The following is a 115,343-nucleotide window of genomic DNA, read 5'->3' as shown; positions in this document are numbered from 1 at the left end:
ATGGTCAAAAACCTATCACGCTCAAGTAGATGGGAAGATAACTCAATCCGTAATAGAACAATTAAAACATGGCGTAGTTATTACCGTAAACGGTAAACCTTATACCACAAATCCATGTGAAGCTGCTTTAAGCCAAGAACCAGATTACAATTTAACTCATACCTATATTAGAGACGAAAAACACGGTCCTACAAGTTGGATTTCTATCACATTAAACGAAGGAAAGTTTAGACAGGTAAGAAAAATGTGTAGCAAGGTAGGTTTTCCTGTTTTAAGACTTGTACGCACACAAATAGGCCCATTTCAATTAAATGATGTTAAAAATCAAAAGGTAATTGATGTAACTGATCGTCTGGAAACTATTCTTTTAGAACAACAAGCAAAGCTTTAACACCAGAAGCAAGATTCCATTCATTTTTTTGAATAACCTCACCTTTATCGTTCATCACTACAAACTCTGCCGTATTAGGACCTGACTCACCTTGATTAAGAGCTTCTATCTCTATTTTATTAAATCCTTGCTTAAGCGGAATTCGTACACCTTGGTAAGCATATTTTAAATAAATCTTCTCAATTACCACCTTATCATCTACCCATATACGTACTAGATCGCCATCTTGATAACCATGATCTCTACACATCAATTTTATAATGGTTTCCCCAGTTCTTATTTCCCCTAGAAAGGTATCACTTACAAAACCAGGTCCCATGGGTGCATCCTGTTTAAGCTTTGTCTTCTCTTTAAATTTAATACCTGGATTAGTAAGGTCTGTTTCCTGTCTCAGATTAATTTTGGGTTCCTTTTTAGGTCTTTTCAATACAGTAGACTCCTCATTTTCTGGAAATAACAAACTTCCTCCTGATTCCGTTTCTGGAACAGGTTTAATTTTTTTATTAGTCGACTCCGGTAATTCCTGTGCATTTAGAACATAAGGAACCGTGACTAATAACAATAAAAATAGGAATCTTCTCATAACAATTAAATACCAAAAACCTTGCCTTTTTTTAAAGGTAAGGTTTTTAGTCTTTTAATCACCAACACTTTACGTTAATAAAGTTAATTAGTTTTAAAATTGAGAACCAACGCGTTCAATTTTAGCTCCAATAGCTTTAAGTCTAGAGTCAATATTTTGATATCCACGATCAATCTGTTCAATGTTATGGATAGTACTAGTTCCTTTGGCACTTAGTGCGGCGATTAATAAAGATATCCCAGCCCTAATATCTGGACTTGTCATTGTTGTCGCTTTTAAAGATGACTTAAAATCATGACCTATCACACTCGCTCTATGAGGATCGCAAAGAATTATTTTTGCTCCCATGTCGATTAATTTGTCTGTAAAGAAAAGTCTACTTTCAAACATTTTTTGATGAATAAGAACACTACCGCGAGCTTGCGTGGCTACTACAAGAACAATACTCAATAAATCTGGGGTAAAACCTGGCCATGGAGCATCAGAAATAGTTAAGATACTACCATCTATATAGTTTTGAATTTCATAACCATTTTCATGAGCAGGAATATGAATATCATCTCCTACTCTATTTATCGTTATACCTAATTTTCTAAAAGTATCTGGAATTATTCCCAGCTCATCATAAGCTACATTTTTGATAGTAATTTCACTTTTTGTCATGGCAGCAAGACCTATCCAACTGCCAATTTCTATCATATCAGGTAGGATTCGATGTTTAGTTCCTCCTAATTTTTCAACTCCCGTAATTTTTAATAGATTGGATCCTATCCCATCTATTTTGGCGCCCATGCGCACAAGCATGTTACATAATTGCTGTAAGTAAGGCTCGCAAGCCGCGTTGTAAATAGTTGTGACACCTTTAGCTAGTACGGCTGCCATGACAATGTTTGCAGTTCCAGTCACCGATGCCTCATCTAATAACATATACGTCCCATGCAACTCTTCGGCCTCAACCCCATAAAAGTATTCTTCTTTATTGTATCTAAAAGTAGCTCCCAGTTTTATAAAACCCTCAAAATGAGTATCTAATCTACGTCTACCTATCTTATCACCACCTGGTCTAGGAATGTATCCTTTACCAAATCTAGCCAGCAATGGACCTACTAGCATAATGGAACCTCTTAATCCTCTTCCTTGAATTTTATAATCTTCAGATTGAAGAAAATCTAAATTGATTTCATCGGCTTGAAAGGTATAGGAGTCTGAACTGTTTTTTGTGACTTTTACACCTAGATTATTTAATAGAGCTATTAATTTATTTACATCAATAATATCAGGAACATTATCAATACGTACAGGTTCATCAGTAAGCAATACAGCACATAAAATTTGAAGTGCTTCATTTTTGGCTCCTTGCGGTTGTATGTCTCCTTTTAATTGGTGTCCTCCTTCTATTATAAATGTTCCCATATTTTAATTCTTCTATTTCAGTAAAAATAAGTCGATAGAATTACATAACTAATCTATTTTTAATCAAGTTTACACTTTTAGTTAACAGTAAAAGGTGAATCATTTTTACGCTTTCGCGAAAGCGAATCAATAAAAACAGTCTTTTAATCGTATTTTTACACCTTTAATCTACTAATTTATTTAACAATTAATATTTTTGAATTCCTATCACCATAAATCATAATTTTAAAAATAAATCAAATTAATAAACAATGGCTTCAATTTTAGATCTTTTACAATCTGACCTAGGTCAGACTTTGATACAAGGCGCATCTCAAAAAACAGGACAACCAGCAGATAAAACTGCCAATGTACTTTCACAGGCTATGCCTTTAATACTGGGCGCGATGCAACGTAATGCAAGTACTCCTGAAGGGGCAGCTGCTTTAAATAATGCGCTAGAAAATCCTAAACATAGCTCTGGCGGTGTTCTCGATATGCTAGGAGGAATTTTTGGTGATGGTCCAGGTTCTCCAGACGAGTTAGAGAATGACGGTGCTGGAATATTGGGACATGTTCTAGGTGCTAAACAACCTAGAATTGAATCTGCATTATCACAATCTAGTGGGATGGACATGCAGTCGGTAAGTAAAATTATAAAAATTGCAGCTCCTATTTTAATGGGTATGCTAGGTAAGCAAAAACAGACTTCTCAAACGCAATCGAATGGTATAGGTGATTTACTGGGATCTGTTTTGGGACAATCTGGATCACATGATCAATCATTTATTGAAACTTTATTAGACAGTGATGGCGATGGAAGCATTGTTGACGATGTGGCCGGAATGGTGCTAGGTGGCAATAAGAAAAAAGGTGGTCTAGGTGGACTTCTAGGTGGACTATTTGGAAAATAAATCCCTAACTATTTCTCATAATTAAGCCCTACTTTTATAAGTAGGGCTTTTTTACTCAATAAAATGCAGTCTTTACTAAATGGTACTTTAATAGCTATATAGTTTCTATCATTTTTGTTTAAAATTATTACCATGAAAAATATTATTACAACACTAGGGCTAATAGCAATTCTTATATCTTGTAGTGCTTTAAAAGAATCAAATCACGTAAAGAATAATAAAAATGTAATTACTAACGATACTATACGTATTGCCAATGATAGCCTGGACTATGAAATAATAATTATTGAACCAGGATTTTATGGATGGCTGGGTACACAACCACAAAGAGGATATTACACCCAATCCTCAATGGAAATTACTAATCAATTTAAAGTAAGGGAATATAATTTAAGAGTTCTTAATCCGACAAGATTTGATCCTAACCTGTACGTATGGAGAATCGACTATGAAAGTAAAATTGATTATGGGTATGAAGTAAATTGGTTGCTATATAACTACTTCCTATTCTTTGAAAAAAAGTATAATCAAAAATTGATGTAAGCCTTAACTTTGCTCCCATGAATAGAATAAAAAGCAATTGGGATATAGAGAAAAATTGGCAACTTATTTATATCGTATTAGGTGTAGTTGGATTATTATTTAGTGGATACTTTGTAGCTATAAATTTGATACCAAATATATTTGAAGATGCTATTTATGAATTTGTATTTGTCTGTTGTGTTACCTTAATACTTGCCTATTTGTTTTACAGATTGTGCTTGTACTTTTTTGGAAAATTGTATGACAAATGGGGTATAACAAAAAAATACCGCATGGTAGCGATATTTATTGTTTTTGCAATTACAGGATCCTTGTCTGCGAGACTTTCAAGTCCATTATTGCATTATATTGGACTAGATCAATTATCCAAATGGATATACTGGCCTGCCAGACTGCTCATCATTTTTCCTATCTACCAAATATTATTAGTAGCCATGGGATGGCTTTTTGGTCAATTTGAATTTTTCTGGTGGTTTGAAAAGAAAATGCTTAGCAGGTTCGGTATAAAACTTTAATTACCTAATTCAACGAGATTTTCAAAGTACTGATATAATTGTCCTTTGGTTATTACTGCTCCAGATTCAATAATTTTAAATTTATCCTCATTTGGAAATTCTCCGTAAGCTTTTGTAGCAGTGAATAGTTTAACTGATTCATCCAGTAAATTATCTTGCAACCATTTATATCCTTCGGTAGTGGTAATGTCAATTTCTTTATTACCTATAATGATAGATATAAGACTCATTTCCTTTTCGCCTGTGTGAAAAAGATTCATTGATTGGGCCGATATGTGTTCTAGGTATTCTGCTTTATTTAATACACCTTCCCAAACTAGATCAGAAAACACATCAATCTCTTGTTCTGCAACATGAAGCTGGGTATTTTTTATATCATCCCATTCTTTTTTATCAATGGACTGAGCAGCAAGAAATTTAATAAATTCCTCGTGCATTTCTTCCAACTGTTCTTTTGTGAGTCTACGGTATTTCATAAAAAGACTTATTAAAAAAGCCGTTTCAATAAATTGAAACGGCTTTTATGTTATTAATTTGAAAGATTACTTTGCTTCAACTACGTTAAAACTAAAGTTAGACTGTACTTCTCTGTGGAAACGTACAGTTGCCTCGTATGGGCCTAATCTTTTGATACTACCACCTGCAATAGAGATGAATTTCTTATCGATTTCTATACCTTCTTTAGCAAGATAGTCTGAAACATCTGCAGTAGTTACAGAACCGAATAATTTATCACCATCACCAGTTTTAGCCGGGATACTCAATTCAAGAGCGTTTAATTTATCAGCTTGTGATTGTGCGTTCTTGATATTGTTTGCTTCTTTGTGAGCTCTTTGTTTAAGAGTTTCTGCTAATTGCTTCTTTGCACTAGCTGTAGCCATTACCGCAAGTCCATTTGGGATAAGGTAATTGCGACCATAACCAGGCTTAACAGTCACTACGTCATCTGTAAAACCTAAATGTTCTACGTCTTTCTTTAATATAAGTTCCATATTGTTAAACTGATTAATTATTTAAGTAAATCTCCTACGTAAGGCATTAATGCAAGGTGACGAGCTCTTTTTACTGCAACTGCCACTTTACGCTGATACTTTAAAGAAGTTCCTGTAAGACGTCTAGGTAATAACTTACCTTGTTCGTTTACAAATGAAAGTAAAAAATCAGCATCTTTGTAATCTATGTATTTAATACCGCTACGCTTAAAACGACAGTATTTTTTTCTAGATTGAGTTTCTATATTAAGAGGAGACAAGTAACGGATGTCACCATCTTTTTTACCTTTAGCTTGTTGTTGTAATGTTGCCATGATTAAGCTTTTTGTTTTTTAGACATTCTACTTCTTCTTTTCTCTGCCCACTCGATAGCATACTTATCAAGTTTCACAGTTAGATAACGCATAACGCGCTCATCACGACGGAATTCAACTTCAAAATCGTTGATTACCTCACCTTCAACTTGGAATTCAAAAAGAGAATAAAATCCACTTTTCTTGTTTTGGATTGGGTAAGCTAATTTTTTTAGTCCCCAATCTTCTTTTGATACCATTTTTGCTCCACGGCTAGTAAGGAAATCTTCGTATTTCTTTACTGCTTCCTTTACCTGATCTTCAGATAAAACGGGATTCAAAATGAAAACAGTTTCGTATTGATTCATATTAATTGTATTTAAACGGCTGCAAAAGTACACCTTTAATAATATTTATACAACTTGTTTTTATTCCTGCTTTAAAAAGTTAACAATTGATTATAATTATGTAAATGCTTAAAAATAAAAGTTTAAACAAAATTTTATTAACAATGTCATCATTAACAACTGATTAACAATGATTTAGAAGTCAAGTTTTTAAGAAGCAATTCGTTTAAACATCAAATTTATTCGATAAAATGTACTTTTTTTTTGCATTTCATCAGAAAAGTGTGTAGAATTGTCCAAGAAATCAAAAGTAATAAGTATGAGTAACGCAGTGCTTAATTGTTTTGTTGTGGATGATTCAAGTATCCAACGACTTTCAATCGTCAAATTAATAGAAGGTCACCCTAACCTTAGATTAGTAGGTGAGTTTAGTAATGCAGTCGAGACTAAATCTGCTCTAGAGAATCAATCCGTTGATCTCATATTTTTAGACATCGAAATGCCCATACTTACAGGATTTGATTTATTAGATGATATCGCAGAAAAACCGGGAATTATTTTTGTAACTGGTCAAACTAAGTATGCCTTTAAAGCATTTGATTATGCTGCAATCGATTACTTACAGAAACCAATAAAAAAGGATAGGTTTTTATATGCTGTAGAACGTGCACTACTAGCACACAAGGTGAAAAACGAAATGATTGAAGATCGTGGAGAATTCATCTTTGTTAAAAGCAATCTTAAAAAACGTAAAGTGTACCTTAAAGAGCTACGATACATACAAGCTCTTGGAGATTACGTAAAGTTGATTACCGAGGAAGATAATCTTGTGGTACTCTCGACAATGAAGTCTTTTGAAAACCTTCTTCCAGAAGAAGATTTTATGAGAATTCACAAGTCTTATATTATAAATCTTAGAAAAGTAGAAAAGTTCAATTCCAAAGCGGTTGAATTAGGAACCGATGTGTTACCTCTTTCCCGCAACCGGAAATCAGAATTAGTTGAGGCGTTGTCTCAATTTTAAATAGTAGGTTCAATTAGGATAAAGAAGCATCTCATTTGAGGTGCTTTTTTAGTTTACGCTTTCGCGAAAGCGTAATAGAACTCCATTTTTTAATAAGGGTCTACATCTATCACACACCTCACTGATCTATATGGAGCTATGGATTCAAAACTGGATTTGACTTTATTGATATGATTTTTAATAGAAGTAATACTGTGTTTTTTATCGGCCTTGAGAAAAATATTCATCAAATATTGATTTCTTATCCTGGCAACAGCAGGAAATTCTGGACCTAACAATTGACCTACACTTTCTAAAGGTTGCAGACCTTTGTAAAACCAATTGGCAGCCTCTTGCACTCTAGTAATATCTTTGGCTTTAAAAGTTATTTTTATCATACGATAGTACGGCGGATATTTAAACTGATACCTATCCTCTACTTGTTGTTTGTACATTGTATGATAGTCATAAACACTTACCTGTTGTAAAATTTGATGATCTGGTGAATAGCTTTGAATTAATACTTTACCTCGCTTATTAGTACGACCACTGCGTCCTGCTACTTGAGTGAGTAATTGAAAACAACGCTCATGCGATCTAAAGTCAGGGAAATTAAGCATACTATCTGCATTAAGAACACCAACTAGCGCTACATTTCTAAAATCCAATCCCTTAGTGAGCATTTGTGTTCCTACTAGACAGTCAACCTCTTGATTTTCTACTTGATTTATTATGGTTTGATAACTGTTTTTTCCTCGAGTAGTATCTAGATCCATTCTTAAGATACTATGATTAGGAAACAATTCTTTAAATTCTTGTTCAACTTGTTCTGTCCCTAATCCTTTTGTTGATAAATCATTACTAGTACATGAGGCACATTGAGTAGGTGCTGCAGTATGAAATCCACAGTAATGACACCTTAACTGTCCTTTATATTTATGATAAGTAAGAGAAACATCACACCTAGGGCATTGAGGAGAATGCCCACATGTATTGCATTCCATAAAGGGTGAATATCCTCTCCTATTTTGAAATAAAATTACTTGTTCTTGATTTTCAAAGCACTCTTGAATGGCCGTTATCAAAGTGTCTGAAAAATGTCCTTTCATTTTCTTTTTACGGTGTTTCTGTTTGAGATCCACCATATTGATTTCTGGCATTAAAACATTATTAAACCTTCTTTTTAACTGGGCTAAATGATATTTTGAGCTTTTTACATTATAATAACTTTCTAATGATGGTGTAGCGCTTCCTAATAGGATTCTAGAATTAAAAATTTGACCCAGAACGATTGCAGTATCTCGCGCATTATATCTAGGTGCAGGATCAAATTGTTTAAAACTTGATTCATGCTCTTCATCCACTATGATCAGGCCTAATTTAGAAAATGGTAACAATACTGCACTACGTGCACCAATTATCACGTAGGGTTCTTTGGAAGCTAGAATATGATTCCAGGTTTCTAGTCTCTCGTTAGTAGTATACCTAGAATGATAAACGAGTACTTTGTGTTTAAAGTAATTTTGTAATCTAGAAATTAATTGAGTGGTTAAAGCGATTTCAGGTAGCAAATAAAGCACTTGATTTCCTTTTTCTAATTCTTCAAGTATTAGGCGTACATAAACTTCAGTCTTACCACTTGAAGTTACACCGTGTAATAAAACGGTTTTAGAATTCTCAAATCCTAACTTAATATTATCTATAGCTTTTTGTTGATCTGTGTTTAAAGTTTTTAGTTCACTACCCTTTTCTTTATTTGACTTAACCCTATCAATTCTAAATGCTTCTTGTACAAGAATTTCTTTATCCAATAAGGCTTTGATGGTATTACTAGATGATTGTGAGCGTTCTATTAAAACACTTCTTTTTATAAAGTCACCATATTTAGCCCTAAGCGTAAACAAGGCTAGTATAACATCTTTTTGCTTTGGAGCTCTTTCTAGAGTATTTAAAAGGGTTCTTAAATCATTATCATTAGCATAATTTTCGTGAAGTCGTACAAAATTTTCGGTCTTAGGCTTATATCTTTCTCTTACTTCCTCCTTTAAGGTTAGAATATCCTTTGCGATCAAATTATTGATGATAGGCATCACAGTTTTACGTTCTGTAATGCTCATAATATCTTCTATTTTAAGAACTGCCTTGTTCTCCAGGGCCTCAACGATTAAAAACTCATTATCAGTAAGATCTTCTTGAGAATAGATAGAATCCTCCTTTAAGACCAAGGTGGTTTCAGATTCAAGCAGAAAGGATTTGGGTAATGCTGCTTTCATTACTTGCCCCATGCTACACATGTAATACTGGGAAATCCACTTCCATAATTTTAATTGTTCAATCGTAATGATAGGTTCTTCATCTAAGAAAAACTCAATAGATTTCACCTCATATTCCGTTGGGACATCATCAGTATAACCAACAACGATACCGGTTTGTATTTTATTCTTCCCAAAAGGTACTGCCACTCGTATTCCAATTTGCGCTAAATGAAAGGCATCAGAGCTCACCTCATAGGTAAAAATGCGACTTAATGGAAGAGGCAATAGAACCAGTATATATTGTTTCATACAAGATGTAAAGATAAAATTCTTACAGTTAACCTGAGTAAAAAAGAAGCTGTTGACAAACAATGGAAAACAACCTTAAAACTTTTAAGTATTCATTTAGATTATCGTCTAATTTTAAACAAAACTACACTTATGAAAACAAGAGACGCATATTTGGTTGCTTTAAGACCAGAAATACCCAATGCAAAAATTACGGAAGGAATGAGTGCAGATGAGTATTTTCAAAACAAAACATTACGACCAATTTCTAAACTACAACATGACTTATTGATACTTGTTTTTAAAAATTATGTCAAAAAACATAAAAACGTATTCTATGGGCTTGATGTACCTAAACGTATTGATTATATTGAAAATGCGGTAAATAAAGATCAAAAATTTAGAAACTCATTAAAAGGTATCATTATAGGTCAATTTACAACTGAAGAATATAAAACCTACATCACAAATAGTAGTGCCTTAAATAAAAGAATGATGAATATAGTTAGAGAACGATTGATCAATAGTCTTCAGGAGTTCTCAAATTCTGAGGTCTCGCTGTAAAATATATACCATAAAAAAAGCTGACTATGATAGTCAGCTTTTTTTATTGCTAAAAGATGGGTAGCCATTATTCTATAACTAACTTTTGAGAAGTAATAGATGAACCATTACTTACTCTAACGATATAAATACCGCTATTTAAATTAGATATATCGATGGTTTCATCTAATGAACCATTTACGTTGTAGTTTTTACTAAAAACTCTCTGCCCTAGCATATCATACATATCTACAACAGCTTTCTTACTGTCATTAAATGAAGAGGCTAAGATTGTTATAGATGATGTCGCCGGATTTGGATAGATTTGGAATTCTGTTCCTGCTACTTGAGATGAAGATAAAGTACCTGTATCGGCTCCAGTAATAACCATTGAAAAATCTAACCCATTAGTAGGTAAGTTATTTTTATGATTAACAGTTATCGTATAAGTCCCGTTAGGTACATCTATTTCAACTATTTCAACATTATCTACATTGTTTATTCCTTTAGTGGCTGCAGCAAAAGGAATAGAAGGATCTAATTTCCAAGGAAAGAAATCATTACCGTTACTATCAGTCAACTTTAAATCTAAATCGTAAACAAGAGCTGGCGTCGAGTCATCTTCTGGACCGTTATTTTCAGTACCTGCTGCGTCTGTCCATGATATAGCTACTTTTAAAGGACCATTGTTTGAAGTTACGGAAGAGGTATAAGTTCCTCCATTCGCTAAATTCAATTCTTTGATATCAGAATCTCCATTAGCATTAAGAATAGCATTCGCCGCATTTTCAACACTCATATGTCCCCAACCGAATCTATAATCTGGACCAGGATCATTACCCGCCTCTAAAGCGGTATTCAGAACTAAAGCCTTAACAGTTGCCGACTTCATAAAAGAAGTGTTTTGCTGATTGTACAATTGCTGTAATAGAAGAATACCACCAGTTACCATAGGCGCAGACATTGAGGTACCTTGTCTAACTCCGTAGCTCGTGTCGCTGTTAGCCGTTGTGCTATTTACACTAACCCCTTTGGCTACGATATCTGGTTTAATTCGACCATCATCAGCAGGACCCCACGTGCTAAAATTACTCATTTGGACAGAACTAGGACCGTTATATGTTACAATTGTATTGACAGCTCCTACCGTCAAAACGTTTTTAGCTAGTGATCTATCTGTCAACAAATCATAACCGTTGTCATTAAAATTTAGTCCACTATTCCTATCATTACCAGCGCTTACTACCGGTAAATAATATTCATTGAGAAAACATAACAAATCAAAGGATCTAGCAAAATTGTCATATTTACCATAAACCGAGATTGGTGTAGAAGATGAAGAATCTAAACCATAGCTATGATTAGAAACTAGCATTCCAGATAAAGCTTGTTGTAACATTTCATTTGTATCAGAATCAAATCGATAGGATACAATACTACCTTGCGGAGCAACTCCTCTCCTGGCTATACTATTATCACCAGAACTAATTATCGTTCCACCTACGTGTGTAGCATGATCGCTTAAAGATTTGTTAGGCTCCCCATATGTTACTCTGTTAATAAGATCTACGTGTGTTTGGCGTGTATATCCACCATCCCACACACCAGCTAACATTCCTTGACCTTCAATATTAAGCCCCAATGAACCTCCATTATACAGCTTTTCAGCACCCATCGCTCGAGCTCCAGTGAAATTCTCGGTAATCGTGTAAACCGGAATTCCCTCAACAACATCAGTTATCATTCTAACATTACCGTCTTCAGTAGTTTCTATTTGCTTTACATTATGCTCAACAAGGTATTGCTCAACACGTTGTTGCGCTTGCTGCTCTTTTTGTAAAAGTTCTGTATACAATTGATTAATAGCTTGTTTATCATAATCTTTAGTAATTTGAGCACGCTGTTCTGGTGTTTGTGCTATCATTACTTGTGATATGCAAGCTACTAAAAGTAAAAAGGAGATTTTTTTCATTTGATTTTTGATATTTGTTGATAATTTAAGAAAACATAATTGGGTTATTAATTGTAACTTAGTTGCTTCTTATATTAAGTTCGCAATTTAATGTATAAATTACATTATTTTAAATAGTCCTTAATATTTATATAACAAAATAAGAGTAATCTTATCACGATTTAATCACAAATAAATATGAAATTCATTGTTTCTAGTTCCTATTTGCAAAAAAACCTTCAATTAATAGGCGGTGTTATAAACAATAATAATACACTACCCATATTAGATAATTTCCTGTTTGAGCTTTCTGGTAACACCCTAAAAGTATCAGCTAGTGATATGGAAACTACTATAATAACCAATTTAGAAGTAGAAAGTGGAGAAGATGGTAATACAGCACTTCCAGCTAAGCTTGTTTTAGACACTCTTAAAACCTTTCCTGAACAACCCTTAACCTTTCATGCTGAGGATCAAAAAATGACTATTAGTCATGACAAAGGTAAGTCTGAAATAGCCTGTGCTAGTGCCGATGAATTCCCTAAAGCTGTTTCATTAGAAGACCCTTCTAAAACAGTCGTTATGGGCGATACACTAGCCACTGCAATAAACAAAACATTATTTGCAACTGGAAACGACGATTTGAGACCTGTTATGAGTGGTGTTTTCTTTCAATTCAACAATGAAAGCTTGACATTTGTAGCTACTGATGCTCACAAACTTGTACGTTATAGAAGAGAAGATCTAAAAGCTGATCAAACAGCAGAATTTATAATGCCTAAGAAACCATTGAATCTTTTAAAGTCAATGTTAATGGGTAATGAATCTGAAGTGGATATTGAATACAATGACAGTAACGCACAGTTTAGCTTTGAAAATACTACAGTCATTTGTCGATTAATAGATGGTAAATACCCAAATTACGAAGCTGTTATCCCTAAAGAAAATCCTAATCGTTTAACTATATCAAGAACTCAATTCTTGAACTCTGTAAGACGTGTAAGTATATTTTCCAACAAAACAACGCACCAAATTAGACTTAAAATGGCTGGTGCCGAACTTAATATAAGTGCCGAAGATCTCGATTTCTCAAATAAAGCCGATGAGCGCCTTACTTGTGATTACCAAGGCGATGATATGCAAATAGGATTCAACAGTAGATTTTTAATAGAAATGCTTAATAATCTAAACTGTGATGAAGTATCTCTCGAAATGAGCTTACCTAATCGAGCAGGTATTTTAACACCATTAGACGGACTGGATGACGGTGAACAAGTAACCATGCTGGTTATGCCAGTAATGCTTAATCAATAGTAATCAAACATAAAAAAAATCCCGCAGTTGCGGGATTTTTTATTTCAATAAGGTAAAGTGATTAGGCATGTTGCTCTTCATGCTTACCTTCCATTACCTCTTCGACTAATTTGTCATTAAAAGCGTCAAGATCATCTGGAGTTCTACTGGTCGTAAATCCTTCATCTACTACAACCTCTTCATCTACCCAGTTTGCCCCTGCATTTTCTAAATCTTTGCGCAATGATGGATAGCTTGTCAATTTTCTTCCATTTACCACTCCTGCATCGATTAACGGTTGTACACCGTGACAAATTGCACTTACTGGTTTCTTTTGTTCAAAAAATGTTTGAATAAATTTTATAACGTCTTCATTCATTCTTAACTGATCTGGATTTATAACACCACCAGGTAACATGAGTGAATGATAATCACTCGCATTTACTTCTGATAGAGTTTTGTCAACCTTATAACTCTCAGACCAATTACCATCTGCCCATGCTTTAATCTCTCCTGATTTAGGACTTACAATGTCTACTTGTACACCTGCATTTTCAAGAGCTTGTTTAGGACTAGTTAATTCTACTTCTTCAAAGCCATCTGTGGCCAAAATTGCAACTTTCTTCATTTTTTTTGTTTTTTTAGTTGTTACAAAGTTGACAATACCACATGGTTATTTACACTAAGAGCCTGCTAAAATTGCTTTAGCAGACTCTTAAAATATATTGATTTACATTAATTTATGTTAATTACGCTTTCGCGAAAGCATTATAAGTAAAAATCTAATTATAAATCTTGAAAAACTTTGTGTAGTAAACGCTTTTTATCATTAATACTTTCCTCTAGACTAATCATAGTTTCAGTGCGACTCACCCCATCTATGTCATCTAGTTGAAATATGATACGTTTTGCATGGGTAGTATCTTTGGCTCTTATTTTACAGAAAATATTAAATTTTCCTGTAGTAATATGTGCTACGGTAACAAAAGGAATCTCCTTTATCCTACTCAACACAAATTGTGTAAGGCTCGTTTTTTCCAAATAAACTCCTATATAAGCGATAAAGGTGTAACCTAGCTGATGATAATCAACAGTTAAAGAAGAACCCTTTATAATACCCGATTCTTCCATTTTCTTTACTCTTACATGTACGGTTCCAGCTGATATGTTTAATCTTTTTGCTATATCCGTAAATGGAGTTCTAGTGTTTTCAATTAAAACATCAAGGATTTGCTTGTCTATTTCGTCTATTTTAGCCATTTTATTAGTCTAACGTTATTCTTTTTAGGCAAAATTAATAGAAACAATACAAATATTCTTTCAAAATGGAGTATTTGTTAAATAATTATCAAATTTTTAATACCTAAAACTTCAGATTTAACAATATTATTCTCGTCAATCTTCAAATCTTCAGGAAGTTGACCATCCACATCCATTATCCTATGTGCATTGCGCACCGTTTCTGGATTGATATCATTAACTCGCGGCGAGAGAATTAGTTGACCTTCTTCCAAAACCTCTTTATACATTAAGGATGTAAATACTGTTTTATCGTCTTGTTCATAGCGTAATATAATATCACAAAAGGTTTTAGAAATTTGAGGGATAGACAAATATGATTCAACTAGTTGATTATCTGATGTATTTTCTTTTTCATATAGTGATTGTAAAGCTGTAAGTATGGCTTTCTTAATAATACTGGATATTTCATCTCTATGATAATCTAATCCGGCATGTCCGGCCTCAAAAAGCACGGTAGGAATATTTCTTGACGTTAAATAATCGCCAAAACAATTCTCATTAAAATCATCAGAATATCTGCAGATGGCGGTATTTAAATCTGGTTGTAGTTGAGAATAAATAGAATTAATAACTTTTACAGCTTTTAGCCTAGCTGGATTAAACGACTTTTCATGATTCGAGGCAGGTGCCAAAAAAGATAATTGACATGGTTTACTGCCATCTTCAGTACCAAATATGGTGCGCTGCCCGTGTAAATTAAAGCACATATCGGGTTTTATAAGCTCCAGTTGTTCAAAGAAAACCATGGTTTCTGGTTGATCCTTTAAAACAGCATTTCTATTTAAATCAACTTTATTGGCATTTTCTCTTGTCCAATTTTCAGCACCATCCGGATTCAAAATAGGAATTATATACAATTCTATTTTATCCAACAATGGTTTAAAACCATCCTGATCTATCAAATCCAACAAGGCTCTTGTGGTTGTAGATTCATTACCATGCATTTGAGACCACATAAAAACCTTAATGGAACCTGACCCAGCTTGAAGTAAATAAATAGGTTTTTTAAGTACAGAATATCCAATGGTTTTTAAAGAAAAGGGAGAAGATTCTTTACGCACAATACGATCCAGTTCTTGTTGAAACAATTCATATTTATAATATCTAGTTAACAATGTATACAGCTTTTAAAGATTATATCAAAAGTACGCATCAAACAGTTTACATAAGTAAAAACAGATCTCTTTACATTTGTAAACAATGCAATTACACAACTGTAAACAAGCGTAATCTGATTATCTTTTACATTTGTAAACTAATAGACATTTTTTGATGTGTAAATGCTTCTATTTTTCGTTAACATGATTTCGAATATCTTTATATTATTGTTTACTAGTTGTTTATATATTTTTATATAAAGTTTTAATTCAATATTTGACTTATGATTTTAATAGGATGTGATAATTAATTTCTTTTGTTTACATTTGTATAATATAAATCTTACATAAGATTGTTTACAATTGTAACAAATGAGTAACACGACAAGTATTGCTGAAAGAATTAAAGAGATTATTGAAAAAAATGATCTTACAGCTTCAACTTTTGCAGAGAAAATCAATGTAGGTCGTAGCAGTATCTCGCATATATTATCTGGAAGAAACAAACCTAGTTTGGATTTCATTCTAAACGTTATGAAAGAATTTCCCGATGTGGATTTATACTGGTTGATGAATGGACAAAAAGCCAAAGCTTCCAAAGAGATCAAATCAACCACTGCTCCTATTATTAATAATTCTCTTTTTGATCAGGACGTAGTAAAAGAACAATCTGTTCCAAAGGATGAAGAAAAGAATGAAATAAGTCCTTTACCATCTCAAGTCAATTCACAAAAATTAGGGAAAAATATACAAAAGGTAATTTTGCTTTTTTCTGATGGAAGTTTTGAGAGTTACGAGCCCTAAGATTTTTTTAAGATAACTGGGTAGTATTTTTGAATTATGAAAAAACTCATTTATTACATTCCTCTTCTCTTACTTTTTTCAGCTTGTTATCAAAATCAAGTAGACTGTGAATCATTTAAAGAAGGTACCTTCATTTGGGAACAAGAATCTGGTGGAAAAAAATTTAAAACTGAATTCACCAGAATCGGAAATTTGCAAATTGAAAAATTTGAAAATGAAATAGACAGTTCTCGCGTTGAATGGATAAATGATTGTGAATGGCGTATAATTCCTATTAATCCAGATTCAAACGCCGATTCTCGAGCTTATCTTTTTAAAATATTGAACACATCAAAAGATTCTTATACCTTTGAATTTAAACAATCTGGTCGTGAACAAGTATATTCAGGAACAGCAACTAAAATCAAATAAAACACATCATGTTTGAGATCTTCCAATCTGCCGATGCCTGGATGGCATTATTAACCTTAACCTTTCTTGAAATAGTTCTAGGAATTGATAATATCATTTTCATCTCACTAGCTTCTGAAAAACTACCAGACGACAAACGTAAAAAGGCAACCAATATTGGATTAATCCTTGCCATGGCTTTACGTATCGTATTACTTTTTGGAATAAGTATTCTTATTTCATTACAAAGTAGCTGGTTTACCTTTGATTATGGCTGGATATCAGGGTCCGTTACTGGACAGTCTCTAATTTTATTTGCTGGTGGTGTTTTCCTTTTATACAAAGCCACACAAGAAATTTATGAAAAAGTAGAAGACATAGGACACGATCAACGTGAGCTTAAAAAGAAAAGAACTGATACTTTAAGTAAAGTAATCTTTGAGATTACAATGATTAATATCGTTTTCTCATTTGATAGTATTCTGACCGCAGTAGGAATGACTAGTGGATTAAGTGACGATCCAGATGGAGCTTTAATTCTTATGATAATTGCCGTTGTGCTTTCAGTAATTATAATGCTTCTGTTTGCACATCCAGTAGGTAAATTTGTAAACAAGCATCCATCGGTTCAAGTGCTAGGTCTGGCATTTTTATTACTGATAGGATTTATGCTTATTGCAGAAGGTGCTCATATGGCCGATCTTGTCGTGTTTGGTAATGAGAGTGGAGTAATTCCTAAAGGATATTTATACTTTGCCATTTTCTTTTCCATGTTTGTTGAGTTTCTTAATTTCAAATTGCGCAGTAAATCAATTAAGAAAAAGAAAACAACTGATCTTCTGGAAGACGATGAAGTAATTAAATAAGTAGTAAGAAATAAAAAAACGGGCTCTAGGCCCGTTTTTTTATTATTTATTCTTTAGCAAATCGTTTTGCTCCTTCATCAAAAGTTTAAGATCATTTAGAAGTTCAATATTTTTAGGAGTTGATACTTGTTTTTCTTCAGGGTTGTGCGACTTGTTTCTCAGTTTATTCAACATTTTAATTACAAAAAACACAGTAACACCAATTACCAAAAAATCAATACACACTTCAAATAATTCGCCGTAGTAGATAGCTATTTCACTAGTTTCCTTGCCAGCTCCGTTAGTAGCTGCAGCTTTTAACACATATTTTTTATCCTCGAAATTCAACCCATCAGTCAAATAAGCTAGTGGTGGCAATGCAACCTTTTTAACTAGGGTTTGAACTACATTATTAAAGGCAGTTCCTATTATAATTCCCACGGCCATATCGACCATGTTGCCTTTAATGGCAAACTCTTTAAATTCATCAATTATTTTCATCGGCTAGTAGGGTGCTATATTGGTTTTTTAATTTTCTTATTTTGGGATCTATTATGACTTGACAGTAACCTTGTTCCCTATTGTTTTTATAATAATCCTGGTGATAATCCTCGGCTGGATAAAAATCGGTTGCCGGTTCAACTTTTGTCACTATGGGATCTGGGTAAGTTCCATCATTATTCAATTGTTCTATATAGTTTTCGGCGATTTGTTTTTGATTTTCATCCAGGTAAAATACAGCGCTCCTGTAATGTTCACCTACATCATAACCTTGTCTGTTTAATGTTGTAGGATCATGAGTTGCCATGTGTATTTTCAATAACGTTAAGTAATCAATTGTTTCTGGGTCATAGCTTACAAGTATAGATTCTGCATGGCCTGTGCGACCTTGAACTACTTCCCTATACGGTGGATTTTTTATATGACCGCCACAAAATCCAGATACCACCTTCTCTACTCCTTTTAATTTTTGGAATACCGCTTCAGTACACCAAAAACAACCACCTGCAAAAATCGCTTCCTCCATTTTTTTTTACAGCAAGTTACTCACAATCCTTATATATGGCTGCATATTAACAAGTCTTTAAAATAATTAATGGATTCTGCGACTAGTTTTGCGATTAGACATGAAAAAACACCTCTTTTTTACTATTATAATAGTTTTTGTAAGTTCCGCTTTCGCGAAAGCGTACTCACAAGAAACCCTAGATACATTAGAAATTCCTCGTAAAAAGTACCGAGCAACACGTATATATGATGCTCCTAAAATTGACGGTAAACCGTTTGAAAAACAATGGGAAGGCGTGACTACCGGAGCTAATTTTGTTATGGTGGAACCTGTAAATCTACAGCCTGAAAGACAAAATTATCGTACCGAATTTAAAATTGCCTATGACGATGAAGCGGTTTATGTGGCTGGTTTTATGTATGACGAGAATCCTGAGGAAATATTGAGACAATTTTCCCAGAGAGATCAAATAAATGTTCAGGCAGACTTATTTTCTATTTGGATAAATACTTACAATAACGGTATTGATCAAACTAGATTTTATGCTACCAGTGCCAATGCGCTAGGTGATGCTAGATCAACAAATGGTGGAGAAGATTTTAGCTTTAATGTTGTTTTCTTAAGTGAAACCAGTATTGATGATAATGGCTGGTATGTTGAAATGAAAATACCTTACCGCACCTTAAGGTTTCCTGAAGTAAATGTTCAAGATTGGAGTTTCAATATTTTTAGAAGAATTAGGCATTTGAATGAGGACTACAGTTACAATCCTATTAATATTACTGAAGGAAACGTAAATCAATACGACGCGTTACTTACTGGTATTGAAGACATTGATCCACCATTACGATTAAACCTATACCCTTTTGTAAGTACCCAAAGCGATTGGAACAAGCTTCAGTCAGAAACTGTCTTCAACGCTGGTATGGATATAAAGTATGGAATTAATGATGCTTTTACCCTAGATGCTACATTAATACCAGACTTTGGTCAGGCTGCATTTGATAGAGTAGTATTGAATTTAGGACCGTTTGAACAAGTTTTTGGAGAAAACAGACAATTTTTTATTGAAGGAACAGAACTTTTTAGAAAAGGAGATATTTTCTTTTCACGTCGTATAGGACAACGTCCTACGCAAAGAGGTAATTTGGGACTTGAACAAGGTGAAACAGTAATAGAAAATCCAAGATCTGCCGATCTATTAAATGCAATAAAAGTTTCTGGTCGAACTTCAAAAGGACTAGGTATAGGTGTACTTAATGCTGTTACTGGACCAACTGATGCTATCATTGAAGATTCTAATACAGGTGATATAAGAGAAGTAAGAACTGAAACACTGGTGAACTACAATGTACTGGTTCTTGATCAAACCTATGGAAATAATAGCGCAGTTTCACTTACTAATGCATCTACATTGCGAGATGGTAGTTTTACTGATGCTAATGCCACAGCTATTGAAGTAACTCATAACAATAATCAAAATACCGTACGTTATTTTGGTCGTGCACGCATGACCAATCGTTTTTTAAGCGACGATACTTCTACTGGATTTTCAACCAGCGCTGTTGTTCAAAAAATTACAGGAAATTGGAGACCTAGAATTGAACATTATTTTGCTGATACTACATTTGATCCAAATGACCTCGGACAACAATTTAGAAACAACTATAATAATTTCTCATTTGAGTTAGAATATAATAGATTCTTACCTCAAGGTATTTTTAATAATTGGAATATTGAACTAGACATAGATCACAATAGAGCCTATAACCCAGGAATTCATACAGGTAGTAGATTTAATATCAATCCATTTTTCTTTACTAAAGAGCGTTTTGCATTTGGAGCAAATTTCACCTACGCTACAGAAAGTAAGGATCTTTTTGAAAGTAGAATTGATGGATTGTTTACCAACTATCCAGCTCGTTTTTTTATGGGTGGTTTTATTTCTAGCGATTATCGTAAAAAGCTGGCAATTGATGCCAATGCAGGAATTAATGAGCGTTTGAATGACGAGCAGCTTAGTTACGATTTTTCTATTTCTCCTCGTTATAGATTTTCTGATAAATTTTTACTGGTTTATAGGATAAATTGGTTTAAAAATGATGGCCGTTTAAGTTATGTTACACTTTTAAATGATGGTAACAGTACACGCAGTATTTTTAGTAGACGATATGACCACAGCGTAGAAAATACGCTTACCGGTAATTTGAATCTGAGCAATCGATTGGCATTAAATCTAACATTCAGAAACTTTTGGCAACGATCAGATTTTGCCGAAGACTTACAAGAACTGCAGGCAAGTGGCGATACCGCACCTTCAACCTTTAGACTAGACGAGGAAGACAATCCAGATAGAGATTTTAACGTTTGGAATTTAGACTTAAGTTTTAGATACAGGTTTGCTCCAGGTAGTGAAGTAAGTGTTTTATACCGTAATAGGCTTAATAATGTTGAACAACAAGCACAATTAGGGTTCAATGAGAGCTTTGACAATTTATTAAAAGAAGATTTTAATCACACCATATCAGTTAGGCTATCTTATTTCCTTGACTTTAATAAAGCGCTACAAGTGATCAACAAAAATGCTTAAAGCGTTACATTTGTTGTACTATGATTGAAGCAAGAAATATTCAAAAAACTTTTGGAGACCTAAAAGTACTCAAGGGTGTTGATCTTACTATAGAAAAAGGTGAAATTGTTAGTGTTGTAGGTAGTTCTGGAGCTGGTAAAACTACTTTATTACATATTTTAGGAACGCTAGAGCAACCAGATAAAAATAAGAACACCTCTTTACATATAAATGGCACCGATATTCTAAAACTATCTAGCAATCAATTGAGTAAATTTAGAAATGAGCAATTAGGTTTTATATTTCAATTTCACCAATTGTTACCCGAATTTACTGCTATTGAAAATGTATGTATTCCAGCATTTATCAAAAAAACAAATAAAAAAACAGCCGAGAAAAGAGCTCAAGAATTATTGGAATATTTACAATTAAGTGATCGACTACATCATAAACCTGGTGAATTATCTGGTGGAGAACAGCAACGTGTAGCAGTTGCTCGTGCATTGATGAATAGTCCCGAAGTTATTTTTGCCGATGAGCCCACAGGAAATTTAGATACATCAACTGCTGATAATCTACATCAATTAATTTTAAGTTTACGAGAAGAATTTCAACAAACCTTTGTAATCGTAACGCATAATCAGGAGCTCGCAGATCTGGCTGACAGAAAGTTAACCATGAGCGATGGACGTTTTTTAAATGAATAAAAAAGAGCTTAAAGAATTCTTAGATAAAAAAGTAGAACAATATAATGTTCCTAACTTTATACCACTTGATCCTATAAAAATACCCCATCAATTCTCTGATAAAAAAGACATTGAGATCGCAGGATTTTTAACTGCTACTATTGCCTGGGGAAATCGCAAGTCTATTTTAAACAACGCAAATAAAATGATGCAACTGCTCGATAATTCTCCGGCAGATTTCATTAAAAACTTTGAAGAAGCAGATTTAAAATCGATTACAAACTTTGTACATAGAACCTTTAATAGTGAAGATTTGAAGACTTTCTTGAGAGCCTTACAACGTTTTGAAAATGAATACGGTGGTTTAGAGTTCGCTTTCGCGAAAGCGTTAAAATCTTCCACCAACCTTCTAGAAGCTATTTCTTTGTTTAAACATGATTTTTTTCAAATTGAACATTTAAATCGAACACAAAAACACGTGAGCGACCCTATGAAAGGCAGTGCAGCCAAAAGAATTTTAATGTTTTTACGCTGGATGGTAAGAAAAGATAAGGCTGGTGTGGATTTAGGCATTTGGAACGAAATACAAGCGAGAGACTTATACTTACCATTAGACGTTCATACCGGGAATATAAGTAGGCAGCTTAACTTGTTGACTCGTAAACAAAACGATGCTAAATCAGTGATTGAAATCACAAATGCGTTGAGAAAATTTGACCCAACAGATCCTATTAAATATGATTTTGCGTTATTTGGATTAGGAGTGTTTAAAGAATTGTAATTTTATTACAATCGGAATAAACAAAATATTTAGTTATCTTTTCTTGTTAATAGAAAACTAATGAAACTTATTGTTGTACCTTTACTTAGTTTTTTTAAACAAACAACTTAATGGCATTAGCACCACTACATACCGACGAGAAAGCAAGAATAGAGGTGCTTAAATCGTATCACATCGATCCTAGCAAGCAAAAGGATCTTGATGAACTTACAGAATTAGCTTGTAAACTGACCGATGTTCCTAAAAGTTTGATAAGCATTGTTGACAAAGACGAAGTTTGGTTTAAATCACAACATGGCCTACAACTTAATTCTTCTCCTAGAGAGCTGAGCTTTTGTTCTCATGCAATCAATTCGAATCAAGAAGTATTTCTTATAGAAGACACGCGAAAGGAGCCAGAATTTGCAGATCATCCATTTGTAAAAGCGGCAGATCCTCTCATTTTTTATGCTGGAGTACCGTTAAGAGATGAAAACGGTTTGCCTTTTGGAACTATTTGTGTTTTAGATAATGTTCCTCATAAATTTAGCGATGAGCAACGTAAAAACTTACTAATGGTTGCTGATCTTGCTCAAAGACAATTTGAATTAAAACGAGCTAATTTAAAATTAAAAGAAAAAGCAAGACAATTACAGGAAAATAATAAAATGCTTGAAAATTTTGCACACACTGTATCGCATGATTTAAAAATGCCTTTGGCTAATATAATCATGACTAGTGATATGCTTAAAGCTTCATTGAATGGCAAGTTGAACGATAAGGATTCTCAATACCTTTCTGGAATGAAGGAGGCTGCTTTTTCAATGAGTGATTACATTGAAAATATATTAAATCACTATGAAAGTGAGCAGTTGATTATCAATACTCAAGACGAGATTGATATTTATAGCTTGCTTGAGGATATAGAGGATATGATCGGGCAACGAGAGGATTTTAACTTTAAAATGCCTGAGAATAATTTGCAGTTAAAGTGTGATAGTTCGGCCCTACGACAAATTCTACTCAATTTGATAGGAAATAGTATCAAGTACAATGATAAGGACCTTATTGAAGTTAGAGTTGAAACTAAAGAGACTCCGAAATTTTATTGGATAAGTATAGAAGATAATGGCGTGGGAATACCTGACGACAAAAAAGATAAAATATTTGAGTTGTTTACCACACTAAACACTGCCGATAGAGCAGGTAAAAAAGGTCATGGTATAGGACTTTCTACTGTAAAAATTTTAGTAGATAAAATGGGTGGTGTTATTAAATGTAGATCAAAAGTCAATGAAGGAACTACATTTACCTTTTCGATAAAAAAATAAAGTAATATAGAACAAGATATTTATTTTGGTTTGAGGTAAAGAATTATCTTTGAACCAAGGTTATAATGAATGGTATTTAAGAATCCTACACTTCTTTGGGCACTTTTATTTTTAGCAATACCTATTCTTGTTCATTTATTTCAGTTAAGAAGGTTTAAAAAAGTAGCTTTTACAAATGTCGCTTTTCTCAAACCGTTAATTTCTCAGACCCGAAAAAGTCGCACCATTAAAAAATGGCTTACCTTATTAACGAGGCTATGCGCTGTTGCTTGTATTGTCCTTGCTTTTGCACAACCATTTATACCTGGAAGCAAAACGGCTATTAAAGAAAAAGAAACTTCTATATACTTAGACAACTCGTTTTCTATGCAACGAGAGGCAGCTAATGGTAGTTTATTACAACAAAGTGTTCAACAGCTTATAGAAACTATTCCTAGCTCAAAATCTTTTAATTTAATTACAAATGACAGTGAGTTTAAGAATGTTACTTTAAAAGAAGTAAAAAATAATTTACTAGACCTTAATTACTCCAAAAAATCATTTGATATAAATCAAGCTTTGCTCAAAGCTAATAGCCTTTTTAGTGATAAAAAGAATGTAAAGGAGATCATATTAATCTCTGACTTTCAAAAATTAAATGAAGAACCTTTACACACGTCAAAATTATCATCTGTAAGGATTATTCAGGTAAATGCCCCAGATAAAATTAATATTGCAATTGATAGCGCGTTTATTTTTAAGGAAACTGGTATAAATAAAGAACTAAAGGTTCTATTATCTTCAAGTTCAGCTATTGAGAACGCTATTTCCATAGCTCTAAATCATAAAGGAAAACTTATTGCAAAAACATCCGTTGAGTTTGAAAACAAAAAGGCGATAGCTCAATTCAATTATACTCTTGGTGAACCTTTAACAGGTCAACTTAATATAGAGTCAAACGATTTAGAATTTGATAATACGTTGTATATAAGTGAACAAGAAAAGCAACGTGTCAATATTCTTGCAATTAATAATGAAAAGGATGATTTTCTTAAAAAACTATACAAGGGTGATGAGTTCAATCTAACAAGTGTTAATTTAAATCAACTTAATTATAATCTTATACCCGATCAAAATCTTATAATATTAAATGAACTAGACGACTTTTCTAGTGAATTAGAATCTGCATTGAGACGTTTTAAATCAAATGGAGGAAAACTGGTATTAATTCCTAGTTCAGAAATGACAACTACTTTTTTAGGAATTACTCCTTTAAGCCAGCAGGTAAATGCAGACAAGAAAATTACAAATATCAATTTTGAGCATCCTTTATTTAAAGGAGTTTTTAATAAAAGAGTTTCAAATTTTCAATACCCAACGGTTTCAAAAGTTATTTTACCCTCAAAACCTGTTCCTTCCATTTTAACCTATGAGGATAATTCTTCCTTTTTGTACGAGGACAACGGTACCTATATTTTTACTTCTAGCTTAAATGAGTCCATTTCAAATTTTAAAAGCTCACCTCTTATTGTTCCCATATTTTACAATTTTGCAATAAGTAGTTTGTCACCTGGACGACTGTATTACAAAACAAATCAATCGGATAAAATCACTATTCCTGTAAATGTAAAACAGGATGAGATTGTTACTATAAGTAATCAAGAAATCGAAGTAATTCCTCTACAAAAGGCTTTTAATAATAAAGTAGAAATTCAAACTGATGGAATTGACTTATCAGCAGGAAATTATACCTTAAGTTACTCAGGTGTTGCTGTTGGAAATATTAGTTTTAATGATGATAGATTAGAAAATAAACAAAGTTTTTACGAATTACAATCTTTAGATACCTACAGCTCTGTCAAAGATTTAATGAGTCAATTAAGCAGCGAGGAAAATATAACATCATTATGGCAATGGTTCGTATGCGGTGCATTACTTTTCTTTTTACTTGAAACCTTGATATTAAAATATTTGAAATGATACTGATAAAGCAAGCAAAAATTCTTGATGAATATTCTGATCATCATGACACAATTCAAGATATTCTTATTGAAGATGGAATTATAAAAAAAATAGCTTCTAATATTAGTGAATATCAACAAATTGAACATATCATAAACGTTGAAGGGTTACACATTTCTATAGGCTGGATAGATAGTAGTGTATGTTCTGGTGAACCTGGTTTTGAAGAAAGACAAACGCTTAAAAACCTTATAAATGCAGCATCAATTGGTGGTTTCACAACAGTATTACTTAACCCTAATAATCAACCTAATCCAGAAGAAGGATCGCAAATTAAATCCTTGAAAAACTATTTGAATGATCAGCCAGTAGATCTTATACCTATTGGATCTTTGACCTTATCTCAAAAAGGTGAACATCTAGCAGAACTCTATGATATGATAGAAGCTGGTGCAGCAGGGTTTTATGACTTTAAAAAATCAATAACCAATGCCAACTTGATGAAAGTTGCTCTTCAATACAGTACAGGGTTTAATGCTGTGATACAATCATATCCTGAAAATTCAGACCTAGCAGGAAAAGGTATGGTAAATGAAGATTCTACAACAGCCTTATTAGGTTTAAAGTCTAAACCAGCCATGGCCGAAACCGTTCAAGTGGCTCGAGATCTTCAAATTCTATCTTATACGGGTGGATTGCTCCACTTTCCAACGGTCAGTCTATCAGAGAGTGTAAATTTGATTGATGAAGCACGCAGTCAGGGATTATCTGCTTCTTGTAGTGTAAGTATTAATAATCTTCTTCTAGACAGTCAAAGTTTATTAGGCTTTGAAGCCAATTTCAAATTAGATCCACCACTGCGTAATGAAGAAGAAAAACTAGCACTAGTACAAGATGTAAAATCAGGTAAGGTACAAATGGTTACATCTGATCATATACCACTAGATATTGAGCATAAAAAACTAGAATTTGATCGAGCTAAATCGGGTGCTACGGCTATAGAAGTAACATTTAAAGCATTAAACGCTGTTGTTGATACCTATACTAGTGTTAAGCTCCTCACAGGAGCTTATGATGTTTTTCCAATTGAGCGACCTCGAATACAAGCGAATCAAAAAGCTGTAATAACAATGTTCACAGATTCAGAAAACGATACAATAACTAGCACCGACCTAGTTTCAACATCAAAGAATTGTGCTTTATTAGGATGTAAAACGCGTGGTCGCGTTTTAGGAATAATTAATGGTAAAAAAATAAAAATATATGAGTAATCCTCCTGGAAAAGGCCTTGCTATACTAGGCTATTGTAGTGTGTTTGGCCTATTTATACATATCTTCTTGTTCATAGCAATTTTAGGAACTGCCATATTACTGAACAATGGTAAAGGTCAACAATTTGCTGCCTTTCATTTACGACAAATGTTTGGTATAGGGATAGTTGCAATTTTAATTAATGCTTTTACACCTATAATAGAACAGGGCTGGCTTGCACTGCTTATCATTTCGCTTATTGTACTTGTAGCGGTTTTAGGCTTATTGAGCGCATTGCGCAATCAAATGATAACCTTGCCTTTTATTGGTGATTACTTTCAAAAATGGTTCAGTTTTATAAAATAATATGACAAATACTTCTCTTTCCATCAAACATATAATACGTCCAGCAGTTCAAGAAAATGCTCCTTTACTCCTATTACTTCATGGATACGGTAGTAATGAGGAAGATTTATTTTCCTTTTCTTCCGAAATAGATCCTAACATCTTTGTGGTGAGTGCCAGAGCTCCTTATGAAATCCCACCTTATGGTGCAGCATGGTACGCCATTAATTTTGATGCAGCAGGAGGAAAATTTAGTGATCTCGATCAAGCAAAATCAAGCATGGAACTGTTAGATACATTTATAGAAGAGCTTAAGAATTCCTATTCTATAGATCCTAATAACATTAATTTACTTGGGTTTAGTCAAGGTGCTATTTTATCTTATGCGTTAAGTTTTAAACATTTGGGAATGTTTAATAATGTGGTTGCAATGAGTGGCTACTTAAATAAAGAGCTTATTGAAAATGAGGATGATGTGGTGGCACGCTTTCGCGAAAGCGTAAAAAAGACCAATTATTTTATCTCTCACGGAACTATGGATCAAGTAATACCACTGGATTGGGCCAGTGAAGCTCCTAAATTCATGAGTGAATTAAAAGCTGATTATCTTTATAAAAATTATCCAATAGGACATGGAGTTTCTAGAGATAATTTTTACGATATGAAGGAATGGTTAGAAAAACGCATCTTTTAGCTACGGTTTTTGGTATATAAAACTGTCTCAATGGTTTCAAACGTCACTTTCTGATCTTGATCAATGTCATATTTAAGCAAAACATCACCCCATTGATCACCATCAGTAAAGTTAGCTGCTATCCATTTATGGTTTAGGGTTTGTATTTGGTCAATAGCAAATCCTCGATTGGCTCCAATGTAAGGGATCAAAGGGTTACCACCATCTTTAATATTGAGTTCTAGTAATTTATCATAAAGTAATGCTTCAACTTGTGAACTTGTAAGATTGTATTTAAGAAAATAATTTTCGGCTTCAGGATTGCCTTTTATCGTGATAAAGTCGGCTATGGCAATTTGGGCCTGAACTGTTTCTAGCTTTTCTTCTTGTTTATCAGCTTCCTTTTTTAGTTCCACTATTTTTTGTTCTAGCTGGGTTTGATATTTTCTACCGTTTACATAAAAAATAAGAGCTATAAGTGAAGCAAAAATGAATAAATAGAGATAGAGATTCTTTTTCATAGATCAGGTCGTAATTTCTAAATTATCGTAAGCAAGGTACACATTATCTGGTAATGTGGGCTCTACTTCGGCATGAAAACCAAGATGATGACTTATGTGAGTAAAATAGGTTCTTTGTGGTGATATTTTATTAATTAACTCCAAAGCTTCATCCAAATTAAGATGCGTATTATGAGGTTCGTGACGAAGCATATTAATTACAAGAATATCTAAGTTTTCCAATTTTTTTAATTCTTTATCGGTAATGGTTTTTACATCTGTCATGTAGGCAACATCATTAATTCTAAAGCCATGAACTGGAATGTAACCATGATCTGCAAGAACAGGAGTTACCCTAATCCCTTTAACTTCAAACTCGTCTTTATCAAATTCATGAACATCTAGTGTAGCTACACCAGGATATTTATTGACGGTTTCAAACATGTAGGAGAATCGTTGTTGTAAGGCCAGGTGTACACGATGAGTCATATAACAATCAAGGTCACCTTGCCTGAAGTAAAATGGCCTTAGGTCATCTAGACCTGCTGTATGATCTGCGTGCTCGTGAGTAAAAAGCACAGCATCAATTTCAGTCACTTTATTGGTTAGCATTTGTTGTCTGAAGTCTGGACCTACATCAATGATAAATCTTTTTCCTTCTGTCTCGATCATAGCGCTCACGCGCAATCTTTTGTCTCTAGGGTCATCACTTAAACATACTGGATGTGTACTTCCTATTACGGGAATTCCTTGTGATGTACCTGAGCCTAATATGGTAATTTTCGTTTTCATAATTTGGCTTAAAATTAGAGATAATTTTTTTGAGTACTACTGTGGTTTCATACCTTTGTACTAACAGATTTGTAACCGTACTAATATGCCTAGCAGTTTACCTGGAGATCAGGATTTTGAATCCATCCCATCGTTAAAGAATAAAGCCTTAAGAATAAATCTTAACAAAAACATCTACGGAACTTTTGCCGAAATAGGTGCTGGTCAAGAAACAGTTCGCCATTTTTTTAGATCTGGTGGCGCTAGTGGAACTATCGCAAAAGCTATGAGTGCTTATGATAAAGACTTCTCTGATGCTGTTTATGGTATTCAGGATGATGGTCGTTATGTAACCGAGGCTAGATTGCAACGTATGTTGGAATACGAAACAGAGCTTATTGAGGATCGATTATCTAGAGAGAAGCATCCTGAGAAAATGTTTTTCACCTATGCTAATACAGTTGCAACCATAGACTTTGCAAAAAAATATCTAGGTCATGGTTGGGTTGGTATTAAATTTCAAGCTTCGCCTGGTGAGGAATATTCAAAGATTATTCTGCACGTAAGGTTTAAGGAACGTGATGCTAGACTACAACAAATTACTTTAGGTATATTAGGAACTAATCTTATTTATGGTGCCTTCTATAAATATGATCAGCCTAAAAAATTATTGAAATACCTATACGATCACATTGATATGGATAAAATTGAAATTGATATGATCAATTTCTCTGGTCCTAGATTTGAAAATGTAGACAACCGTTTGATGAGTTTACAACTTATCAAAAACGGAATGACGGAGGCTGTTGTTTTTGGACCAGATGGTAATAACATTCTAGCTGCCCGCATACTTTATAAGAAAAATGTACTTTGTTTACGAGGTTCGTTCCGACCAGTGACCAAAGTAAATATGGATATGTATGAAACTGCAAAAAAACGCTTTATACAATCTGGAACAGTAACTGAAGAAAAGCTACAAACTTTATTTGAAATCACCCTTTCCAATCTTAAAGCTAGTGGTGAGATTGATGAAGAAGACTTCTTACATAGAGCAGAATTGCTTTGTTCACTAGGACACACAGTACTCATTTCAAACTTCAAAGAATATTACCGATTAGTAGAATATCTTAATAATTATACCAAAGCTAGAATTGGACTAGTTATGGGTGTGAATAATCTGGTCGATATTTTTGACACTAAATACTATACTCATTTAAGTGGTGGAATTCTAGAAGCATTTGGTAAATTATTCTTTAAGGATTTAAGAGTCTATCTATATCCAATGAAAGACGCTGAAACCGGAGAGATGATTACCAGTGAAAACCTAAAAGTTCATCCTAGAATGAAAGAATTGTATAAATTCTTTAAATACAACGGAAAACTTAAAGACATAGAAGATTATGATGCCTCAATCGGACATATATTTTCTAGAGAAGTTTTACGTATGATTGAAAATGGAGAGGATGGATGGCAAGAAATGCTACCTAATGGAGTTGCAAAACTTATTGAAAATCAACATTTCTTTGGACACGAAAGTTCAACAAAAGAGCAAAATGAAGATGCTCCTGTGTAACTGAATAGATTTGATAAAAATAAAAAAGCCTCAATTTCATTTAAATTGAGGCTTTTTTATCCTAGTACAATACTTAATCGACTAATATTTGAGCCGTGTGATCTTTAGTTTTCACTTTTGATATCACATCCTCAATAATTCCTTCTTCATTTATTACAAATGTTGTTCTGTGAATTCCATCATACTCCTTACCCATAAATTTTTTAGGACCCCAAACACCATAAGCATTTAATAGCGTATGATCCTCATCAGATAAAAGGTCGTAAGAAAGTTCATGTTTATTTTTAAAATTCAATTGTCTTTTTTGACTATCGGCACTTGCTCCTAAAATTTCGTATCCGCTTGCGCGAAAACGATCTACGTTATCACGTAAATTACAAGCTTCGGCAGTACATCCAGGAGTACTTGCTTTGGGATAAAAGAATAGGACAAGCTTTTTTCCTGCAAAATCAGATAAAGAAATTTCCTTTCCGTCTTGGTTAGGTATAGAAAAATCTGGAGCTTTATCTCCGGCTTTTAAAGTGGTCATAATCGTATTTTTGTTTAAGCTCTAAATTACAACAATGAACAAGGCAGACAAAGTTAATTTCGTCATAAATAAACTCGAGGAATTGTATCCAGAAATTCCTGTACCCTTAGACCATACTGATCCTTATACGTTATTAATTGCTGTATTAATGAGTGCTCAAAGTACAGATGTGAGAGTTAATCAAATCACACCTTTATTATTCGATAGAGCTGATAATCCATATGATATGGTAAAATTAAGCGTAGATGAAATAAGGGAAATCATTAAACCAGTAGGTTTATCTCCTATGAAATCCAAAGGGATTCATGGATTATCGCAAATCTTAATAGACAAACATAATGGTCTTGTACCACAAACCTATGAAGAATTAGAAGAGCTTCCAGCTGTAGGTCATAAAACAGCTGCCGTAGTTCTTTCCCAAGCATTTGGGATACCAGCTTTTCCTGTTGATACCCATATTCACAGATTAATGTATCGTTGGAACTTATCTAATGGGAAGAATGTGGTACAAACTGAAAAAGATGCTAAACGCTTATTTCCAGAAGAAAAGTGGAACGACCTACATCTTCAAATAATATGGTATGGCCGTGAATACAGCCCTGCTAGAGGATGGAATTTAGAAAAGGATATCATCACAAACACCATAGGTAGAAAAAGCGTACTAGATGAGTATTATAAAAGCTTAAAGAAGAGGAAGAAAAAATAATTTCTTCTAATTAGTTTAAACTTAATCGCCTTTTTATAGTCAGAATAGACAAATACCTCTCATGAAATATTTACTCTTCCTCCTATTTCTATCTTTTTTAGCTTGTTCTAGTGATGATAATAACGTTGATGATCAAATTCAAGAAACTGGAATGTATTTTCCTCCTTCTGATTCGAATGATTGGGAAACTCAATCTACAGAATCCTTAAACTGGAACGATCAAAAATTAAACGACCTATTTACTTTTTTAGAAAACAATGAAACAAGAGCTTTTATAGTTCTTGTAAACGGTAAAATAATAGTTGAGCAATATTGGAATACCGACCTACAATCTCAGCCATTCACGGCAAATTCCAATTGGTACTGGGCAAGTGCATCAAAATCTCTTACGGGCACTATGGTAGGAGTTGCTCAAGAAGAAGGATTTCTGAACATTGCCGATAAAACAAGTGATTATCTAGGTCCAGGCTGGACAACCATGCCTAGTGATAAAGAAGATGAAATTAGCTTATTTCATCAATTAACGTTCACTACAGGAATAGATTATAATGTCTCAAATTCAGATTGTACTGATGCTGCATGTTTGACCTATTTATCAGATGCTGGTTCACAATGGTATTATCACAACGCAACTTATACCCTACTCAAGGATGTTTTAGAAGTAGCTACTGGAACGTCGTTAAATAATTACACTGATAGCTCTATTGAAAATAAAATTGGGATGAATGGATTCTGGCTACCTTTAAGTGGTGGCTATGGAAGTACATATTATTCTACAGCAAGAGATGCGGCTAGATTTGGCCTATTAACTCTTAACGAAGGTCAATGGGATTCAACAACCGTACTAGGTGATTCTACTTATTTTAATGACATGGTATCCACCTCTCAAAACCTAAATCCTTCTTATGGCTATTTATGGTGGCTTAATGGAAAAAACTCTATTGTTTTTCCTTCATCACCAAACTCATTCCCTACTTCATTAACTCCATCAGCTCCTGACGATATGATCTGTGCATTAGGAAAAAATGGTCAGATTATCGATGTTATTCCTAGTCTGGATATGGTTGTTGTGCGTATGGGAGATAGTCCTGCCAATGAACTAGTACCTATAGTCTTTCACGATGAACTTTGGGAATTACTAAACCAAGTAATTAACTAAGTAAGAATAACGCTATTTTGATTGTCAAAAGCACGCCTTTTACATTCATTTTTACCTCTTAAATTTTTATCTTCACACCGTATGAAAAAGATCCTCCTTTTTGTATGCGGTATTTTGATTGCATACCCCATAATTGCACAAGAAAATCGACTTACTCCTAAACCAGTTACTACATCCCAAATTTTCCACGATATTGAAAAATTAGGATTTCTGGGAACAGTACTTTACGTAGCTGCTCATCCGGATGACGAAAACACAAGACTAATTTCTTATTTAGCCAACGAGAGAATGGCAAGAACTGCTTATCTATCTCTTACACGTGGTGATGGTGGTCAAAATCTCATTGGTCCACAATTAAGAGAACAACTAGGAATGATCCGAACTCAAGAACTACTTGAGGCAAGAAATATAGATGGCGGCGAACAGTTTTTTACCAGAGCAAATGATTTTGGATATTCAAAACATCCAGATGAGACGATTGAAATTTGGAACAAAACTCAAGTTATGGAAGATGTTGTACGTATTATTAGACAATATCGACCTGATATAATTATCAATCGTTTTGATCATAGAACACCGGGCTCCACTCATGGACATCATACAACTAGTGCTATTTTTAGTGTTGAAGCTTTTAAGGCTGCAGGAGATAAAAATTCCTTTGGAAATCAGTTAAAAACACTCGAAACTTGGCAACCTAGAAGACTGTTTTTTAATACGAGCTGGTGGTTTTATGGTAGTCAAGAGGCTTTTGAACAAGCAGACAAGAAAAATTTACTCGCTATAAACTCAAATCCATTTTATGATTATAAAGGTTTGTCAAATCATGAAATTGCAGCATTAAGTCGAAGTGAACACAAGTCACAAGGCTTTGGTAGTAGTGGAGACAGGTCGCCACAAAAGGAATATATAGAGTTTATAGATGGTGATTTCCCAACAGATAAATCTGATTTATTTTCAGGAATAAATACCACTTGGACAAGAGTTAAGGGAGGAAAAAAGATTAAAGATTTACATGAAAAACTGGTTTCAAATTACGATTTTAAAAATCCAGAAGCTAGCATTCCTTCACTACTAGAACTGCGATCAAATATTTCAAAAATTAAAAATGATCACTGGAAAACAATTAAATTAAAAGAAATTGATCATATTCTGAATAATATTCTTGGAATTTATATGGTGGCATCTACCAGAAATGAACAAATTGCTATTGGTAATGAAAGTGATGTTTATATCGAGATAACTAACAGGTCTAAAATTGATTTTTCAATTGAATTCATCCCTAGCAACCTAGTAGAAATTAAAGAAAACAATATTGTACTTTCAGAATATGAGTCAAAGCAACTAACCGGAAAGTTGAAGGTTCCTTCCTATTTTGAAACTACTACACCTTACTATCTTAAACAAAAAGGTACTGTAGGTATGTACGTAGTAAATGATCCAGAACAAATAGGAAAACCAGAATTAGATAGTCCATTTTTAGTAAGAGGAATTGTTAGGATTAAGGATCAAGCCATTCCTTTTAAAATACCCGTGATTCATAAAAGAACTGATCCTGTAAGAGGTGAGGTTAGAGAACCTCTTCAAATTACTCCAGAAGTATCTTTATCCATCGATAATCCTGTTTTTATTTTCACTCAAAGCCAAAAACAAGAGATAACTGTTAATGTACACGCCTATAAAAATTTCAGAAATGCGAAACTTGAATTATGTGTACCTACTGATTGGAAGGTAAAGCCAGAGCATATCACTATTGATGACCTTATAAAAGGAGATCAAAAACAATATAACTTTATTGTAACTGCCCCATCACAAGCAAGTAAAGGATTAGCCAGCGCTATTTTAACCGTAAATGATAAATCCTATACCCAAGAGGTAATTTCCATTAATTATGAACATATTCCTAATCAACAATGGGTGCGTAATAACGAAGTTCAACTCGTACAACCAGGTATAACTAACTTTGCAAACTCGGTCGCATATATTAATGGTGCTGGTGATCAAGTAGGTCAAGCAATAGCTGCGATGGGCAGCCAGGTAAGCTTTTTTGATCCTTCAGAAGTTCCTGCAAATCTTTCAGATTATGATGCCGTAGTAATTGGAATAAGAGCCTTTAACGTTTACAAACAAGAAATGGCGGCGTTAAAGGATATCCTTGACACTTATGTAGCCTCAGGTGGAACACTCATCATGCAGTACAATACTAATCGTGGTATTGGTGATAATGAACTAGGACCATTAGAAATTACGCTTTCGCGAAAGCGTGTAACAGATGAAAATGCCGCTGTGACTTTTCTTGCACCAGATCACAGAATCATGAACCAGCCTAATCGCATTACGAATAAAGACTTTGAAGGATGGATTCAAGAAAGAGGTTTGTATTTTCCTGAAAAATGGAACGATAATTTTACACCTATTCTAGGTATGAATGACGCTGGTGAACCTATGACTAAAGGAAGTTTACTAGTAGGGAAATACGGTGATGGACATATCGTTTACACGGGTTTGAGCTTATTTAGGGAGTTACCTGCCGGAGTTTCTGGAGCCTATAAATTGCTTGCAAACATGTTGAGTTTAAGTATCGAAAAGGAACCAATTAAACAGCAAGATGAAGAAAGGAAATTCTAAAAAATGGAGCAAGGTATATATAGGTCTTATAGCTGCAAACATTCTTTTTGCGGTGATTTTCTATTTAATTAGTATGAGGTATGGGAACAATTGATTGGTTTATTCTAGCCTCTACTCTAGCCTTTATTGTATTTTATGGTGTTTATAAAACTAGAGGAAAACAAAGTAGTGAACAATATTTAAAAGGAGGTGATGCCCGATGGTGGACTGTTGGGTTATCAGTCATGGCAACACAAGCCAGCGCTATCACTTTTTTAAGTACTCCAGGACAAGCATATACAGAAGGAATGGAATTCGTTCAGTTTTATTTTGGTCTACCGATAGCGGTTGTGATAATTTGTATAAGTTTTATTCCTGTTTACCATAAACTCAAAGTTTATACGGCCTATGAATTTTTAGAGAATAGGTTTAATGTACAAACGAGGTCTCTAGCCTCTATACTATTTCTTATACAACGTGGTCTTGCCGCAGGAATAACGATTTATGCACCGGCTATTATCCTAAGTTCCGTACTTGGTTGGGAACTGAAATACCTAAATATTTTAATAGGAATTCTAGTAATCATTTATACAGTGTCTGGTGGTACCAAAGCGGTTAATGTTACTCAAAAGCAACAAATGATTGTTATCATGGCAGGAATGATTACAGCCTTTGTTTTAATTGTAACAGCATTACCAGAGAACGTAACCTTTGACAATGCGTTGCAAATGGCTGGTGATGCAGATAAAATGAAAATTCTAGACTTTGATTTTTCGTATCAAGATAGGTATAATGTGTGGAGTGCGTTATTTGGAGCTACTTTTCTTATGCTTAGTTATTTTGGGACCGATCAATCTCAAGTACAGCGATATTTATCTGGAAAATCGGTAAAACAAATGAGAATAGGTTTGCTTTTCAATGGCTTACTTAAAGTCCCGATGCAATTTTTTATTCTACTAGTAGGTGTAATGGTCTTTGTATTCTATCAATTTAATGCTACACCACTAAACTTCAATCCAGCAGGAGAACAAGCCGTGTTAGAAAGCGAGTATAAGCAGGAATACATTAAGTTACAGAATAATCACAAATCCATACTAGAAGAAAAGCAACAAACTCAAAAGCAATACGCTGCTATACTTGCTGATGGTTATGAAAATGACAATTTAAAAGTAGAATTAAACCGACTGCGCGCCGAGGAAGAATACAATAGAAGTAAAGCAAGAATTCTTATTGAAAAGGCAGATGAAGGTATTGAAACAAATGACAAAGATTTTGTGTTTATACATTTTATCCTCAATCACTTACCTAAAGGTTTAATAGGATTATTGCTTGCTGTTATCCTAAGTGCAGCGATGAGTTCTACTGCATCAGAATTAAATGCCTTATCGTCCACCACGGCTGTTGATATTTATAAACGATTCAGTAAAACAGAACGTGATGATGATCACTACGTGCGTATGTCAAAGTGGTTTACACTGGCTTGGGGAATTGCAGCTATAGGATTTGCATCAGTTGTATCATTATTTGATAATTTAATACAGCTAGTAAACTTTATAGGCTCCATTTTTTACGGTACTATCTTAGGTATCTTTCTTGTTGCTTTGTATATAAAACATATTAAAGGTAAGGCTATTTTTATTGCAGCATGCCTGTCACAAGTAATTGTAGCCACTTGTGCTATTTTACATGAATTTGTACCAGGTATCGAGATTTTACCTTTCTTATGGCTTAATCCACTAGGTGCAATATTAACGATTGTATTTGCTTTCCTAATTCAATTAGGCGATTATAATAATGAACCACACTTAAATAGAATATAAGCTCAATGGAACAGTCAGAAGACCATAATCCTTTTAAGGATAGCGAATTAATATCGTTACCTAAATCTAGAGTAAACCAAATAAAAACTAACCTCACTAGAAGTAGTTATATTTTAATAGGTGTCCTTATTTTCATGTTGATACACCTAATTCTTATAAGCTTACTCAATTTAAATTTTAATAAAACTACTTACTTAATTCAATTTGCCACAGGCATAGTTTACGGTTTTGTACCAATTGCACTTGCACTAGCAGTTACTAAGAAAAGTTTGAAAATTCCTGCTTTAGTTATAAGTATTTTAATTTGCCTTTTAATGATAGCTACTAGAATTATCACGCTTGTCGAGATTTACCCATCTCTTGACACGATGTTTTATAATTAAAACTTGTTATAACTATAAAGCGGTAAAATAAAAAACGCTGTTCAACTGAACAGCGTTTTTTATTTAACAAGATCCAACTTACATCGCGCCCCAGCGCTTTAAGTTGTCTTCATTTATTTTTACATAATCAGCATTTTTCTGATCCTTTGCTAATGCTATGGCTGTTTTAGCAGACTTTATAGCGTCTTTCTTTTTACCCAGCTTCTCTTCTATTAAGGACTTCCTAGTGAACATCCAGAAAGCCTTATCATTCATTTCTGTTGCTTTGGTAATCCATTCTAGAGCTTGTTCTAGGTTCGTTCCCGCTTCATAGTAAAAAGCGGCTGCACTATAATAATCATTAACCGATGGTTGTGCCTCGCCAGACATTACTTTCATGATACTTTCCTCGGTTTTCTTCTTAGTAGGTACGGTAATTGGAATAGCTACTAATGAATTTTCCCAACTAATTTGCAAATGAGCGCTATCCATGGATAATTCATTAATCCCTATTGTAAAACTTTCTTGAGTTAAGTTCATTTCTTGAACTGGCACTGTTGCAGTTGCCACGACTAATGATTCGTCCCAAGATCTTGGTGCACCCCAATTGTCTGTTTTACTGTACAGGTAAACATCCCATTGTTTTTTACCAGGTTTAGTAAATACAGCATAAGTTCCTGCCTTAACATCTGTCCCACCAAAGGTAAAATCGTCTCCAACTGTGATCGTAGTATTTGCATTTGCTCCTGTGCGCCATAATTTATCAAATGGTACTAAGTCTCCAAATATCGTACGACCTCTCATTGCTGGTCTAGAATATTCAACGGTAATATCTGTTAGACCTACCTTTTGCATGACCTTTGCCGCAGGACTAGGTTGCGGAGTTTGTATTTGTGCTGTAACAGCTGTAGTTGCACAAATCAATAAGAATAAAAATAAACGTTTCATGTATTTTAATATTTTGATGATATAAAAATACAAGTAAATAAATCTTGAATTGGCATTTAAGATACTTTTAATATCTATTCGGCTGGCTTTGCCTGCGAGAAGAAAATCATTTTAATAGCAACAATTATTAAAACAACCCCAAATATTTTTTTTAAAGTTTGCTGGTCTATTTTGACTGCTATCTTTGAACCAAAATAGCCACCTATTACAAAGGCTGCTGCAATTACTAGGGCATATCGCCAGTCTAATCCTTCACCAGCTTTATGATAATTATAAGCTGCTAGAAACGTCACTGGAACCGCAAGAACTGCAAGACTTAATCCTTGTGCATCATGTTGATTGTAACCTAAGAACCAAATAGCTAATGGCACCATGATAACACCACCGCCTACGCCCACGCTACCGCTCAATAATCCAGCAAGTAATCCTAATAGAAGTAATAATAAAATAGTTGTAAGAGACATTTTGGCTTTTGGTTTCATGTTATAGTAATGGAGCCCACAATCTACAAAAAGACTCTTTAAATTTGTTCAGTTTATTTCTTTTTTCCCACCTTTCTAGTATAATTTGTTCACTGTCAAGTAAATCCTTATCAAATAAATCATTCAATTCTTTACTTATTCGTTCATTATACATCAAAGCATTGATTTCAAAATTTATATCAAAACTACGGTAATCCATGTTTGAAGTTCCTATCGTAGCAAAGTGATCATCAACCACCATAGTTTTTGCATGTAGCATTCCTTTAGTGTACCAGTACAACTTAACGCCACTTTCTAATATTTCGGTGAAATAAGACCTACTAGCATATCTTGCAGCCCAACTATCACCTTTTCTAGGAACAAGAATTTCTATTTCAATTCCAGATCTTGCAGCACTTTTTAAAGCGGTTAAAATGGATTCGTTAGGTATAAAGTAAGGAGTGGTAATCCTCACACATCGTTGTGCAGTATTGATAGCAATAAAAAGTGCTTCCATTATATTGGCCCAATCAGTATCGGGACCGCTTGCAGCTATTTGAACAGCGACATCTTCTACCTCATCAATTTCAGGAAAATAACTTGATGGTATTTCATGTGGCAGTTCCTCTTTGTCACATTGACAAACAAAATACCAGTTCAACAACCACTGTACTTGTAACGATTTTACTGCATGACCTTCAATACGACAATGAGTATCTCTCCAGTATAATCTTCCAGTATCTCCTTTCTTATTTACGTAACTATCGCTTACGTTAATTCCTCCTAGATAACCTATATGGCCATCTATGATACATATTTTACGATGGTTTCTATAATTGGCTTTTCTCGTAAAATCTGAAAACAACACTGGCATGAAAGAATGATAATCAATACCAGCATCTTTCATACGATTTTTACCTGCTCGTGATAAATCACTACCTACAGAATCATAAATAAGCTTGACCTCTACCCCACGATTTCTAGCCTCAATTAACTTATCTATAAACGCGTTCCCAATATTGTCGTCATTGAAAATAAAATATTCTAGATGAATGTGATCTTGGGCTTCATCAATATCCTTAAATATGGATTCAAAAGTGGCGTTTCCATTAATTAAGACCTTGACGTCATTTTTCAGAGTTAGATAGGCGTTTTGGTTATGTTTGAGCAACTTAACCATTTTTAAACGATCCATTAGGGCTTGATCATCTAGCTCATGAATACGTTGATCTGAGATTTGTAAACGCTCGTTCCATTCTTTTACTAAGACATTAGCATCTAAGTCCTTACGTTTAAAAATTTTAGACTTCCTATATTCTAAACCAAAAAAGTAATAGATTATAAGACCAATAAATGGAAGCGCAATAAGAAAGAGAAGGGATGAAACCGTTTTACGTGGGTTTTGATTGCTTTTTATTAAAAAAAAGGCACCTGTCAACGCTACTACATAATTAAGTACTAGTGCTGTAAAAAACCAATTACGGTAAACCCAATCTAAAATCATCAGTTATAATAGCCTGCCTCAGGAATTTTAATTTGGTACACTTTTCTAGATTGATTGTTCAATTTGCCTTCTCGCAACCACGGATTGTGAATCTTTAAAATTTTATAGTTGATGTTTTGCGCTTTCGCGAAAGCGGACAAATCTTCAATTTCATAATCAACTGTTACATCCTTTGTAGGGACTAGTTGATACGCATGATCTGGTTCAACATTGAAACCAAACTTTTCTGGAGCTTGCAAAATCTCTTTGATGGCCATTATTCTGAACATATAGCGACCCGTTTCTGGATTAAGTGCAAGGTCATAATAATTATCCACTTGTTGTTTTTCTAACTCTCGATTAATGCCTGCGTTACCAGCATTATATGCTGCTGCAGCAAGAGTCCAACTTCCAAAGCGCTCTTTACTATTCTTAAGATATTCACATGCTACACGTGTTGCTTTTTCAATGTGAAAACGCTCATCGACATTACTATTTACTTCTAGACCATACTCCTTTCCTGTTGCCTTCATTATTTGCCAAAAGCCGCTGGCGCCAGCAGGTGAAGTAACTGGTTGTAGACCACTTTCAATTACGGCTAGATATTTAAAGTCATCGGGAATATTATATTCACGTAAAATGGGTTCAATGATTGGAAAATATTTTTGAGCTCGTTTAATTAACAAAATACCATTAGACTGCCAGTAGGTATTTACAAGGAATTCTCTATCGGCACGTTCTCTAATATCTGGCATATTTAAAGGAACTGTTTCACCAGCAAAATTTAGGTTTTCAGGCACATTGAAACTGTAAACGTTGTAATCATTTACCAGTTTTTTATCCGTCTTTAGAGTTGGTGTTTTTTCAATTGTTACCGATTCGTCGCTATCGCTTGTTTGGATCATGCTTAATCCAATAACAGTAACCATACCTAATCCTATACCTATAAGTAGTTTCTTCATCTTCAAAATTTTGTTTAAAAATATAATTTTAACCAGACTAGTGGTTAATCGATAGTGTTAATTATCCAAAATAAGTTGGGGTAAATGCTCATTAAACCATCTAAATCTATTTATAATCATAACGTGTGTTCCTCCTTCAACAGTAATACAGTTTTCAATATATTTAATGGGGAAAACTGGGTCACTATCACCATGAATATGAATTAAGTTATCTGGTGCTTTTTCTTGGTCCCAATTAATGATTGTGTTCAAGGCCCAGTCCATATATAATGGATCATTTACAGATAGGTATTTATTATACATTTCTATCTTTTTAGGTGCCAATATTTTTGAGTAAGAAGCGATAGTCCCAAAATGCTTAATGAGAGTTGTAGGTAACGCCTTGTGAAGATGAGTAACTTTACTTAACCTCATGCGTCTAGGGAACTCTTTGCTAGATTTAACGGAAGAAATGATAATCATTTTTTTTACAGGTAGCAGTTTTGAAAGTTCTTGGACAATCACACCACCAAATGATACTCCTATTAAAACAGGATATTCATGCTTTATTTGATCTAGAAGTCTGATACAATAGTCCCTAATAGATTCATTTTTAACAGGTAGAATCCATTCCATTAGATGAACATCAAATTGTTTTGATGGCAATTTTATGTATTCAAAAATTTGAGGTGATGCTGCCATTCCTGGCATGAAATATACCGAACACTTCATTGATGCTTATATATCTGATTTATAAATAATTACAAAGAACTTAACTTGTATATGTCTGTTTTTTAGTATATTTGTAATTCAACTATTCAAAAAACTTTTACTAACCTACCAGTAATATAATCAAATATAGGTAGTAAAACGATCAGAATTTCTTCTGATTTTAAATAAGAGAGAATGAGTACAAAGGTAAATTTAGAAATTACTGACAATGAGTTTTTACGTCAGTATGAATGTATTGTGGATGGAGAAATGGCTCGTATCGAGTATGCTCAACAAGATCGCAAAATATTTTTAACCAAATTAATTATCCCTGAAGTTCTAGAAGAGAACTTTTCTTTTAAGGATGAATTTCTTACAGCAGTTTTTGACAACATCAAATTTGAAAAAGAATTAAAAGTTGTACCTACTCACCCTAAAATTGCTGGATTTGTGAGAAAAAATAGAATTAAATACAAGGAAATGTTACCCGTAGGAATCGCTATTTAGAGCAGTCCCACAATTTATTTGCTTCAATTAAATCATCTGGTGTGTCAATTCCAATACTAGATTTTTGAGTGCGCACCATTTTAATCTTTTTCCCTTGCTCTATATAGCGCAAGCATTCTAGTTTTTCTAACAATTCTAGTGGTGTTGCCTTACTGCGATAAAAGTCAAGTAACGCTTGTTTCCTAAACGCATAAATCCCTATATGCTTGTAGTAGGTAGCTGGTAATAATTTATCTCGATGATAAGGTATGGGCGACCTTGAAAAGTAAATAGCGTGATCATTTTCATCAACTATAACTTTTACATTATTAGGATTAGATATCATTTCCTCACCTTTAATTTCATGCATTAAAGATGCAAGTGATATATTTTTTAAAGGATCATTCTTGAACACTTCTATTAATGAGGCTAGATCATCTTTATTAGTAAACGGTTCGTCTCCTTGAACGTTGATAACAATATCGGCAGATATGTTTTCGACTGCTTCGGCAATACGATCACTACCACATTCATGATTTTTAGTGCTCATTACCGCTTTACCTCCATTCTCCTCAACAGTTTTGTAGATGGTTTCACTATCGGTTGCGACCATTACATCATCAAATAGACCTGTTTGTTGAGTGGCCTGCATGGTGCGTATAATTACAGGTTTACCACTTAGATCTTTCATTAATTTACCTGGAAATCTGCTTGCTTCATAGCGTGCAGGTATTACGGCTATTGTTCTCAATTTGTTAGTTTTTTGTTAGTTTGCTTTCGCGAAAGCGAACTTCTTTTAAACAATTTTTTATATAACTTTCTCATGGCGAGAAAGATCAATATTACAATAATGACAGCGACAACTGGAGCGAGTAAGGAGAGAATTGATAGAATACCGCTTAATCCAGCCTCGGCTGTGCTTACTACTGGATTACCTAATCCACCAGTAGTTGCTGTGCTTGTTGCTCGTGCTGCGGTTGTAGTGCTTGATATAGCAGCTGCTGTTCCACCACCAGCAATGATGGCCAAAGTCCACGTATAAACTGGGTCCAAATCTCCAACGACACTCACCATTACTGCAGTACCTGCAATAGTTGCGAGAGGAACCGAAATAGTGTCCAAAAGATTATCTACATAAGGTATGTAATAAGCAAGAAGTTCTACTACGGCTGCAACTGCTAGGACAATTACAGCTGTTAAACTACCTGCCCAGGACCAATCTTCATTTAAGGGTATCCAACCCATGTATCCGGCAAAGCTCAAAAATAACAAAGGAACGAATACTCTAAATCCTGCACTGGCAGACAATCCTATACCCAAACAAACGCTGGTGAAAATGCTAAAAAATGTTTCCATAACTATGATTCAATAAAATGATCCTTATTGAAGCCTATAAGATACAAATTTGTTTTGGCTCTTGTACATGCTGTGTACAACCACCTTAAATAATCCTTGCTAGGTCCATCTGGTAAATAGGGTTGCTCAACGATCACATTTTCCCATTGTCCTCCTTGAGATTTATGACAGGTAATTGCATAAGAAAATTTTACTTGTAGAGCATTAAAATACTGATTGGCTTTAATTTCTTTATACTGCTTCCATTTAGGTAATTTAAGATAATCCATCCTTACCTCTTGATACAATTTGTTGCTTTGCTCATAGGTTAAACTAGGCGATTCTGATGTTAATGTATCAAGTAACAACGTGGTTTCAAAGGGTTTCATGTCAGGATAATCTACCATACGCACCTTAACATTAGCAAATTTGAAACCATATAATTCTTTAAATGAGAATATCTCTAATATTTCTATGATATCACCATTTGCAATAAATCCAGCATCACTAGTAGGTTTAAGCCAATGGTAATTATTTTTTACGACCATTAGGAAGTCGCCGGCACTTAGCTCGCTTTCCCTGAATAAAATTCTTGATCTTATTTGTTGGTTATAAAGGTTTGCCCGTTTATTTGATCTTACAATTATTGCTGTTTCTTCATGACCGTTGATGTCATAGGCACTATTAATAGTATCAATGATTTCATGTCCATCAATTAATCGTTTAATATCATTATAAGGCTGTACGTTGAATTTAAAATTATAATCTTGTTCCTCTATATGATTACGTATACCTGTAGCATTAAATAAGATACCAGATTTATCGGTTTGTCGTTTAACCTCGTCTAATTCAATACTTGTGACTTCTTTTAAATAACGTTGTTCAATTATTCTTTCATCAAGAGCTGGACTTACTTCTAGTTTTACTGGCGGTAATTGTGCTGTATCTCCAATGATCAGTAATTTACAATTACTTCCCTCGTAGACATATTGTATAAGGTCATCCAGTAATGATCCCGTAGCTCCAAATAATTTGCCTTCGGAGACTACATCTGGTATCATCGATGCTTCGTCTACTATAAATAAAGTATTACGATGTTTATTTTTTTTAAGTGTAAATTCTACACTGCCGCTACCTTGACCTTTTGGATAATAAATTTCTCGGTGAATTGTGGCTGCCTGTCTGGATGAATAATTGCTTATTACTTTGGCAGCTCTACCTGTAGGCGCTAGAAGTACAGTTCCTACTCTTACTTTCCAAATAGCCTTAACTAATACACTAATAAGAGTAGTTTTTCCGGTACCTGCGTAACCTTTTAATAAAAAAGTACGGTCTTTATTTTTTTTATCTAGAATGAAATTACTTAACTGATGAAGCGCTATATCTTGTTGATTTGTAGGCTCAAAGGGAAATTGATCTTTTAATTCTTTATAGAAAGAGGATACGTCCATATAAGGTTTGTAGAAAAACTGTGGGTAAACTTAACCCAAATTTCACACTAGTCGTTAGGACTAGACAAAAAATATTGTAGATTTGTTTGCTTTGAAAACAAGTAAAAACTTTTGAACATATGTTGACTTTTGTACTATCAGTATTAGCAGGTTTAGTCGTTCTGATACTGTTTGCTGTATTTATTAACAAAATTCCTAAGAAAGCACACCCTATATTTATTCTTATACTTTTAGGTTTAAGCGGATTCTTTGGATACAAGCTGTATCAATCCATTGCCGAACCCGTAGAATTTGAAAAAGTAAAAGAAGAAAGGTATAAAAAGGTAATTAGTAAACTTATAAAGTTAAGAGAAGCTCAAACAGCTCACAAACTGATAACTGGTAAGTATGCAGAGAACATCAATAACCTTACACAATTTGTAGATACTGCTCAATTTGCTCTTACTACTAAACGAGATAGTACTGTTGTAGATAGAGAACGTAACATCAAATTTAGATTAGATCCTGAAACAGGTGGATATACTAAAGAGGTTACTATTATTGACACGTTAGGCTTTAAATCTGTTAAAGATTCATTATTCAAAAATACTGACGTTGCAAAACTTCTTGATTATGGTATAGAAAATGCTCCTGGTAAAATCAAATTGGAAACAGGTCTTGTACCTGATAAAGACCAAATGATACCTGTATTTAAAGCTACAGCCGATAAAAAAGAAATACTTTTTGATCAGCCTGAAAAGCTCGTAAAAGCAGAACTTGAGGTAAAAGCTGTTGAGGCTGTAAATGGATCTACTATCTATGTAGGTAGCTTGGATGAAATTACAACAAGTGGTAACTGGCCTAGAAAGTATGCAGATAACTAATAAGTCTGAAAATATTTTAAAAGAGTTGTCCGTTCTGATTCATCAGAATGGACTTTCTTTTTTTACTCATATAGGTAATCGCGTAGAAAACAGTTACGATAAGAGCTTTAAATACTCCAACAATCCTATAGAACTTTTTCAAGAGATAGAATTAATTTATAACGAAGAAGATTTTGTAAACAAATCTTTTTCCAAAGTAAATATCTATTACCACCACCCTATTTTCACCTGTGTTCCCAATGCCTACTTTGATCCGTCAAATAGCGCAGACTACCTTAAATACACAACTCAATTATTAGAAACTGATGTAATCAGTCATGATAATCTCAAAGAACTAACTACTGTTTATATTGCATATAGCAATTTGAATAACTTCTTTTTTGAAAAACACGGCGATCTTAACTACTACCACTTAAGTACTCAAATATTGAAAAAAGAAGAAAACATTGAAAGGCAAAACCATGCTTATTTAAACCTTCTTCCTAATCATTTTTACTTAAGTGTTTATAAAGACGATAAATTAGTTGCCCATAACAGCTACCCTTATGAGTCCAAAGAAGATTTACTATACTATACCGTATTTTCATTACAACAGTTTAATTGCGATGTAGAAACCACAGTAGTAACCGTAAAAGGTGAAAAAATTGATGAAGAATTATTTGATGTCCTGTATAAATATATACGACATGTGGAAAAAAATGAAAACATCAATTATCTCAAAGAATTAATATGCGCATAATTTCTGGAATACATAAAGGAAGAAGAATACAAGCTCCAAAAACTCTACCTGTTCGTCCTACGACGGATATGGCTAAGGAAGCTCTATTTAATATTTTAAGACATCAGATTGAAATACATGATGGCAGAGTATTGGAGCTATTCGCAGGTAGTGGAAACATGAGTTATGAATTTTGTAGTCGTGGAGCAAGTAGTTCACTAGCAGTTGATAAACATGCTGCATGTACCAGTTTTATCAAAAAAACTGCAACCGATCTCGACTTAAATATTGACGTTGTAAAGGCCGATGTGTTCAGTTTTTTAAGCAAACATAAAGGTAAGTACGATCTTATTTTTGCAGATCCTCCTTACGGTTTCAGTGATGAGGAATTTCTTAAAGTACCAGAATTAATCTTTCAGCAAGAATTACTAGATACAGATGGAATGCTTATAGTAGAGCATTCAAAACACTCAGATTTAAGTACTCATTCATACTTTAAAGATAGTCGTCGATACGGCGGCACAGTTTTTAGTTTCTTTTATCATGAAGATGAAGAAGAATAGAAAAGCAGGTCTATAAGCCGGATTCTGTATCTCATTATTGAGACCCTTATCATTTATCTGGGATAAGTATTACTACTTACCTCTATCTGCCTACCCATCAAAATCGCGCGGATAACGCTCAAACTCTGACCTACATGACATTGCACCGCATAGAGTTTACCTGGTTTCACTACAGCATTATCTGTACATACTTTCTGTTGCACTAGTCCTATTGCTATTACGATTACGCTTTCGCGAAAGCATAACAACAACGACGGCCATTAACCGTTATGCTATCCTGTGGTGTCCGGACTTTCCTTTCCTGTAAATACTGGAACGATAAGGCGACCTGCGCAGCAAAATTACCTATTTTTTTGTTGATAAATCAATAAAAAACAAACTCAAAATAAACGGCAAAACAATGTCGTACGTATATCTTTGACCTATGGAACCGTTTATAGTAAGCGCACGTAAATACAGACCCGAAACCTTTGAAGATGTTGTTGGTCAAAGGGCAATTACACAAACTCTAGAGAATGCTATAAAAAGCAATCATCTAGCGCAGGCGTTACTATTTACAGGACCTAGAGGTGTAGGAAAAACTACCTGTGCCAGAATTCTTGCCAAAAAAATAAATCAAGAAAGTGGAGATTATAGTCCCGATGAAGACTTTGCTTTCAATATTTTTGAATTAGATGCTGCCTCAAACAACGGTGTAGAGCACATACGTAGTATTGTCGATCAAGTACGTATTCCTCCACAAGTGGGAAAATATAAAGTATATATCATAGATGAGGTTCACATGCTATCAAATGCTGCCTTCAATGCGTTCTTAAAAACCCTTGAGGAACCACCATCTCATGCTATTTTTATTTTAGCCACTACCGAAAAGCACAAAATTATCCCTACCATATTATCTAGATGTCAAATATTTGATTTTAAAAGGATTACGGTAGGTGCTATGAGAGATCACCTTAAAAGAATAGCGCAACAAGAAGGAATAAGTGCTGAGGAAGAAGCGTTGCAAATAATAGCTCAAAAAGCAGATGGTGCACTGCGTGATTCCTTGTCAATTTTTGATAGAGTGGTAAGCTTTTCTGGTAAAGATCTCACTGTACAAGCTGTAACAGAAAATTTAAATGTTTTAGATCGTGATACGTATTTCAAGGTAACCGATTTGATTCTAGATGGCGACATCCCTAATCTTCTAGTTACTTATGATGAAATACTAGCTAAAGGTTTTGATGGTCATCATTTCATAAGTGGTCTTGCAAGTCATTTTAGGGACCTCATGGTTTGTAAAGATGAGCGCACTATCCAGCTTTTGGAATTAGGTGAAAAAACTAAAGGAAAATATAAAAGTCAGTCTTCTCATACAGATTTAGGTTTCCTGCGTGAGGCTATAGAAATAGCAAACAACGCCGATTTTAACTACCGTGCTAGTAGAAATCAACGATTACATGTCGAACTAGCTATAATGAAACTAGCCTCTATCCTTCAGGATGGAGAAAAAAAAAACTCCAATAGCTACATAGTAGGTCCTGAAAAGTTTACAGAAATCCTAATAGATGATGTAAAACTTACTGAGGAACAAAAACAGGAAACAGCTCACGTTACGAAAGCAGCACCTTCAAAAGTAATATCTGAAGAGCCATCAACTTACAGGAATTCTGAAAAGCCTATAGAATCAACCAGTCCTGTACCAGAGAAGACACCTCATTTGAATTCCCAAAACTTTGTGGATACCAATGATCGTGAAGCTCAATTAAAAGCTGCTAGAGCAAGATTGTCTTCTAAAACTAAAGAAACTGTAAGTAGTAGTTCTATCAAAGCGATACAGGTAAAAAATGAGCACGTCGCCAAAGCTGCTCAAAAAGTAATTAAACATGATGAATTACCTACAAAACCCTTTAGTCAAGAGGAGTTAAATCTAGTATGGAATAAATACGTGGATTATTTAGAGAATAAAGGCCAGCGTATTTTAGCTAGTATTCTCAATGCAGATGATCCTGAATTGATAGAAAAATCAGGTATACGCCTAAAATTTCCTAACAAATCAATGAAAGAGGATCTTGAAAAAAATCAAGGTACGGTTTTGGAACATTTGAAAAGGGAGTTAAACAATTACAATATTTATTTTGATATCATAGTAGATGAGCAGGTAACCAAAAAATATGTATTTACAGAGCAAGAGAAGTATCAAAAATTGTCTGAGAAAAATCCTGCGCTAGAATTACTAAGAAAAACATTTGATCTCGATTTTAAATAAAAAAAAAGCAGCTCTACGGCTGCTTTTTTGATATCATAGGACAACTGATTTTATAACTTGTAAGCTATACCTAATTGAAAGTATCTGTTATTCGCTTCAGCTATTTCACCAAATTCCCTATCAAAAATGTTAGCGAATCCATAACTATATCTCAAGTCCAAAGTCCAATTTTCATCTAGGTTGTACCCTATTCCACCTACACCAGCAATATCCCAGTTATAATAATCATTATTATCACGTTCAGTAACGTTTACTCCTGCTTGTGGTCCTAACAATAGATAAATTTTTTCTCCTAAATCTACTTTGGCAAGAACACCTACTTGTAACCAATTTGTTTTAAATTGAACGTTATCTCCGTTTTCTAATCGCAGCTCTTCTTCATTAACACCTATTGCAGAAAGTCCAATTTCAGGCTGTAAACTAAAGGAATCACTTAATGGTACAACAGCAAAGAAATTTGCATGTAACCCTAATCTAGAATCGGCATCCTCAATATCACCCGATAAATTTGAGTAATTAAGACCTAACCTAAATCCATACTGAGCTTCACCGTTTACCTGAGAATAGGCATTCAGAGAAATAAATATCACAAATAAGGATAAAATAATATTTTTCATGTGTTCTAATTATTTAATTCAAAAGTACTGTTTAATAGTTTAATGCTGCTTAAATATATTCCTGCCAAGAATTATATCCGATTATCTGCATTATATATCGATTTAATGATACCATCGGACAATCCTATCTTCGGTACATAAATATTTTTGGCCATACTCCATTTCATTGCTCTTAGATAAATTCTACAAGCAGGTATAATAACATCTGCACGATCTTGATTCATATTCAAACTGTAGATACGTTCTTCATAAGTATACGATTGTAACTTTTCATAGTAACTAGCTAGATAAAAGTAAGAAAGTGGTTTTCCTTGAGATTTACCGCTACTTTTAAATATGTTATTAATATTACCACCAGAACCTATTAATTCAATTTTGGAATATGGCTTACAAACTTCTTTTACCCAATTCTCTGCCTCTGCCCAAAGAGAGTTATTTACCATATCATTAAGTAGTCTAACAGTACCTATTTGGAAGGAACGAGAAACGACCTCTTTCCCATAAGCGAAAAGAGTAAATTCCGTACTACCACCACCTACATCGACATATAAATAAACCTTTCTTTCATCTATCACATTATGTAAATCGGTCATTGCAATTATTGCCGCTTCATGGGATCCATCAATAATTTCGATCTCAATACCGCAATTCTCTTTAATATAATCTGCGATTTCTTGGCCATTTTGGGCACCTCTCATGGCACTCGTTGCATAGGCTTTATACTTTTCAACCTTATGCACTTGCATGAGCAGTTTGTATGCCTTCATGGCGTCTACCATACGATTGAAATTTACTTCACTTATTTCACCAGTAGTAAATACATCTTGACCTAATCTAATAGGTACCCTTACCAAACTAATTTTTTTAAAGTTTGGTGGATTTCCTGTCATAGTATTTGCTGTTGCGATAAGCAGTCTAATTGCGTTAGAACCTATGTCAATGGCACCATATTTAACAGATTTAAAACTCATTATTGATTCTTAAGATAAGTATAGGTTTCGTATTGAGATCTTACAGATTTGTCTTCTAAAAGTTTTACATAATTATTATTTTGATTCTCATCGATCAGTCTAGCTTTTACGTTGTCATTCCAACAAATCTCTAAAGTTTCTAATATTTGTCTTTTCACTTCGTTATCATAAATGGGACAAGCTATCTCTACTCTATGGTCTAGATTTCTAGTCATGAAATCTGCACTTGAGATATACAATAGATCATTCCCATCATTGTGAAAGTAGTAGGCTCTAGGATGCTCTAAATATCTATCTACAATACTTTTGACTGTGATATTTTCACTCATTCCAGGAACTCCTGGTATCAGGCAACAAATACCACGTACAATTAATTCTATTTCAACACCTGCATTTGACGCCTGGTACAATAAATCAATCATCTTGAAATCGGATATCGAATTTAATTTACACCTTATGAAGGCTTTTTTTCCAGCTTTCGCGAAAGCGATCTCTTTACGAATCAATCGTTCAATACCGTTTCTTAAATAATGTGGTGCAACAAGTAAATGTTTATATCTATGTAATTTATAATTAACTTCAAAAAAGTCAAAAACTCGTTCTACCTCTTTGAGAACTTTCTTGTTAGATGTAAAAATGGTGTAATCGGTATAAATCCTAGCGGTTGCTTCATTAAAATTTCCCGTTGAAATGAATCCAAGTCTAGTGTTTTTACCTTTAATCACCTTGTTTACTACACATGCCTTACAATGTACTTTAAGCCCAGGAACTCCAAATATGAGTTTAACTCCTTCCTCTTGCATGAGTTCCGCATAATTGATATTTGCCTGTTCATCAAATCGCGCTTGTAACTCTATCGATACTGTGACTTGTTTTCCATTCTTAGCAGCATTTATCAATGCAAAGGCTACCTGTGATATTTCTGCAAGTCGATAAATAGTTATTTTAATGGTAGTAACGTATGGATCTAGTGCAGCCTCTCGTAGAAACCTAATTGTATTGGAAAACGTATGATAAGGCGTGTATTGTAAGATGTCTTTTTCTTGAATTATCTTAAAAATAGAACCTCTTGCTGGTATGTCCAATACCGGTAAAGGCGATTTCTGTTCGTACAATAAATCCGTTCTACCTAGACTTGGGAATTTTAAGTAATCCCTACGGTTATGATACCTACCACCAGGAATTATGGAATCTACGTCGTCAAGATGTAATTTATTTAGAAGAAATTCTAAAGTTTTATTATTTATTTCCTTGTCATACACAAATCGTACTATATCACCATCTTTTCTATCCTTTACACTACGTCTTATTTTCTCTAAAAGGCTTTGTTTTAGGTCAATATCCATTTCCAGCTCTGCATCAAGAGTAACTTTGATCATATGAGCTTCGATATATTTGTAATCAAACATATCAAATGTATAATGTAGTCGATGTCTAATTACATCATCCAATAAAATTACATATTGATTATCATCATTTTCTAATCTAGGAAGAACAACAAATCGATTTAAGTATTTTGGTATCTCAATAATGGCATACTGCGTTGTTTCATTTTTTAAAACCATTCTTACTGCGAGATATCCCAAACCATCTCTCAAACTAGGTAGCGGCTGATTCGGTTTAAGAACAATGGTTGAAATTGCGGTACTTATTTTTTCATTGTAAAAATTTCTTATAAAGCCTTCATGTTCCTTTGGCAATTCCTTTTCATCTACAATTAATACATTTTTTTGCTTTAATTCGTTTTCCAGCTGTTCTAAAACGGTAAAACTTCTCGCCTGGATTGATATAACCTCTTTATTAATCTCTTCTAATAAATCTCCGGCTGATATTCCTCCTAACGATTTAGTTGCATTTTTTCCTGCCTTATATATTCTTTGAATGGTGGCATATCGGACCCTAAAAAACTCATCTAAATTATTGGAAAAAATCCCTAAAAACCTAAGTCTTTCAATTAAAGGTACCGATTGGTCTTCTGCCTCTTGGAGTACTCTTTCATTGAATTTTAACCAACTTAATTCACGATTGTAGTAAGTATTCATTAACGAAGTTGTTTTGGGAAAATATGTGAAATCGTTTTACCAGGATTCAAGTCTTTCCATGAATTAATTGAAAATTCAAGGGTTACACAGCCCGTAGTAGGAATATTATCAAAGTAAATATCCCCAAAGTGATTTACAAATTCAGTAATTCCATGATTATGAGAGAATATTGTAATATGATCAAGGTCGTCATTTGCATTAAGAACAACTGATTCTAATTCTTCCTTGCTAAAAGTATATAAACTCCTATTAATTGAAAGAGATTTTAAATTATAATCAAGGTACTCGCAAACGAGAGTTGCAGTTTGTAGTGCACGTGCTGCACTACTTGACATGTAAATATCTGAATTAAATGATTTTTTTTTCAAATAGCTACCTATCAAATGTGCATCTTGTATACCACGTTCTTTAAGAACCCTGTCGTGATCTCTTACTTGATATTCCCAAGTAGATTTACCGTGCCTGATGAGCGTTAATTTTTTCATTAAGGTTGTAGTCTTTTCATTTCCCAAATTGAATTTACCTGTTCAAAAAGTAGTCTATCGTGCAATCTATTTGGCCTTCCCTGCCAAAATTCAAAACTATACGGTTTACAAATAAAACCTCCCCAAAATTCAGGCATTGGAATTTTTGAAGTGTTTTCAAATCTTTCTCTAACAGTCTTGAGTTTGGATTCCAGCTGTTCCCTAGATGCTATCTGTGAACTTTGTTCACTAGCCCAAGCACCTAACTGACTTTCTCTAGGTCTCTTTTTAAAATAATTCTCAGAATGTTCTTTAGATACCTTTGAAATAGTAACCTTTATAATAATTTGTTTTTCTAAAGCAGGCCAAAAAAAATGTAAACATCCTTTTTGATAATTTCCAATAGCTTTTGATTTTTCGCTTTCATAGTTTGTGTAAAAAACAAATCCATTATCAAGAATTTCTTTGAGTAATACAATTCTATTTTTTGGAAAACCATCACTACCTAATGTCGCAATAGACATAGCGTTTGCTTCTTCAATTTTTGGATGTTCTTTAGCCATTTCAAACCAATCCTTAAATAACAAAAAAGGATTATTAGGAACATCTGATTCTATCAATTCACTTTTTTGATAGTTTTTACGTAAATCGTGTAATTCAGTTTTCATGGGCACAATAGTTCATATGCAATTTACAAAATGCATAGTTGAATTATTGAGATTAGTAATTAAAAGAATTTAAATAAGATAAATAAAAAAGCCTTATCAAATAATGATAAGGCTTTAAGTCGGGGTGGCAGGATTCGAACCTGCGACCTCCTGCTCCCAAAGCAGGCGCGATGACCGGGCTACGCTACACCCCGAAAAACATTGGAGAATGCTGCGGAGAGACCGGGACTCGAACCCGGGCAACGCTTGCGCGTTGACAGATTAGCAATCTGCTCCATTACCACTCTGGCACCTCTCCAAAAATTTAAGAACTTACTTCAATTTCTCAAAGCGGTTGCAAATCTACGGCAAAGAATTAGTTTTCACAAAACATTTTTACGTTTTTTATTCGGGATATTCAATTCTAACATGATAAATACTGTTTAACTTCTTTTTTATCAATAGTTTGACCTTTTTAATTTCTTTTAAAGTTAAATCAGAATTATCAAACTGACCACTATTTAAATGTCCATCTATAACAGTTTCCACTAGTCTATCAAATTTTTGTGCAGTCGGTTGTTGTACACTCTTTGAAGCTGCTTCTATACTATCACTTATCATTAATAATGCTGTTTCTTTACTGAATGGTTTAGGACCCGGATAGCTAAAATTCTCTTTGACTGTGTTTGGATCGAGCTCTTTGTTTTTATGATAAAAATATTTGACAAGAGAATCTCCATGATGGGTTCTTATAAAGTCAATTATTCTATCAGGAATATTGTACTCCTTAGCTAACTCTACTCCTAGTAATATATGGTTTATTATTATCCTTGCACTTTCTTTGGGTGCTAGATCATCATGAGGATTAATTCCATTAGTTTGATTTTCGATGAAAAGAGTCGGATTGCTAATTTTTCCTATATCGTGATATAAAGCACCGACTCTAACCAACATCGAATTTGCTCCGATTTCACTTGCAAGATATTCTGCTATATTAGCTACATTCAAAGAATGATGAAAGGTTCCTGGCGCTTCGTTGGATAATCTTTTTAACAATGGAGCATTGGTATCTCCTAATTCAAGTAATGAAATATCACTCGTCATATTAAAAACTTTTTCATAAGCATATATGAGAGGATAAATCATTAGGACGAGAATACTACTGATTACTATCTGCCCTAATTTTTCCCATTTAATAGTGAAATCCGCATCACTAAATAATGAAAATGAAATCCAAATAATTGTAGATACAATTAGAATTTTAACAACTACTACAAATAAATTAGCTCGATTATAAATTTTTGCATTTGAGGTTAAGGCTACAATTGAAATCAATATTTGTTGTGTTATAAAAATAAGGGGATTTAAAACATTAAGGCTTATGACAAGTGTTACTAAGACACTACAAAATAAAGCCAATCTTGTAGAAAAAAATGATTGAAGAATCAAAGAATAAATTACAAAAGGTACAATTAATATATAATCAGGATAACTATACGAGAAAAATATTCCTAAACAAATGAACAATAATGTATTGAATAAAATGAAAATAATATTCTTATTAATCAATAAAAGTGCTCCATTAAATTTTTTGATATACAGATAAAACGCTAGTAATAGAACATAAAGTATTGCTCCTTTACTAATTTTACTAATCAGTCGATCTTTGACGTCTGAATTCTTTACATAATTTCGATTTAAGGAATCTAGCACTTTCAACTTTTCACCTTGAACTATTTCACCTTTAGCTATTATTCTACTATTTTGTTTCACCCAATAGTCAATAGGTAAAATATCTGAAATAGCAGTATTAATCCTCTTATTCGTTTCTTCCTTATCAAAGAAAATATTTTCTTCAGGGACATTAAAAACATTAAATAATGAATCAGGAAGTAAATTTCTTATTTTCTTTTTTAGTTCAGTTCTTCTAATAAGTTTATCCGTATTAATAATACTTTCCTCACCATTCTTAACTAATATGATAGTTCGATTGATCAAGGTATCAGAAATAACACCTGTTTCGTAAGAGTTAAGTATTATTTCATTTATATCATTATTCAGATTTTCACTAATAACTTTTTCACTATTCGCAAGAATAAGATTTTTATTTTCAAGTGATACTTTCTTAAAAGTATATATCGGAAATTGACTTTCTATTGCTTGTTTTTTTTCTGAAATTAATTCCTCATTCGTTTTGTAAACAGGGAAATCAAATGGCGCGTATAAAACATCCTGTGACCAAGGTTCACCGTTTTGATATCGCAATGAAAATCTATTACTTTCCGGAGTTAATAGAACAATTAAAACCGTAGACAGAAACAAAATGACAAATAAAGCCAAATGTTCAATTTTAAAATATTTTTTTATAAACGACATCCTTTACTTTAAGGTTGAATTAACCACTTTACAATTTTAAAAAGCAGTGTTTTTATGTATTTTCGCAGGTAAAGATAAACATCATGAATAAAGTAGTAATTGTATCCTACGCAAGAACACCTATTGGTAGCTTTATGGGAAAGTTATCAACCATCCCTGCAACACAATTAGGTAGCATAGCAATCAAAGGAGCAATAGATAAATCTGGGATTGATCCAAACCTCGTTCAAGAAGTTTTTATGGGTCACGTTGTTCAAGCAAATACGGGTCAAGCACCTGCTAGACAAGCAGCACTAGGAGCAGGTATATCAAAAAACACTCCTTGTACTACTGTAAATAAAGTTTGTGCGAGTGGAATGAAATCTATAATGATGGCAGCACAATCAATAGCTTGTGGAGACGCTGATATTGTCATTGCAGGTGGAATGGAAAACATGAGTCAAATACCACATTATACACACTTACGCAATGCTACAAAGTTTGGCCCTAGCACTCTAGTCGATGGAATGCAGCGAGATGGATTAATTGATGCCTATGATAAAAATGCTATGGGAGTATGTGCTGACCAGTGTGCTATAGACCATAGTTTTACAAGAGAAGATCAAGATAAATTTGCAATTCAATCTTATAACAGATCTAGTGAAGCTTGGTCAAATGGAAAATTTAGTAATGAAGTAGTTCCAGTTCATGTCCCACAGCGCCGTGGTGATGATTTGGTAGTTGATAGAGATGAGGAATACTCTAATGTTAAAATGGATAAAATACCTTCATTACGCCCTGCATTTACTAAGGATGGTACTGTGACAGCGGCAAACGCCTCTACGATCAACGATGGTGCTGCCGCGTTACTTTTGATGAGTGAAGATAAAGCTAAAGAATTAGGTCTTAGTCCAATTGCTTACGTAAAAGGATATGCAGATGCAGCACTGAGTCCTGAGCATTTTACAGTTGCTCCTGCAAAAGCTTTACCCAAAGCTTTAAGTAAAGCAGGTGTTTCTCAAGATGAAATAGATTATTTTGAATTCAATGAGGCTTTTTCAGTTGTTGGATTAGCAAATATGAAGCTATTGGGACTTAATGATAAGAACGTTAATGTGTATGGTGGTGCGGTTTCACTAGGGCATCCATTAGGCTGTAGCGGTGCTCGTATAGTAACTACATTATTAAGTGTGCTTAAACAAGAAAGCGGAAAATTAGGAGCTGCTGCTATTTGCAACGGCGGCGGTGGTGCAAGCGCTATGGTTATAGAAATGTTATAATACATGAGATACGGTATTTGCCCAATTTCAATTGCTCCGTTAAGAGCTGAAGCTAGTGACAAAAGTGAGCTAGTATCTCAGGTACTATATGGGGAAATATTCAAAATTATCGAACCAAGAAAAAGTTGGTCTAGGATACGACTTTCACATGATAAATATGAAGGTTGGATAGATAATAAACAATTGAGGGAAATTGAGTCAGAAGACTATCATAGCATTCATCAACTTCCCAAATCATATTGTACTGATTTAATTTCTCATGTAACACATGAAGATGGATCGTTATCTACAATATGTATTGGTGCGCAAATAAGCTCTTCTGCTTTTTTAGGAGACACGTTTAATGGAGAATATCGTGATTTTGCAGAAATTGAAAAATCTAAAATAGTCGAAAACTCTTTACTCTTTTTAAATACATCATATTTATGGGGTGGACGTAATCCATTGGGTATCGATTGCAGCGGATTTACACAATTAGTGTATAGATTGAACGGGCATTCCATTCCTAGAGACGCTTCACAGCAAGCAAATATTGGCGAAGCTTTAAGCTTTATAGAGGAATCAGAACCAGGTGATTTGGCCTTTTTTGATAATAAAGAAGGCTTAATCACTCATGTAGGAGTCGTTATGCAAGATAATTACATTATCCATGCCCACGGCAAGATAAGAATAGATCGCTTAGATCAAAGTGGTATTTTCAATGTAGAAAGTAATTCGCATACTCACAAGTTAAGGGTAATCAAAAAAATTATCTAATTAAAAAAGCCTCTCATAATATTGAGAGGCTTTTTTAATAATCTTTATTTTAAGCTTTCGCGAAAGCGTGAAATTTAAACTTTTTATTTTCCTTGAAGAGCATCGATTTTATCTTGCATTTCAAGTGCTCCGTATAAGCTTAATAAAGTACCTTTTACGTTTGCGTTTTCCGGCTTGATTTTTAAAGCTTTTTCAAAAACATCGATTGCTCTTTTGTATAACTTTTCTTGATCATCATACGAAGTAGAATCCAAGTTTCCTTTTTCTAAATATATAGCGCCTAAATTATATAAGGTAACAAAATTATCAGGGTTCTTAGATAAACTTAAATTAAAATATTTAATAGCTTCATCATAATTTTTATTTTGAACGGCGGCTAATCCAAGATTATCAAAAACTTTTGGGTCCGAAACTTCATCTACAAGCGCCTCAGTAGCTTTTTTATATTCATCCATCATACCCAAGGTTAAATACATATCTGCCTTGTTTATTTTCAAAGATTCATCATTTGGATATCTATCAAACGCATTTACAAAAACCTCTTTTGCTTTGGCATCTTGACCAGAGTTTTTGTAAAGCCAGATTAAATTACTAACTATTACTCCTCTATTAGAAGGTGATTTCTCAACTATTAAATTTTTGTATTCTCCCTTAGCAATAGCAGCTTCTACTAAGACTTTATTAGGAAATATCTCCTCTTTCCCATCCTTTACCCTAGTAGCTTTAAAAATATCTTGCTCTCCTGAGAAACCATTATTAAACAATTCTTCATAGTAAAATAAAGCCTCATCAAATTCTCCAGTGGAGTACGCTAAATTAGCAGCATTAAATTTCATTGAATGATCATCTGGATAAAAGGAAGCTAGTTTTTTAACTATTGAAAGAGCTTTTTGCGGATTTGAATTTGCTAATTTACTTGCATTTTTAACTAGCAATTGTCTTCCTAAACTTTCAACAAAACTAAATTTAACCTCATCATCAAACCCTAACTCTTCAGCTTTTTTCAATTCATCCATAGCTAATAAAAGCTGATCAACATCTTCAGTTGCATTTGTAAAAAGAGTGAATGCATTGTAAAATGCATATTCATCCTTATAATCAGCTTCTATTTCATTTTCATTTAGAGTATTGAAAATTTCCATTGCAGTTGCGATGTCATTTCTATCTACTGCCTTTGCTATTTTTTTGAATTGTTTCTTTTGTGCAGTGGCAATTACTGCACAAAAAAGAAACATAATAGTTACTATTTTTTTCATTTTAAAATTTTTGTTATTCTTCGCTATCATCGGTAACAACAGTTGTGCCATCGTTTTCCGTTGCCTCAAGGCTATCGTCGTCGTTTTCATCTTTAACAACTTTTGCAACTGCAGCAATCGAATCGTTACCTTTTAAGTTTATAAGCCTTACTCCTTGTGTTGCTCTTCCCATAACTCTTAGGTCAGAGACATTGATTCTAATCGCAACACCAGACTTATTGATAATCATTAAATCATCAGAGTCAGTTACATTTTTAAGAGCCACTAAACTTCCTGTTTTTTCAGTAACAGAGATTGTTTTTACACCTTTTCCTCCACGATTAGTTTCTCGATAATCTTCTAGGCTTGACCTTTTACCGTATCCTTTTTCAGAAACGACAAGAATATTAGAATCCATATCATTTACAGATACCATTCCTATAACCTCATCATCGTCGTGCGCAAGTCTTATTCCTCTAACTCCACTCGCACTACGACCCATAGGCCTAGTTTTTGATTCATCAAATCGAATTGCTTTACCGCTCTTCAATCCTAACATTACATGGCTATCTCCAGTCGTTAGTTTTGCTTCTAACAAGGTATCCCCATCCTTAATAGTAATTGCATTAATACCATTTGAACGAGGTCTTGAGTACTGTTCTAAAGAAGTTTTCTTAACCTGACCTTTTTTAGTAGCCATTATCACATAATGACTATTAATATAGTCTTCGTCTTTAAGATCTTGAGTACAAATTACTGCCTTAACCTTATCGTCTTGCTCAATATTAATTAGATTCTGTATAGCTCTACCTTTGGAAGTACGACTACCTTCTGGTATTTCATAGACTCTCATCCAGAAACACTTACCTTTTTCAGTAAAGAAAAGCATGTATTGATGATTTGTTCCTATAAAAATATCTTCCAGGAAATCTGCATCACGCGTTGTACTTGCCTTCTGTCCTACTCCACCTCTATTCTGAATTTTATATTCATTCAAACTAGTACGCTTAATGTAACCTGCATGTGAAATTGTGATTACAACTTGCTCATCTGGTATCATATCTTCGATACTCAAATCACCACCAGCATACTCGATTTTTGATCGGCGCTCATCACCAAATTTCTCTTTAACCTCGAGAAGTTCTTCCTTAATAATAGCCATTCTACGCTCTTTTTTAGCAAGAATATCTTTAAGGTCTGCGATGGTTTCTAAAAGGTCGTTATACTCTGATCGTAATTTATCTTGTTCTAGTCCTGTAAGCTGTCTCAATCGCATTTCAACGATAGCTCTAGCTTGAATTTCAGAAAGTTCAAAACGTTTAATTAGCTTTTCTCGCGCTTCTTCTCCATTTTTACTAGAACGTATAAGTGCAATAACCTCATCGATATTATCACTAGCAATAATTAATCCTTCAAGGATATGTGCACGTTCTTCAGCTTTACGCAATTCAAACGTTGTTCTACGAGTTACTACCTCATGTCTGTGCTCCACAAAATAGTGGATCATCTCTTTAACGTTAAGTAATTGCGGTCTACCGTTTACAAGAGCAATGTTATTCACACTAAAACTTGATTGTAAAGCAGTATGCTTATACAATTTATTAATTACGATATTAGGTATAGCATCCCTTTTAAGAACATATACGATACGCATACCTTTACGGTCGGATTCATCTCTTATGGATGAGATTCCTTCAAGTTTTTTCTCGTTGATAAGATCGGCTGTTTTCTTAATCATATCAGCTTTATTTACCTGATATGGCAGCTCATCAACGATAATACATTCACGTCCTTTTACCTCTTCAATACGTGCTCTACCTCTTATTTTAACGCGACCACGCCCAGTATGCATGGCCTCTTTTACTCCATCATAACCGTAAATAATTCCACCGGTTGGAAAATCTGGTGCTTTTACATGGTTTATGAGTTCATCCACTGTTATGTCGTTATCTTCAATGTAGGCGATTGTACCATCTACCACTTCAGATAAGTTATGAGGAGGCATATTAGTAGCCATACCTACTGCAATACCGCTAGCTCCATTTACGAGCAGGTTAGGTATTTTTGTAGGAAGAACAGTAGGCTCGCTTAACGTATCATCAAAATTAAGTTGAGTATCTACAGTTTCCTTATCGATATCAGCGAGCATTTCCTCACTTATTTTACGCATTCTGGCTTCAGTATAACGCATGGCTGCAGGTGGATCTCCATCTACACTACCAAAGTTACCCTGACCATCAACCATCATATACCTCAATGACCATTCTTGCGCCATACGTACCATTGTATCGTATACCGATGTATCTCCATGAGGATGGTACTTTCCAAGTACCTCTCCTACAATTCTTGCACTTTTTTTGTAAGCTCTATTAGATAGTACACCTAGCTCGTACATTCCATAAAGAACCCTACGGTGAACTGGTTTTAGCCCATCGCGCACATCTGGCAGTGCACGTGACACTATGACCGACATCGAGTAATCGATGTATGCTGACTTCATTTCATCCTCGATATTAATCGGGATCAACTTTTCTCCATCTGCCATGAATTATCAGTGTTTTAAATTATGAACAAGCAAGATAAGCAAACAGCTAGTATTTATAAGGGTTTAGGCCTACTTTATCCTGTTTTTTATTAACACATTTTAAGAAATCCTGTTTATAAGTTTTAACTTTGATTAACGATGCCTAAAATCATGTTTTAAAGTTGGACTACTTGCGTTTAAACAGTTTCAAATCAGGTGTTTTATTACGCTTTCGCGAAAGCGAACCCAACCACTTAAACTTTATATTAACCGTAATTTATAAAACGGTACGGCTTTTGAACAATTTAATTCATTAAATTTAGCCAAAGAAGCAAGTTATATGGATGATAATTTTTCACCGAGAGTCAAAGACGTGATAGCCTATAGCAAAGAAGAGGCGTTAAGGTTAGGTCACGATTTTATAGGCACTGAACATCTTATGTTAGGTCTTTTGAGAGATGGAGATGGAAAGGCCATTCAAATTTTAGGAAGTTTAAGTGTCGATTTAGATTTACTACGTAGAAAAGTAGAAATATTGAGTCCGGCAAATCCTAGTTCGGAATTGAAAGCAAATGAAAAAAAGAATTTGCACCTCACTAGACAGGCAGAAAGAGCACTTAAAACAACCTTTTTAGAAGCAAAGCTGTTTCAAAGTTCCTCTATTAATACTGCACACTTACTATTGTGCATTTTACGCAATGAAAACGATCCTACGACTAAATTGCTCAACAAAATGCAAGTAGATTACGATGGTGTAAAAGAGGAGTTTAAAACCTTATTGTCTGAAGATGATAATTACACTGATGAACCACTCGCACAAAGTTTTAGCGATGATGATTCTAATGAAGCAGGTAAGGATGATGGAGAAAACCTATTCTCAGGAAATGCCGATAAAAAAGGGAGCAAGAAAAGTAAGACACCTGTTCTAGATAATTTTGGACGTGATTTAACCAAACTAGCAGAAGACGACAAACTTGATCCTGTTGTAGGTCGTACGGAAGAAATACAACGTGTATCTCAAATTTTGAGTAGACGTAAAAAGAACAATCCTTTATTAATAGGTGAACCTGGAGTTGGTAAAAGTGCAATAGCCGAAGGTCTAGCCCTAAGAATCGTTCAACGTAAAGTTTCACGTATTTTATATGATAAAAGAGTGATAACTCTTGATCTTGCTAGTCTAGTTGCTGGTACGAAGTACAGAGGTCAATTTGAAGAACGTATGAAAGCGGTGATGAATGAGCTTGAAAAAAATGATGATATTATATTATTCATTGATGAAATTCACACCATCGTCGGTGCTGGTGGTGCTGCTGGGTCATTAGATGCTTCAAACATGTTCAAACCAGCGCTAGCACGTGGTGAGATACAATGTATAGGTGCAACAACTCTTGATGAATATCGTAATAGTATTGAAAAGGATGGCGCTCTTGAACGACGTTTTCAAAAAGTAATGGTAGAACCAACTAGCGTTGAGGAAACTATAGCTATTCTTAACAATATTAAAGAGAAATATGAAGATCATCATAATGTAGAGTATACGCCTGAGGCTATTGAAGCGTGTGTAACGTTAACCAATAGATATATGACCGATAGGTTTCTTCCAGACAAGGCTATAGACGCTTTAGATGAAGCAGGCTCAAGAATTCATATCACAAATATCGAAGTTCCAGACCAAATTGTCGAAATAGAACAAAAGCTGGAAGAAGTACGCGAGGAGAAGACTAATGTTGTTAAAAAACAAAAGTATGAGCAAGCTGCCCGATTAAGAGACGATGAGAAAAAGCTAGAACAACAGCTTAAAGATGCTCAAGATGCCTGGGAAGAAGCTTCTAAAAATCATAAGGATACAGTTACCGAAGAAAACGTGGCTGAAGTTGTAAGCATGATGACAGGTATTCCTGTTAACAGAATAGCTACCCAAGAAATGAAGAAATTGAGTAACCTAAATGAGACTATAGGTAGTTCAGTAATTGGGCAAGAAAAGGCTGTAAAACAGGTAGTAAAAGCTATTCAACGTAATCGAGCTGGTTTAAAAGATCCTAATAAACCAATTGGATCTTTTATATTCCTAGGGCAAACTGGTGTAGGTAAAACACAACTTGCTAAAGTTTTGTCCAAAGAGCTATTTGATTCTGAAAACTCATTAATCAGAATTGATATGAGTGAATACATGGAGAAATTTGCTATAAGCAGGCTTATAGGTGCGCCTCCAGGATATGTAGGTTATGAAGAAGGTGGACAGCTCACTGAAAAAGTACGCAGAAAACCATATAGCGTGGTTCTATTGGATGAAATTGAAAAAGCTCACCCAGATGTCTTTAATATGTTATTGCAAGTTCTTGACGACGGTTACATTACCGATAGTTTAGGACGCAAAATCGATTTTAGAAACACCATCATAATTATGACAAGTAATGTAGGTGCTAGACAACTTAAAGATTTTGGATCAGGTGTAGGATTTGGTACAGCAGCTCGTAAGAGCGCTGCAGATGAGAATGCGCGTAGTGTTATTCAAGCTGCCCTTAAAAAGACATTTGCTCCTGAATTTTTAAACAGAATTGACGATGTAATTGTGTTTAACGCTTTAGAAAGAGAGGATATTCATAAAATTATTGATATCGAGCTAGAAAAATTACTAGCACGTATCAAAGATTTAGGATACGAATTAAAACTAAGCGAGAAAGCAAAGGATTATATTGCCGATAAAGGTTTTGACAAACAGTACGGTGCTAGGCCTTTGAAAAGAGCTATTCAAAAACATATTGAAGATACTCTTGCAGAGGAAATTGTTAATAATCAACTTCAAGAAGGAGATTCAATATCTATGGACTTGGATGAAAAAACCAATGAACTTGTCATTAATATTGAAAAAGCAAGTACGACGGAATAAGTTATTTTTAATATATGCTATAAAAGGCTACTCTTTTTTAGAGTGGCCTTTTTTTATTTATTGCACAATTGTTAAAAACAAATAACTTCAAATCCTAAAAACATGTTTTTAGTCGAAAAGTAAGCTAAATAATTTTCCAAAATTCATAATGATTAGGTATGAAAATACTTTTACTCCATCAATTAAAAATAGGGAATATGAAAACAGTAGATTTAGATTTTGGCCGCTTTGAGTTTTACCCAGATCTTGTAATTGGAACAATCAACGAAGGAGTTCATTTTAATAAAATATTGAACGAGACTTTAAGAAATAATATCGTTTATCATTATGGGGTTCATCATCCTATAGGTTATATAAGTGTAAGAGAGAACAACTATTCTGTAGACCCAATGATACATTTAGAAAATAAAAAGTTTGACAATCTATGCATTGTGGCAATAGTTGAAAATAGAATTTATGGAATGAGTAGCATCGCTCTAGAAGCAAAGTTTTTTAAGCCAGGAAAGCTTAAATCATTCATTAGCCCAGAGGATGCACTTATATGGACCAATAAACAAATTGAAAACTCTATAAGAAATAAAGAGCTCAAATATCAATTGGTTTAAAAATCAATTTTAGTTTCTTCAAGAAATATTCTAGCAGCTTTTATATCGCTATACATGATACGATCCTCATCGAGTTGAGACACATAATCACGTAAAGAATTAACTATCCTCTTCAGAAATGGAGAGGTTTGTTTTTTTCTAAAAGAAAGAGATTCTGCTCCAGCGATAAGTTCGATTCCCAAAACAGTTTGACAATTATCTAAAAGTTCATATAATTTAACTGCTGCATTTGCTCCCATGCTCACATGATCTTCCTGCCCATTTGAGGATACTATACTATCAGTAGAACTAGGATTAGCTAGAGATTTATTTTTACTTACAATACTGGCTGCAGTATACTGCATAATCATCATCCCACTATTCAAGCCTGGGTTGTGCACCAGAAAAGAAGAGAGTCCTCTTTTACCACTCATTAACTGGAAGGTACGTCGCTCACTTATGTTTGCGATTTCACTAAGAGCGATTGCCATATAATCCAAAGCTAAGGCAAGTGGTTGACCATGGAAATTACCAGCAGAAATCACTTCATCTGAATCTGGAAAAACATTAGGATTATCAGTAACTGAATTGAGTTCTGTAACAATGGTTTTAGTAACAAAGTTTAAAGTATCCTTGCTAGCACCATGTACCTGCGGTACGCATCTAAAACTATATGGATCTTGTACATTATCCTTAGCATCCTGTGCTATCTCACTTCCATTTAATAAGTCTAGTAATAATTGAGCGCTTTCTAATTGCCCAGCATGTGGCCTAATTAGATGACTTTGCGGTAAAAATGGAGATAATGAACAATTAAACCCATCGATTGATAATGAAGCGGTGATGTGAGACCAGTTCCATAGCTGTTCTGCCTTCAATAATCCATAAATAGCATAAGCAAGCATGAATTGAGTACCGTTTATAAGGGCCAAACCTTCTTTAGATTTTAAGTTCAAAGGCTCCACACCATAATCGTTTTTCAAAGCGCTCGCATCTCTCACTTCATTGTCAATATATATTTCCCCTAAACCTAGCAACGGTAAAGCCATGTGCGCGAGTGGCGCTAGATCACCACTAGCTCCTAATGAACCTTGTTCATAAATAACGGGTAATAAATCATTATTAAAGAAAAAAATCAACCTTTCAACAACTTCTATACTTACTCCACTATGGCCGTACGATAGACTTTGTATTTTACAAAAAAGCATGATCCTTATAATCTCCTTAGGAACAGGCTTGCCGGCACCACAAGCATGTGATATGATTAAGTTTTTCTGTAACTTCTCGATATCTTGCAGTTCAATGCGAGTGTCACATAAGGAACCAAACCCAGTATTGATACCGTATGCAGTAGGCACCTCTATGGCGCCATATTTTTCATCGAGGTACTTGCGACCTTTTAAAATTCGTTGCTTGGCATCTTCCGATAGTTCTAATTCAGTTACCTGAAAAGCAATCTCGGATAGTTTGTTTTTATTAATATGAGCAGATGATATTGTATGCTTCATAAGTCTTGGTAGATGTTAAGTTTTGTAGTTTTGATTAAATAATTTATTGCTGCTGTGGTGGTTGTTGCTGTGGTTGTCTAAATAAGTTAAGAATGGCTGGTCCTATAAAATTGCTGATAATGCTAGCTTTAAGACCTTCATGTGCATAGGTTTGAACAGCTATATCACCACTAGCTCCATGCAGATAAACACCAAACAATGTGGCAGTAATTGGATCATACTTTTGTGCAAGAAATGCCGCTATTACGCCGCTTAATACATCACCACTTCCTGCTGTTGCCATACCTGGATTGCCAGAATCATTAACAAACATACCTTGTGGTGTGACGGTAAAAGTGAATGCTCCTTTAAGGACTAAAATGACTTTATGTTCCATAGAGAATTTTTGAGCTTTTGATAATTTATCATAGCTCCCTTTCCACTCTCCTATTAAACCTTTAAGTTCTCCATCATGCGGCGTGAGAATAGAGTTTTCTGGAATTTTCTTTAAAAGATCTAGATCTCTTGACAATAAATTGATTCCATCGGCATCAATAACCACCGGTGATGCTTGTTTAGATATCGCTTTCGCGAAAGCGGAGAAAGTATCATCTTTTAATCCCAGACCAGGACCTACACATAAAACATAATTCTGTAATTCGTGATCAAAATTAGTTATGTGAGATTCGCCAGAACTTAAAATGCTCATTACCTCTGGAACCGAGCATTGTAATATAGTATTACCGTCTTCTGGAATAAGAGCCGTAACTTTTCCAGCACCTGCATTTATTGCTGCCCCAGAAGCAAGAACTGCCGCTCCCATTTTGCCTTCGCTACCAGCCATAACAAGCACATGACCGTAATCTCCTTTATGAGAAAAAGGGTTGCGATTTTTATACATGCGCTGGGCTAGATCCTTGTCTACAAGGTTTGCAAGTGGCTGTACCTGCATCATATATTCCGGATCTAGTCCAATATTAATCACTTCATAAGTACCTACTAAATTTCCTGTTTCAGGTAGGAAAAAAGATAGTTTAGGAGTTTGAAAGGTAAAAGTATGATTGGCACGAATAACAGGCGCATCATTTTGCGCTTGATCTGCAAATAAGCCGCTAGGCATATCAACAGCTACTTTAAAGGCTCTTGAATTATTAATGTGCTCAACAAATTCTGCCATCCAACCATCAATGGGCCTATTTATTCCTGTACCAAAAATCGCATCTATCACGATGTCTTGTTGACCAATTTCTGGAAAGTCATCTTTACAACTTAATAGAATAGGCCAATCTTTTGTAACCTCCTTAATTCTATCATAGTTTACAAGGAAATCCTTACTGCGCTTTTTACTGCAGTTGGTAACATAAGTGGTTACATGATATCCATGCTGGATAAGATGTCTTGCGATTGCTAGACCATCACCACCATTATTACCTATTCCGCAAAATACTTTAATAGGAACAGGAGCTCCATTAAGTCGTTGATGTAAACGTTCAAAGACAAGAGTGGCAACACGCTCCATTAAATCAATACTTGAAATTTGCTGTTTTTGTATTGTAGAAGCATCTGCCTGAGCTAGTTGCTCGCCGCTTAATATTTTCAAAACCTTATATTTTAGAATTGCAAAATAAGCTTTTTGTGACAGCTTTTAAATAGGGTTAATATTCTTTAAAAAGTACCATTGATTACAGTGTTGACTTCTTACATTTGTTCTACAGAATAATGGATTTATGAAAAATACCGCACTTACCAATACACATATAGAATTAGGAGCCAAAATGGTACCATTTGCAGGTTATAATATGCCTGTACAATATGAAGGTGTTAATATAGAACATCAAACTGTGAGAGATCACGTAGGAGTTTTTGACGTATCCCATATGGGAGAATTTCTTATTGAAGGTCCAAATGCACTAGAATTGGTGCAAAAAGTTTCATCAAACGATGCTTCTAAATTAACTGTTGGTCGTGCACAATATGCTTATTTACCTAATGAGACAGGTGGTATTGTAGATGATATGATTGTATACCGAATTAAAGACGAAACATATATGCTCGTCGTTAATGCCTCAAACATTCAAAAAGATTGGGATCATATTTCAAAATACAACACCATGGGAGCAACCATGCGTGATTTAAGTGAAGACTATTCGTTACTAGCCATACAAGGTCCCAAAGCTGTTGAAGCAATGCAAGCCTTATCCAGCGTTGATTTGAGCGCTATCAAATTTTATCATTTTGAAATAGGAGATTTTGCAGGAATCGATCATGTGATCATAAGCGCAACGGGTTACACAGGATCTGGTGGATTTGAGATCTACTGTAAGAATAAGGAAGTAAAACAAATATGGAACAAGGTACTAGAAGCTGGTGCTAGTTTTAATATTAAACCTATTGGTCTAGCAGCTCGAGATACTCTAAGGTTAGAAATGGGCTATTGTTTATACGGCAATGATATCAGTGAAATGACATCTCCTTATGAAGCAGGACTAGGTTGGGTTACTAAATATACCAAAGAGTTTGTAAACCACGAACAGCTATTGGAGCATAAAGAAAAAGGAGTAGATCGCAAATTGGTAGGCTTTGAAATGGATGAAAGGGCAATACCACGTGGTGGTTATGAAATCAAAGATAGTAACCAACAAGATTTGGGAATGGTTACTAGCGGTACCATGTCACCATCCTTAGGCAAAGGAATAGGAATGGGTTACGTACCGCCAGTTTTTGCAACGCCTGGTAGCAAAATACACATCCAGGTTCGTAAAAAGTTAATACCTGCAACAGTTGTTAAATTACCATTCTACAAAAAATAAGAATTATTTCAAGAATACTGATTTTAGGAGGTAGTGGTTTTATAGGAAATGCTCTCTATAAAGAACTTGCTCCATTTTATAATGTACACGCAACATATAAAACTGAAAATGCTGGTTATGAATCTAACCAGCATTTTCATTGGTTTGATATGGAGCAAGAAGAGGTAGACACCCTTTTACACTCACTACATCCAGAATTTATTATAAGCTGTGTAAGAGGAAATGTAAATAGTCAATTGTACCTTCATAAACAATTGATGAATTATGTTAACAAAAGTAATTGTCGTCTCATTTTTTTATCAAGTGCCAATGTTTTTGACAGATTCACAAATTTTCCCAGTTACGAATACGACAAAACTTTTTCGGAAAGTATATATGGGCGATTCAAAATAAAAATAGAGAACGCACTTTTAAGATTACCACCACAAAAGTATGTGATTTGCCGTATTCCTATGATTTACGGTTACAACAGTCCTAGACTTAAGGCTATTAAAGGACAATTATTGAAAAAAGAGGCCATTGAAGTATTTTCAAACGTTGTAATCAATGCTACCTATATTCAAAAGCTTACTCAACAAATTCATTACATCATAAATCGCAGAAGGCGAGGTATTTTTCATTTAGGAAGTAATGATCTTATACATCACAGTGAATTGGTTAAAGACATTGCGATAACAATAGGCTTTGAAAATCCTTTGCTCAAACACGTATTTGACTCAAATGACGATAGGCAATTAAGTGTCCTACCAAAGGACAATTTATTACCTAAACATCTTCAATTTACGATTGATGACGTAGTAAAAAGTTGTGAAAAACCTGCTTAAGGTTTTTATTAAGGGATGTACTTATTATCACCCCATTGAGGTGCTCGTTTTTCTAGAAATGCGTCGCGTCCTTCTCGAGCTTCATCAGTCATATAAATTAATCGGGTCATCTCGCCTGCAAAAACTTGCTGTCCTACCATTCCATCATCGGTAGCATTCATGGCAAATTTTGCCATTTTTATCGCTGTAGGCGATTTCTTGAGAATTTCTTGTGCCCAGTCGTATGCAGTCTGTTCCAGTTCATCATGTGGTACGACAGCATTAACCATACCCATATCCATTGCCTCTTGAGCACTATAATTTTTTCCTAAAAAGAATATTTCTCTAGCCTTTTTCTGACCTACCATTTTTGCTAGATAAGCACTACCATAACCAGCGTCTACACTTGCTACATCGGTATCTGTTTGTTTAAAAATAGCATGCTCTTTACTGGCCAGTGTCATATCACAAACTACATGTAAACTATGACCGCCGCCTACAGCCCAACCAGGTACCGCACAAATTACCACCTTTGGCATAAAACGTATCATACGTTGTACCTCAAGAATATTCAATCGACCTGTTCCTTCATCATCCTTATAACCATCTACTCCACGTGCTCGTTGATCACCACCACTACAAAACGCCCAACCACCGTCTTTAGGTGATGGTCCTTCACCAGTTAATATAACTACACCTATCGAAAGATCTTCTTGAGCGTCATAAAATGCTTTTATAAGTTCACTTACGGTTTTAGGTCTAAAAGCGTTACGCACCTCTGGTCTATTAAACGCTATACGAGCTACACCATTGGACTTTTTGTAAGTAATATCTTCAAATTCGATTGCAGTTTTCCAGTTCATAATTGTAGTATTAAGGACTGCAAAGATAAAACTAGTCTTTATACCAAACTCGTATAATTTGCATTGAAATTGTGATACCACTATGAAGGTTTAAGTGATAACTTGCTTTAGAATTCAACTCTTTGCCTCTAGGAAATTGTTGTACTATAGTTTCTACATTAATTATTTCAAATGAATAATTTTTGCGCAACCACTCTTCCACTCTAGGCATTACATCGTCCAAGGTTTCATAGGTTGTACCTTTCCAAAATGTTTTAGATACAGCTTTGGGTGCAAAATCAATGAATTTCATAAATCGTTTTGTTATAGGTATTATGGGTGACTAGAAAGTTACATCTTGAATAATCAATTCCTCATTATAAGTATTAATAAATGTGAGTAGTTCGCTTTCGCGAAAGCGGCTATACAAATTTCCTCATATTAATTATTTACACAGCTGGATTGAGACGACCATGTTCTCAATTCAGAAATTAAAAGGATACCTTTAAAAAATGAGGGATGACGACACCAATGAAAATTAGTATATTTAGACATAAATAAATTTGTAGGGGAATTTATTTTGTTTTCAATCGAGATAGCTGCAACTATCTCGATTTTCGTTTAAGAAATTCTTGTTAATCTTACACAAAATATATTGATTGCTTGTAAATTTGTATCATGAGCAAGGAGAAAAAACCGGATAGTGTAGTTTATGATGAAGAAACGGGAAAGTACAATGCTGCATTACTTCCGTATGCAAGTGGTGTAGGAGCTCCTAAAATAACTACACCCGACATCACTTCATGGAAACAATCTAATATTAATAAGGTTAACCACGAATTCAAGTCACAATTTGATCAATTAAAGGCACAGTATGAAGCCATGGTTTCAAAATTTGAAGCAAACCAACTTGTATACGGTGCACGTTTTTCTTTTGAACCAATAGTTGGAGAAACCTACCACCTATATCGTGACAAAAAACAAAATACTTTTCTTTCGGTTATAGCACCACATGAATGTAACTGGGATTTTGTAGGCTCGTTCAGGCTGTCTTCTGAAAAATTGTGGGAATTGATTTCTAAATAATTCAACTAAAATATTAGTTTAACTAAATAATTAGTTTATATTTGAACTAAACTTTTAGTTAAATGAAAACACTCACACCTGCCGAAGAGGATATTATGAAAATCCTTTGGTCACTAGGAGAAAGCAATGTAGCTGCAATTATAGAAACTATGCCAGAACCTAAACCTGCGTACAATACGGTTTCTACTATTATACGTATTCTTGAAAACAAAGAATTTGTGGACCATCGCAAACAAGGTCGTGGTTACATCTACTTCCCTATTGTATCTCAAACTACCTATACAGAATCTAGTGCTAGTAAACTGGTACACAACTACTTTAAAGGCTCATTTAAAAGTATGGTTTCCTTTTTTATGGAGCAGGAAAAATTAACCATTAGTGAGCTAGAGGATGTCCTAAAGGAAATTCAAAAAAATAAGAAATCATGATACAGTATCTTATTCACTCCACGGTACTTGCTCTATTATTATATGGTTCTTATAGGATTTGGTTGAGAAAACAGACATTTTTTCAATGGAATAGAATTTGGCTGCTGCTAGTTCCTGTTCTTTCTATAGCATTACCTTTTATTCATATAGACTTCGGTATAGATATATTACCTGACACAACAGCGGTAAAAGATCTTGTTAATCAACCCGTTTATTATGATCCATTAATGGATACAAATTCTTTAACCTTAGCAGAAGAGGTGAACAATAAAATAGATTTGAACTGGTGGTTAATAATTTACGTAGCAGGTGCTCTGGTCTCTTTAACTTGTTTTATTCTGCAACGGCTAAAAATATCAGTTATAAGAAAAGCTAGTACTTTAAAATTCATCAATAATATACCAGTATATCAAATACCTAGATTAGAAAATGCTTTTTCTGTAGATGGTCATATTTATATGAATTCAGATCTTGAAAACAAAGATTTTGAGATAATTTTTAAACATGAAAGTGTTCATGTTATACAAAAACATTATTTGGATCTTAGATTTTATGTTTTATTAAAAATCATCCTATGGTTCCACCCGATGGTCTATCTACTGCAAAAGGAACTCAAATTAATACACGAATTTATAGCTGATCAATCATGTGCTTCTCATAAAGAGAATTACACAGAACTGCTATTGAACCAAACATTTAATACTAAGGAACTTTCTTTTGCAAACTCCTTCTTTAATCATTCACATCTTAAAAATAGAATTAAAATGATACATAAACCTTTATCTCAGAAAACTAAAATCTTTAACTACATCCTTATTATTCCCATCGCTTTGAGCAGTTTAATCTACACCTCATGCGTAACTGAGCCGCAGGAAGAGGAAATAATTATAATAGAAGAAGAATTATCATATGAAGATAAAGAAGCACTAGATGAATTCCCTATTGAAGGTCAAACTAAAATTTCAAAAGAACAATATGAAAAATTTTTAGAATGGTTAAAAATTAATCACCCTGATATGTACCCGAAGGAAACTATATCAGAAGTTTCTTCCTATACTACTATAGATGTAACCCTTCCTTTCTCAGTAGTAGACGAACATCCCTACCCAAATACGTGTGATAATGAAATTGATAAAAAGATATGCACGCAGGAGTTTATTTCTAAACATGTAGCAGATAATTTTGATTACAAAGGGTTTAACTTGGCTCAAGGAAGGTATAAAATAACAGCCCAGTTTAAAATTAATGCTAATGGACAAGTAGTGTCTATTCAAACAGGAGCAAAAACACCAGAACTAGAAAATGAAGCAAAACGTGTACTTAAACTTTTACCCAAATTTGTTCCCGGTAAACATAAAGGTAAAGATGTAGGTGTTTTTTATGCTCTCCCGATTATATTTGAAGTGAACAAATAGGTACATTCATCGAAAAAAGCAGGCTTTACGTCTGTTTTTTTGTTAAATTACTACTTTGCATTACACAGTACTGTAACAAATTAATTTATTGGTCGTCATGTAATTGTAACCGCAAAACAAAAGATCATGAGAATTACAGACCGCTTAACTGATTTAACGACAGACTTCCCTCTTCTTTCTAGAAAAAGAAAAGAATCAAACCCAAGTGTTTTCACATTTGAAGAATGGGCACTGTCTTAAAACCCAAACTGATTATAACCTTTTAAAACTAAATGCTATGAAAAATCCGAGTTTCTTAAATGCTGGAGCAGCTACCAATAACCGTATAAGTAACACAAAAACTTATTCTGATGAATGGAATCGTAAAAGACGTTATCGATAAAAATCGACAACCAAAAAACCGATAAAGCCTCTTAATCTTTAGTTATTAAGAGGCTTTTTTTATTTAACATGATAATAACATTTATAATAGTAACAAACAGAGATTAAATACGTCTACTATTATAAATGAAAGTAATGCTATGAAGTTAACGAAACGTTTATCCAATTTACTCACTCAAAAACCGAAAATAACGGCAGTAAAGAAATCACAGAAATACTCATCTAACGATGCAGGAAAATGGCATCTTGTTTGATAATTAAATAAATAGAAAAATGAAAAATACACAGAACAGTTTTTTAAACGCACAAGCTCAAACTAATAACAGAATCAGCAATTTGCCTACTTATGCTGATAACTGGAACCGTAAAAGGCGGTACACCTTTAAATAAGTAGGAGATTTATTTGAATTAGCCCAAAATCCTCAAGTGAACAACTTGGGGATTTTTTTATTATTTTAACTTTAACCCCATTACAACAAGTTACTTTTATTTTTTAATTCGGCTTTTATGAAATTACTATACTATTTTTCAGTTTGTTCTATACTATTATCTGTTGCCTGTAAAGATTCATCTAAAAAGGAAATCGCACAGTCTGGCGATAATATCAATAAAAATGTGACAGTCGCAGATTCGAATAATCAGGTTCCTGATACCGATGTACCACTTATTGATGATCAAAAAGATTACATGATCAAACAAGTTTTAGAAAACGATGGTATCATTTGGGGAATGGATTGGTTGCCAAATAATGAGCTTTTATACACTACCAAACAAGGTCAGGTTTTTCGCTTTGATGGCAAGAAGAATTATGAAATAAAAAATATCCCAGAGGTTTATATACGTGGTCAAGGCGGTTTGATGGATATAACTGTACATCCTAATTATAAGGAGCAGCCATTTATATATTTAAGTTATGCAAGTACATCAGGTCAGGGATCTGGTGGAAATACAACCATAGCCAGAGCAAAATTAATTAATGATGAACTTACGCATCTTAACGTCTTGTACAAGGCTGTACCTAATACAAAAGCTGGACAACATTTTGGCTCTAGATTTACGTGGGATAAGGAAGGTCATTTATACTTTAGTGTTGGTGATCGCGGTAATCGTGACGAAAACCCACAAGATATAACAAGAGATGGAGGAAAGATTTATAGAATAATGGACGACGGATCTATTCCTAAAGACAATCCATTTGTAAATGAATCAGGTGTCAAAACTGCCATTTACAGTTATGGTCATAGAAATCCACAAGGGCTTACCACTCATCCTATATCTGGTAAAGTTATGGATCATGAACATGGACCACGTGGCGGTGATGAAATTAATACTATTGTTAAAGGACTTAATTATGGGTGGCCTGTAATTAGTTATGGAATCAATTATGACGGTTCTACTTTTACAAATTTGACTCAAAAAGAAGGAATGCAACAACCCGATTGGTATTGGAAACCTAGTATTGCACCTAGTGGATTTGCCATAATTAATAACCAAGCTTATGGAGATTGGAATGGAGGTTATCTAGCTGGTTCATTAAAGTTTCAATACCTAGAACTTTTATACAACGTAGATGGAAAAGTGACCAAACGAGAAAAAATAGCTGACGGTATTGGTCGCGTGAGAGATGTTTCCATCGGTCCAGATAATTACATATACATTTCAGTGGAATCAAAGGGTATTTATCGTATAACACCTAATTAATGATTAATCTAAATTTTCAGATATGAAAAATATATTAGCTTGTTTATTTACTGCACTTATACTGTGCTCATGTGGAACAGATAAAGAAAAGAAACAAACAATCAAGTTAAAAGAACCGACTAAGAAAGAACTTACAGCGATTGAAAAAAGCGCCCAACGCGGTAAAGAAATTTATAGAGAGTTATGTGTTACCTGTCACCTGACTAATGGTAAAGGAGTTACAGGAGCATTTCCACCGCTCAATCCTAGTGACTGGATCACTGGTAAACGTAAAGAAAGTATTCATGCCGTTAAATATGGCCTAAAGGGAGAAATTGTAGTAAATGGAGTTACTTATAACAATATAATGCAGTACCAAGGTCTAGATGATGAAGAGGTTGCCGATGTACTTAATTATATCATTGACACCTGGAATCCAACTGAAAAGATGGTTACCGTTGAAGAGGTCCAACAAATTAAAAAATAATATAATGAAAAAGCCCATCACAGTGTGATGGGCTTTTATTATATAATAGTATAGTCTTAATTGTAAATTGACTCCTTACCGTGGTGTACACAAAGCATGTAATAAATAATAGCACGATATTTAGCTCGTTCACTTTTTCCGTACTTTTCAATCACAGCTTCAACAGAATCCATTAAGTTATCACCTGATAAACCTAATTTCTTTTTCAAGTAGTTGTCTACCACACGTTGCATTTCACTACTTTCTGCGCTTACGGTTTCAGCATCTTTATTATAAATAGAAGGACCTAATCCCTTAGTAACCTTTCTAAGTAGTTCCTCGTCCAGTTTTCCACCTACTTTTTCCTTGTAAGCTTTAACGTACTTCTCTACTCTTTCATCAAATTTACTCATAATAATGTTCGTTAGTTAAAAAGTTAAAGGCTAAAGTTAGTTAAATAAATGTTATCGTAAAAATTTAAAATAATTTAATAAAATCTCGTCATTCACTTTACTTGGAGTAACTATTTCTAACAATTGTGGTTTATCATTTTTTGATAGAAATTGTTGGTACGCTTTCGCGAAAGCGGCCTCATCACCTACTTTGTGATACCCTATATGGTACATCTCGCACAACTGTATAGCAGTTAAATCATGTTTGGTTTCAAAATACGTATCAAATTCATGAGTATCCTTATGGCCTGGTAATATTCTAAAAATACCACCACCAGAATTATTGATAACTATGATTTTAAAGTTTTTGGGTATGTAGTTATTCCATAATGCATTTGAATCGTAAAAGAAACTAAGATCACCGGTAATAAAAATGCAGGGTCTGTCGCTTGCCATTGCTGCCCCTATAGCCGTACTCGTGCTTCCATCAATTCCACTTGTTCCACGATTTGCATAAATTTTATGTGAGGTATTCATAGGAAATAATTGAGCATACCTTACCGTACTACTATTTCCTAATTGAAGCAGTATGTTATCAGGAAGATTCTGGAATAACAATTTATAAACCTTAAAGTCACACCAAGGCATAGTTTCAAAATAGGATTTCCTTTTTTCAATTCTATTCTTAAAAGTTTTCAACCAGTATTCCTGATATTGACTATTTACAGTTTTAGTTTGTAAGGATTGAACCCATGTAGAAGGCTTTACTTTTATATGACCAGCAAGTTTAAAAAAAGTATCATAGGCTCTTCTTTTTCCTACGTGATAATGAATTTTGGTTTCAAACTTGCGTAAGTATTGTTTGATTTTTTTACTTACAATCATTCCTCCTATAGTTACCACCATATCGGGTTGTAGGTGAGTAATTTCCTCATCTATATTTTCAATAGGAGCTATTAAGGTATCTATTCCCCATACCACTTTGTCATGTCGGATATTGGATCCTACCTCACTCATGATTAAAACACTAGGATCTGATGTAAGTTTGTTTAAATCGGCTTCAGTAAGAACATCAACATTTAAGGTTGAAAGTATGATTAATTTTGAAGAACTTTTATCCCAATGTTTATAGAATTCATCTGGAATTATAGATGTTTCCTCTTTAAGAATGTCAATAGTTTTAACGTCTTTAATGGTAGACTTCTCTACCCTATTATACAGCGGTTCTTCAAAAGGAATGTTTATATGAACTGGACCAGACCTAGCTATGGTGGTGTTTAAGGCTTTATTAAGTAATCTTTCATTAGTTGCGATTGATTCTACCTGTATTTTATCATGAATCATGGTAAGCTCGCAATCGTATAAAATATGGTTGGAGTAAACGTGTTTTTGCCTTATGGTTTGACCATCTCCTATATCTATTTTATGCGGCGGCCTGTCGGCACTTAAAACGATTAAAGGTATTTCACTATAATAGGCCTCAGTAACTGCCGGATAGTAATTGAGTAAAGCACTACCACTTGTACATAAAAGAGCCACAGGTTCTCTTAATTGTTGTGCCATTCCTAGAGCTACATGTCCTGCACAACGTTCATCTACAATACTATAACAGGTAAAAAAACTATCCTCAGTAAAACCGATGGTAAGAGGTGCATTACGTGATCCTGGAGAAATCACAATATGCTTAATTTGTCGTTTCTTAAAAAGCAAAACTACCTGCTGGGCATGAATTATTTCTGGCAACATATACCACAAAGGTAATAGCAGGCAATTACATTTCCTTGATATTAACGCTTAATTAAAGCTTAAGCTCGATACTCTTTTGGTCTATCTTAAAACGTCTTTAATCGAAATAAACGGCAAATCAGAAAAATAATCCAGTATTTGGGAAATTAAAAATTGCTAGGTCCATAAAATTTATCGATATTTAAAGTGTAAATTAGCCCAATTATGATCCTTATAAAATACTTGATTTTTTACAGTTTTGTACTTTTCTATCAAACGGGAATCTATTGTAAAAAAGCAGTTTATAGTATCATACTATCTTTTAGAAGAAATGCTCAGTATGCAAAATCCTTCTCATTCAAGACCAGTTTAATACGTACTGCTTTTAGAAGTATTTTATAAAACACGAAGCATAGTACCCATTTTATTCACTGTTTCTAGATATTCTGCTTGGGCATGACTTAATGCTGTTATGCCGCCACCTACGTACAATGTAGCCGTTTTATCGTTCAATTCCATGCATCTTAAATTGACAAAAAACTCTGCATTCTTATTGTTGTTATTCACCACTCCTAAAAAGCCTGTATAAAAGGACCTTTCGTATCCTTCATTTTCCTTAATAAATTGCAAAGCTTGTTTTGTAGGCATACCACAGACGGCTGGTGTAGGATGTAAAGCATTAAGATACTTATACATATTATTTGGGTTAATTTGTGCCTCAATATCAGTTTTTAGGTGGCAAATTGCTCCTGCTTGTACAGTTTGAGGTTGTGATGTTTCAATATCTGTTGCATCAGTCAATTTGAGTTGTTCAACTATATAATCAGTGACTAGCTGTTGTTCTTCTCTCTCTTTTTTTCCCCAATAAATATCGGTCACTCCATCATAAGCTACTGTTCCAGCCAATGACATGGTTTTTAAAGTCGTGTTTTCGATTTTTAACAATAATTCTGGAGTTGCTCCCATCCAGGCACCTACTTTAGGATGATAAAAAAAGTAGCTGTTTGCCGTTGGATACAAATTGAGCAGGCGTTCAAGTAATTTTACTTGTGACAAATGACTTTTAATAGTTTGCTTTCGCGAAAGCACTACTTTCCTTAAATCTCCTTGTTGTAAATTATTAATAGCCTTGTCAACAAGTATTACATACTCATCTTTATTTACTTCTTTATCAAATTCTGGAAGAGTACTTTCAACCTTTTGCTGCGTCCAAGGAAAACTTATACTATTTTCTACGGGTATATAAACACTATGTTGTTCTTTTAAAAAAGGAGCAAATACAATATAATCTTCTTCAAGAGGTGTAGTTTTATGCCATTCTTGATCAGATTGATAGAATAAATTGACGCGATTTTCATTACTTTTTTTAAGTACAAAAAAGGGTAACTCTTGGGCTAAAAGTTGTGATACTTGATGTAAGAAAGGACTGTTCACTGTTATTGTTTTAAAAGAGCAATAGTTGTTAATTTACACAAAGAGATTAACCTATCTTGATCATCTGTTATTCTTATTTGCCATAGTTGAGTAGTTCGTCCTTTGTGAATAAAAGATGCGGTCGCATAAACATATCCTTCTTTAATGGATCGCGTATGATTGGCACTTATTTCTAGACCTCTTATAGTATATTTTTCGGTATCCAGAAAGAGAAAACTAGCCGCGCTACCTACCGACTCGGCCAAAGCTACACTGGCACCACCATGTAGAACTCCGTCAGGTTGATAAACTTTATGAGTAACCGGCATGCGTGCAGTTAGTGTATCTTCTGTAACATCTACATACTCAATATCAAGTGTTTCCATTAGTGTATTACGGCTTATGGTATTACACTGGTCTAGTATATTTTGTTTGTCCATATCTTTACCCAAAAATAAGCCTACAATATAAATATATGGTTAAAACTGTCTTATATAATCATACCAATAGTTACGATACTTTAAACGAATTAACGGATACCACAAAATGTATCTGGATATGTTTTCATGGATTGGGATACTTATCAAAATACTTTAAAAGATATTTTATCAATTTTCCTAAAGACGATCACTATTTTATAATTCCTCAGGCTCCTTCAAAGTATTATCAAGGCTCTGATTTTAAACATGTAGGTGCAAGCTGGCTTACTAGAGAAAATACCATGCAAGAAATGGATAATGTTCTTAATTACCTTGATAAGGTAATTACACAAGAAAATATTAAGGGCGATCCTAGAATTGTTTTGATGGGATATTCACAAGGTGTTTCAATTGCTACTAGGTTTATGTCACAATACTTTTACAATGTAAAGGCCTTAATTATTCAAAGTGGTAGTTTACCACAAGAGCTTAACGAAAATGATGGCCAACATTTTGAAACTTTTTGTGATAGAATCATACATATATCTGGAACTAAAGATGAATACGTGAACGATAAAGTTATTGAACGAGAAAAAGAACGTATTGATACTCTCTTTGGCACAAAATGTGAAAAACATAGACCGGATATAAAGCATGTGGTTCATGTAGAATTGTTACAAACCATTGCAAAAAGCTTAACGTGATGAAATTATTATTTGCTACCCACAATCAAAATAAATTAAAAGAAATTCAAGCTTTAATGCCGGCTAATATTGAGCTGGTATGTTTAAAGGATATTAATTTTGAGGAAGACATTCCTGAAACTTCTGAAACAATTTCTGGTAATGCTATTCAGAAAGTAGAATATCTTGTAAATAGAGTCAAGATGCCTGTATTTGCAGATGATACTGGTTTACTAGTTGATGCCCTAAATAATGAACCAGGAGTATATAGTGCAAGATATGCAGGTCCTGAACGTGATAGTGAGGCAAATATGCAATTGGTCTTAGACAAGTTAGAAAATACTCGCAATAGAAATGCGAGATTTGTTACTGCCATAGCTTTGTCATTACAAGGCTGTCAATTGTTATTTGAAGGTGTTTGTGAAGGTGTTATCACCGACGAGAAGAAAGGTGAAAAAGGTTTTGGATACGATCCAATTTTTAAACCTAATGAAGCAGATAAAACCTTTGCAGAAATGTCACTAACCGAAAAAGGTGAAATAAGCCACCGTGCTCGAGCCTTCAGAAAGCTCATTTCATATTTGGAAGAGGATGTTAACGGCCGTTAATATATTGAGAATTTATAGAGTATTGAACTCAATTGAATTATTTTAGCTTATAGAATGAAGCATCTACTATTTTTAATTTTGTGTTTTGGAGTTTTCTTTAACACCACTACTGCCCAAGACAGTACATCAGTCAAAGTTGATACAGTAAAAACTATCGCAAAAAAAACTAAAGTTACCGGTGTCGTTCTTAATGCAAAGGACAATTCTCCTCTTGTAAATGTTAATATTGTTAACCTTAATCAAGTTAAAGGAACCGTTACCAATGAAGCTGGAGAGTTTTCCATTACTGCCAAGGTAAATGACACACTTTTCTTTTCCTATTTAGGTTTTCAAACTATTAATGTACCTGTTACCAACGACTGGATAAAATTTGGAAATGTAACTATTTCTATGACCGAAAAAGGGATTGCTCTTGAGGAAGTGGTTGTAGAGGAAATTCAATTAACCGGTTATTTAGAGATCGATGCAAAAAAAGCTCCTATTTATAGCAAGCGTAGATATAGCATAAGTGGTCTAGAAAAGGGATATGAAGCAGGTGATGAGGAACCAGGAGCGGTAACCAAAGTATTAGGATCTATTTTTAATCCAGCTGATTTTCTGTATAACACCTTTAGTAAGAAAGGTAAATCTCTTAAAAAGCTTAGAGAAATAAAGAAAGCAGACGAGGTAAGAAACATATTACAAAGTAAGTACGACAGAGAAACATTGATGAACCTTCTTCAAATGGATAAGGTTAGTATTGATGAAATTCTACGTAATTGCCAATACTCTAAAAAGTTCATTGAAGAAGCTAGTGATTTACAAATCTTAGATGCTATTAGTGAATGTTATGAGGAATATAAAGTCCTGAAAAAAGAAGATAAAAAGAAGTAACGATTAATACCACTTTATGTTAAGTTTAAAAACCATATTATATGCTACGGCAGGATTTGCCCTCGCTGCATCGTGTAATACTATGAAAGGTACCGATGCTGACGCGTCTGGTTCAAATTCTAGTGAAAATTCAAGTATGATTAATTCATCAATGTCTTCCAAGGAAGAAGTGATGAAATATGCGAATACAATTACCGTTGAAGAACTAAAAGAGCAATTATACTTCTATGCTAGCGACGAAATGGAAGGTCGTTATACAGGTGAGCCTGGTCAGAAAAAAGCTGTCGAATATTTGAGAGAGCAGTATAAAAAAATGGGTGTTCCCGGTGGATTAAATGATGGCGCTTACTTTCAAACAGTACCTGCCTCCTACTTTAGAAAAATTAAAAACGATTCAGAAAATGTACTGGCGTATATAGAAGGTTCTGAAAAACCAGAAGAAGTACTTGTTATTAGTGCTCATTTGGATCATGTAGGAATGGAAGATGGTGAAGTTTTTAATGGTGCCGATGATGATGGAAGCGGTACTATTGCCTTACTTGAAATTGCTGAAGCATTTAAACAAGCAAAAAATGATGGAAAAGGTCCTAAACGTTCCTTACTATTTTTACATGTTACAGGTGAAGAAATAGGTTTATATGGTAGTAGATATTATTCTGAGAATCCTATTTATCCTTTAGAAAATACCATAGCAAATTTGAATATTGATATGATAGGCCGCATAGATCCTCAACAAAAGGATGATCCTAATTATGTTTATTTAATAGGAAGTGATATGCTCTCTCAAGATTTACATGATATGAGTGAAGCTGCCAAAGCAAAATATGACATGGATATTCGATTAGATTATAAGTATAACGGGAAAAACGATCCTAATCGCTTTTATTACAGAAGTGACCACTACAATTTTGCTAAAAATAATGTACCTGTAATATTTTATTTCAATGGCGTACATGAAGATTATCACAAGGCTACTGATACTCCAGATAAAATTGAATATGATCTTTATCAAAAACGTGCTAAGTTGATTTTTGTTACAGCTTGGGAACTAGCAAATGCTGATTCAAGACCAGCTCTTAAGGAAAAGGAATAATTTTTTACTAAGTGATTATATATAAACCTGCTCGTTATTGAGCAGGTTTTTTTATTAATACTCCATCTATTTAATTATGCTATAAAACTTGTTTAAATAGATACTATAATTTAAGGTTTCACTCGATAAACACTATTTAATTCACTTTAACTACCTAGACGTATACGACCACCTTAAGTTTATAGAAATACCTATAATAAAAAAACCTCAACATTTTCATGTTGAGGTTTATAGTATAATGTATGTTATTAATTAAAATCTATAACCTACTGAGAATCTAACTAATCTTGTGTATTCATCATTTTTGAATTCTTCATTGTCAAACAGATCTGTAACACCTTCAGCAAAATTTGCTTTAAGGAATAAACCTAATTCTGGGAAATCGTATCCTAGACCTAAAGAAACAGAAAGATTAGAATCTACAGTCACCTCATCATCTATGTCTACTTCATTTCCACCAGCAACACTTTGAGTAGCATTAAGAAGAAATCCAACTTGTGGTCCTGCATGAACGGTAAGATTGTTCCAAACTCTATAACGTACGTGTAAAGGTATATTGATAAAATCAAGATTAATCTCTGATTCTGTATTACCTATTTCAAAAGTTTCTCCTTCTCTGCTGTAAAGTATACTGGTTTCAGCACTCCAGCGATCATCAAAGGTGAACAATCCATTTAAACCAGCGTGAAAAGAAACCGCATTGTCTTCCAATTCACCACCACCTACATTGTTAATTTTTGAGATGTTAACTCCACCTAATAGACCGTAAGAAAATTCTTGGGCTGTTGCTATGATACTCACGCAGAAGAATACTGCAAAAGATACTAAAAGTTTTTTCATTGTATAGTTTTTGGTAAGTCAAATATATAAAAAGAATGTAGACTACACCGTAAACCACAATTAAAGATTATAAACTACTTATTTCATACGCTTTTTACGATTGCGCTCATAGTCAGAAAAAATCATCTCACCTAATCCCTTTAAGCCAGTATAAAAGGCTTTACCTTTATTTGCTTCGGTAAACGCGTCTACAAACTGTTGTAGGTAGGGATCATTTGCTATCATAAACGTTGTTATAGGTATATGCAACCTTCTAGCCTGTGCCGCCATGTTGTAACACTTGTCAACTATGTATTCATCTAGACCATTAGAATTCTTATAATACCTACCGTCACTCAATCTTAAACAACTAGGCTTACCATCGGTGATCATAAATATTTGCTTGTTTGTATTACGCTTACGACGCAGTAAATCTAGTGCAAGCTGTAATCCAGCGACGGTATTAGTATGATAGGGTCCTACTTTTAGATAAGGTAAATCTGCAATTTTAATTGGCCACGCATCATTACCAAATACTATGATATCAAGAGTATCTTTTGGGTATCTGGTAGTTATTAATTCGGCCAGTGCCATAGCCACTTTTTTTGCAGGTGTTATTCGATCTTCTCCATAAAGAATCATGGAGTGAGAGATGTCTATCATTAATACCGTACTCATTTGAGCCTTGAACTGTGTATCCTCTACTACTAGATCTTCTTCAGTAAGGTTAAAGTTTCCTATACCGTGATTAATTTGTGCGTTACGTAAACTCTCAGTCATGGAAATGGAACCTAGGTCGTCACCAAATTTATAAGCTCTAAAATCACCGCTGTGCTCATCTCCGGTTCCTAATTTTGATGTTTTGTGATTCCCACTTGCGCCTTTACGCATATTACCAAAAATTTGCTCTAGAGCATGCTTACGTAATAATTGTTCTGTTTTTGCTGTAATGGTGAACCTTCCAGATCCATCACCGTCATCTGATCCATCTTGTCCCTTTGATGGATCAATTTCTTCTCGTATATAACCACGCTGTTTTAAATCCTCAATAAAATCGTCTATCGTATATTCTGCAGTGGTTAGGTGGTATTCCTTATCTAATTCACGCAACCATTCAATAGCTTCATCAAAATCACCAGAGGTGTGAGTGATTAACTCCTTGAAAATATCAAATAGCTTGTCAAAGGGGTCTTTGTCCTTTGGGTTGTGAATTTCAAATCTGGTACCGTATCGTTCTTGGTAATTCATACAATAAAAATAGTCTGTTTTGTATAGTTAGGCTTACATTGTTTAGGGTTTAACGTAGGTTTTACACCATATAAAGGTTAAGAATGGGTTATTATATGGTAATTATTTCATTGAATAACAATATTATATCAAGGTTTGTCGCGTTTACGCTTTCGCGAAAGCGAAATAACATTATTTTTGCAGCCGCTTAAACAAACAAAAGATTATGCAAGTACATCCTTGGCACGACGTGTCGTACGGAGACAAAGCTCCGGAAATTGTAAATGGAATTATTGAGATACCAAAGAATACTCGCGCAAAATATGAGTTAGATAAGGAAACGGGAATGTTGATTTTAGATCGTGTGATCTACTCTTCAATGTATTACCCTACTAACTATGGTTTTATACCACAAACTTATTGTGACGATCAAGATCCACTAGATATTCTAGTACTTTCACAAATTGAAATCGTACCTATGTGTATGGTTGAAGCAAAGGTTATCGGTGTAATGCAAATGATGGATGGTGGTGAAATGGATGATAAAATAATAGCCGTTGCCGCAAATGACATGTCGGTTGCTCACTTTAATGATGTAAGCGAATTACCAGAATACTGGAAAAAAGAAATGCGTAATTTCTTTGAAGATTATAAAAAGTTAGAGAACAAAACTGTTGATGTAGAAGAATTCCAAGGTCGTGAAAAAGCTATGGAGATCGTACAACAAGCAATTACTGATTATAAAAACAAGTTCAATAAATAATACTTTTATAGAACCTAATAAAAAAACCTGTTCCTATCATGAGCAGGTTTTTTTATTTGAAATTAATTGTTGAGCTGATCCTGTAGTTTGCTTAAATATTCGGGTACAAGTTTTAAACGTGATCCATACCACGAGAACATCTCACCATCAACTAGTATAATTTTAGGAATAACCTTCGGTTTTAAAGCGTTGGGTGCTGGTGCTAGTGTAAATGCTTCAATAAGTTCTTGTTTATCTTCTTCTTTAAAAGGATAGGGTTCACTAGATAGTAGGATAAATTCTGGTTGTAATTTTATTAACTCATCAAGTGAAAACTCTGGATATCGTTGTAGGTCTTTACATAAATTTTCAAATCCACCTTGTTTTAAAACATGATGAATAAATGTATCATTACCCGTTGCCATGTAAGGATTCTTCCAAATTAAGTATACTGCATTTTTTGCTGAATCCACTTTTAGCTTGTTGAATTCCATTTTAATAGTACGAACTAAGGATTTTGCCTTGAAAGAACTACCTGTCATCATTCCTATATCATGAATCATCTCGTAAGCGTTCTCCAATGTCAAAATATCACTCACATAAGTAGGAGCTATTTGATCACAAGCAGCTACGATATCTAGGGTGTTTTCCTCTTTATTTGCAATAATTAAATCTGGCTGTAACTCATAAATACGTTCTAGTACTATTTTTTTAGTACCACCTACGACAACTTTATCAGTGCGTAAGTTTTCTGGGTGTACGCAATACCTAGTAACGCCCACAATTCTATCTTCTAATCCTAGATCAACTAGTAATTCGGTTTGAGATGGAACCAGTGAAACGATTCGTTCAGGTAAATTTGCTATTTCAACTACTCGGTTAAGCTGGTCTATACCTTTATAAAACATTAATCTAGTGCGTTTTTTGTTACCCATAACTTATAACCTAAAAGCGCCATTTGCCATTTGGTTGCCTTGCTTAGATCTAATCTCTTTTTAGTAAAACTGGGTAACAGCTTTTTATTAATTGATGCAAGTGCTTTGAAAAAATATTTTTTCATAACTCAAATATAGGAATATGTTAACGAGTAATGCGTTAATTGTACTATAAGAAATCACTGCTATTACTTATATTTGCAATTCTTTTTTACAAGCTTAAATACTTGTTTATTACTCTAAAAAACAGAATAATTACAATGGCAGATTTACCTAAAATTATCTATACAAAAACAGATGAAGCACCAGCACTAGCAACCGCTTCTTTTTTACCAATCATTAAAAAATTTATTGCTCCAGCAGGTATCGATATTGATACAGCAGATATTTCTCTAGCTGGAAGAATTATTGCTACTTTCCCAGAAAACCTAACTGAAGATCAAAAACAAGAAGATGCTCTCGCACAGCTAGGTGAACTTGTAAAGCAACCAGACGCCAATGTTATAAAATTACCTAACATAAGTGCATCAATACCACAATTGACTGCTGCTATTGCAGAATTACAAGCACTAGGTTATAACCTACCTGATTACCCTGAGGATCCTCAAACCGAGGAGGAAAAAGAAATCCAAAAACGTTATAATAAGATTAAAGGTAGTGCAGTAAATCCTGTTTTACGTGAAGGTAACTCTGATCGTCGCGCTCCTAAACCGGTAAAGCAATACGCAAAGAACAATCCACACTCTATGGGTGCATGGAGTTCTGATTCAAAATCACATGTTGCAACTATGTCTGCAGGTGATTTTGCGCACAACGAGAAATCTCACACCTTTGAAGAATCTACTTCGGTTTCTATTCAATTAGTAAAAAATGATGGAGAAACTGAAGTTCTTAAAAGTGGTTTAAATCTTCAAAAAGGAGAAATACTAGACGCTACTAACATGAGTAAGAATGCTCTGTTATCTTTCTTAAAAGAACAAATCGAAGATGCCAAAAGTCAAGGCGTACTTTTTTCACTGCATATGAAAGCAACGATGATGAAGGTTTCTGATCCTATCATTTTTGGCCATGCGGTGCGCACATTCTTTGCTCCGGTATTTGAAAAATTTGGTACCGAATTAGAGCAGGCTGGTGTAGATGTGAATAATGGGTTTGGTGATTTATTATCAAAATTAGATCAATTACCAGGCGATGTTCAAACTGCGATTGAAAAGGAAATTGAAAAAGTATACGAGCAACGTCCTGATATCGCAATGGTAAATAGCGATAAAGGAATTACTAATTTACATGTACCTAGTGATGTAATTATTGATGCCTCAATGCCAGCAATGATACGTACATCTGGACAAATGTGGAACAAGTCAGGAGAAACTCAAGATACCAAAGCGGTGATTCCAGATAGTTCATATGCTGGAATCTATCAGGAGACTATCCAGTTTTGTAAAGAACATGGTGCATTTGATCCTACTACCATGGGTACGGTTCCTAATGTAGGTCTGATGGCTCAAAAAGCCGAAGAATATGGTTCACACGATAAAACATTTGAAATACAAGCAAACGGTAAAGTGCAAGTAGTTTCTGAAAATGGTACTGTCATTACAGAACACGATGTAGAAGAAGGTGATATATGGAGAGCTTGTCAAACTAAGGATGCTCCTATTCAAGATTGGGTTAAACTGGCAGTTTCTAGAGCCAGAGCAACTAATGACCCTGCTATTTTCTGGTTAGACGAGAATAGAGCACACGATGCTGAACTAATCAAAAAGGTAAATACGTATCTTAAGGATCATGACACGGAAGGCTTGGACATCTCAATCGCTTCACCAGTTGAAGCTACAAAACGTACGCTAGCTAGAATGAAGGATGGTTTAAACACCATCTCGGTTACCGGTAACGTACTTAGAGATTACAATACAGACTTATTCCCTATCCTAGAATTGGGCACAAGTGCCAAAATGCTATCTATTGTTCCATTAATGAACGGTGGTGGACTATTCGAAACTGGCGCTGGTGGATCTGCTCCAAAACACGTGCAGCAGTTTGAAAAAGAAAATCACTTAAGATGGGACTCTTTAGGCGAGTTTCTTGCTCTTGCAGTTTCTCTGGAACATCTAGCTGAGAAATACGATAATAAGAAAGCTCAAATTCTTGCAGATTCCCTGGATCGCGCAACAGAGAAGTTCTTAACTAACAAAAAGTCTCCTTCAAGAAAGGTTAATGAGTTAGATAACCGTGGTTCGCATTTTTATCTAGCCTTGTATTGGGCCCAAGAATTAGCTTCTCAAAATCAAGATGAAGAACTAAGTGCACAATTCAGTTCACTAGCTAAAGAATTATCTGATAATGAAGAGGTAATCAATAAAGAATTGATTGATGCGCAAGGTGTTGCTATGGATATTGGAGGATATTATCGTCCAGATGCTGCAAAAGAATCAGCAGCAATGCGCCCTAGCGCCACATTAAACAGTATTATTGGTTAAAATAAAACAATTTAATGTTATAAAGCCTGTTTGTAAGTGTACAAACAGGCTTTTTTTATTTCCATTCCACTACAACTTTTTAAATTAAGTCTTCTGCTTTTGCTTTCTAGCTGCAGGAAATAAAATATTGTTTAAAATCAAACGATAGCCCGGTGATGTAGGGTGAAGTTTTAATTCTGTAGGTGGATCTCCTACCCTATGCTGGTAATCTTCTGGATCGTGACCACCATAAAAAGTGAAAAAGCCTTTACCACGTATTCCGTGTAAGTATTTAGCCTCGCCGTTTGATCTATTTTCAGCGAGAACTAGTACATTCTTTTTTACTTCTTCTCTTGTGTAACTGGTAGTTTGCCCCATAAACCCTTTTACTAGCGAAGTATGATTTTGATTGAGCATGGTTGGAATAGGGTCCCATTTGGCGCTAAAATCCATCAAAGTAAAGTAGTCCAACTCCTTTGCTACCTTACGTTTAGTAGTCATATCTATACTACTAAACTCATAAACCATAGGAGAACGTTCCAGTACAAAATCAGTAAAAGCAAAAGTTTTATTGAAATCAATCTTTGACTGGTAATCTGGTTCACTAGCATCACCATCAAACATAGGTTCGCAAATATCAACATCTTCTGCTGCTAGCGCTATATCAAAGCTATCTGTAGCACTGCACATGGCAAACATAAAACCACCACCTATTACATAATCTCTTATCTTTTTTGCTACGGCAAGTTTTGCCTCACTTACTTTGTTATATCCCAGCTCTGCAGCCAGTTCTTCTGCTTCCTTCTTTTCTTGAATGTACCACGGCGCAGTTCTAAAGCTGCGATAAAATTTACCATACTGTCCTGTAAAATCCTCATGATGCAAGTGCAACCAGTCATACAATAACAATTCATCATTTAAAACTTCTTTATCATAGACCTTGGTATATGGAATTTCGGCATAAGTAAGTACCATGGTAACCGCATCATCCCAAGGTTGTTTTCCTGTAGGAGTATATACTGCAATTTTAGGTGCCTTCTCTAGCACCACTTCTTGCATATTTTGCGACGGGCTAGCAATGAATTCAAGGATTTGTGCTGTCTCGCCTTCATTTAATGATTCGTAACTTACCCCACGTATAGTAAGTTCTTTTTTTATCCCATCAGTTTCTGGAATTAAGAAGGAACCACCTCTATAATTAAGTAACCATTTAACTTTTATACCTTGTTCAAGCACCCAATAAGCCGTTCCATAGGCTTTTAAATGATCTTTTTGAGTATCGGCATCCATGGGAACAAGAACATATTGCGCATGAGAAAACAGACCAATTAGGCATAAAAGAATACAACTTATATAATTTTTAATCATGGTAACCTATTCAAGTTTAAGATTGGAGAACTCGTCATGTCAAGATGGAATTTTTAGTGTACGCTTTCGCGAAAGCGTAATTAAACTAAACTCTATCGTGCCGCATGAGCACAGCTTCATAATCCATGCCGAAATCTCTCAACTGGTACTAAAATACAAATAGGATACGAGAAATGAATTGTAATTTCTAAAAAGCTAGATCGTCATTATCAATTCCAAAAGCATCTCCTGGATTGGAAGGTCTTATTCCTGCATTATCAGATTTAAATGTATCGTCATTTGCTGCATTCATTTTGGAACCAATTTCCTGTGGCGATGAGAAGAAATCGTCCAAGTTATCGAACTTACCAAATTTACCTAAGAATTTCAACCGTATGCTATCAGTAGCACCATTACGGTGTTTTGCTACAATAAATTCACCTTGGTCTTTGGTAGGTCCACGATCATCATCATCCCATTCTTCTAGACCATAATACTCGGGTCTATAAATGAAAGAAACGATATCGGCATCTTGCTCGATGGCTCCAGATTCCCTAAGGTCTGAAAGTAACGGTCGTTTTGTACCACCACGAGATTCAACAGCACGAGATAACTGTGACAATGCAATTACAGGCACGTTAAGTTCTTTGGCCAGGGCTTTAAGGTTACGAGAAATAGTTGATATTTCTTGCTCACGATTACCACCTTTACTGTTTGTTTGTGCGGTCATTAATTGCAAGTAATCAATCATGATAAGCTTGATACCGTATTGCGATGCCAGACGGCGACATTTTGCTCTAAGGTCAAAAATGGATAACGATGGAGTGTCATCAATATAAATAGGAGCCTGTTCAAGATCTTTAACCTTTACATTAAGTTGTTCCCATTCATAGCTCTCTAATTTACCAGTACGTAGTTTTTCTGAACTTAATCCAGTTTCGGCAGAAATAAGACGTGTAATAAGCTGTACCGAGCTCATCTCTAAAGAAAAGAAAGCTACAGGAGTATTAGACCCAATCGCAATATTACGAGCCATACTTAAAGTAAAGGCTGTTTTACCCATACCTGGACGTGCTGCGATAATAATTAGATCACTTGGTTGCCAACCACTGGTTAATTTGTCCAGATCAGTAAATCCTGTAGGAATTCCACTTAATCCATCGCGGTTTGCAATTTCTTCTATTTTTTGTTTTGCCTGTCGTACGAGATCCATCGCTGTCTCGGTACTTTTTCTAATATTACCTTGGGTGACCTCATATAATTTAGATTCGGCAGTATCCAGCAAGTCAAATACATCAGTAGATTCTTCATAGGCATCTTCAATAATTTCTGAAGAAATCGAAATAAGCTGCCTTTGAATATGTTTCTGTAGGATAATACGGGCATGATATTCAATGTGCGCTGTTGAGCTCACTAATTGACTTAATTGCACCAAATAATGATCACCACCAACTGCTTCAATACGTTCTTGCTTACGTAATTGACTGCTTACGGTTAATAAGTCAATAGGTTTACCTTCTTTGAAAAGAATATCAATCGCTTCAAAGATGTGTTGATGGCTTTTTTGGTAAAAAACCTCTGGTGAAAGCAGGTCAATTACCTCATCTACACCTTTACCATCAATCATCAACGCACCCAGCACAACACGCTCTAAATCAACAGCTTGTGGTGGTATCTTACCTTTTTCAAGGGCGATAACCGGACTGTTTCCAGAGATTTTATTAGAACGTACTTGTATTTTTTCCATAGTTTTCAAAGGTAGTTTTTAAAGTAGGTTTATACTAGCTAGTCTATTCACCATTAACTAACAATCGTGTTTAAAAAGCATTTAATAACCTGTTAATAAGGTACAAAAAATTTTGTTAAATAGGAAGTTTACACTAGCTCAAAAAAAAATGGGATTTTTCTATATTACTATTTGTAGTTGATAACTTCTTTATTGAAAAAAAGCGCAAAAAAAGACGCCTTTATTTTCATAAAAGCGCCTAATATTAATGAGTTAAGAATTATCCATTATACACACCCATATCAGCATATTTATCCATACGCTGCTCTACAAGTTTACTGGATTCTAATTCTTTTAATTCTGTGTAATGTCTCGTTATACAGTCTGCCACCGATTTGAAGATAGCATCACGATCTCGGTGTGCACCACCTAGAGGTTCTTTAAGTACCTCATCTACAAGCTTCATCTTTTTCATGTCGGTACTGGTAAGTTTAAGAGCCTCGGCAGCTTGTTCTTTATATTCCCAACTGCGCCATAAGATTGATGAACAACTTTCTGGTGAAATAACGGAATACCACGTGTTTTCTAGCATCACAACTCTATCTCCTACTCCTATTCCTAGTGCTCCACCACTTGCTCCTTCTCCTATAATCATTACGATAATAGGCACTTTAAGTCGTGTCATTTCAAGGATATTGCGTGCAATTGCCTCACCTTGACCACGTTCTTCTGCTTCAAGACCTGGATAAGCACCTGGAGTATCGATTAATGCCACTACAGGAATCCCGAATTTCTCGGCACTTTTCATTAAACGTAACGCTTTTCTATAACCTTCAGGATTTGCCATTCCAAAGTTGCGGTACTGTCTTGTTTTAGTATTATAACCCTTTTGTTGACCTATAAACATATAGGACTGGTCTCCTATTTTACCCAGACCACCAATCATGGCTTTATCATCCTTCACATTACGATCTCCATGAAGTTCTAACCAGGTATCACCGCAAATGGCTTTAATATAGTCAAGTGTATAAGGGCGATTAGGGTGACGTGATATTTGAACACGTTGCCACGGGCTTAGGTTTTTGTAAATCTCTTTACGAGTGGCCTTAATCTTTTTTTCTATTTTTTTAACCGTATCAGTCACATCAACCTCACTTCCTTCTCCTATCTCAAGTGTTTGCTTGTACTTGTCTTCTAGTTCCTTAATCGGTAATTCAAAATCTAAATATTCCATTATCCTTTTGGACTTTATAATTCGAAAAACAAATGTAGTAAAACTTAAAGTGAATAACGATGAGTTTTTTGGATTTGGGAACGGTTGTAAAACCCTGAAAAAGTCTTTAATAGACAATTCAAGACTATATCGGTTTTTAAAAACACTTATAAAGATGTCAAATATTAAACTACACTAGGAAGTTTTATTTACTTATTTGTTTCTTTTTAAGTCTTGTTTTTATGATACCATTTGCTATAATAACAAGTAGAATCACTACAGCACCTAAATAAAACTCGGGTGTCATTTGCTCTTGCTCTTTGAAAATAAAATAGGCAAGTAAAATTCCGTAAACCGGTTCTAGGTTAATGGTAAGCATCACCGTATAAGCACTTAATACTTTCATTACTTTAACGCTGGCAATAAAGGCATAGGCTGTACACACGGAAGCTAGAATTCCCAACCATAACCAATCGTAAACAGACAATGCTACTGGAGCTACAAAGTCTATTGGTAATATCAAGAAAAATAAAGAGAGTAGAACGACACCACTTGCCAGCTCATAAAAAGAAATAACGGTAGGATTATAAACTTTGGCCCAACTTACATTCATAATACTGAAAACAGCGCTTAACAGTGCACTTGTCAATCCTAGCAAGATCCCTTCTATATAATTACTTTCTACCGTGAATATGTAATATAGTGCTCCAATAATTATAATCCCGAAGATTAATTCGTAGCCAACAAATTTTTTAGGTGTAAATAGAGGTTCTAACAAGGCCGTGAAAAAGGCTCCTGTACTCATCATTGCCAAACAGATGGACACATTAGAAACTTTAATGGCACCAAAAAAAGTAACCCAGTGTAAGGCTATTACACAACCTGCCAAGCAGAATGATAGAATACGCTTTCGCGAAAGCGTATTAACTCCATCTCCTAGTAACGAGATCCCTTTGATCTTTATATAGATAAAAATAAAAATTACCGCTAGCAACATACGGTACCAAACCAAAGGAATGGAATCAATACTTATAAGAGCTCCTAAAACAGCGGTAAAACCCCAAATAAAAACAATGAGGTGTAAATGGAGATAATTAACTACTCTATCGTCTGGCATTACGCAATAAAAATATAGCTACAATTGCAAAAAATATATTTGGAAACCAAACTGCAAACCACGGATTAAATGTGCTTTTCTCTGCAATGGTTCCAAAAACTTTGTCTAGAAATACGTAGGTCATAGCGATTACTAACCCTATGGCAAGATTCATTCCCATTCCTCCACGTTTTTTTACACTACTTACTGCAACGGCTATAAGGGTAAAAATAAAGGCACTTACAGGTATGCTGGTACGCTTGTACTTTTCTACATAGTATAAGTTCATGTTAGCGTTACCTCGTTTTTCTTCTTGTTTTATAAATTCATTCAGTTCCCAGAAATTTTTAGTTTCGGCTACATATTCTACTGGTGTAAGTTCATCGATTTCAAAAGGTAAAAGAGTGTCGTACTTACCGTATTGTTCGATTTTTTCACTGTTTTCAAGAATAATACGTTTTTTAAAACTTGTGAGCGTATAGGAAGTGTCGTTAAACTGAATACTACTAGCAGAGATTTTAAATTTAAGTGAGTCAGCTTCAAAATGTTCTAGGGTGAAATTGTAGCCCTTTTTTCTTGAAGGCTGGTAATTACTCACATAGATATACTCATTATCATTGATTTGACGATAAACATCAGATGTTTTTTGACTATCTGTTCGTTTAAAGTACTTGTATTGATATTCATTAAATCCTTGAGCGGCATTAGGAACCAAAAAAGAACTAAACAACAAGGCTCCTGTACAAACTATCGTTGCACCAATTATGTATGGCTTAAGGAATCTATTGAATGAAACTCCAGAACTTAAAAATGCAATAACTTCTGTGTTATTAGCCAATTTTGATGTAAAAAACATCGTAGAAATAAACAGAAATAAAGGAAATAAGAAATTTGAAAAGTAAATAGTAAAATCCAGAAGGTACCACAAGGTCTCGTCAAGTGGTGCATTTTTACTAAGTATCTTTCCCACTTTTTCTGCAAGGTGTACTGTAACCATTATCGGTAGGAATAACGATAACAGCAGGATAAATGAACCTAAATACCTTTTTAATATGTATTTATCTAAAATATTCAATACTATAATCTATTGTCCATTTGTTTTACCATTTTATCCTTCCAGGTTCTAAAATCACCAGCAAGTATGTGTTTTCTCGCCTCGCGCATGAGCCATAGATAAAAAGTAAGATTGTGCAAGGTACATATTTGCTTACCTAGCATTTCATTAACGGTAAAAAGATGTCTTACGTATGCCTTACTATAGTATTGATCTACCCAAGCAGTACCATGCTCATCTAGTGGTGAGAAATCATCGGCCCACTTTTTATTTTTTACATTCATGGTACCATTGACTGTAAAAATCATACCATTTCGTGCATTACGAGTAGGCATTACACAGTCAAACATATCTACACCTAGCGCCACGTTTTCCAATAAATTTATAGGAGTACCTACACCCATTAGGTAACGCGGTTTATCTTTTGGAAGAATAGCTGTTACCACCTCGGTCATAGCATACATTTCTTCAGCTGGTTCACCTACTGACAAACCACCTATAGCATTACCTGGTTGATCAGCATTGGCAATAAATTCAGCACTTTGAGCTCTTAAATCTTTATACGTACTACCTTGTACAATAGGAAATAAAGTTTGGTTATAACCATATTTACTAGGAGTATTGTGAAAATGATCGATACATCTTTTCAACCATCGATGGGTCATGTGCATGGATCGACGAGCATAATTGTAATCGCATGGATAAGGAGTACATTCATCAAATGCCATGATGATGTCTGCACCAATGGTACGTTGAATATCCATAGCGCTTTCTGGTGTAAAGAAGTGGTAAGAACCATCGATGTGTGATTTAAATTTCACACCAGCTTCTTTAATTTTTCTATTTGCACTCAAGGAATAAACTTGATAACCACCAGAATCTGTAAGAACTGGTCTATCCCAATTCATAAATTTATGAACACCACCGGCCTTTTCGAGAATTTCAGTTCCTGGTCGCAAATACAAGTGATAGGTATTTGCCAGAATTATATCTGGATTAACCACATCTTTAAGTTCATTTTGATGTAAACCCTTTACCGTTGCAAGGGTTCCTACAGGCATAAATATGGGCGTTTCAATTGCACCGTGGTCAGTGTGAACTACACCAGCCCTAGCCTGGCTGTTAGGATCGTTATGTAATAAGTCAAATTTCATGCGTGGCAAAGATAGGTTTTAACGTGATTTATACGACTAGTTAATTCAATTCATCTAAGTTAAAGACGGTTTAAAAAAATAATCAAGTCTTTAACTTTCCAGGATTCTATTAAATTGTTTGCTACTCGTTAATAATTGACTGTGCAAAATTCGTAAAAAGGAAGATTAGAAACGTACTTTTGCAGTATCATCAAATTAAACAATTAAAATGGCTGATATACAGCAATTAAAAGACATCGTAACCCAAGTACGCCGCGACATCGTACGACAGGTTCATGCAGTAAACAGTGGTCACCCAGGTGGATCCTTAGGCTGTGCAGAGTTTATCGTTACTCTCTATAATGAGATCATGGATCACAATCCAGATTTTAGTATGGATGGAGTTAATGAAGATTTATTTTTCTTATCAAACGGGCACATATCTCCCGTTTACTACAGTGTCCTTGCGAGAGCTGGATATTTCCCTGTAGAAGAGTTAAATACTTTTAGAAAACTAAACACTCGCCTACAAGGACATCCTACCACTCATGAAGGTCTACCAGGTATACGCATTGCTAGTGGTTCACTAGGACAAGGAATGAGTGTAGCTATAGGTGCTGCTCTTGCAAAAAAATTGAATAACGATGACAAAACCGTTTTCAGTTTGCATGGTGATGGCGAACTTCAAGAAGGTCAAATTTGGGAAGCTGCCATGTACGCCAGTGCAAATCATGTAGACAATTTAATCGCAACAATAGATGTAAATGGTCAACAAATTGATGGCTCTACCGATGCTGTATTATCACTAGGTGATCTAAAAAATAAATTTGAGGCTTTTGGTTGGGAAGTACTTACCATCGAAAAAGGAAATGATATTGAAGCTGTGGTAAATGGAGTACGTGAGGCTATTTCGCTTTCGCGAAAGCGTAAACCTATATGCATCCTGCTTCACACTGAAATGGGTAATGGTGTAGATTTTATGATGGGATCACACAAATGGCATGGTGTAGCACCTAATGATGAGCAATTAGAAAGTGCTCTTGCTCAAAACCCAGAAACTTTAGGAGATTACTAATCAAAATCTGTTCACCACTATGAAAGTTTACGAAAACACAGGAAATAAGGACACGAGATCAGGTTTTGGAGCTGGTCTTACTGAACTAGGAAATAAAAATGAGAATGTAGTGGCTCTTTGCGCCGATCTTACAGGATCATTGAAAATGAATGAATTTGCAAATCAGCACCCAGAACGTTTCTACCAAGTAGGAATTGCAGAAGCCAATATGATGGGTATTGCTGCTGGTTTAACAATAGGTGGTAAAATTCCTTTTACAGGAACATTTGCTAACTTTTCAACGGGTCGTGTTTATGACCAAATCAGACAAAGCATCGCTTATTCTGATAAGAATGTAAAAATTTGTGCATCACACTCTGGTCTTACACTAGGAGAAGATGGTGCTACACACCAAATTCTTGAAGACATCGGTCTTATGAAAATGCTTCCAGGAATGACTGTAATAAACACTTGTGATTACAATCAGACTAAGGCAGCAACGATTGCTATCGCAGATCATCATGGACCTGTTTACCTTAGGTTTGGACGACCTAAAGTAGCTAATTTTACTCCAGAAAACGGAAGCTTTGAAATTGGAAAAGCTGTTCATTTACAAGATGGAAAAGATGTCACTATAGTGGCAACTGGACATTTAGTTTGGGAAGCTCTAGAAGCTGCTAAAGAATTAAATGAAAAAGGTATATCTGCCGAGGTGATTAATATTCACACCATTAAACCTTTAGATGAAAAAGCTATTTTAGATTCAGTAAAGAAAACAGGTTGTATCGTAACAGCAGAAGAACATAATTATTTAGGTGGACTAGGAGAAAGTGTTGCACGCACACTTGCACAGCACCATCCTACACCACAAGAATTTGTTGCAACTCAAGACACCTTTGGAGAAAGTGGAACTCCTGCTCAATTACTTGAAAAATATGGCTTAAATGCTGCAAATATCGCAGCCAAAGCTCAACAGGTAATTAAGCGCAAGTAATTGTAATTAACACTATTATAAAACTGTATCTAATAGTACTTACTTTTAGATACAGTTTTTCTTTTTAAAACCTATAAGCAACTTTAGGCATTAGAGTCCAAGATGTCAAATTTTTTGTTATTCCACGTTCCATTTTAAAGGGTGTATATTGTAAATCTATGGATATAAACAATACACTCGAATCCTTAAACTCAAAGTTATAACTTAAAGAACTGAGTGCTAAAAAGGAATTTATACTGCTGTAATCAAGCTCTTGTGCAGCGCTATTAGTAACAGGATCTAAAAAGATTGAAGCCATCCCCATTCCAAATCCTAAATCCAATGCAGAAGACGGATAGCTCAATAACGTCTTATTTAATCTTAGTGAAGCATTTAATATAGTTGTGGCTTCTATTTCCTCATTTCTTTGTTCACCTTGTAAAAGAAAATAGTTGTTTTGCTGCGGTACTACTAATTGTAATGAAGCCTCTATGCTACGATTTTTTCTTGAGTTTGGAAACTGAAGAGATAATTCAAAAGAAGGCGACACATCAATAAATTGCCCTAATTCTGACGATGGAATATACGCTCCTACTCCAACCTTCAAAAATGGGGTTTCTATTGGCAAGGAATTCTGATTTTGGTTAGTCTGGGCATTAACCAAAGAATGATTAGAGATAATTAAGATTATAATAATGACTAAATTTTTCATGACTATTAGTTTAAAATTCGTGAGTAAAACTATGAGTCATCTTGTCCTATTTAATTCGATTAAATAGAAAAGAAAAATTTTGAAACTTGTGTTTTTTACAAACTCAACTCAAAAAAAAAAATCTACCTGTTGGTAGATTTTTTTATTCTATTTATGAGTCTGCATCTAGATAATCTGGTATTCCGTCACCGTCACTATCTCGTGCATCATCTGGGTTTGTATTACCATCAGGATCTGCATTTTCTTGACTAGTTGGAATCCCATCACCATCATCGTCTGGATCTAAATAATCAGGAACACCATCACCATCAGTATCTACTGCATCTCCAGGTAAAAAGTTACCATCAGGATCTGGGTTTTCAAATCTATTTTGAATTCCATCACCGTCTAAATCAATATTTACTTCGTCTGCATCAAGGTAACCTGGTATTCCATCACCGTCTAAATCTTCTGCATCATCAGGATTCCCATCACCATTAGGGTCTGCATTTTCAAAGATGGTACCTACTCCATCCCCATCGTCATCACGATCCTCAAAATTTGCAATACGGTCGCTGTCCGTATCATCATTTGTAGTTGTGATCAGTTCATCATTATTAGGATCCTCATATCTAGATAAAATTCCATCATTATCATGATCATTGATTTTAACAGCATGAACTTTGAAAGTAAAAAGTAAAGGCGAATATGCAGGAATTCCAGTAGGAGAACTATTAAAATAGGCAATACCACTAGGCATAAAAACCGCACCTATACCACTACCGTCAAAGGTAATAGTACCATCGGGATTTGCCGTTACCGATTGAGAACCCTTAAATTCTTGTGCTGCTCTAGCAAAACCTTCAATAGATCTAGGTAAATCAAACCAAATTGGGTTTTGTGCTGCATCAAATAAAGTATTATCCAACAGTCTACCTTCGTAACTCACCAAAGCACTATCTGCATAAGTTATTTGTGGATCGCTAGGATTACCTTCTCTTAATTTAAGTAAGTAATAAGTATAATTAACTCCTTCTCGTTCTATAGTACGAGTTTCGACCTGATTAATAAGTGGTGTTTGAGTAGTAGGATCATCGATTTCTCTCAAAATAATGTCAACGTCATTGGTAGGACTAGCTACAAAATCATCTTCATTATAATAATGAGTTTGTAGATAATCTAAAAGCGCCTCTTGATCTTCTAGATCTACTTCGTCTCTATCTCGTATTTGAATACCTGCATCATCGTCGTCATTATTACATGCAAAAACCGCAAGTACAAAACCAGCTAATAAGCCTAGTCTTAAAAGTTTTTTCATCATACTTTTTTTATTAGTGGTCAAAGATAGCATTTCTCGCTATTTTTGTTGTGTTAACGAGTGATAATAAGACATCTTATGCGAATAGATAAATTTTTGTGGTCTGTACGATACTTTAAAACACGTAGCAAAGCAACTGATGCCGCAAAAAAGGGTCGTATAAAAGTGAATGATGTAGTTGTAAAACCGTCTAGAGATGTCTACCCTGGAGATTTAATCACCTTGCGTAAAGATCAAATTGAATATAAAGTAGAAGTTATAGATCTGCCGGCTAATCGGGTAGGTAACAAATTAGTTGATCTTTATAGAGTAGATCGTACACCAAAGGAAAATTTTGAAGCTCGTGATTTAGTTAACCTCAGCCAAGATTACTACCGCCGTAAAGGAGAAGGAAGACCTACAAAAAAAGACAGACGTGATTTAACTGATTTACTTAATCAAGAAGAGGAGTAACATGGAATTAGATCAACGATACTGGAATGATAGGTACCTGAATAACACCGCAAAATGGGATTTGGGTCAAATTTCAACTCCAATTAAAGAATATGTTGATGGAATCACTAATAAAAATGTAAAGATCCTAATACCTGGTGCAGGGAATTCATACGAGGCCGAGTACCTACATAAAATAGGATTTAGCGATATTACCGTTATTGATATAGCCAGTGAACCTCTTTTAAATTTAGAAAGTAGACTCCCAAAGTCTCATAACCTTAAACTCATAAAAGAAGATTTCTTTAATCATCAGGGTAACTATGATTTAATTATCGAACAAACGTTTTTATGCGCATTGGAATTACGCTTTCGCGAAAGCTACCCTACTAAAATGAGTGATTTGCTCAACAGCAGTGGAATACTTGCAGGTGTTTTATTTACTATAGACAAGAATCGAAGTGAACCTCCTTTTGGCGGAACAATGGAAGAATATCGTAAATTATTTGAACCACTATTTAAAATAGAGACATTAGAACCTTGTTACAACTCTGTACCAGACAGAAAAAACAAAGAAGTGTTTATACAATTTAAAAAGAAATGAATACAATTTTAACACACGATCAAGTTCAACATAAAATTCGCCGAATCGCTTTTCAAGTAGCAGAAGTTTTTTATGAAGAGCATGAAATAATACTTGCAGGAATTAAAGGGCAAGGCTTCCAATTTGCCTCACTTTTGAAGACTCAATTAGATTCTATACTACAAGGAACAGTGACTATATGTGAAGTGAAAATTGATAAGAAAAATCCTCTATCTCCTATCTCTACTTCCTTAGATTCAAAATTATATAAAGATAAAGTTGTGGTCTTATGTGATGATGTTCTAAATAGTGGATCCACCTTAATATATAGTGTAAAACACTTCTTAGACACTCCTATCAAAAAAATGAAAACTGCTGTACTTGTGGATCGTAATCATAAAAGATACCCTGTAAAAGCTGATTTTAAAGGAATCTCATTATCTACAAATTTAAAGGAACACGTTGAAGTTTTCTTTGATTCCAATGAGAGTAAAGTCTTACTAAAATAATAGAGCAACAATCTCTCGAGAAATATCGTCGATTGTCTTATTATCGGTATTAATTTGATGCTGGGCTTTAGAATAATACTGCCTGCGTTCAAATAGATGTTTTCCAATAAACTCCATAAGTTCATTTTTATCGGATATAGAGGACAATAACGGTCGTTTATTCATTTCCTCGTATAATCGACTAGTCAAACTAGGAATACTAGCTTGTAAATAGATAGTAATATGTCCTAATTGATTGAGGTATTCCATATTGTTGTAATAACAAGGAGTACCACCACCTAAAGAAATAATTTGATATGTGCTAGATTCAGCTAAATCGGTTAAATACGTACGTTCTATTTTCCTAAAATATATAGCTCCTTTTTCTTGGAATATCGAATTGATACTTTTTTGCTCCATCTTTTCTATATAGTCATCTAGATCTATTTGATCCATTCCTGTTAATTGACTTAATTTTTGGGCAATCGTACTTTTACCGCTACCCATGTATCCTAAAAGAAAAATTTTTTTCATTCTCAAAACCTTGATTATTAAAGGGATTCAAATTTGTTTCAAAATTAATTCAAAAAGTTGTTTGTAAATCAATAATAGGTAGTATATTTGCACCCGCAAACGCGCAATGACTTGGTAGCTCAGCTGGTAGAGCATCACACTTTTAATGTGAGGGTCCTGGGTTCGAACCCCAGCCAAGTCACAGATTTTTCAAAAACAAAAGCTCTATTTTCATAGGGCTTTTTTTCTACCCGGGTGCTGAAATTGGTAGACAGGCACGGTTGAGGGCCGTGTGCACTAGTTGCGTGTGGGTTCAAGTCCCATCCCGGGTACTTAAAGTCCTTATCAAATACGATAAGGATTTTTTTTTGAGCCATTTTTAATTTCTGATGTTGATTGTAGAATAAAAGGTTAAACAAATTACAAAGTACTGTTTGAAGTACTTAATTTTTGTTTAACTTTACCATTGTTATAATTAAACAAATTTTGTTTTGATCAAGAGCAAGTTCAGCATTAAAGATTTAGAAAACCTAAGCGGTATTAAATCACATACTATAAGAATCTGGGAAAAGAGGTATAACTTATTAGAACCAGATAGAACTGATACGAATATCAGGACCTACGATTTAAGTATGTTGCAAAAAATTCTTAACGTAAGTTACCTAAGAAACGCTGGTATTAAAATTTCTACTATTGCCAGCTTGAGCAGCGAAGAAATTGAGGCACAAGTTAGAAAATACGCAGAACGTAACAATAGAAATGATCATGCTATTCAGGAGCTTAAATTGGCTATGGTGAATTTTGATCAAGAAATGTTCCAGCGTATTTACACGAGTGTTTTAGATGAAGTCGGATTTACAGGAGTATTTTATAATCTATTTGTTCCATTTCTTGAAGAACTAGGTTATTTGTGGCAATCTAAAACTATAAATCTTGCTCATGAGCACTTTATAAGCCATTTAATTAAACAAAAAGTGCTGGTAAATCTGGAAAAATACCAATACAAACATTTTGAAGCAACAGATCATGTTTTTGTTTTATTCTTACCAGAAAATGAAATGCATGATTTAGGACTATTATTTTTAAATTATGAACTGTTACGCAGAGGCTGCAACACAGTATATCTAGGTGCTAGTATGATGCTAGATTCCCTACCTTTCTTTAAAAAAGGAGGAATAACACCTACTTATATTACATACATAACGGTACAACCTACTGAAAAACAACTACCTACTTTTTTGAGGCAATTTGATCGAAAGGTAGCTAAAGGTGACGATGTTAAATTATGGATTTTAGGTCATCTAGCTCAAAAGATTAAGCCAAGTGATTTAAGTAAAAATCAAATTGTATTTCCTGGTATTACAAACTTATTAGAACAAATTCCTGAACTTATTACTAATGAATAAAAAGATAGCAATTATAGGTTCTGGTTTCTCATCACTTTCAGCCGCCTGTTACCTTGCAAAGGAAGGTAATATGGTAACCATATACGAAAAGAATGAAACAGTTGGTGGTAGAGCAAGAAGATTAGAAAAAGATGGTTTTACTTTTGATATCGGTCCATCTTGGTACTGGATGCCAGATATCTTTGAGCGATTCTTTGCAGACTTTGATAAAAAACCATCTGATTATTATCAATTGGATAAATTGAATCCAGGCTACACTGTTTATTTTGAAAATGACAAAATCAACATTGCTGACAATCTAGATGAAATTAAATCCACTTTTGAAGATATTGAGCCAGGCAGTTCACAACCTCTTCAAGAATTTATGGATAAGGCTAGTGAAAACTACGATATTGCCATTAAAAATCTTGTTTATCGTCCAGGAGAATCACCACTAGAATTAGTAACTCCACAAACAGTAAGGAAGCTAGGCGCTTTTGTAGGTAATGTATCAAAGGATGTACGTAAAAAATTCAAAAACCCTAAGTTAATCTCAATATTGGAGTTTCCTGTGTTATTCTTAGGAGCGACACCAAGTAACACTCCTAGCTTTTATAACTTTATGAATCATGCCGATTTTGGTCTGGGTACTTGGCATCCTAAAGGAGGTATGTATGAAGTAATACTAGCCATGAAAAAGCTTGCAGAAGAATTGGGTGTTGTAATAAAAACCAATGCTCCAGTACAGAAGATCCTTGTTAATGAAAGTAATCATGCCTACGGTCTCATGGTTAATGATCAAAAACATTTGTTTGATACCATCGTATCAGGAGCAGATTATCATCATTCAGAAACCTTATTAGAGCCTCAATATAGACAGTACAGCGAATCATATTGGGATAAAAAAACATTTGCCCCTAGCTCACTGATATTTTATGTTGGATTTGATAAAAAATTAAAAAATATTGAGCATCACAATCTGTTTTTTGATACAGATTTCACTAAACATGCCAACGAGATATATGAGCAACCACAATGGCCAGAAGAACCTTTATTTTACGCAAACTTTACCTCGGTTACTGATGAAAGTACAGCGCCTGATGGTTGCGAAAATGGTTTTTTCTTAATTCCACTAGCTCCAGATTTAGAGGACACTCCTGCTTTACGTGAACAATACTTTGACATAATCATGGATCGATTTGAAAAGAGAACAAATCAAAATGTCAAAAACAGCATTATATTTAAGGAGTCGTTTTGTGTCAATGACTTTAAAGAACAATACAATAGTTATAAAGGAAACGCCTATGGGATGGCAAATACACTATTACAAACAGCTTTCTTAAAACCTAACTTAAGAAGCAAAAAAGTTAAAGACTTATTTTTTACAGGTCAGCTCACGGTTCCTGGACCTGGAGTACCACCATCATTAATTTCAGGAAAATTAACCGCTCAGTTGGTTAAAAAATACTCGCTATAAAATGAAAAGTTTATTCGATCAAGTTTCAAGAGAATGTAGTAAGGCTGTAACGCATCGCTACAGTACGTCATTTTCCCTAGCAAGTAAAATGTTAGGTCCTTCCATAAGGCAAGATATTCATAACATTTATGGATTTGTAAGATTTGCTGATGAAATAGTGGATACATTCCATGATTATGACAAGAGAACATTATTAGACCGTTTTGAAGAAGACGTTAAACGAGCTATAGAAGATAAAATAAGCCTTAATCCTATTTTAAATTCTTTTCAAGAAACCGTAAATAAATACAATATTACTCCAGATATGTATGGTGCTTTTTTAAACAGTATGCGCCTTGATCTTGATAAATCAGTGTATCTAACTGATGAAGAATATCGCAACTACATTTATGGCAGTGCCGATGTAGTAGGACTTATGTCTTTAAAAGTATTTGTAAAAGGTGATGAAGACAAATATGAAGACCTAAAACAAGATGCTATGAGACTGGGAAGTGCCTTTCAAAAGGTAAATTTCTTAAGGGATCTAAAAGCAGATTTAGATACACTAGAACGTAGCTATTTTCCAAATACCAACCTACACGATTTATCAGAAGAAGATAAAGCAAGATTGATAACCGAGATTAAAGAAGACTTTGATGCAGGGTTAAGAGGAATTCAACGACTACCAGTAGAGGCAAAATTAGGAGTTTACACTGCTTATGTTTATTATCGTAGACTTCTTACAAGATTAGAACGTACTCCTTCTAGAGAAATAAGAAACACAAGAATACGCGTTCCTAATTATGAAAAAATTGGTTTATTAGCCAAAGGTTATGTAAGTTGTCGCCTGAACTTGATTTAATTATATGGAAATAGTACTCTGGATTGTCATTTTCTTGACCACATTCGGTGTTATGGAATTCAATGCTTGGTGGATGCACAAATACGTGATGCATGGATTTTTATGGTACTTACATGAGGATCACCATCACAAAAAACATAACAGCTGGTTTGAAAAAAACGATTTCTTCTTTGTTTTTTATGCAGCTGTAAGTATTGCTTTAAAAGTAGCACATAGTGAATATGACTTATGGTGGGCACTACCTATAAGTGCTGGAATTCTAGCCTATGGTATTGCCTATTTCATTGTTCATGACATATTCATACATCAACGCTTTAAATGGCTGAGACAAGCGAACAATAAATATGCTAAAGGTTTACGTAGAGCTCACAAAATTCATCACAAACATCTAGGAAAAAAAGATGGTGAAAATTTTGGAATGCTAGTAGTGCCATTCAAGTATTTCAAATAATGAAAAAGGCTATCATTATAGGGTCTGGAATTGCCGGCCTAGCTGCTGCCTTGCGACTTAAGAAAAAAGGATATCAAGTAAGTGTATTTGAAAAAAACGACTACGCTGGCGGGAAATTACACGCTATTGAACTAGGTAAATATCGTTTTGACTTAGGACCATCACTTTTTACTTTACCTCATTTAATTGACGAATTACATCAATTGTTTCCTAATGTAGAGGTAGATTTTAATTACATCAAAAAGAAAACTGCCTGTCATTACTTTTGGGAAGATGGAACAAGTTTTGAAGCTCCTGCTGATCTTGAAAACTTTGCTGTAAAAGCTGCTGAAATTTTTGATGAAAAACATAAAACTTTATCTAAATACCTTCAAAATAGTAAGATGAAGTATGAAAGCACAAAAAGTTTATTTTTAGAAAAATCACTACACAAGTCAAATACTTACTTCAGTAAGCAAACACTTAAAGCTATTTTAAAAATCCCTTTCCTTGGAATTAATAACACATTAGATCAGGAAAACAAGAAGTTTTCCAACCCAAAACTTAACCAACTATTCAATAGATACGCGACCTACAATGGTTCATCACCCTATCTCACACCTGGAATCATGTCTATGATTCCCTATTTAGAATTAGGATTAGGAACCTATTATCCTCAAGGTGGTATGCATCGTATCTCGCAGTCTCTGTTTGAACTAGCACAAGAAGTAGGTGTTGAATTTAGCTTTCGCGAAAGCGTAAAAAAGATCAATCACAGCAATAATAAAGTCACTGGAGTCACCACCGAAAAAGGTATTCACGATGCTGATATCGTATTGTGTAACATGGATGTATTTCCTACTTACCGTCAATTATTAAAAGACATTAAAGCTCCCGAAAAAACATTAAAGCAGGAACGCAGTAGTAGCGCTCTTATATTTTACTGGGGAATTAAAAAATTCTTTCCTCAATTGGATCTTCACAACATTTTATTTAGTGAAAATTACAAAGCAGAATTTGAGGCTATTTTTAATAATAAATCTTTATACGAGGATCCTACAGTATATATAAACATAACAAGTAAACAATCACCTCAAGATGCCCCTAAAGGATGTGAAAATTGGTTTGTGATGATTAATACACCTGGTGATTATGGGCAAGACTGGGAAAAACTTGTAATAAAGGCTAAAAAAAACATACTATCTAAAATCAAAAGATGTCTTAACATCGATGTTGAAGAGCTGATTGATGTCGAATATGTTCTTACACCACAAGGTATCGGAAAAAATACGAGTAGTTATCGAGGTGCTTTATATGGAGCAGCTAGCAATAATAAATTTGCTGCTTTCCTTAGACATCCGAATTTTAATAAAACGATTGGGAATTTGTACCATGTAGGAGGATCGGTTCATCCAGGTGGAGGAATACCTTTATGTTTATTAAGTGCAAAAATTACTGCAGATTTAATCCCAAATACAAATGCCTAAAACTGTTACTATCATCATGCTATGGGTAATACATATAAGTGCGCTTATAGGTATAGCGATGGGTAATCAGGATTTTTTCTTTCCAAAATCACCCTTTACTCTAGTTTATCTGGCCATCTTGTGCGTTTGGTTTTTCCCAGTGAATTCGGTAAAGAAGGCATTGCTTTTTGGCCTCTGTTTTATCACAGGAATGAGTGTTGAATGGATAGGTGTACACACAGGATATTTGTTTGGAGATTATCACTATGGTGTTAACATGGGCTGGAAATTAGATGGTATACCCTACCTTATTGGAAGTAACTGGGCACTATTATCATTTATTACTTATGAAATAAGTAGAAAATACATAACTCAACGTTTATTGATTCCGCTTGCAGGTGCTTTTCTCATGGTGGTTCTGGATTTCTTTCTAGAGCAAATTTGTGATGTGGCTGGATTTTGGCATTTTAATAATGGTGCAGGCTGGTTCAATTATATATGCTGGTTTTTAATCGCTGCTGCATTGCAATATGTATTACAATTCTTCAAACTTAAAGGAGATATAAAAATATCTCTGCATTTATATAGCGTTCAACTCATTTTTGCAATTGTTTTATGGATAATCATTACGATATAGCCATTATAGGAATGGGTTGTGCAGGTAGTCATGTAGTACTACAACTGCTCGAGAATGCGCCACATTTAAAAGTAGCTATACTTGATTCATTCGGATCTTTAACTCAAGAAAAAACATGGAGCTTTTGGGAAAAAGGTCCTGGTAAGTATGACGACTTGATCATTGCCAGTTGGAAAAACTGTAGATTTCACACAGGAGATGAGGAATTATCCCTTACCATGAATCCTTACCTATATAAATCAATAGAAAATGTGAAGTTTTCCGCTTTCGCGAAAGCGCAATTACAACAAAATTCCAAATACCATTACATCGGGAGTGAAGTAACACACTTAGAGCAAACACATAATTCCAAAGAAGTAACCGTATCATACAATAACGGCTCATTAACCGCAGATTTAGTTCTAGATAGTAGACCATTAGAGGACATTCCATCAACTGGGATTACACTGTTGCAACACTTCAAGGGTTGGTTCATTGAAACCTCTGAAGATTATTTTGACCCAAAGGAATTTACTAAAATGGATTATCAACTGGTAGATCCGGGAACAACTAGCTTTGTTTATATACTTCCGTTTTCTAAAAGAAAGGCGCTAGTGGAGTATACCTACTTTGCTAAAAATCTGGTGCAAGACGAAGTTTATGATCAGTACCTTGAAACCTATATTACAGACTTTTTAAAAATTAGTGATTATAAGATAACTAAAGTAGAAAAAGGGATTATTCCCATGACGAGTAATGATTTTAAACCCTTCATAAATAAGAATGTGATTAAAATAGGAACTGCTGGCGGCTGGGTAAAGGCAAGTACTGGTTATAGTTTTAAAAATAGCGAACGACTTGCCCGACAATTGGTCAATAATTATCTAGAAAACAGACCTCTTTTCTATAAAATGACTAATAAAAAGTACGAAGTTTTTGACGAAACTCTACTGCGCGTTTTACACGAGAATGAAGCTTCTGGTCCTGAGATATTTAGTAAAATGTACCAGCGAAATAGTGTACAAAATATTATGGCATTTCTAGATGAAGAAAGCAGCCTTCTTGCTGAATTAGGAATTATGAAGTCACTTACGTCATGGCCCTTTGTAAAGAACTTTTTTAAGTCTCTTTAAACGATAGCAGTTCTGGAATCGTGAAGCCCTGCCAACTTCCTGTAATCAAATACGGTTGAAATCTAGAGAACATTTCTTCTTTATACCACTGTAGTGCTTGAGTTTGCTGTATGGCTTGTTTATGGTTATTACCTCTGTAAGCAAACTTTTTTAAAGCCTTTGCATCGTCCCACAGACTAAACGTTGCCATATGAGTAAAAGGGCGTTCTCCTACTCCTGCGGTAAATAATAAACTAGGATTTTCTTTTAAACCTTTTTGAGAAATAGGTACATAATCCCAAAACTTTTTAAGCATGTGCGGTTTAATAGTAGCTCTTGTTATTACTGTGAGGTAGGGATTATTGGTATCCATATCTGAATGCTGCTCAAAAGGGTTTTTCTTTGACCATTGACCATATGCTTTAATATTTTTCATGTAAAAGGTCAATTGCTGCTCGCTGTGATTAAGATATTTCTTATAAAGACTAGAAGAATCAAAAAATTCTTGGGCTTCTTTATGCGAATCCCATACTTGTAATAATCCGTAAACACTCCAATCTGGCCATGGACTAAAACCTTCTTTACCACTTCCTAATAATTTGTATGACTGTAATCCGCTTTGTCGGCGCAGTGCGCTATGCGCAAATTGCATCATCCAAAATGCCCATATCTTGTCCTTTAATTTAGGGTATTTAAAAAAAGTAAGAGTAGTAATTTGTTTAGACATTGAAATCAATAGATAAAGCTAGCAAAATACGAAACCTGTCTAGGTAAAACATCAGGTTTATTTATTATTTATAAAATAGGTAAGAGCTAAGGTAACTAATGAGAATCCCGCGCCTAGATAAAGTATTTCAATACCTTCGGAGTATGTAACAACTTTACCCGTAAACGAAATAGCCATTACAAAAATTACCATTTTAATGAGTAACGATTTAAGATCGTCTAATGTTTCAATAACGAGCCACGATGGTAAGTTTTTGATTTTGGCAACGTATAATTCGAATAGTCCCATGGCAACAGTAAAAAAGATAACACCTAATAATACAAGGTCTAGAGACTTTAAGCAATCTTGTATAATGGTATCTTCTTCAGAGTAACCGCTGGCGATATTAATAAGAGCGTGATAAATATCCGATATTGCATATACTTCAATGGCAATAGCTAGAGCAATAATAGCGACTACTCCAATTGTTGCAATAATTTTTAAAAATACACCCAAGAATTTAAACACAACTATATTTTTTATGTAAGGTACACTTAGACAGTTATTTAAAGACAAAAATTTATCCTAATTCTAATAAAAAAATCCTCTTCAGTAAGAAGAGGATTTTAAATTTAATATAACAACTTAATTAAGCTGCGTTTTCTTCTTTAATCTTATTTAAGGCACTTCCTTTATGGAACCACTCAATTTGAGCCTTGTTATAAGTGTGGTTTAATTTGATTTGATCCTTTGACCCATCAGCATGTACAACTTCTAAAGTAAGCGGCGTGTCTGGTGCAAATTGATCTAAATCTAAGAAGTTAAAAGTATCATCTTCTTGGATCAAGTCGTAGTCTGCTTCATTTGCAAACGTTAGACCTAACATTCCTTGTTTTTTAAGGTTTGTTTCATGGATACGAGCAAACGATTTAACTATTACCGCTGCTACACCTAAGTGTCTAGGCTGCATAGCTGCGTGTTCTCTTGATGAACCTTCTCCATAATTATGATCACCTATCACTACAGACTTGATACCGTCAGCTTTATAAGCTCTCTGAACTTTTGGTACAGCATCGTATTCTCCAGTAAGTTGATTTTTCACTAGGTTGGTTTGCTTATTAAAAGCATTAACCGCTCCAATCAAAGTATTATTTGCAATGTTATCTAAATGTCCTCTGTAACGTAACCATGGACCAGCCATAGAAATGTGATCTGTAGTACATTTTCCAAATGCTTTGATTAACAGTTTTGCACCTTTAATTTCAGTTCCCAATGGCACAAAAGGAGTCAATAATTGTAATCTATCAGAATCGTCTGCAACTACTACTTCTACTCCGCTACCATCTTCAACTGGTGCAAGGTAACCATCGTCTTCTACTTCAAATCCTTTAGGTGGTAATTCCCATCCTGTAGGTTCATCTAGCATCACCTCTTCTCCATCTTCATTGATAAGTTTATCAGTAATTGGATTAAAGTCTAGTCTACCAGCAATTGCTATTGCAGCAGTCATTTCTGGTGAAGCTACAAAAGCGTGTGTGTTTGGATTACCGTCAGCACGCTTGGCAAAGTTTCTATTGAACGAGTGAACGATTGAGTTTTTAGGTGCATTTTTTGGATCCTCATAACGAGCCCATTGACCAATACATGGTCCACAAGCATTCGTAAATATTTTTGCATCTAAATCTTCAAAAACCTTTAAGATTCCATCACGCTCTGCAGTAAAACGAACTTGTTCAGATCCTGGATTAATACCAAACTCTGCTTTAGTTTTAAGTCCTTTATCAAGTGCTTGTTGAGCAACACTGCTTGCTCGAGAAAGGTCTTCGTATGAAGAGTTTGTACAAGATCCTATAAGACCCCATTCCACCTTTAAAGGCCATCCATTTTCTTCAGCTTTTGGCTTCATTGTACCAACTTCAGTAGCAAGATCTGGAGTAAAAGGACCATTTAAGTGTGGCATTAATTTATCTAAGTCGATATCAATTACTTGGTCAAAGTAC

The 115,343-nt window shown here is 34.4% G+C and carries 115 protein-coding genes, 4 tRNA genes and 1 other RNA gene (2 of these 120 only partly in view); 61 read left to right on the top strand and 59 right to left on the bottom strand.

The genetic code is table 11. The features are described 5' to 3' along the window. A protein-coding gene (locus I5168_RS09210; RefSeq protein ID WP_105019144.1) for a pseudouridine synthase crosses the window boundary here: on the top strand, positions 1–391 show its 3' portion. It extends 215 nt beyond the left edge of the window; 391 of the gene's 606 nt are visible here — the last part of the coding sequence; the start codon falls outside the window, past its left edge; it ends in the stop codon at positions 389–391. Here I5168_RS09210 and I5168_RS09205 read toward each other — a convergent pair. Both I5168_RS09205 and murA read right to left on the bottom strand, forming a co-directional pair. Further along, positions 360–974 (bottom strand): hypothetical protein, encoded by a 615-nt coding sequence (locus I5168_RS09205; protein WP_431471570.1) that lies wholly within the window; start codon positions 972–974, stop codon positions 360–362. The two genes, I5168_RS09210 and I5168_RS09205, sit on opposite strands and share 32 nt — an antisense overlap. 93 nt (positions 975–1,067) lie before the next feature. Next, positions 1,068–2,387 carry a UDP-N-acetylglucosamine 1-carboxyvinyltransferase gene (gene murA / locus I5168_RS09200; protein ID WP_105019145.1) on the bottom strand — a complete coding sequence of 440 codons (1,320 nt, stop codon included), beginning with the start codon at positions 2,385–2,387 and terminating at the stop codon, positions 1,068–1,070. A gap of 251 nt (positions 2,388–2,638) precedes the next feature. Here murA and I5168_RS09195 point away from each other — a divergent pair, with 251 nt between their 5' ends. From I5168_RS09195 to I5168_RS09185, 3 genes are all read left to right on the top strand, one after another. Next, entirely contained in the window at positions 2,639–3,280 is a 642-nt protein-coding gene (locus I5168_RS09195) for a DUF937 domain-containing protein (protein WP_167342107.1), read from the top strand. Between the two features lie 132 nt (positions 3,281–3,412). Then, positions 3,413–3,823 (top strand): DUF6146 family protein, encoded by a 411-nt coding sequence (locus I5168_RS09190; protein ID WP_105019147.1) that lies wholly within the window; start codon positions 3,413–3,415, stop codon positions 3,821–3,823. Positions 3,824–3,840: 17 nt separating this feature from the next. Continuing rightward, a complete protein-coding gene (locus tag I5168_RS09185; protein WP_042279258.1) occupies positions 3,841–4,338 on the top strand; it encodes a DUF6787 family protein in 498 nt (165 codons plus the stop codon). On the opposite strand, the gene I5168_RS09180 is transcribed toward I5168_RS09185, so the two are convergent. The 4 genes from I5168_RS09180 to rpsF all read right to left on the bottom strand — a co-directional run bounded on the left by I5168_RS09180 (position 4,335) and on the right by rpsF (position 5,991). Further along, complete coding sequence (locus I5168_RS09180; protein ID WP_431471569.1) at positions 4,335–4,814, bottom strand: DUF6495 family protein; 480 nt, start codon at positions 4,812–4,814, stop codon at positions 4,335–4,337. The two genes, I5168_RS09185 and I5168_RS09180, sit on opposite strands and share 4 nt — an antisense overlap. 66 nt (positions 4,815–4,880) lie before the next feature. Beyond that, entirely contained in the window at positions 4,881–5,330 is a 450-nt protein-coding gene (gene rplI, locus I5168_RS09175) for a 50S ribosomal protein L9 (protein ID WP_042279262.1), read from the bottom strand. A 17-nt stretch (positions 5,331–5,347) separates the two neighbouring features. Beyond that, complete coding sequence (gene rpsR, locus I5168_RS09170; RefSeq protein WP_042279264.1) at positions 5,348–5,644, bottom strand: 30S ribosomal protein S18; 297 nt, start codon at positions 5,642–5,644, stop codon at positions 5,348–5,350. Between the two features lie 2 nt (positions 5,645–5,646). Beyond that, positions 5,647–5,991 (bottom strand): 30S ribosomal protein S6, encoded by a 345-nt coding sequence (gene rpsF, locus I5168_RS09165; RefSeq protein ID WP_042279266.1) that lies wholly within the window; start codon positions 5,989–5,991, stop codon positions 5,647–5,649. Positions 5,992–6,289: 298 nt separating this feature from the next. Here rpsF and I5168_RS09160 point away from each other — a divergent pair, with 298 nt between their 5' ends. Next, positions 6,290–6,994 (top strand): LytR/AlgR family response regulator transcription factor, encoded by a 705-nt coding sequence (locus I5168_RS09160; protein ID WP_042279474.1) that lies wholly within the window; start codon positions 6,290–6,292, stop codon positions 6,992–6,994. 89 nt (positions 6,995–7,083) lie between these two features. Here I5168_RS09160 and priA read toward each other — a convergent pair whose 3' ends face one another. Then, positions 7,084–9,537: a replication restart helicase PriA gene (gene priA / locus I5168_RS09155; protein WP_431471568.1), complete on the bottom strand. Its 2,454-nt coding sequence runs from the start codon at positions 9,535–9,537 to the stop codon at positions 7,084–7,086. Between the two features lie 132 nt (positions 9,538–9,669). On the opposite strand from priA, the gene I5168_RS09150 reads away from it, so the two are divergent. Then, positions 9,670–10,080 carry a hypothetical protein gene (locus tag I5168_RS09150; RefSeq protein ID WP_042279269.1) on the top strand — a complete coding sequence of 137 codons (411 nt, stop codon included), beginning with the start codon at positions 9,670–9,672 and terminating at the stop codon, positions 10,078–10,080. A 67-nt stretch (positions 10,081–10,147) separates the two neighbouring features. Here I5168_RS09150 and I5168_RS09145 read toward each other — a convergent pair whose 3' ends face one another. Continuing rightward, positions 10,148–12,031 carry a S8 family serine peptidase gene (locus I5168_RS09145; protein WP_431471567.1) on the bottom strand — a complete coding sequence of 628 codons (1,884 nt, stop codon included), beginning with the start codon at positions 12,029–12,031 and terminating at the stop codon, positions 10,148–10,150. Positions 12,032–12,208: 177 nt separating this feature from the next. On the opposite strand from I5168_RS09145, the gene dnaN reads away from it, so the two are divergent. Beyond that, positions 12,209–13,324, top strand: a complete 1,116-nt coding sequence (dnaN, locus tag I5168_RS09140; RefSeq protein ID WP_060524879.1) for a DNA polymerase III subunit beta — start codon at positions 12,209–12,211, stop codon at positions 13,322–13,324. Positions 13,325–13,385: 61 nt separating this feature from the next. Here dnaN and I5168_RS09135 read toward each other — a convergent pair whose 3' ends face one another. From I5168_RS09135 to I5168_RS09125, 3 genes are all read right to left on the bottom strand, one after another. Continuing rightward, positions 13,386–13,931 (bottom strand): type 1 glutamine amidotransferase domain-containing protein, encoded by a 546-nt coding sequence (locus I5168_RS09135; protein ID WP_431471566.1) that lies wholly within the window; start codon positions 13,929–13,931, stop codon positions 13,386–13,388. A 158-nt stretch (positions 13,932–14,089) separates the two neighbouring features. Next, positions 14,090–14,563 (bottom strand): Lrp/AsnC family transcriptional regulator, encoded by a 474-nt coding sequence (locus I5168_RS09130; protein WP_042279275.1) that lies wholly within the window; start codon positions 14,561–14,563, stop codon positions 14,090–14,092. Positions 14,564–14,640: 77 nt separating this feature from the next. Then, complete coding sequence (locus I5168_RS09125) at positions 14,641–15,693, bottom strand: M14 family zinc carboxypeptidase (protein WP_431471565.1); 1,053 nt, start codon at positions 15,691–15,693, stop codon at positions 14,641–14,643. Between the two features lie 381 nt (positions 15,694–16,074). Here I5168_RS09125 and I5168_RS09120 point away from each other — a divergent pair, with 381 nt between their 5' ends. Genes I5168_RS09120 through I5168_RS09110 form a run of 3 tightly spaced genes read left to right on the top strand, consistent with a single transcriptional unit; the run spans position 16,075 to position 17,762 of the window. Beyond that, positions 16,075–16,506, top strand: coding sequence for a helix-turn-helix domain-containing protein (locus tag I5168_RS09120; RefSeq protein WP_431471564.1), 432 nt, complete (start codon positions 16,075–16,077; stop codon positions 16,504–16,506). A 36-nt stretch (positions 16,507–16,542) separates the two neighbouring features. Next, the gene (locus I5168_RS09115) at positions 16,543–16,917 is read left to right on the top strand and encodes a DNA topoisomerase IV (protein ID WP_431471563.1); all 375 of its coding nucleotides are present in this window, start codon (positions 16,543–16,545) and stop codon (positions 16,915–16,917) included. An 8-nt stretch (positions 16,918–16,925) separates the two neighbouring features. Next, positions 16,926–17,762 carry a TerC family protein gene (locus I5168_RS09110; RefSeq protein WP_105019155.1) on the top strand — a complete coding sequence of 279 codons (837 nt, stop codon included), beginning with the start codon at positions 16,926–16,928 and terminating at the stop codon, positions 17,760–17,762. 42 nt (positions 17,763–17,804) lie between these two features. On the opposite strand, the gene mscL is transcribed toward I5168_RS09110, so the two are convergent. Further along, positions 17,805–18,242 (bottom strand): large conductance mechanosensitive channel protein MscL, encoded by a 438-nt coding sequence (mscL, locus tag I5168_RS09105; protein ID WP_431471562.1) that lies wholly within the window; start codon positions 18,240–18,242, stop codon positions 17,805–17,807. Continuing rightward, entirely contained in the window at positions 18,229–18,768 is a 540-nt protein-coding gene (gene msrA / locus I5168_RS09100; RefSeq protein ID WP_431471561.1) for a peptide-methionine (S)-S-oxide reductase MsrA, read from the bottom strand. The genes mscL and msrA overlap by 14 nt, the downstream gene beginning before the upstream one ends. A 100-nt stretch (positions 18,769–18,868) precedes the next feature. On the opposite strand from msrA, the gene I5168_RS09095 reads away from it, so the two are divergent. From I5168_RS09095 to I5168_RS09060, 8 genes are all read left to right on the top strand, one after another. Further along, complete coding sequence (locus I5168_RS09095) at positions 18,869–21,340, top strand: DUF5916 domain-containing protein (protein ID WP_431471560.1); 2,472 nt, start codon at positions 18,869–18,871, stop codon at positions 21,338–21,340. Between the two features lie 20 nt (positions 21,341–21,360). Continuing rightward, positions 21,361–22,026 (top strand): ABC transporter ATP-binding protein, encoded by a 666-nt coding sequence (locus I5168_RS09090; RefSeq protein WP_431471559.1) that lies wholly within the window; start codon positions 21,361–21,363, stop codon positions 22,024–22,026. After that, positions 22,019–22,786, top strand: a complete 768-nt coding sequence (locus I5168_RS09085) for a TIGR02757 family protein (RefSeq protein WP_431471558.1) — start codon at positions 22,019–22,021, stop codon at positions 22,784–22,786. Before I5168_RS09090 ends, I5168_RS09085 begins: the two co-directional genes overlap by 8 nt. A gap of 110 nt (positions 22,787–22,896) precedes the next feature. Then, positions 22,897–24,096 carry a sensor histidine kinase gene (locus I5168_RS09080; RefSeq protein WP_431471557.1) on the top strand — a complete coding sequence of 400 codons (1,200 nt, stop codon included), beginning with the start codon at positions 22,897–22,899 and terminating at the stop codon, positions 24,094–24,096. 69 nt (positions 24,097–24,165) lie between these two features. Then, positions 24,166–26,055: a BatA domain-containing protein gene (locus I5168_RS09075; RefSeq protein ID WP_431471556.1), complete on the top strand. Its 1,890-nt coding sequence runs from the start codon at positions 24,166–24,168 to the stop codon at positions 26,053–26,055. Continuing rightward, positions 26,052–27,308: a dihydroorotase gene (locus tag I5168_RS09070; protein ID WP_431471555.1), complete on the top strand. Its 1,257-nt coding sequence runs from the start codon at positions 26,052–26,054 to the stop codon at positions 27,306–27,308. Before I5168_RS09075 ends, I5168_RS09070 begins: the two co-directional genes overlap by 4 nt. After that, on the top strand, positions 27,301–27,654 hold the full coding sequence (locus I5168_RS09065; protein WP_431471554.1) for a hypothetical protein: 354 nt from the start codon (positions 27,301–27,303) through the stop codon (positions 27,652–27,654). The genes I5168_RS09070 and I5168_RS09065 overlap by 8 nt, the downstream gene beginning before the upstream one ends. Position 27,655: 1 nt before the next feature. Further along, positions 27,656–28,327, top strand: a complete 672-nt coding sequence (locus I5168_RS09060) for an alpha/beta hydrolase (protein ID WP_105019163.1) — start codon at positions 27,656–27,658, stop codon at positions 28,325–28,327. Here the strand turns inward: I5168_RS09060 and I5168_RS09055 are convergent. Together I5168_RS09055 and I5168_RS09050 are read right to left on the bottom strand one after the other, a co-directional pair. Next, positions 28,324–28,827, bottom strand: a complete 504-nt coding sequence (locus I5168_RS09055; RefSeq protein WP_431471553.1) for a hypothetical protein — start codon at positions 28,825–28,827, stop codon at positions 28,324–28,326. The genes I5168_RS09060 and I5168_RS09055 overlap by 4 nt on opposite strands. 3 nt (positions 28,828–28,830) lie before the next feature. Continuing rightward, on the bottom strand, positions 28,831–29,598 hold the full coding sequence (locus I5168_RS09050) for an MBL fold metallo-hydrolase (RefSeq protein WP_042279306.1): 768 nt from the start codon (positions 29,596–29,598) through the stop codon (positions 28,831–28,833). 85 nt (positions 29,599–29,683) lie between these two features. Between I5168_RS09050 and I5168_RS09045 the strand changes: the two genes are divergently transcribed. Next, on the top strand, positions 29,684–31,150 hold the full coding sequence (locus I5168_RS09045) for a hypothetical protein (protein ID WP_042279309.1): 1,467 nt from the start codon (positions 29,684–29,686) through the stop codon (positions 31,148–31,150). A 73-nt stretch (positions 31,151–31,223) separates the two neighbouring features. On the opposite strand, the gene bcp is transcribed toward I5168_RS09045, so the two are convergent. Further along, entirely contained in the window at positions 31,224–31,679 is a 456-nt protein-coding gene (gene bcp, locus I5168_RS09040; protein WP_042279312.1) for a thioredoxin-dependent thiol peroxidase, read from the bottom strand. 34 nt (positions 31,680–31,713) lie between these two features. On the opposite strand from bcp, the gene I5168_RS09035 reads away from it, so the two are divergent. The 5 genes from I5168_RS09035 to I5168_RS09015 all read left to right on the top strand — a co-directional run bounded on the left by I5168_RS09035 (position 31,714) and on the right by I5168_RS09015 (position 38,351). Beyond that, positions 31,714–32,385 carry an endonuclease III domain-containing protein gene (locus tag I5168_RS09035; RefSeq protein ID WP_042279314.1) on the top strand — a complete coding sequence of 224 codons (672 nt, stop codon included), beginning with the start codon at positions 31,714–31,716 and terminating at the stop codon, positions 32,383–32,385. 61 nt (positions 32,386–32,446) lie between these two features. After that, entirely contained in the window at positions 32,447–33,544 is a 1,098-nt protein-coding gene (locus I5168_RS09030; RefSeq protein ID WP_431471552.1) for a serine hydrolase domain-containing protein, read from the top strand. Between the two features lie 81 nt (positions 33,545–33,625). Then, the gene (locus I5168_RS09025; RefSeq protein ID WP_431471551.1) at positions 33,626–36,169 is read left to right on the top strand and encodes a PIG-L family deacetylase; all 2,544 of its coding nucleotides are present in this window, start codon (positions 33,626–33,628) and stop codon (positions 36,167–36,169) included. An 80-nt stretch (positions 36,170–36,249) separates the two neighbouring features. Continuing rightward, positions 36,250–37,968 (top strand): sodium:solute symporter, encoded by a 1,719-nt coding sequence (locus tag I5168_RS09020; protein ID WP_167342127.1) that lies wholly within the window; start codon positions 36,250–36,252, stop codon positions 37,966–37,968. A 5-nt stretch (positions 37,969–37,973) separates the two neighbouring features. After that, complete coding sequence (locus tag I5168_RS09015; RefSeq protein WP_167342128.1) at positions 37,974–38,351, top strand: hypothetical protein; 378 nt, start codon at positions 37,974–37,976, stop codon at positions 38,349–38,351. Between the two features lie 78 nt (positions 38,352–38,429). On the opposite strand, the gene I5168_RS09010 is transcribed toward I5168_RS09015, so the two are convergent. The 5 genes from I5168_RS09010 to I5168_RS08990 form a co-directional block, all read right to left on the bottom strand. After that, entirely contained in the window at positions 38,430–39,278 is an 849-nt protein-coding gene (locus I5168_RS09010; protein ID WP_431471550.1) for a DUF2911 domain-containing protein, read from the bottom strand. A gap of 74 nt (positions 39,279–39,352) precedes the next feature. Beyond that, positions 39,353–39,742 carry a sulfite exporter TauE/SafE family protein gene (locus I5168_RS09005; RefSeq protein WP_060525115.1) on the bottom strand — a complete coding sequence of 130 codons (390 nt, stop codon included), beginning with the start codon at positions 39,740–39,742 and terminating at the stop codon, positions 39,353–39,355. Between the two features lie 19 nt (positions 39,743–39,761). After that, a complete protein-coding gene (cls, locus tag I5168_RS09000) occupies positions 39,762–41,243 on the bottom strand; it encodes a cardiolipin synthase (RefSeq protein ID WP_317168799.1) in 1,482 nt (493 codons plus the stop codon). Next, the gene (locus tag I5168_RS08995) at positions 41,243–42,184 is read right to left on the bottom strand and encodes a lytic transglycosylase domain-containing protein (protein ID WP_042279323.1); all 942 of its coding nucleotides are present in this window, start codon (positions 42,182–42,184) and stop codon (positions 41,243–41,245) included. Before I5168_RS08995 ends, cls begins: the two co-directional genes overlap by 1 nt. Before the next feature lie 57 nt (positions 42,185–42,241). Further along, positions 42,242–42,895 (bottom strand): alpha/beta fold hydrolase, encoded by a 654-nt coding sequence (locus tag I5168_RS08990; RefSeq protein WP_240919390.1) that lies wholly within the window; start codon positions 42,893–42,895, stop codon positions 42,242–42,244. Between the two features lie 174 nt (positions 42,896–43,069). On the opposite strand from I5168_RS08990, the gene I5168_RS08985 reads away from it, so the two are divergent. Beyond that, positions 43,070–43,381: a GNAT family N-acetyltransferase gene (locus tag I5168_RS08985; protein WP_042279325.1), complete on the top strand. Its 312-nt coding sequence runs from the start codon at positions 43,070–43,072 to the stop codon at positions 43,379–43,381. On the opposite strand, the gene kdsB is transcribed toward I5168_RS08985, so the two are convergent. From kdsB to I5168_RS08970, 3 genes are read right to left on the bottom strand one after another with little or no spacing between them, the layout of a single operon-like run. Next, positions 43,374–44,111, bottom strand: coding sequence for a 3-deoxy-manno-octulosonate cytidylyltransferase (gene kdsB / locus I5168_RS08980; RefSeq protein ID WP_431471549.1), 738 nt, complete (start codon positions 44,109–44,111; stop codon positions 43,374–43,376). The genes I5168_RS08985 and kdsB overlap by 8 nt on opposite strands. Beyond that, complete coding sequence (locus I5168_RS08975) at positions 44,108–44,716, bottom strand: DUF4126 domain-containing protein (protein ID WP_042279329.1); 609 nt, start codon at positions 44,714–44,716, stop codon at positions 44,108–44,110. Before I5168_RS08975 ends, kdsB begins: the two co-directional genes overlap by 4 nt. Before the next feature lie 2 nt (positions 44,717–44,718). Beyond that, positions 44,719–46,146: an ATP-dependent DNA helicase gene (locus I5168_RS08970; RefSeq protein WP_431471548.1), complete on the bottom strand. Its 1,428-nt coding sequence runs from the start codon at positions 46,144–46,146 to the stop codon at positions 44,719–44,721. 119 nt (positions 46,147–46,265) lie between these two features. Here I5168_RS08970 and I5168_RS08965 point away from each other — a divergent pair, with 119 nt between their 5' ends. Genes I5168_RS08965 through rsmD form a run of 3 tightly spaced genes read left to right on the top strand, consistent with a single transcriptional unit; the run spans position 46,266 to position 48,290 of the window. Further along, positions 46,266–47,009, top strand: coding sequence for a hypothetical protein (locus tag I5168_RS08965; RefSeq protein WP_240919391.1), 744 nt, complete (start codon positions 46,266–46,268; stop codon positions 47,007–47,009). After that, entirely contained in the window at positions 46,960–47,748 is a 789-nt protein-coding gene (locus I5168_RS08960; protein ID WP_167342132.1) for a DUF3822 family protein, read from the top strand. The genes I5168_RS08965 and I5168_RS08960 overlap by 50 nt, the downstream gene beginning before the upstream one ends. Next, entirely contained in the window at positions 47,739–48,290 is a 552-nt protein-coding gene (gene rsmD, locus I5168_RS08955; protein WP_431471547.1) for a 16S rRNA (guanine(966)-N(2))-methyltransferase RsmD, read from the top strand. The genes I5168_RS08960 and rsmD overlap by 10 nt, the downstream gene beginning before the upstream one ends. On the opposite strand, the gene rnpB is transcribed toward rsmD, so the two are convergent. Next, positions 48,288–48,625, bottom strand: an RNA gene (gene rnpB / locus I5168_RS08950) — RNase P RNA component class A. The genes rsmD and rnpB overlap by 3 nt on opposite strands. 89 nt (positions 48,626–48,714) lie before the next feature. Between rnpB and I5168_RS08945 the strand changes: the two genes are divergently transcribed. Continuing rightward, positions 48,715–50,538, top strand: coding sequence for a DNA polymerase III subunit gamma/tau (locus I5168_RS08945; protein ID WP_431471546.1), 1,824 nt, complete (start codon positions 48,715–48,717; stop codon positions 50,536–50,538). 50 nt (positions 50,539–50,588) lie between these two features. Here I5168_RS08945 and I5168_RS08940 read toward each other — a convergent pair whose 3' ends face one another. The 8 genes from I5168_RS08940 to I5168_RS08905 all read right to left on the bottom strand — a co-directional run bounded on the left by I5168_RS08940 (position 50,589) and on the right by I5168_RS08905 (position 57,619). Beyond that, positions 50,589–51,155 carry a porin family protein gene (locus I5168_RS08940; protein WP_105019176.1) on the bottom strand — a complete coding sequence of 189 codons (567 nt, stop codon included), beginning with the start codon at positions 51,153–51,155 and terminating at the stop codon, positions 50,589–50,591. A 71-nt stretch (positions 51,156–51,226) separates the two neighbouring features. Further along, positions 51,227–52,126, bottom strand: a complete 900-nt coding sequence (locus I5168_RS08935; RefSeq protein ID WP_179944175.1) for an exopolyphosphatase — start codon at positions 52,124–52,126, stop codon at positions 51,227–51,229. Next, a complete protein-coding gene (gene ppk1 / locus I5168_RS08930) occupies positions 52,126–54,168 on the bottom strand; it encodes a polyphosphate kinase 1 (RefSeq protein ID WP_060524835.1) in 2,043 nt (680 codons plus the stop codon). The genes I5168_RS08935 and ppk1 overlap by 1 nt, the downstream gene beginning before the upstream one ends. Continuing rightward, positions 54,168–54,653, bottom strand: coding sequence for a SixA phosphatase family protein (locus I5168_RS08925; protein WP_431471545.1), 486 nt, complete (start codon positions 54,651–54,653; stop codon positions 54,168–54,170). The genes ppk1 and I5168_RS08925 overlap by 1 nt, the downstream gene beginning before the upstream one ends. Beyond that, the gene (pdxH, locus tag I5168_RS08920; RefSeq protein WP_167342136.1) at positions 54,653–55,300 is read right to left on the bottom strand and encodes a pyridoxamine 5'-phosphate oxidase; all 648 of its coding nucleotides are present in this window, start codon (positions 55,298–55,300) and stop codon (positions 54,653–54,655) included. The genes I5168_RS08925 and pdxH overlap by 1 nt, the downstream gene beginning before the upstream one ends. 119 nt (positions 55,301–55,419) lie before the next feature. Next, a tRNA-Pro gene (locus tag I5168_RS08915) sits at positions 55,420–55,494 on the bottom strand. Positions 55,495–55,514: 20 nt separating this feature from the next. Next, positions 55,515–55,598 (bottom strand) — tRNA-Ser (locus I5168_RS08910). A gap of 86 nt (positions 55,599–55,684) precedes the next feature. Continuing rightward, positions 55,685–57,619, bottom strand: coding sequence for an HD family phosphohydrolase (locus I5168_RS08905; RefSeq protein ID WP_431471544.1), 1,935 nt, complete (start codon positions 57,617–57,619; stop codon positions 55,685–55,687). A gap of 119 nt (positions 57,620–57,738) precedes the next feature. On the opposite strand from I5168_RS08905, the gene I5168_RS08900 reads away from it, so the two are divergent. Further along, positions 57,739–58,914 carry an acetyl-CoA C-acyltransferase gene (locus I5168_RS08900; protein WP_431471543.1) on the top strand — a complete coding sequence of 392 codons (1,176 nt, stop codon included), beginning with the start codon at positions 57,739–57,741 and terminating at the stop codon, positions 58,912–58,914. A 3-nt stretch (positions 58,915–58,917) separates the two neighbouring features. After that, positions 58,918–59,670 carry a C40 family peptidase gene (locus I5168_RS08895; protein ID WP_105019181.1) on the top strand — a complete coding sequence of 251 codons (753 nt, stop codon included), beginning with the start codon at positions 58,918–58,920 and terminating at the stop codon, positions 59,668–59,670. 83 nt (positions 59,671–59,753) lie between these two features. Here I5168_RS08895 and I5168_RS08890 read toward each other — a convergent pair whose 3' ends face one another. After that, a complete protein-coding gene (locus I5168_RS08890) occupies positions 59,754–60,926 on the bottom strand; it encodes a tetratricopeptide repeat protein (RefSeq protein WP_431471542.1) in 1,173 nt (390 codons plus the stop codon). Positions 60,927–60,939: 13 nt separating this feature from the next. Next, on the bottom strand, positions 60,940–63,450 hold the full coding sequence (gyrA, locus tag I5168_RS08885) for a DNA gyrase subunit A (protein ID WP_105019183.1): 2,511 nt from the start codon (positions 63,448–63,450) through the stop codon (positions 60,940–60,942). A gap of 319 nt (positions 63,451–63,769) precedes the next feature. Here gyrA and I5168_RS08880 point away from each other — a divergent pair, with 319 nt between their 5' ends. Both I5168_RS08880 and I5168_RS08875 read left to right on the top strand, forming a co-directional pair. Further along, the gene (locus I5168_RS08880) at positions 63,770–66,319 is read left to right on the top strand and encodes an ATP-dependent Clp protease ATP-binding subunit (RefSeq protein ID WP_431471541.1); all 2,550 of its coding nucleotides are present in this window, start codon (positions 63,770–63,772) and stop codon (positions 66,317–66,319) included. Positions 66,320–66,477: 158 nt separating this feature from the next. Further along, entirely contained in the window at positions 66,478–66,924 is a 447-nt protein-coding gene (locus I5168_RS08875) for a hypothetical protein (RefSeq protein ID WP_431471540.1), read from the top strand. Here I5168_RS08875 and hutH read toward each other — a convergent pair. Next, positions 66,921–68,411, bottom strand: coding sequence for a histidine ammonia-lyase (hutH, locus tag I5168_RS08870; RefSeq protein ID WP_431471539.1), 1,491 nt, complete (start codon positions 68,409–68,411; stop codon positions 66,921–66,923). The genes I5168_RS08875 and hutH overlap by 4 nt on opposite strands. Positions 68,412–68,454: 43 nt before the next feature. Next, complete coding sequence (locus I5168_RS08865; protein ID WP_431471538.1) at positions 68,455–69,990, bottom strand: NAD(P)H-hydrate dehydratase; 1,536 nt, start codon at positions 69,988–69,990, stop codon at positions 68,455–68,457. Positions 69,991–70,117: 127 nt separating this feature from the next. Here I5168_RS08865 and gcvT point away from each other — a divergent pair, with 127 nt between their 5' ends. Both gcvT and I5168_RS08855 read left to right on the top strand, forming a co-directional pair. Next, positions 70,118–71,200: a glycine cleavage system aminomethyltransferase GcvT gene (gene gcvT / locus I5168_RS08860; RefSeq protein ID WP_042279364.1), complete on the top strand. Its 1,083-nt coding sequence runs from the start codon at positions 70,118–70,120 to the stop codon at positions 71,198–71,200. Beyond that, on the top strand, positions 71,179–72,024 hold the full coding sequence (locus I5168_RS08855; RefSeq protein ID WP_431472761.1) for a sugar nucleotide-binding protein: 846 nt from the start codon (positions 71,179–71,181) through the stop codon (positions 72,022–72,024). The genes gcvT and I5168_RS08855 overlap by 22 nt, the downstream gene beginning before the upstream one ends. 8 nt (positions 72,025–72,032) lie before the next feature. Here the strand turns inward: I5168_RS08855 and I5168_RS08850 are convergent, their stop codons facing one another. Continuing rightward, on the bottom strand, positions 72,033–72,866 hold the full coding sequence (locus tag I5168_RS08850; protein ID WP_105019189.1) for a 1,4-dihydroxy-2-naphthoyl-CoA synthase: 834 nt from the start codon (positions 72,864–72,866) through the stop codon (positions 72,033–72,035). A 31-nt stretch (positions 72,867–72,897) separates the two neighbouring features. Beyond that, positions 72,898–73,158, bottom strand: a complete 261-nt coding sequence (locus I5168_RS08845) for a hypothetical protein (RefSeq protein WP_042279369.1) — start codon at positions 73,156–73,158, stop codon at positions 72,898–72,900. 365 nt (positions 73,159–73,523) lie between these two features. Between I5168_RS08845 and I5168_RS08840 the strand changes: the two genes are divergently transcribed. From I5168_RS08840 to I5168_RS08820, 5 genes are all read left to right on the top strand, one after another. Then, positions 73,524–73,931, top strand: a complete 408-nt coding sequence (locus I5168_RS08840; protein WP_431471537.1) for a DUF2452 domain-containing protein — start codon at positions 73,524–73,526, stop codon at positions 73,929–73,931. Between the two features lie 62 nt (positions 73,932–73,993). Next, positions 73,994–74,359, top strand: a complete 366-nt coding sequence (locus I5168_RS08835) for a BlaI/MecI/CopY family transcriptional regulator (protein WP_431471536.1) — start codon at positions 73,994–73,996, stop codon at positions 74,357–74,359. Next, positions 74,356–75,774 carry a M56 family metallopeptidase gene (locus I5168_RS08830; protein WP_431471535.1) on the top strand — a complete coding sequence of 473 codons (1,419 nt, stop codon included), beginning with the start codon at positions 74,356–74,358 and terminating at the stop codon, positions 75,772–75,774. Before I5168_RS08835 ends, I5168_RS08830 begins: the two co-directional genes overlap by 4 nt. 888 nt (positions 75,775–76,662) lie before the next feature. After that, positions 76,663–77,856, top strand: a complete 1,194-nt coding sequence (locus tag I5168_RS08825) for a PQQ-dependent sugar dehydrogenase (protein WP_431471534.1) — start codon at positions 76,663–76,665, stop codon at positions 77,854–77,856. A 22-nt stretch (positions 77,857–77,878) separates the two neighbouring features. Continuing rightward, positions 77,879–78,322, top strand: a complete 444-nt coding sequence (locus tag I5168_RS08820; protein WP_167342148.1) for a c-type cytochrome — start codon at positions 77,879–77,881, stop codon at positions 78,320–78,322. 56 nt (positions 78,323–78,378) lie between these two features. On the opposite strand, the gene I5168_RS08815 is transcribed toward I5168_RS08820, so the two are convergent. The 4 genes from I5168_RS08815 to I5168_RS08800 all read right to left on the bottom strand — a co-directional run bounded on the left by I5168_RS08815 (position 78,379) and on the right by I5168_RS08800 (position 82,271). Continuing rightward, entirely contained in the window at positions 78,379–78,714 is a 336-nt protein-coding gene (locus I5168_RS08815) for a DUF2853 family protein (protein WP_042279379.1), read from the bottom strand. Positions 78,715–78,765: 51 nt separating this feature from the next. Continuing rightward, complete coding sequence (menD, locus tag I5168_RS08810) at positions 78,766–80,439, bottom strand: 2-succinyl-5-enolpyruvyl-6-hydroxy-3-cyclohexene-1-carboxylic-acid synthase (RefSeq protein WP_105019193.1); 1,674 nt, start codon at positions 80,437–80,439, stop codon at positions 78,766–78,768. 375 nt (positions 80,440–80,814) lie between these two features. Further along, positions 80,815–81,852, bottom strand: a complete 1,038-nt coding sequence (locus tag I5168_RS08805) for an isochorismate synthase (RefSeq protein ID WP_181072613.1) — start codon at positions 81,850–81,852, stop codon at positions 80,815–80,817. A gap of 2 nt (positions 81,853–81,854) precedes the next feature. After that, the gene (locus I5168_RS08800; RefSeq protein WP_060525105.1) at positions 81,855–82,271 is read right to left on the bottom strand and encodes a hotdog fold thioesterase; all 417 of its coding nucleotides are present in this window, start codon (positions 82,269–82,271) and stop codon (positions 81,855–81,857) included. Positions 82,272–82,306: 35 nt separating this feature from the next. Between I5168_RS08800 and I5168_RS08795 the strand changes: the two genes are divergently transcribed. Genes I5168_RS08795 through I5168_RS08780 form a run of 4 tightly spaced genes read left to right on the top strand, consistent with a single transcriptional unit; the run spans position 82,307 to position 85,507 of the window. Next, on the top strand, positions 82,307–82,954 hold the full coding sequence (locus tag I5168_RS08795) for an alpha/beta hydrolase (RefSeq protein ID WP_431471533.1): 648 nt from the start codon (positions 82,307–82,309) through the stop codon (positions 82,952–82,954). Then, positions 82,954–83,541 carry an RdgB/HAM1 family non-canonical purine NTP pyrophosphatase gene (gene rdgB / locus I5168_RS08790; RefSeq protein ID WP_431471532.1) on the top strand — a complete coding sequence of 196 codons (588 nt, stop codon included), beginning with the start codon at positions 82,954–82,956 and terminating at the stop codon, positions 83,539–83,541. The genes I5168_RS08795 and rdgB overlap by 1 nt, the downstream gene beginning before the upstream one ends. 54 nt (positions 83,542–83,595) lie before the next feature. Next, complete coding sequence (locus tag I5168_RS08785; RefSeq protein ID WP_105019196.1) at positions 83,596–84,414, top strand: carboxypeptidase-like regulatory domain-containing protein; 819 nt, start codon at positions 83,596–83,598, stop codon at positions 84,412–84,414. 16 nt (positions 84,415–84,430) lie between these two features. Continuing rightward, positions 84,431–85,507, top strand: a complete 1,077-nt coding sequence (locus I5168_RS08780; RefSeq protein ID WP_407941859.1) for a M28 family metallopeptidase — start codon at positions 84,431–84,433, stop codon at positions 85,505–85,507. Positions 85,508–85,759: 252 nt separating this feature from the next. Here the strand turns inward: I5168_RS08780 and I5168_RS08775 are convergent, their stop codons facing one another. Beyond that, complete coding sequence (locus tag I5168_RS08775; RefSeq protein ID WP_042279393.1) at positions 85,760–86,347, bottom strand: porin family protein; 588 nt, start codon at positions 86,345–86,347, stop codon at positions 85,760–85,762. Between the two features lie 78 nt (positions 86,348–86,425). Further along, entirely contained in the window at positions 86,426–87,574 is a 1,149-nt protein-coding gene (locus I5168_RS08770) for a vWA domain-containing protein (RefSeq protein ID WP_042279394.1), read from the bottom strand. A 205-nt stretch (positions 87,575–87,779) separates the two neighbouring features. Here I5168_RS08770 and I5168_RS08765 point away from each other — a divergent pair, with 205 nt between their 5' ends. Further along, positions 87,780–88,316: an inorganic diphosphatase gene (locus I5168_RS08765; RefSeq protein ID WP_042279395.1), complete on the top strand. Its 537-nt coding sequence runs from the start codon at positions 87,780–87,782 to the stop codon at positions 88,314–88,316. 62 nt (positions 88,317–88,378) lie between these two features. Here the strand turns inward: I5168_RS08765 and I5168_RS08760 are convergent, their stop codons facing one another. Both I5168_RS08760 and I5168_RS08755 read right to left on the bottom strand, forming a co-directional pair. Next, positions 88,379–89,230: an ABC transporter substrate-binding protein gene (locus tag I5168_RS08760; RefSeq protein WP_431471531.1), complete on the bottom strand. Its 852-nt coding sequence runs from the start codon at positions 89,228–89,230 to the stop codon at positions 88,379–88,381. Beyond that, entirely contained in the window at positions 89,203–89,355 is a 153-nt protein-coding gene (locus tag I5168_RS08755; RefSeq protein WP_105019200.1) for an SsrA-binding protein, read from the bottom strand. The genes I5168_RS08760 and I5168_RS08755 overlap by 28 nt, the downstream gene beginning before the upstream one ends. A 135-nt stretch (positions 89,356–89,490) precedes the next feature. Between I5168_RS08755 and I5168_RS08750 the strand changes: the two genes are divergently transcribed. Further along, the gene (locus I5168_RS08750; protein ID WP_431471530.1) at positions 89,491–91,710 is read left to right on the top strand and encodes an NADP-dependent isocitrate dehydrogenase; all 2,220 of its coding nucleotides are present in this window, start codon (positions 89,491–89,493) and stop codon (positions 91,708–91,710) included. A gap of 84 nt (positions 91,711–91,794) precedes the next feature. On the opposite strand, the gene I5168_RS08745 is transcribed toward I5168_RS08750, so the two are convergent. Then, on the bottom strand, positions 91,795–92,979 hold the full coding sequence (locus I5168_RS08745; protein WP_431472760.1) for an asparagine synthetase B: 1,185 nt from the start codon (positions 92,977–92,979) through the stop codon (positions 91,795–91,797). 76 nt (positions 92,980–93,055) lie between these two features. On the opposite strand from I5168_RS08745, the gene I5168_RS08740 reads away from it, so the two are divergent. Beyond that, positions 93,056–93,220: a hypothetical protein gene (locus tag I5168_RS08740; RefSeq protein WP_167342153.1), complete on the top strand. Its 165-nt coding sequence runs from the start codon at positions 93,056–93,058 to the stop codon at positions 93,218–93,220. A 24-nt stretch (positions 93,221–93,244) separates the two neighbouring features. On the opposite strand, the gene dnaB is transcribed toward I5168_RS08740, so the two are convergent. The 5 genes from dnaB to tgt all read right to left on the bottom strand — a co-directional run bounded on the left by dnaB (position 93,245) and on the right by tgt (position 99,279). After that, positions 93,245–94,783 carry a replicative DNA helicase gene (dnaB, locus tag I5168_RS08735; RefSeq protein ID WP_042279399.1) on the bottom strand — a complete coding sequence of 513 codons (1,539 nt, stop codon included), beginning with the start codon at positions 94,781–94,783 and terminating at the stop codon, positions 93,245–93,247. Between the two features lie 259 nt (positions 94,784–95,042). Continuing rightward, the gene (locus I5168_RS08730; protein ID WP_431471529.1) at positions 95,043–95,996 is read right to left on the bottom strand and encodes an acetyl-CoA carboxylase carboxyltransferase subunit alpha; all 954 of its coding nucleotides are present in this window, start codon (positions 95,994–95,996) and stop codon (positions 95,043–95,045) included. 184 nt (positions 95,997–96,180) lie between these two features. Continuing rightward, complete coding sequence (locus tag I5168_RS08725) at positions 96,181–97,092, bottom strand: DMT family transporter (RefSeq protein WP_338350043.1); 912 nt, start codon at positions 97,090–97,092, stop codon at positions 96,181–96,183. Beyond that, positions 97,079–98,146, bottom strand: coding sequence for an LptF/LptG family permease (locus I5168_RS08720; protein ID WP_060524710.1), 1,068 nt, complete (start codon positions 98,144–98,146; stop codon positions 97,079–97,081). The genes I5168_RS08725 and I5168_RS08720 overlap by 14 nt, the downstream gene beginning before the upstream one ends. A gap of 2 nt (positions 98,147–98,148) precedes the next feature. Continuing rightward, positions 98,149–99,279, bottom strand: coding sequence for a tRNA guanosine(34) transglycosylase Tgt (gene tgt / locus I5168_RS08715; RefSeq protein ID WP_042279403.1), 1,131 nt, complete (start codon positions 99,277–99,279; stop codon positions 98,149–98,151). Positions 99,280–99,487: 208 nt separating this feature from the next. Between tgt and I5168_RS08710 the strand changes: the two genes are divergently transcribed. Together I5168_RS08710 and I5168_RS08705 are read left to right on the top strand one after the other, a co-directional pair. Further along, positions 99,488–100,333, top strand: coding sequence for a transketolase (locus I5168_RS08710; RefSeq protein WP_042279406.1), 846 nt, complete (start codon positions 99,488–99,490; stop codon positions 100,331–100,333). A gap of 19 nt (positions 100,334–100,352) precedes the next feature. After that, positions 100,353–101,306 (top strand): transketolase family protein, encoded by a 954-nt coding sequence (locus tag I5168_RS08705; protein ID WP_431471528.1) that lies wholly within the window; start codon positions 100,353–100,355, stop codon positions 101,304–101,306. A gap of 64 nt (positions 101,307–101,370) precedes the next feature. Here the strand turns inward: I5168_RS08705 and I5168_RS08700 are convergent, their stop codons facing one another. Together I5168_RS08700 and I5168_RS08695 are read right to left on the bottom strand one after the other, a co-directional pair. Continuing rightward, positions 101,371–101,997 (bottom strand): hypothetical protein, encoded by a 627-nt coding sequence (locus tag I5168_RS08700; protein ID WP_431471527.1) that lies wholly within the window; start codon positions 101,995–101,997, stop codon positions 101,371–101,373. Between the two features lie 151 nt (positions 101,998–102,148). Next, entirely contained in the window at positions 102,149–103,294 is a 1,146-nt protein-coding gene (locus I5168_RS08695; RefSeq protein WP_431471526.1) for an FKBP-type peptidyl-prolyl cis-trans isomerase, read from the bottom strand. Positions 103,295–103,372: 78 nt separating this feature from the next. Between I5168_RS08695 and I5168_RS08690 the strand changes: the two genes are divergently transcribed. Genes I5168_RS08690 through I5168_RS08680 form a run of 3 tightly spaced genes read left to right on the top strand, consistent with a single transcriptional unit; the run spans position 103,373 to position 104,818 of the window. Continuing rightward, positions 103,373–103,747 carry an RNA-binding S4 domain-containing protein gene (locus I5168_RS08690; protein ID WP_431471525.1) on the top strand — a complete coding sequence of 125 codons (375 nt, stop codon included), beginning with the start codon at positions 103,373–103,375 and terminating at the stop codon, positions 103,745–103,747. Between the two features lies 1 nt (position 103,748). Continuing rightward, on the top strand, positions 103,749–104,330 hold the full coding sequence (locus I5168_RS08685) for an SAM-dependent methyltransferase (RefSeq protein ID WP_431471524.1): 582 nt from the start codon (positions 103,749–103,751) through the stop codon (positions 104,328–104,330). Continuing rightward, complete coding sequence (locus I5168_RS08680) at positions 104,327–104,818, top strand: phosphoribosyltransferase family protein (protein ID WP_085774888.1); 492 nt, start codon at positions 104,327–104,329, stop codon at positions 104,816–104,818. The genes I5168_RS08685 and I5168_RS08680 overlap by 4 nt, the downstream gene beginning before the upstream one ends. On the opposite strand, the gene I5168_RS08675 is transcribed toward I5168_RS08680, so the two are convergent. Further along, positions 104,810–105,331 carry a shikimate kinase gene (locus I5168_RS08675; protein WP_431471523.1) on the bottom strand — a complete coding sequence of 174 codons (522 nt, stop codon included), beginning with the start codon at positions 105,329–105,331 and terminating at the stop codon, positions 104,810–104,812. The genes I5168_RS08680 and I5168_RS08675 overlap by 9 nt on opposite strands. 108 nt (positions 105,332–105,439) lie before the next feature. On the opposite strand from I5168_RS08675, the gene I5168_RS08670 reads away from it, so the two are divergent. The 9 genes from I5168_RS08670 (at position 105,440) to I5168_RS08630 (ending at position 112,658) form a co-directional block, all read left to right on the top strand. Further along, a tRNA-Lys gene (locus I5168_RS08670) sits at positions 105,440–105,512 on the top strand. A gap of 47 nt (positions 105,513–105,559) precedes the next feature. Beyond that, positions 105,560–105,642, top strand: a tRNA-Leu gene (locus I5168_RS08665). A gap of 159 nt (positions 105,643–105,801) precedes the next feature. Continuing rightward, entirely contained in the window at positions 105,802–106,716 is a 915-nt protein-coding gene (locus tag I5168_RS08660) for a MerR family transcriptional regulator (RefSeq protein WP_042279416.1), read from the top strand. Then, positions 106,709–108,172, top strand: a complete 1,464-nt coding sequence (locus tag I5168_RS08655; protein WP_431471522.1) for a phytoene desaturase family protein — start codon at positions 106,709–106,711, stop codon at positions 108,170–108,172. Before I5168_RS08660 ends, I5168_RS08655 begins: the two co-directional genes overlap by 8 nt. A gap of 1 nt (position 108,173) precedes the next feature. Further along, positions 108,174–109,013, top strand: a complete 840-nt coding sequence (locus I5168_RS08650; RefSeq protein ID WP_060524690.1) for a phytoene/squalene synthase family protein — start codon at positions 108,174–108,176, stop codon at positions 109,011–109,013. 4 nt (positions 109,014–109,017) lie between these two features. Continuing rightward, positions 109,018–109,464: a beta-carotene hydroxylase gene (locus I5168_RS08645; RefSeq protein ID WP_431471521.1), complete on the top strand. Its 447-nt coding sequence runs from the start codon at positions 109,018–109,020 to the stop codon at positions 109,462–109,464. Beyond that, entirely contained in the window at positions 109,464–110,930 is a 1,467-nt protein-coding gene (gene crtD, locus I5168_RS08640; protein ID WP_431471520.1) for a 1-hydroxycarotenoid 3,4-desaturase CrtD, read from the top strand. The genes I5168_RS08645 and crtD overlap by 1 nt, the downstream gene beginning before the upstream one ends. Then, entirely contained in the window at positions 110,923–111,546 is a 624-nt protein-coding gene (locus I5168_RS08635; protein WP_431471519.1) for a carotenoid biosynthesis protein, read from the top strand. Before crtD ends, I5168_RS08635 begins: the two co-directional genes overlap by 8 nt. After that, positions 111,525–112,658, top strand: coding sequence for a lycopene cyclase family protein (locus I5168_RS08630; protein WP_431471518.1), 1,134 nt, complete (start codon positions 111,525–111,527; stop codon positions 112,656–112,658). The genes I5168_RS08635 and I5168_RS08630 overlap by 22 nt, the downstream gene beginning before the upstream one ends. Here the strand turns inward: I5168_RS08630 and I5168_RS08625 are convergent. The 3 genes from I5168_RS08625 to I5168_RS08615 all read right to left on the bottom strand — a co-directional run. Continuing rightward, positions 112,645–113,364, bottom strand: a complete 720-nt coding sequence (locus tag I5168_RS08625) for a DUF3291 domain-containing protein (RefSeq protein WP_431471517.1) — start codon at positions 113,362–113,364, stop codon at positions 112,645–112,647. The genes I5168_RS08630 and I5168_RS08625 overlap by 14 nt on opposite strands. Positions 113,365–113,421: 57 nt before the next feature. Beyond that, entirely contained in the window at positions 113,422–113,871 is a 450-nt protein-coding gene (locus tag I5168_RS08620; RefSeq protein WP_052510381.1) for a YqhA family protein, read from the bottom strand. A gap of 121 nt (positions 113,872–113,992) precedes the next feature. Further along, on the bottom strand, positions 113,993–115,343 hold the 3' portion of the coding sequence (locus tag I5168_RS08615; protein WP_105019218.1) for an aconitate hydratase. Its footprint extends 917 nt past the window's final position; the window shows 1,351 of its 2,268 coding nt (coding positions 918–2,268); its start codon lies off the right edge, out of view — the gene reads right to left on this strand; the stop codon is at positions 113,993–113,995.

It is taken from the genome of Nonlabens sp. SCSIO 43208 (genome assembly GCF_050703575.1).
Lineage (GTDB): Bacteria > Bacteroidota > Bacteroidia > Flavobacteriales > Flavobacteriaceae > Nonlabens > Nonlabens tegetincola.
Note: the sequence above shows the minus strand (reverse complement) of the source record. Positions and strands in the feature narration are given on the sequence as shown.

Bases quoted from the DNA above. Each gene is read 5' to 3' on its own strand.
- I5168_RS09205 (WP_431471570.1), bottom strand. From the start codon at position 974: ATGAGAAGATTCCTATTTTTATTGTTATTAGTCACGGTTCCTTATGTT.
- murA (WP_105019145.1), bottom strand. From the start codon at position 2,387: ATGGGAACATTTATAATAGAAGGAGGACACCAATTAAAAGGAGACATA.
- I5168_RS09195 (WP_167342107.1), top strand. From the start codon at position 2,639: ATGGCTTCAATTTTAGATCTTTTACAATCTGACCTAGGTCAGACTTTG.
- I5168_RS09190 (WP_105019147.1), top strand. From the start codon at position 3,413: ATGAAAAATATTATTACAACACTAGGGCTAATAGCAATTCTTATATCT.
- I5168_RS09185 (WP_042279258.1), top strand. From the start codon at position 3,841: ATGAATAGAATAAAAAGCAATTGGGATATAGAGAAAAATTGGCAACTT.
- I5168_RS09180 (WP_431471569.1), bottom strand. From the start codon at position 4,814: ATGAAATACCGTAGACTCACAAAAGAACAGTTGGAAGAAATGCACGAG.
- rplI (WP_042279262.1), bottom strand. From the start codon at position 5,330: ATGGAACTTATATTAAAGAAAGACGTAGAACATTTAGGTTTTACAGAT.
- rpsR (WP_042279264.1), bottom strand. From the start codon at position 5,644: ATGGCAACATTACAACAACAAGCTAAAGGTAAAAAAGATGGTGACATC.
- rpsF (WP_042279266.1), bottom strand. From the start codon at position 5,991: ATGAATCAATACGAAACTGTTTTCATTTTGAATCCCGTTTTATCTGAA.
- I5168_RS09160 (WP_042279474.1), top strand. From the start codon at position 6,290: ATGAGTAACGCAGTGCTTAATTGTTTTGTTGTGGATGATTCAAGTATC.
- priA (WP_431471568.1), bottom strand. From the start codon at position 9,537: ATGAAACAATATATACTGGTTCTATTGCCTCTTCCATTAAGTCGCATT.
- I5168_RS09150 (WP_042279269.1), top strand. From the start codon at position 9,670: ATGAAAACAAGAGACGCATATTTGGTTGCTTTAAGACCAGAAATACCC.
- I5168_RS09145 (WP_431471567.1), bottom strand. From the start codon at position 12,031: ATGAAAAAAATCTCCTTTTTACTTTTAGTAGCTTGCATATCACAAGTA.
- dnaN (WP_060524879.1), top strand. From the start codon at position 12,209: ATGAAATTCATTGTTTCTAGTTCCTATTTGCAAAAAAACCTTCAATTA.
- I5168_RS09135 (WP_431471566.1), bottom strand. From the start codon at position 13,931: ATGAAGAAAGTTGCAATTTTGGCCACAGATGGCTTTGAAGAAGTAGAA.
- I5168_RS09130 (WP_042279275.1), bottom strand. From the start codon at position 14,563: ATGGCTAAAATAGACGAAATAGACAAGCAAATCCTTGATGTTTTAATT.
- I5168_RS09120 (WP_431471564.1), top strand. From the start codon at position 16,075: ATGAGTAACACGACAAGTATTGCTGAAAGAATTAAAGAGATTATTGAA.
- I5168_RS09115 (WP_431471563.1), top strand. From the start codon at position 16,543: ATGAAAAAACTCATTTATTACATTCCTCTTCTCTTACTTTTTTCAGCT.
- I5168_RS09110 (WP_105019155.1), top strand. From the start codon at position 16,926: ATGTTTGAGATCTTCCAATCTGCCGATGCCTGGATGGCATTATTAACC.
- mscL (WP_431471562.1), bottom strand. From the start codon at position 18,242: ATGAAAATAATTGATGAATTTAAAGAGTTTGCCATTAAAGGCAACATG.
- msrA (WP_431471561.1), bottom strand. From the start codon at position 18,768: ATGGAGGAAGCGATTTTTGCAGGTGGTTGTTTTTGGTGTACTGAAGCG.
- I5168_RS09095 (WP_431471560.1), top strand. From the start codon at position 18,869: ATGAAAAAACACCTCTTTTTTACTATTATAATAGTTTTTGTAAGTTCC.
- I5168_RS09090 (WP_431471559.1), top strand. From the start codon at position 21,361: ATGATTGAAGCAAGAAATATTCAAAAAACTTTTGGAGACCTAAAAGTA.
- I5168_RS09085 (WP_431471558.1), top strand. From the start codon at position 22,019: ATGAATAAAAAAGAGCTTAAAGAATTCTTAGATAAAAAAGTAGAACAA.
- I5168_RS09080 (WP_431471557.1), top strand. From the start codon at position 22,897: ATGGCATTAGCACCACTACATACCGACGAGAAAGCAAGAATAGAGGTG.
- I5168_RS09075 (WP_431471556.1), top strand. From the start codon at position 24,166: ATGGTATTTAAGAATCCTACACTTCTTTGGGCACTTTTATTTTTAGCA.
- I5168_RS09070 (WP_431471555.1), top strand. From the start codon at position 26,052: ATGATACTGATAAAGCAAGCAAAAATTCTTGATGAATATTCTGATCAT.
- I5168_RS09065 (WP_431471554.1), top strand. From the start codon at position 27,301: ATGAGTAATCCTCCTGGAAAAGGCCTTGCTATACTAGGCTATTGTAGT.
- I5168_RS09060 (WP_105019163.1), top strand. From the start codon at position 27,656: ATGACAAATACTTCTCTTTCCATCAAACATATAATACGTCCAGCAGTT.
- I5168_RS09055 (WP_431471553.1), bottom strand. From the start codon at position 28,827: ATGAAAAAGAATCTCTATCTCTATTTATTCATTTTTGCTTCACTTATA.
- I5168_RS09050 (WP_042279306.1), bottom strand. From the start codon at position 29,598: ATGAAAACGAAAATTACCATATTAGGCTCAGGTACATCACAAGGAATT.
- I5168_RS09045 (WP_042279309.1), top strand. From the start codon at position 29,684: ATGCCTAGCAGTTTACCTGGAGATCAGGATTTTGAATCCATCCCATCG.
- bcp (WP_042279312.1), bottom strand. From the start codon at position 31,679: ATGACCACTTTAAAAGCCGGAGATAAAGCTCCAGATTTTTCTATACCT.
- I5168_RS09035 (WP_042279314.1), top strand. From the start codon at position 31,714: ATGAACAAGGCAGACAAAGTTAATTTCGTCATAAATAAACTCGAGGAA.
- I5168_RS09030 (WP_431471552.1), top strand. From the start codon at position 32,447: ATGAAATATTTACTCTTCCTCCTATTTCTATCTTTTTTAGCTTGTTCT.
- I5168_RS09025 (WP_431471551.1), top strand. From the start codon at position 33,626: ATGAAAAAGATCCTCCTTTTTGTATGCGGTATTTTGATTGCATACCCC.
- I5168_RS09020 (WP_167342127.1), top strand. From the start codon at position 36,250: ATGGGAACAATTGATTGGTTTATTCTAGCCTCTACTCTAGCCTTTATT.
- I5168_RS09015 (WP_167342128.1), top strand. From the start codon at position 37,974: ATGGAACAGTCAGAAGACCATAATCCTTTTAAGGATAGCGAATTAATA.
- I5168_RS09010 (WP_431471550.1), bottom strand. From the start codon at position 39,278: ATGAAACGTTTATTTTTATTCTTATTGATTTGTGCAACTACAGCTGTT.
- I5168_RS09005 (WP_060525115.1), bottom strand. From the start codon at position 39,742: ATGTCTCTTACAACTATTTTATTATTACTTCTATTAGGATTACTTGCT.
- cls (WP_317168799.1), bottom strand. From the start codon at position 41,243: ATGATTTTAGATTGGGTTTACCGTAATTGGTTTTTTACAGCACTAGTA.
- I5168_RS08995 (WP_042279323.1), bottom strand. From the start codon at position 42,184: ATGAAGAAACTACTTATAGGTATAGGATTAGGTATGGTTACTGTTATT.
- I5168_RS08990 (WP_240919390.1), bottom strand. From the start codon at position 42,895: ATGAAGTGTTCGGTATATTTCATGCCAGGAATGGCAGCATCACCTCAA.
- I5168_RS08985 (WP_042279325.1), top strand. From the start codon at position 43,070: ATGAGTACAAAGGTAAATTTAGAAATTACTGACAATGAGTTTTTACGT.
- I5168_RS08975 (WP_042279329.1), bottom strand. From the start codon at position 44,716: ATGGAAACATTTTTTAGCATTTTCACCAGCGTTTGTTTGGGTATAGGA.
- I5168_RS08970 (WP_431471548.1), bottom strand. From the start codon at position 46,146: ATGGACGTATCCTCTTTCTATAAAGAATTAAAAGATCAATTTCCCTTT.
- I5168_RS08965 (WP_240919391.1), top strand. From the start codon at position 46,266: ATGTTGACTTTTGTACTATCAGTATTAGCAGGTTTAGTCGTTCTGATA.
- I5168_RS08960 (WP_167342132.1), top strand. From the start codon at position 46,960: ATGAAATTACAACAAGTGGTAACTGGCCTAGAAAGTATGCAGATAACT.
- rsmD (WP_431471547.1), top strand. From the start codon at position 47,739: ATGCGCATAATTTCTGGAATACATAAAGGAAGAAGAATACAAGCTCCA.
- I5168_RS08945 (WP_431471546.1), top strand. From the start codon at position 48,715: ATGGAACCGTTTATAGTAAGCGCACGTAAATACAGACCCGAAACCTTT.
- I5168_RS08940 (WP_105019176.1), bottom strand. From the start codon at position 51,155: ATGAAAAATATTATTTTATCCTTATTTGTGATATTTATTTCTCTGAAT.
- I5168_RS08935 (WP_179944175.1), bottom strand. From the start codon at position 52,126: ATGAGTTTTAAATCTGTTAAATATGGTGCCATTGACATAGGTTCTAAC.
- ppk1 (WP_060524835.1), bottom strand. From the start codon at position 54,168: ATGAATACTTACTACAATCGTGAATTAAGTTGGTTAAAATTCAATGAA.
- I5168_RS08925 (WP_431471545.1), bottom strand. From the start codon at position 54,653: ATGAAAAAATTAACGCTCATCAGGCACGGTAAATCTACTTGGGAATAT.
- pdxH (WP_167342136.1), bottom strand. From the start codon at position 55,300: ATGAAAACTGAATTACACGATTTACGTAAAAACTATCAAAAAAGTGAA.
- I5168_RS08900 (WP_431471543.1), top strand. From the start codon at position 57,739: ATGAATAAAGTAGTAATTGTATCCTACGCAAGAACACCTATTGGTAGC.
- I5168_RS08895 (WP_105019181.1), top strand. From the start codon at position 58,918: ATGAGATACGGTATTTGCCCAATTTCAATTGCTCCGTTAAGAGCTGAA.
- I5168_RS08890 (WP_431471542.1), bottom strand. From the start codon at position 60,926: ATGAAAAAAATAGTAACTATTATGTTTCTTTTTTGTGCAGTAATTGCC.
- gyrA (WP_105019183.1), bottom strand. From the start codon at position 63,450: ATGGCAGATGGAGAAAAGTTGATCCCGATTAATATCGAGGATGAAATG.
- I5168_RS08880 (WP_431471541.1), top strand. From the start codon at position 63,770: ATGGATGATAATTTTTCACCGAGAGTCAAAGACGTGATAGCCTATAGC.
- I5168_RS08875 (WP_431471540.1), top strand. From the start codon at position 66,478: ATGAAAATACTTTTACTCCATCAATTAAAAATAGGGAATATGAAAACA.
- hutH (WP_431471539.1), bottom strand. From the start codon at position 68,411: ATGAAGCATACAATATCATCTGCTCATATTAATAAAAACAAACTATCC.
- gcvT (WP_042279364.1), top strand. From the start codon at position 70,118: ATGAAAAATACCGCACTTACCAATACACATATAGAATTAGGAGCCAAA.
- I5168_RS08850 (WP_105019189.1), bottom strand. From the start codon at position 72,866: ATGAACTGGAAAACTGCAATCGAATTTGAAGATATTACTTACAAAAAG.
- I5168_RS08845 (WP_042279369.1), bottom strand. From the start codon at position 73,158: ATGAAATTCATTGATTTTGCACCCAAAGCTGTATCTAAAACATTTTGG.
- I5168_RS08840 (WP_431471537.1), top strand. From the start codon at position 73,524: ATGAGCAAGGAGAAAAAACCGGATAGTGTAGTTTATGATGAAGAAACG.
- I5168_RS08835 (WP_431471536.1), top strand. From the start codon at position 73,994: ATGAAAACACTCACACCTGCCGAAGAGGATATTATGAAAATCCTTTGG.
- I5168_RS08830 (WP_431471535.1), top strand. From the start codon at position 74,356: ATGATACAGTATCTTATTCACTCCACGGTACTTGCTCTATTATTATAT.
- I5168_RS08825 (WP_431471534.1), top strand. From the start codon at position 76,663: ATGAAATTACTATACTATTTTTCAGTTTGTTCTATACTATTATCTGTT.
- I5168_RS08820 (WP_167342148.1), top strand. From the start codon at position 77,879: ATGAAAAATATATTAGCTTGTTTATTTACTGCACTTATACTGTGCTCA.
- I5168_RS08815 (WP_042279379.1), bottom strand. From the start codon at position 78,714: ATGAGTAAATTTGATGAAAGAGTAGAGAAGTACGTTAAAGCTTACAAG.
- menD (WP_105019193.1), bottom strand. From the start codon at position 80,439: ATGTTGCCAGAAATAATTCATGCCCAGCAGGTAGTTTTGCTTTTTAAG.
- I5168_RS08800 (WP_060525105.1), bottom strand. From the start codon at position 82,271: ATGGACAAACAAAATATACTAGACCAGTGTAATACCATAAGCCGTAAT.
- I5168_RS08795 (WP_431471533.1), top strand. From the start codon at position 82,307: ATGGTTAAAACTGTCTTATATAATCATACCAATAGTTACGATACTTTA.
- rdgB (WP_431471532.1), top strand. From the start codon at position 82,954: ATGAAATTATTATTTGCTACCCACAATCAAAATAAATTAAAAGAAATT.
- I5168_RS08785 (WP_105019196.1), top strand. From the start codon at position 83,596: ATGAAGCATCTACTATTTTTAATTTTGTGTTTTGGAGTTTTCTTTAAC.
- I5168_RS08780 (WP_407941859.1), top strand. From the start codon at position 84,431: ATGTTAAGTTTAAAAACCATATTATATGCTACGGCAGGATTTGCCCTC.
- I5168_RS08775 (WP_042279393.1), bottom strand. From the start codon at position 86,347: ATGAAAAAACTTTTAGTATCTTTTGCAGTATTCTTCTGCGTGAGTATC.
- I5168_RS08770 (WP_042279394.1), bottom strand. From the start codon at position 87,574: ATGAATTACCAAGAACGATACGGTACCAGATTTGAAATTCACAACCCA.
- I5168_RS08765 (WP_042279395.1), top strand. From the start codon at position 87,780: ATGCAAGTACATCCTTGGCACGACGTGTCGTACGGAGACAAAGCTCCG.
- I5168_RS08760 (WP_431471531.1), bottom strand. From the start codon at position 89,230: ATGGGTAACAAAAAACGCACTAGATTAATGTTTTATAAAGGTATAGAC.
- I5168_RS08755 (WP_105019200.1), bottom strand. From the start codon at position 89,355: ATGAAAAAATATTTTTTCAAAGCACTTGCATCAATTAATAAAAAGCTG.
- I5168_RS08750 (WP_431471530.1), top strand. From the start codon at position 89,491: ATGGCAGATTTACCTAAAATTATCTATACAAAAACAGATGAAGCACCA.
- I5168_RS08745 (WP_431472760.1), bottom strand. From the start codon at position 92,979: ATGGATGCCGATACTCAAAAAGATCATTTAAAAGCCTATGGAACGGCT.
- I5168_RS08740 (WP_167342153.1), top strand. From the start codon at position 93,056: ATGGTAACCTATTCAAGTTTAAGATTGGAGAACTCGTCATGTCAAGAT.
- dnaB (WP_042279399.1), bottom strand. From the start codon at position 94,783: ATGGAAAAAATACAAGTACGTTCTAATAAAATCTCTGGAAACAGTCCG.
- I5168_RS08730 (WP_431471529.1), bottom strand. From the start codon at position 95,996: ATGGAATATTTAGATTTTGAATTACCGATTAAGGAACTAGAAGACAAG.
- I5168_RS08725 (WP_338350043.1), bottom strand. From the start codon at position 97,092: ATGCCAGACGATAGAGTAGTTAATTATCTCCATTTACACCTCATTGTT.
- tgt (WP_042279403.1), bottom strand. From the start codon at position 99,279: ATGAAATTTGACTTATTACATAACGATCCTAACAGCCAGGCTAGGGCT.
- I5168_RS08710 (WP_042279406.1), top strand. From the start codon at position 99,488: ATGGCTGATATACAGCAATTAAAAGACATCGTAACCCAAGTACGCCGC.
- I5168_RS08705 (WP_431471528.1), top strand. From the start codon at position 100,353: ATGAAAGTTTACGAAAACACAGGAAATAAGGACACGAGATCAGGTTTT.
- I5168_RS08700 (WP_431471527.1), bottom strand. From the start codon at position 101,997: ATGAAAAATTTAGTCATTATTATAATCTTAATTATCTCTAATCATTCT.
- I5168_RS08695 (WP_431471526.1), bottom strand. From the start codon at position 103,294: ATGAAAAAACTTTTAAGACTAGGCTTATTAGCTGGTTTTGTACTTGCG.
- I5168_RS08690 (WP_431471525.1), top strand. From the start codon at position 103,373: ATGCGAATAGATAAATTTTTGTGGTCTGTACGATACTTTAAAACACGT.
- I5168_RS08685 (WP_431471524.1), top strand. From the start codon at position 103,749: ATGGAATTAGATCAACGATACTGGAATGATAGGTACCTGAATAACACC.
- I5168_RS08680 (WP_085774888.1), top strand. From the start codon at position 104,327: ATGAATACAATTTTAACACACGATCAAGTTCAACATAAAATTCGCCGA.
- I5168_RS08675 (WP_431471523.1), bottom strand. From the start codon at position 105,331: ATGAAAAAAATTTTTCTTTTAGGATACATGGGTAGCGGTAAAAGTACG.
- I5168_RS08655 (WP_431471522.1), top strand. From the start codon at position 106,709: ATGAATAAAAAGATAGCAATTATAGGTTCTGGTTTCTCATCACTTTCA.
- I5168_RS08650 (WP_060524690.1), top strand. From the start codon at position 108,174: ATGAAAAGTTTATTCGATCAAGTTTCAAGAGAATGTAGTAAGGCTGTA.
- I5168_RS08645 (WP_431471521.1), top strand. From the start codon at position 109,018: ATGGAAATAGTACTCTGGATTGTCATTTTCTTGACCACATTCGGTGTT.
- crtD (WP_431471520.1), top strand. From the start codon at position 109,464: ATGAAAAAGGCTATCATTATAGGGTCTGGAATTGCCGGCCTAGCTGCT.
- I5168_RS08635 (WP_431471519.1), top strand. From the start codon at position 110,923: ATGCCTAAAACTGTTACTATCATCATGCTATGGGTAATACATATAAGT.
- I5168_RS08630 (WP_431471518.1), top strand. From the start codon at position 111,525: ATGGATAATCATTACGATATAGCCATTATAGGAATGGGTTGTGCAGGT.
- I5168_RS08625 (WP_431471517.1), bottom strand. From the start codon at position 113,364: ATGTCTAAACAAATTACTACTCTTACTTTTTTTAAATACCCTAAATTA.